The sequence below is a fragment of the Cohnella silvisoli genome, from assembly GCF_021190915.1.
Taxonomy (GTDB): domain Bacteria; phylum Bacillota; class Bacilli; order Paenibacillales; family Paenibacillaceae; genus Cohnella; species Cohnella silvisoli.
Genome location: NZ_JAIOAP010000001.1, coordinates 346,029 through 461,371, shown reverse-complemented (window position 1 = coordinate 461,371; position 115,343 = coordinate 346,029). Strand labels below are relative to the sequence as shown.

Here is a 115,343-nt window from a genome sequence, read left to right as displayed (position 1 = left end):
AGAAACAAAGCGTTATTGAAAGACTGTTAGCATTTTTCGAAAAATTCTCAGGATTGATTGGATAAGTGATTAGTCATAGGAGTAATTGCATTAGCTATTAATCCCCCACATGCTAATCGGTACAACAATTTATTTCGTTTTGATTCATTTTTTTTGCGTGTTCTTCAAACAGTAAAAATATGAAAGCCACCTTTGTTGAAATTCCAAAGGTGGCCTTTCAAGCCGATTTGTTGCTGATTCCCATGTTTTTTAATTCACCTCGCAAAAAACAGAATACCGGGTTATTCTGAACATACGTATAGAGGTTCAATGTCAAAGGATTATCAATCTGCCCTTCGAAGCTATCCTCACTAATAAACCGAGCCGAGCGAGGGTCGTAGTGATGGACAGCGGGCGCTCGTTGGCGTCGTACGTGTACACTTTGGTGGACACTCCATCGTCGCTATCGTCTTCGTCTCCGCTTAAGATCTCTTCCGTGAGTACCCACGTATCGCCTTTGTAGTGATATGTAGTCGTTTGCTGCTCGCTTCCGCGGTGATTAAACTGCGTCTTTGTGATACGGCGACCGAGCATGTCGTAAGTGTACTTCTCGCCGAAGCCATCCGGGAACGTTACTTTCGTCAATTGTCCGCGAGCGTTCCACTCGTACTTGCTGCGCCCATCGGTAAGCAGGCTGCCGTCAGCCTTATACTTGTAGTCGTATTCCTCGTAACGAATGAGATTCTCGCGGTGAACGAGTTGATTACGGGAGTTATACGTATACTTCGTCCCGATAACCGTATATCCTTTGCCGACTTCGCGAATCCGTTCAAAAAGCTTCGTTTTCTCGCCTGGAGGCAGGTTTACTTCGCCATTGACGATGTTATCGATAGCAGCGGGAAGATGCTTGATCTTCCTGGTGTTGAACAAATATAAACACATAAAAAGAAACCACATGGAGTTGTTACACTCGCATGTGGTTAAATTTTTCTACTTTATACTTTTTACTGCCTCCTCCCATACGGTTTGAAATTCTTTTTCATTAATTATTTTTGGTCTAAATTGAGAATCCCGACCAATTTCTTCAATGCTAGGTAATGGTTCATAAGAGAGAAATGAATTGTTCCATTCAATTTCATTGGAAGCTACACCGTATTCACCATTCTTATAAACTTCAACTTTCCTAATTTCAAATCCATGTTCATCCAATTCACAATAAATTACTATAGGCTCTTCGATATTATTATGAATCCATTCCACAAGAATATACTTCATTCTATAGCTCCTTTCTTACTTCGTTTTGGTGACCTGTCCATAATTCAGTATTCGACCACTAATGTTTAAAGGTGCAGTATTAAGTAGTACAAAAACATTCTTTCTTCCTAAAACAACTGGTAATCCCGTTAAGTTAAGTGAAATATAGTGAGTAAATTTATTGCCTTGAAAAGGGTTACCCACTAAAGCATGGGAAATTTCTGTGACTGTTTTTGTATTTGGAATAATATCAGTAAAATACTGTCCATCACCGTACCTTGCGTCATTTGGATTTGCTGCTCTAAGTGAAGGAAGTATCTTCTGCGTCTTTAATATACTTTGTAATCCATTAGCAGTGGTATAGTGATGCAAAACTATTCGTTTCTTCTTGTTTTTATCCTTTTCGGATGCAGTAGCAGGAGGCGGCACAGGTTGATTCGCGACGCTAAAATTCTGCTATTTAATTTTATGTTAGAAGGGTATAAAAGGATTTGTAAGAAAATAAGTAAAGGCAAGTATGTCTTACTTAAACAGTGCAAAAACATTAGTGAGAGATGGAATTATTTGTAAAAATAGACCTTGTCAGAGGTTCGCATTAGTTATTTGATGATCAATTTGTCCAAGGCCTGTGAGTAAAAATCTCGCAGGCTCTTTTTGTTTAAGATAAAAACTGTTTTGTATTCGGTATCTTGTGATTTTACAGACAACCTGATAGATGGGCACTTCTAAAAAAGTGACATCCATTTATTATTTTTCCTGGCTGTTCCGAAGAATAAAAAAATGTTTTGAAGTAGGAGAACTTTTGTGTTTAGAAATCGTGTTAAGTATACGATATACAATTCTGGTCAAGATGTTGTAGATTATAATGCTTGGAGTTTACTAGGGAAAGATCGTGAGTAATATGATTTTTATAGATTCGCTGGGATAGAATTTCATGAGAGACAAAAAAGACTTCTATTGCACTTAATGGTGTCGAAAGTAGTCGATATTTGAACTTTTTGAACATGTCGTTAGACCTAATTTAACATATTTATACTAACAATTCCATATTTTAATAAATCAGTAATTTACATTTGAAGGAAAAAATGTTATTTTTTTGTTTGTCAAGAAGAATTAAAAGTTTTGAATTGTTCTGAAACTCCAAGAAAAATGATGTATGATTATCGTTTTTTCGAAAATGGAAAAAAAGCTGGCCAGCTTTTTTATATAAAAAAAATGGAGGGATATAGTATGTATAAAAAATTAAGCATGAGCCTACTTCTTACGCTTGGGTTATTTATGGCTTACGTCTCATCAGCAAGCGCATTGGTGAATTATGGTTCTGTTTCTGGATGGATGGCTCAAACAGGAGTAGATAAAATTGGCTTTTTTGGACCGTCGGATATCAAGCTTTACCTTACGAAAAATAGCAATTGGGCTATGTCCGATGCAGATTTTTCTACTTACGTAACTCATGCCCTTTCTACATGGTCATCCGTTACGAACAAAACATCTTCCACTGGAACATCCTCAAATTATGTAATGGGTTTTGGCGGAATTGGAAGAAGTGATGCTGATTCACTCGGTTATCCAAGCAATGCTTTAGGCGCAACGGCTTGGACAAGTTCTACTCAGTATGGCTATGGAACAGCATACTCAGGAACTGTAAGCTTTAATGTTTATTCAATTAGCAGATCCTTTGCTCATATGATCTGGGATACTTCTGGTGTGGGTCAAACGAGTAACCTCACAGCAAACGCATGGAAGAACGTTTTTGCTCATGAGCATGGGCATGGATTAGGGTATAGTGGGCACAGTGCAAATTCTACAAAAGACTTGATGTGGGAATCTACTCTATCCTACACGGATTGGGGAACAATTGGACCAACCACCTATGATCAAGGACATATGAATATTGTTTACTAATATACCAGAGAGGGTGAATAATAATGACATCAAAAAAAGTAATGATTAACTTTTCCGTTATTTTATTGCTAGGCTTAGTTATTGCATATGGGTTTTACTCCACTAGTCAATCTAATAATGATTCTGGATCGATGATCGTTCATACCGATAATAAGGTTGTCCCTCTTCAGGGAGTAATGGCTGTTGATGGAATTTATGGTGACATTTCTAGATCATTACAGGAGATGCAAGAGAATTCGGATACGATCGTTTATGGAACAGTACTTAGTCAAGAACATCCCAATGATATGGTGGTACTTTCTAATGTAGAAGTAATAAAGCAATGGAAAGGAGAAGTAACTCATCAAACGGTAATAATTCATCAATTTGCATCGGATGCTTTAGAGGTAGGTAAGAACTATTATTTATACTTAGGCAAACAAGGCGGGGCTAAGGAGAATTCTTACTTTATTAAAGGTGGGCATCAGGGAGACATTTTGGTTGACAATGGAAAATTAGTTAGTCATGACTCTACAATAAAAGATGAAATTACTAAACTCGAATCAGATGTTTCTTCTTTTGCTAAAAATGCAACTACTGAAGATAAATTAGCTAACTTTTTAGATAAAAAATGAAGTGCAAATATGTTATACATTGATGCATGAGAGTATATAAATAAGAAGAAGTGGCGAATCGGAAGTCTACTCCGTGTCGCCCTTCTTCTTTTATAATGGAAAAGATATGAAGTTGCCTCAATAAGCTGAGTTTCTCAGTGGGATTTTAGAACTTTCATTAATTGATTGTACTGGGGAGGGAAATAAATGAAGCGAACAAAAGTTGTTTTTATTGTAGTAACATCGATCTTATGTAGTCTACTACTATTAAGCGCGTGTTCAAAAAACAAAGATGAATTTAATTTTATTTTCAGTTATGGAGTCTATAATAAAAATGAGTTAAATACTTTTACAAATAAATATACTAAAGACTTAGTGAATGATGGTACAGTAACAACAAAGCTGACTTTGACGAAAGAAGAAAAAGAGAAAATTTTCAATTGTATGACAGAAATACGTATTAAAGATTATCAAGGAATAAATCATGGCTTAGAATTTGAACCTGAATCAGGATATAGTTTGGAGATACAACTAAAGGAAGAAGGGATAAAAGTTATATGGAAGGGTGGTTTTAAGGATGAACAAAAAGATGAAAATTTTAAAAAGTTGACGACCTTAATTCAAGGGATTATTGAATCTCATGATGAATACAAAAAGCTTCCCAATGCGAATGGAGGTTACTTATAAACAGATTGGAAGTACTTAATTAAAGGGACGAGTTAGTTTTGATTCTTGTTAATCGTAACGCTGAAAGAAGATGAGCAAAGGAAAGACGGATGAGGGAAGACCTTACGTGCGGTTTGATAAGGGGAACTGGAATGTAAAAAGAGGCCCTTGGCCCTCCAATGAAATTTAGTTTCCTACTCTACACAATATACAAATTAAGTTCTTCCAAGTAAGTTTCCAACTTTCTTTTTATGGTAATTCCTGGTGGTTTCGACACACAATAATGCCCTGTTGGATCTGTAAAATTTAATGAATTATTCTTTACGTAAACGTACATATTTAAGCTTTGCGGCCTTAAAATTTCACCTTCATACGTATCCTCACTAATAAACCGAGCTGGACGAGGATCGTAGTAACGGGTTTGCAGGTAATAATATTGCGTCTTCCGATCCCAATAGTATCCGGCATATCGGATTGGGTTTTCCTTAACCAGATCTGTCGTGATATCTTCGGTCGTCTCGTCTGATTCTTCGGCTAAGACACCGCCCAGGGTGATTCCGTCGGTTGTTGTCTGAGTTGCTTCAACCACTGTCCCCGTCTCAGAAGACAAGCTTGGGGTTGCTGCTTCAGCTTGGATCTGATTTCCATTGCCTGGATGGTAGTCCGGAACTGTATTGCCGCTGCCATCTTCCGGTCCTTGCACGGAACCCGGACTACCGTTGCCGCTGCCGAGGTCACCGATCCAGCCGATGCCTTCGCGGACGCGTTCGCCGTAGCGGTTGTACATGCGGGTGACGAGACCCCAGGCGTCGTATTCGTAACGGGCGGCGACTTTGCCGTCTTTGTCGGTGAAAGGCTCAGGATAATGCTTAAGCTTTTAACCTTTCTTTACTTACATAAAAATACACCCCTTAGAATTACATTGGATTTACCCTAGAGTTTTTTCAATGTCTATTCTAAGTGGTGCACTTTAGTTAAAGAGCTCAAGTGTTTTAAATGTTGCCATTTTTCATTGATTCATATCAACTTCTCACATTAAACCCTTGTTTTTTTGCACGTTCATTAATTTTTGAAATTAAATCTTCTTTGTAAATTGAAATACAATATGAAATTCCTCTACTATTATCAGGATATATATCCTCTGGGAAGATTATGAAATTATTTACATCCATTTTTTTAATTATAAAGTAGTTTGCTTCAAACTCACCATTTCTAATATGAAATGAAGTTATAAATTCATAAATGGATTCATATAATTCTTGTGAAGAAATTTCATTATCTAAGAATTTTTCAATTACGTTAATCAACATAATACCTCCTTATTTTGTTGGATATGCACTTAACATACCGCCATCATTTGAAAGAACTATCTTTATTAATGTTTCACCCTTTGTTCCTACTTTCTCTCCTGCATTAAGAATAAAAGAGAATTTTTGATTTCCTCTTGGAGTTAGCCCATCTTCTATTACCTCTACTATTTTGAGCCTGTAAATATGTCCTCCCATTGTTCAATCGCTTCATCTCTTACTAGTTGCATTAATAATTTTCCAAAGGAGTCCAGTCTACTACCGCTCATCTAAACACCTCTTTTTATTTACTAACCGGCACCATGTATCTTATTAATCCATCCGCACTTTTAAGCACCGATGTAGGAGAGTATATCATGGGGGTCCCACCAAGATTAAAATTGATTGAAATTAATTATTCATTGTTAACTGAAACTGGAATTAAAAAAAAACCACAAGGAGTGTTGATACACTCGCATGTGGTAATTAACAAGAGATTCTACACTTTAAACATTATTTTCCAGATCAGCTTTAGCTAAATCAATTGCTACTGCTAATTTTATTTGTCTTATCTTACTTAAGCCTTTTTTGTATTGTGAAACTGGTTTGGCCTCAATTAGTGGATCAATGTTTATATCATGTCGATCTAATTCGATAATTACAATCACATCATCATTAACAAGTATTTTATAGAATTCCTCCCCTTGTTCCAGTAACCAATGAAGTATATAAGCCGTTTCCATTTCTGGAAATCTGCCTTCCAATAATTGAAGTAATCTAATGTCTTCATAGATAGCTCTCTTGGTTTTGAGCAATTCCTCTCTAATATCTAGTTCAGTTTTACTACCAATAAGTCTCACTTGTTTCACCCCTTATTCAGATCAACTATTTGATTATTCCTGGTGATACGGTATCTAAATTACCGTACTTATCAGTTAATACAGACATTATTTTTGTAGGCTTAAACTTATTAAATTTATCAAGTCCGATAGGATTTTTATTTTTCACTTCTCGAACGTACAGAGTTCCTTTTTCCATACTTTGTAAGGTTCTTGTAATAGGAGTATTTATAACCTTATTACTCTTGAGTAAATTTCTAAGTTCATTCTGAGATATTGTAAATTGTGATGCATTTTTAGTAGAGAAATGCCTATTCACCACATGCTTCCATCCTTCATTTGTAATATTGATTCTGGATTGAACACGGCCCGGAATTTTAATTTCTTTCTTACCCTTAAATAACCCTTTCGCTTGACCCCAGACACTTTTTGCTGCTCTCTTTGTTTTATTCAATAATCCTGGAATTTTTTTAGCAATCTTAGGAACCTGTTTTATTCCTGTAATCGCAGCCTTTTCATACCTAAGCGGAGTACCATCTAATCCATCATAAAATTCTTGACACCCAAACCAAGGGCAAAATTCACCTATCGTCTTATCGTAAACTTGTTTGGGTGCAGCCTTGGCTTCTTTTACAACACCTTTAGCAGCTCCAGAAAATACGCTTTTCATATAATCTAGAGGATCAAACGAACCGTAGGAATGACCCGATGGATCAAAATAAATCAAAGGATTATTCCCAGCATACGTGTATAAATTCAACGTCAGAGGATTCTCAATCTCACCCTCATACGTATCCTCACTAATAAACCGAGCTGGACGAGGATCGTAGTAACGGGCTTGAAGATAGTAGTATTGCGTCTTCCGATCCCAATAATATCCTGCATAGCGGATTGGGTTTTCCTTAACCAGATCGGTCGTGATGTCCTCGGTCGTCTCGTCTGCTTCTTCTGCTAAGACACTGTCCAAGGTGATTCCATCGGTTGATGTTTGAGTTTCTTCAACCACTGTCCCCGTCTCAGAAGACAAGCTTGGAGTTGCTGCTTCAGCTTGGATCTGGTTCCCATTGCCTGGATGGTAGTCCGGAACTGTATTGCCGCTGCCATCTTCCGGTCCTTGCACGGAACCCGGACTACCGTTGCCCGTACCTAGGTCGCCGATCCAGCCGATGCCTTCGCGGACGCGTTCGCCGTAGCGGTTGTACATGCGGGTGACGAGACCCCAGGCGTCGTATTCGTAACGGGCGGCCACTTTACCGTCCTTGTCGGTGAGCGCCATGACATCGCCGTGGCCGTTGTAGACGTACCAGAACGTCTGGCCTTTGAAGGTAATCGATAACGGACGGTCGTTGGCGTCGTAGGTGTACACTTTGGTGGTCTCGCCATCGTCACCATCGTCTTCGTCTCCGCTTACGATTTCTTCCGTGAGTACCCACGTATCGCCTTTGTAGTGATACGTCGTCGTTTGCTGCTCGCTTCCGCGGTGATTAAACTGCGTCTTTGTGATACGGCGGCCGAGCATGTCGTAGGTGTACTTCTCGCCGAAGCCATCCGGGAACGTTACTTTCGTCAATTGTCCGCGAGCGTTCCACTCGTACTTGCTGCGCCCATCGGTAAGGAGGCTTCCGTCAGCCTTATACTTGTAGTCGTATTCCTCGTAACGAATGAGATTCTCGCGGTGAACGAGTTGATTACGGGAGTTATACGTATACTTCGTCCCGATAACCGTATATCCTTTACCAACTTCGCGAATCCGTTCAAAAAGCTTCGTTTTCTCGCCTGGAGGCAGGTTCACTTCGCCATTGACGATGTTATCGATGGCAGCGAGAAGATGCTCGATTTTGCCGGTTTCAAAAATCGTATCGATTTCGATGCTCGAGCTCTCGCCCGTTCCTCCGCTGGTTTCTCCATCGGTGCCAAACTTCTTCTTGAGCTTCTTGTACAGTCCTAGCTTCTTGCCATTGCCATTCTCCAATGCTTTCTGCCAGCCTTGGCCGTTGCCTTTACCGCCATTGCCGTTGCCATTGCTACAATCCCCTGAGCCACTTGAGTCTTTATCCTTATCTTTGTCTTTGCCATTGCCATTATTGTCCTTATCTTTGTCTTTACCATTACCATTTCCATTATTGTCCTTGTCTTTGTCGTGCCCATTGGCATTTCCATTTCCATTTCCATTTCCATTACCATTTCCGTTGTTGCCGTTGTCCCCGCTGTTGCCGTTGCCATTTCCGTTGTTGCTGCTATTTCCGCCAGCATTGTCGCTACCGTTGCCATTGCCATTACCACCGCTGTTACCATTGCCACCACCATTGCCGTTTCCGTTATCGTTCTTGGCAATGAAATCCATGTTGGTGGATGCAATATAATTGGAATTCGTAGATGCGTCTTTTTTATTCCCATTGCCATTGCCATTGCCATTTCCATTGCCGTTCCCATTACCATTATCCTTGTCATGCCCATTGGCATTTCCGTTGTTGCCCTTGTCTTTATCCTTGCCATTGGCATTCCCATTCGGTCCGCATGATGGACCATCCCCCGGGTCCGTTGGGTCGGTTGGATCAGTTGGATCTTTTGGATCGGTTGGCTTAGGAGGCTTCATACCGAAAGATGCCAGCACCATTTCGACAAGCTCGTCAGATGTAATGACCTTCTGCTTATCTTCCTTCGTGCCCTGAATGACCATTTTACGAACAGTTCGGTTGCCTGCTCCATCATACTCGTATTGCATGACGTCGCCCTCTGGCGTCTCGATCCGAATCAACTGCTCGCGGTCGTTGTAAGCATACCCGGAACGATCTTGATGATCTTTCACGCCGGTGATAAAATCCCGCGCATTGTAATCGTAGCTGCTGGAATGCAACTCAGTGCCCGACATTTCCGTCTTTTGCGTACCGATAAGATGACCCGGCTTGTAGGCAATAGACGTCACCGTACCGTTCGGATACTTCACCGCTGTCACATAACCGTCTGCGTCGTATTCATACGTGTACTTATGCCCGTTGGCATCCGTGTAGTTGAGCGGGCGTCCATTGGCATCGTTGCTCACTTCGGTACGTTTGCCGTTCACGACTTCGGCGGATAACTCGCCATTCTCGTTATACTCATACAGAACGGTATCGCCGTTCGGATACGTTACCTGTTGGAGTTGGTTGTTGTCATAATAGGTGTACGTTAGCGTACCTTCGGCATTGGTGCGCGTTAGCACGTTGCCTGCATGATCATACGTGTAGGCAATCCAAGTGCCGTCGTTATAGGCTTCCCGGGTTTTTCGGTTCATGAAGTCGTACTGATACTGCGTCGTCAGACCACCCGGTTTCTTCTCAAGCACAACATTGCCGTTAGGATCATACTGGTATTCAAAAATATCTTGTCCGGCTTCGGCTCGAACGACAACCTTTTGCAGACGGCGCCCCAACTCATCGTAATCGTATGCGGTGAGTTGGGCGTTTCCGTCCTTCTGGCTCGTCCGGTTCAATTCGGCGTCATACGAATAATCCGTCTTCAATTCGCCGGCAGATGCCTGCGGTTCGACAATCGAAGTCAGGCTGTCACGATTATCGTAGTCATAACGGACAGGGCCGTACACCGGACGCACTTCTTCTCTCTTATTGCCGATAGAGTCATACCGGTAGGAAAAAACACCCTCGTTCGGCGTTTGCTTAGATGTCAAACGTCCCGCAGAATCGTAACCGTATTGCGTCGCTTCACCAAGCCGGTTGAATTCCGTCTTCGTCCGACCGTCTAAATCAAGGCTGAACCGTTGAATCTTGCCGAGCGCATCCTTCTCTTCCAGCTTATTGCCGCGGTAGTCGTATACCCATTCCGTATCGCGGCCAAGCGGACGGCGCTCTGCCAGTACATGACCTGCCGCGCTATACTCAAACTTCACATAATGTCCGACCGGATCGGTCTCCATCGTCTGCTGGCCTTCGGCATCGTAGGCATACGTCGTCGCGTGACCGTTCCCGTCGATGGAAGCCACCATAAGCCCCCGCGGATCGTACCTGTATTCGTTTAAGATTTGCTCGCCAGACATGGAAGGTTGCGCATAATGGATTTCTTGAATCAGGTTGTTGCCGGGATCGAAAAGTGAACGAACGACATTCCCGTTCGGATCTTTCGTAAGCGCAGCGTTACCGGCCCCGTCATACACATAATGCGTCAAGGCACTGATATTCGCCGCGCTTAAGTCTACGGTTCCTTCTTTATACGTGATAGCATCGGTCATTAAGCCCGCGAGATCGTAACGGGACTCGGTAATGTTGTTCAAGCCGTCGAATGACAACACTTCGTTACCGGACGTATTGTACACGGATTGTTTCATGCTGCCGTCCGGCTCTACCATCTTGATTTGGCGACCCATAGAATCATAGGTATAGGCGGTAACCCGCTCCTGCATCGATCCGTTACCAACCGCATTTTGTTCCACCACTTGCTTCAGAAGGCCATGAGAGTCGTACGTATATCCTGTAACTAGACCTGAAGAAGAAGTCTGTTGCGCCAAATCTCCTTCCGGAGAATAGCGATAGCCCGTTGTCGCCCACTGACTGCCGTTAAGCTGACGCTTCTCTTCCAGCACGTTGCCCCATGCGTCCGTCTTGTACATGAATTTCTGCGTGGCACCGGAACTATCTATGGCTTCGGTCCTTTCGATCACGCGGCCGTACGAATCGGTCTTCGTGAGAATCGTTTGCCCTTCTTCGTTAACCGACTGCACCTCGTTGCCGAATGCATTATACGCAGCCGACGACACGTCCCCGGATTCAGACACAGTGCGAACGAGCTGCCCCAACGGGTCGAACGATTCCTTCCGTGCCAAAACCACCGCTCTTCCGCTCTCATCCAGAGCAGGAGTCAACGTTTCGACAGTACGGCCCGTATAGCGGTACTCGGTCTTATGCCCATTACCATCGGTAAAGCTGAGCATGCGTCCCAGTTTGTCGAACGTATATTGCTGACGCTGCAGCGTTTCATGCCCTTCATAGAGACTATCGGCTGTACCTGAAGCTAGCGGTGAGCCGTTCCATTGAGGGATCGGGCCTCCAACCGAAGCTTCAAGAACTTGCCCATTGCCGTCATAGACATATCTCATCCACGAATCGTTCGGGCGTTTTTCCTCGATTAACCGTCCAGCGCTGTCATAGCGGTTCTTAGTAACCGCAATTTGCTCGTTCAAAGAACTGGAGCCTGCCGCAATATTGCTTGGGAAAACAGGCTTAATGAACTGCTTCTGTTCAATAACCCGATCCCACGCGTCATACGCATATTCGGTACGTCCGCCGTCGGCTGCCACGGCTGCTTTCTGGCGGCCAGCCGCGTCGTATTCGATCGTTGTCGTCAAGTTGTCAGGCGATACTATGGTTTTGACCGGTTGCCCAGCCTTGTCATACTTCGTCTCGGTCGTCTCGCCCTGCGAATCGGTACGCTTCACGACAAGCCCGCGGCTGTCGTAAACATTCGTTTCTTCCCGCCTTCCTTCCGTGCCTTCTTCGAGAGGAAGCGTCACCTGCGACAAAACATTCCCCACGCCGTCTACTTTATAGGTCGTTTTCGTCAAACCATCCGTTTTTTCAATCAAGTTCCCGCTATCGTCATATCGATAGGCATGAGTGACGGTATGTGTTTGGTCGCTCTTGTCCTTCTGAATGACCTTCGTCGCGCGGCCCCAAGCGTCATACTCGAAGTCTTCGATCAAGCCGGTCGGACCTTCGCGATGCGTAAGCCAACTAACCTCATTGAAGGTCGATACGGTTACCGCTTCATCAGGTGTTCCCTTGTCGGACGTCTGCCGCAAAATATTGCCGTGCAGATCGTTCTCGTAGGATAAACGTGATCCGTCGGTGGCCAAAAATCCATTTTCGTCATACGTATAATCGAAAATATTTCCGCTGCCATCGGTCCGTTTCACCAACAGACCTTTGCCGTTATATTGATCTTTCGTCGTGATGGTCTGATTCTCGTTAACGTCTGCCGGATCAACGGCTAGCCGCGCTGTCGTTCGGGAAAGGATTTTACGTCCGTCCTTCTGGTACGTATACAAAACGTTATAACCTAGCGGCCCGGTCTCGCTTAATAAATCATGCTGGGCGTCATACGCGTAACGAACGATTCGGCCGGATGGACTTTGCTGCGCGATGACATGATCCTGTTCATCATAGCGATAACGAGCCTGGCGTCCTAGCGGATCCGTCTCGCTGATCAGATTATTCGCGTTGTACACATAGGACGTCTTCGCTTCTTCCGTCCCGGTCGCCGTCTCCACATTTTCCACGCCCTCCGTCGGCAGATTCGCACTGTTCCAACGAAGCTTATAATCACCGAGGGGCTGCTGTACGGTCGCCTCACGGGTTCCGTATTGTACCCCGAGGAATTCCTCCGCGTTATCCTGCTTGCGCGTCATGCCCATACGAGTCACGCGGTTACTTTCATCGTATGTCCAAGCCGTCGTAACCGACTCCGGCGTTGCTCCTTCCTCTTTCCGCACATTATTGCCGTTATCGATGACTTTGGAAATCCGATGCAAATCATCGTAAACAAAACGGGTGATCTTCTGGGACGGATCCCGGTATCCGACAAAATCGCCTTGCTCGTTATACATGAAGAAAAACTTCCGCTTAGCGCTCCCCGGCTGACTGCCGATGCCGTCCAAATCCGTGATAATGGTAGACTTCATATCTCCGGTATTTGGCTCGTAAGTAAATTGCACCAAATGCCCACTCGTATCTTTGACGCTTTCGATCCGCAAGTCCTGTTGATGATAGTCGTTCGCGCCGGTCCATTCAAAATAGATTTCATTCAAGTAACGGTCCTGAATCATCCAGAAACGTCCATCGTTCTTGAAGCGATAGCGAAGCTGGTCAGGCCATTCCATGACGAACGCGTTGGGGTCCTTCGGATTGCTAGGGTCCAGCGTTAAATTCGGGTAATTCTGCCGCTGTCCGTTCGCATAGGTGACATACCCGGTCCCTTCCGGCTTGAACCAATACACCGTTCCGTCAAAGCCTTGCCAGGTGATGTTCCCGCCCTCCCACTTATTCAAGCGGGAATCCAGGTTAAAATTCCATCCGTAACCGAACGGGCCTTTAACCCGGTTCTGATGATTGTATGTAAAAAAGATATCCAAATCGACCCCAGGCCCCTGCTGCGTAAAGCCTTGGAACGTCTGCGTCCCGTTGCCGGTTGCCAAGTTGATGCGCGTATTTTGCCCAGCTACGACGGCTTGCGCGTTCGGCACGTATTCTTCAGAACCCGTCCCCGTAATAAAAGGATACACAGGCAGTGTCTCTTCCGTCTTGTTGCCGGCAATGTCCTCTACCGTTATCTTCAGCCGTTCCGAATTTCCCGGTTGAACGGATACGGCGGTACGAAGCGGAGAGGTTGTCCAGCTATTCGTGCTCGTCGTTGAACCATTTACCGTTACTTTCTTTAATCCGCCTACCATATCGCGCGTTTCCACCGCAAGCTGATTGTCTCCGAGCGGAAGTATGCCTATAACTTCGGGTGCTGTACGGTCTAGGACAAAAAGCTGATATTCCATGGAATAGGCGGGAGCGGTTTTCTCAACCAGACGAGGTTGACCGCCCGCTTTCAGCGGAGGGAGCTCGAAGGTGACCGTAGGCGGCGTCGCCTTTAATCGCCAATGATAGAAGCCGTCCGGGGACGGATTATTCTTGGCGTCTTTACCGTTCCATGGATAGGTATTTGCGCCTGAAGTATCCGTTCTGTCGTCGACAAGCGTTTGTATGGTGCCGCTCTTCAGTTCTTTCACTTCTACCGTTACGGAGTAGCCCGCCGGCGGGCTAACAGCTTGCCCTTCCTGCGCGTCGATCCAGTCTTGTAAATTATCATTCCAAGTGAATGTAATGCGGCCATTGCTTATGGAGAAAATAGCGGCGGTATCGTTCATTTCCAAATAAGCGCCGCCCGCACCGCCGCGTTCCTCTACCATACTGGGACGTTTTACCAGAACTTGATCACCGGTAAAAGAATAATATTGCGGCGTTTCCGTCTGATCCGGGCCGTCCGACCAAGGTTCCTGATGCTCTTCGCTCAGACTCTCCAACAATGATGATACTTGTTCCTGTACTGCGTCTCCGCCCGCAGCTAACGCGTCTCCTAACCGGTCTGCCGCTTCTGCCCAAACCGCTGCAGGAGCTAACCCTAGCATGAAAGAAATTAATAGTGTTACAGACAAACTACGAACCCAACCTTTGCCTCTCATCGCGCACCCCATATTCCCGATATAAAGCAAAAAGCCGCAACGCCTAAGCGTGCGGCAACGCAAAAAGATGCGAGGCTCAACAACTTCGGCGGTCTGGCGATCCAACGTGGGACCCATGACTTTGCGCCCCCACCTCGCGATGGGTTTGCCTTTATCGGTTTTAATTTTTTGATATTAAAGAAAAATTTGGATAATGCAATCCTTATTATAGCAAAAAACTGCGTCTTGAGAATCGTTTTTTAAGATATTTTGTAACTTTTTGTATATTGATCGGACTTTAGGTCCACATCTCTTGGCACACCTAACAAAAAGAACCGTCCCTTAAAGTCTTCTTCAGACTTCTTGGGACAGTTCCCTATGAATCGTTCCCTATGACCCGGCACCCGTTATTTATAAACCTTCGTATGTTCCGTACCTATTCCATTGACCGAAGACCAACTCGATACTAGCCACCGTCCGCCGTCATAAACCAATTCGTAGCTCGTATAGATGGTTCCGTCTATAGGCGCTGGAGCCTTATCCTCCATGTAATAAGTAATTTCGCTATAATCGACCTGCACGTTCACCTGCGCCGAATATCCTCCGTCCTCGAGCGGTATCAGAACAAAGCTGTCCAAGTCGAAAGTCATCCGGTTTATCGAGCCTTTATACTTCTGAGCGTTCGCCTTCATGACTCCGATATAATCCGATATGTTGGCTGTCCACTCCGCGCTCGCATTTTTTAGCTTGCTGGCATCCATTTCTTGAAGCGACTGGGTCCAACTCGTTACAAAATCATGGGCTGAGGCCATAATGTCCTCTTTCGCCGATTCGTTCAACCCCCCCATGTTAACTTCCATCTGGTCGGAATCGATCGGATGCTCAGCGCTTTTCATTTTGCCCCATGGATATTCCGCTTCCAAATACATCTTGTTGGAACCGTCCACCACGATCGGTCCGATTTGCTGTCCATCCGCGACGACGAGCCCGATATCCTTGCCGTTAATGAATATCCGGGCTTTATTGTTATTGGAATAGACGTTGACGTAATGTCCTTCGAGCTCAAGCCTAACGGTCTTTGGGGTGCTTTCCATTGGAAAAAGCAACACCTTCTGCTTATTCTCTAAGGTTGTATACTCCCCTTCATAGACGGCTTTCATATCGTACTCACCCGGAAGAAGGGGACCGACCTCGATCACGGATTCCTCCCCGGTAGCCGCGCCCACCTCTTTGCCATCCACCAAGATTTTGGCACCTTCGTAATTCGTTTGCACGGGAACCATGTACCGTTTGACTATCAACTCGTAATCCTTATAGAAAAGCCAACGCCGCTTGTCCTTCTTATGCAAATAAACGAATGTAACGTCATCCGCATTCCCGAGCGCTTCCACATCGCCGCTTTGCAGCAACTTAGCTTGGCGCTTCAATTGGTCGGTTACTTGGATCAGGGCATCCGGATTCGACTTTAGATAATGTGCGATACCGTCAGCCGCCTTCTGATCGAAGCGGTTCTCTTTGTTCGATGCGGATAATAAGTCATAGAGCTTATCCCCATTGCCGTCTTCTACCGCTTTCTCGAAACGATCGATGAGTCGGTTTTCATCCGTCAAATACTTGCCCGTTAAATAGGCTCCAACCGCTAACACCACGATTAGCAACGCGCTGCCTATTAGAATCTTAGCTTTTTTCGACAATACAATCATTGGTTTGCGGGACTGCGGTATAGATTGCGGAATCGCTGCCTCTATTTGAGACTGTGGCTCCGCATCTTGGGCTGCCGAAGCGCCGCATTCCGGGCAAAAAGCATAATCGCTTTCCATTTTCGTTCCGCATTCCTTGCAGTAATGGGTTATAGCGATGATGATCACCTCATCTCTAAGTTGTCTTAACTTCTAAAAAGGAATGAACCTCCGAAGCCTCCGAATAAAGTATGTAGAATATCATTGCCGAATAACCCTAGTAAAATAGCAGAAGCAACATAGGTAATAATAACGCCATAAAATGCATCCAGTCCGCCCGCATGATCCTTCTTAAAGCTATAGATGACGAAACAGACGGCTACTAACCACGAGAAAAGCCCAATACCGATTAACAACCCCATAACCGTTGAACCGCTAATCAATAAAGAAAACAAGAGAGCGATCAGGAAAGAAGCAACCGATGGAATCATGAAAGTACCGAACCTAGCCGTCACTTCCCGGTAATTAACCCCTGCATTCCCCAGCTTAAGCACAAGGAAAATAACGGAGTTCACTAGCATCACAACGATCAACATAAAAAAGAACGGCTTAATCACGACGTTGCCGAACGAAATATGAGATTCCAAACCGAAGAAACCTATATTGCGAACAGAAGCGCGAAGCTGAAAATACATGATTAGCGGTAGCGTCAGCGCGAATAGGATAAACGTGATCAATCCGTTGACCATATGACCATCATTCGAGCTTTGACCCGTTTTAACCGGGCTTTTCAGCGCTTCCAGGAAATAAGAGAGGTATTGTTTGCTTATTTTTTTCACCTGTTGAATCTGCTCATTAGGCTGCGCGGGTGCCCCCGTATATGAGGGTGCAGCGGTGTGCGCATGCTGCTGAATAGGCGGTTGATAGTCGCTGTTCGTCACCTCCGATGTTGCTGCTATTTCTAGATGGGCACCGCACTTTACGCAAAATCTAGCCGCTTGATTGATATGACCGCATTGGGTACATTGCACGCGCTTTTCATCCTCCACATAATTGCTATAATCTAGTAATAATTCCCTATTAATCATACGTATTATAGTAGGAAACGAACTCATACGTCTATCCTTAATCACCTAAAATAATCTTAAAATTTCCCCATCCTGCGTGCATATATACAACTCTCCTTCAGAATCCCTGCCGAACGATGTAATGTTCGCGTCCGACTGCAGCAGCGTCTTGTTTTCTACCGTTCCGTCCCCGCGTTGGCGGAGCGCCCACAGAGTGCCCATCCCATAATCGGCATAAACGTACCACCCGACGAATTCCGTCAACTGTTCGCCCCGATACACATAACCACCCGTAATCGATACACCTTGATCGCGGCCATAGGTGAACAGTGGTTGCTCTAGCCCCGATTTGTTGCAGCCCTCCTTAGGTTTGAAACACTCCGTTCCCTCTTGAATATGCCAGCCGTAGTTTTTGCCTTTCTCAACGACGTTGATTTCCTCGAAACGGTCTTGTCCTACATCTGCGGCCCATAGCTTACCGGTCGCCTCGTCGAAGCTGAACCGCCAAGGATTACGCAGCCCGTACGCATAGATTTCCTCCTTGCCCTTGCCGATGAACGGATTATCCGCGGGAATCGCGTATGCTTGCCCATTCGCGCTGCGATCCACGTCTATTCGCAATATTTTGCCAAGCAGGCTGTTCAGATTCTGACCGTTATTGTGCGGGTCTCCCCCGCTCCCGCCGTCTCCTGTTGCGATATACAGATAGCCATCCGGACCGAATGCCAGTTGACCGCCATTGTGGTTGGCATAAGGTTGTTCGAAAGTTAACAGAATTTGCTCGCTGGAGGGATCAAGACGTTCAGGCTGATTCGGATCGGCATCATAGCGCGCGATTACCGTATGGGTCTGAGTCGTGTAATTGACATAGGCTTGGTTAGGATGCTTCGGATGAAAGGCGAGGCCCAGCAGCCCTTGCTCGTTGCCGTCGTCGTTGACTCGCTCCGTAATGTCGAGCACGTTCACCGGCTTGTCCGAAGGATGCTTAAGGTTCATGCTAACGATTCTTCCCGGCTGCTCAATGATATATAGAATATCCTCGGATCCGGCTCGTTGCTCCAAGCCTACCGGTTTATCGAATGTCCGCGTTCCGAAAATAGAGCTAAGAGAGGGGCCGCTCGTTTCCTCCGAGACGTCCGTCGATTCCGGTTCCTTCGAGCCGCCTCCCCAACATGCGGCTAGGCTAAACATCAACAGCACTCCCGTTATAGCCATCACCAATCTTTTCATCATAATCAGCCCCCTTTACCCAAGATCATCGCATATGGATAAAGGGATCACAAGGGGCGGCTTGGTCCGTCAAAATATTCATTTCATGAGCTTGGATTTTTGATATACTATCCATATGAATTCCGCGAGGGGGAAGATACATTGTCCGACCAATTAAATAGAATAGAAGATATGGTAGTAACCCTCATCAAGATGCAAGGCGCAAGCAATGCCAAGATTGAAGAACTGACTGAGGAAATGAAGAGCATGAAAACCGAATTAAAAGAAGAAATTAATGAAGTTCGGGAAACGCTTCACACCTTCCGCTCCGAAACGAACATGCAACTTAAGAAGATCGATCGCCATATGAAGCTAATCGAGGAAGACCTGGACCGCACGATGGTATCCGTCGAATCCATGCAGCCCCCCAATAATTAATTCCATTAAAAGAAGCTTACCCGGCAACGTTCACGGGTAAGCTTCTTGTTTCCTTAACGTCTCGCCGTATTCCCAGCTGCTGAAGTGATCCTCCCACACGATGTGGTAAAGGTTTTCATGAATTTCCATAATGATTCCCTTCGTGCCGTCTTGCACAAAAATAACGTGATCGCCAATTTTCATTCCACGTCCCACCCCTCACCCGAGTCGAAAGACGATACCGTGCCCGCCCTTTGGATATACCCACTTGATGTTCTGATGCGGGCAGCCAATCCTGCAGCTTCCGCACTCATGACAGCCCTCGTAGCCGACGTGCATGCGTATATCCTCCCATTTGTACACTTCGGCCGGACAGAAAATCGTGCAAATCTTGTCCGGACAGCTCGTCATGCATACTTCCGTGTCCATAACATGCAGGTGAGATTGCGTATCCGCGTTGAACCGGAGCAAATATTGCTTCTCCTCAATGTTGGCCGCTTTCGCGGCGGCGGCGGCTTGCGGTTGCGATTGCGGTTCACTCATTTACTTCATCACCTTCCATGCCCGGAACAGATCGCGGGCGATCTTGAACTTCTGCTTGGCCGGCCCGATGTCTTGCCAAATCTTCTTCTGCTTCTCCCACTTGGATGAGCCGTCTACCGTAAGCATCTGGCTTGCCGCCTTGTTCATCATCGGAATATATTGCTCGAAGTATTGCGGGAATTTGTCGAAGTGATGGGTGGAATCCTTATATTTCTTCATATCCTGACCGACAAAGCTTCCCATGAGCTTCTTGCGGTATTCATCCAGCGAAGCTTCGGAGAAATCCTCGCGTTCCCTCGCCGCCACGATCGTCTCCGCGGCCAGCCTGCCTGAAGTCATTGCCATATTGGAGCCTTCGCGGTGAATGGCATTCACGAGCTGCGCCGCGTCCCCAACGACGAGCACACCTGCAGCGACAACCTTCGGTATCGAATTGTACCCGCCTTCGGGAATGAGGTGCGCGAGATACTCCTGCGGCTCCGCTCCTTGAATGTACGGGCGGATCATCGGATGGGTTTTCACGTATTCCATCAGCTCGTATGGTTTTATCTTATGCTTGATGAGCCCGGAAAGTAACGTTCCTACGCCGATGCTGAGCGTATCTTTGTTCGTGTACAGAAATCCGGTACCGAGGATGCCCTTGGTCGCGTCTCCGAACAGCTCGATCGTACAGCCTTGACCTTCCTCAAGGCTAAAACGATCCTCGATGATTTTCTTGTCGAGCTTCAGAATTTCCATCGTTGCCAGCGCCACTTCGTCGGGCCTGAACTCTTTATGGAACCCGAGCGACTTGGCAAGCAATGAATTCACTCCATCCGCGAGCACGACCACGTCCGCCCTTAGCTCGCCGTCCGGTCGATCCGTTCTCACGCCCACGACTTTACCGTTCTCCACGATGCATTCCAGCACGACCGTTTCATTAACGAGCAAAGCGCCCTTCTCGACGGCTTTCGCCGCGAACCATTGATCGAACTTGGCCCGAAGCACGGTGAAATTGTTGAACGGCTCCTCCGCCCATTCCATTCCCTTGTAAGAAAAAGTAACCGCCGATGCCTTATCCATCATCATGAACCTCTGTTCCACGATCGGGCGCTCTAGCGGTGCTTCCTTGTGGAAATCGGGGATGATTTCCTCCATCATTTTGCGATAGAGCACGCCGCCCATAACGTTCTTGGACCCCGGGTACTCCCCCCGCTCGATAAGCAGCACGTTAACGCCCGCTTTGGCTAATTCGTAAGCGCAGGCAATTCCCGCGGGCCCCGCTCCAACGACGATCGCATCAAACTTTTCCGGCATCGACCTCTTCCTTTCTTCCTAACGCGGTTTTGAAAGCTTCGGTGAGCATCGGCACGATCGTCAGCGCATCGCCCACGATTCCATAATGGGAGGACTGAAAAATCGGAGCCGCGGGGTCTTTGTTAATGGCGATAATGAGGCTCGAGTTCTGCATCCCGACCAAGTGCTGAATAGCACCCGATATTCCGATGGCAAAATAAATCTTCGGCGTCACGGTCACCCCAGTTTGCCCGACCTGATGGTGATGCTCGATCCAGCCCGCTTCGACTACGTCCCGGCTTGCCCCCACCGCCGCGCCAAGCGTCTCCGCCAATTGATGCACCACCTGGAACCCCGCTGGCCCGCCAAGTCCTTTGCCTCCGGCTACGATAATATCGGCTTCGTCAATCCGAACCCGTTGCGTCGTCGTTCTGACGATTTCCAATACTTTCGTGCGAATGTCGTCTTCCGTGATCGGAATGCTCTCCTCGATGAGCTCGCCGGCTGCTTTCGCTTTGCGGGGCAACGCTTTCATCACTTTAGGCCGGACGGTCGCCATCTGCGGACGATATTTCTTGCACAGGATCGTCGCCATGATGTTACCTCCGAATGCAGGGCGACTTGCGAGCAGCAGCCCTGTGTCCTCCTCTACATCCAACTGCGTCGTATCTGCCGTAAGACCCGTCGGAAGATCGGTTGCCACAGCGCTTGCTAAATCTTTACCCGTGGAAGTGGCGCCGTATAACAGAATTTCCGGCTTATGCTTCTCCACGCAAGCGAGCATCGCCCGCATATACGTTTCCGTCCGATAGAATCGGTAGATCGGATCGTCATACACATACACCTTGTCGGCCCCATACTCGAACGCTGTCCGCGCAAGCGCCTTTACGTTGCTGCCGATAAGCACACCTGCGAGCACCGCCTTTCTTTTATCCGCGAGAAGCCGACCTGCTCCCAGAAGCTCGAGAGATACTGGGGCGACGGCTCCGTCTTTCTCCTCAATAAACACCCATACTCCGCGATAATCATCGAAATTCAATGGGTTCCACCCCCTAAGGCAGCTTCGAACAATTCTTTGCGCTGCAACACGATATCGAGAAGCTGGCGAATCTGTTCCACCGGGTCGCCCTCCAGCAGCGTGCCGCCTTGAGGTTTCTGCGGCGCCCATACCGAGCTGACAATCGTAGGCGAACCTTTCAAGCCTAGCTGTGCCTTGTCGATGTCGGATAGATCGCTCACCGACCAAATATGCGGCTGATAACGCGCGGCCCTCAGCATATTCGGCATCGTGGAGTATGGTACTTCGTTAATATCCTTCTCTACCGAGAAGAGGCAAGGCAGCGTCGATCGGATTACCTCGTAGCCATCCTCCAGCTTCCGATGCACGATCGCATAACCTTCCTCTTGATTAATCTCGACAACTTTGTTGACTGAGGTTAGCGGCGGCATATCCAACCTTCGCGCTATTCCCGGACCGACCTGCCCCGTATCTCCGTCGATCGTCATTTTGCCGCAGATGATGAGGTCGATCGGGAGGATCTGCCCGATCTTCTCCAGCGCTTTCGTCAGCGCGTAGCTCGTAGCAAGCGTATCCGCTCCCGCGAAAGCTCGATCCGTAATCATATAACCTTCGTCTGCGCCGATCTCGATGCATTTGCGGATGGCCTTAACGGCCGGCGGCGGACCCATCGTAAGCACCGAAACGACACCGCCATAACGGGCTCGGAGCCGAACCGCTTCTTCCACCGCATGCGAATCGTAAGGATTCAGAATGGCAGGAGCGCTAGAGCGATCCATCGTATTCGTCTTCGGGTTCATCTTGATGATCTTCGTATCCGGTACCTGCTTAATGCAAGCAACGATATGCAGCATACGTCTCACCCTTTCCAGAAATCCGGCTCAACCGATCACTCTTATCTATATTAAGCGGAAGCCGATATCATGACTGGGTTTGTCCACTTGCCGCACCAAAAAAAGACAGCATGTTCCCGAAATCTTTTCGGAAGCATGCTGTCTTTTCCATTGGACGTCCTATTACTTTAGCTTTATGTCTTTGGTATCGCTGAACGGCACATACACAAGCTGACTCCCCATATCTATCCATAGCGAATACAATTCATTTCCGACGCATTTAAGATCATGCAGTTCGCCTTCCATCGTGTTCCCGTTCTGCAAAGTAACGATATACATTTTCCCGTTCGTTAATTTTAATTTACCCACCTACTGCCCCCCCTAGTGTTTAATTCAGATTAGTGCTATTTTGAACAGCAAAAAACCAAGCTCTCCGAGCAACCCGGCTGTCATCCCGTCCCTTCAGGGAACGGCTTAGACCCGTGGCTTTGCGTCTCCGCCTTTCGGACGGATTTGCCTTTGTTCTATTACTTGGCTGTGATCGAAAACAATTTTATTACTCTTATTGTCCTATGCACAATTCGACAATTAAAGCGTTATTCCCTGCTATCTAATCAGCTTCCGACAAAATATTACTTTAGACCTACGCCTACTGAACTAAAAAAGAACCCGAGGATCGCTCATGTCCAAGGGTTCTTTTTTGACTTTTTATCCGAATATCGCATCGATAACCGGTTTTGTATGTCCGCCCGGATAACAGAGATAGAGCAGAACATATACCGTAACTCCCGTTATCACGGTAGCAAACCAGATAAGCGACGTTACTTTACCCCACTTGCGGTGCTTGGCGAACTTCTTGCGATAGGCCAGCGTCAGCGTTGTAATTCCGAATACTGCCGCTACCGTAGCCAATACAATATGGAACAACAAGAAAATCAGGTACACCGTCTTCAAGCTTTCCGGTCCGTTAAACATCGTATTGCCGATGAAGATGGTCCGCGACACATAGATGATGAAGAAGCAACTCGCCGCTATAGCGGCGGAAACCATTACCTTCTCGTGCGCTTCCCGTTTCTTCTTGATAATCAACCGCCATCCGATGGCAACGAGTATTCCACTTAATAGAATGAAGCTTGTACTTACTAGTGGAAAGATGTCATACCATGACATGTAACATTCACCCGCTCTATCATCATAACTGCTAGCTTGCTTTTATCTTATTGTACCTGTCCCAATCGGTTTGTTCAAACGTTTCGGCACACCGTCACACATTGTTAATAAATCTCTCATCCGCCGAGCCTATCTCTCCGTAGCGCTCAACCGGCTAGTCGCCACGGGATCCAGAGCGTCGTCGTCTTCTCGCGCCCGCTCCCGGCGATACCATTGCATGAACACCGCATACAACGCAGCCGCGTTGACGAACTCCTGGACTAATTTCATCACGATGCCGCCCAGCTGTTGATCGTCCCTCGGGCTCATCAAATTGAAGAATGAGGGTCCTTCGAACTTGCTCAGCAGATCGGCGGGGTTGCCCGAGACGCAATACCCCATCGCTTTAACCCATACCTGCGGATCGTTATAGACGGCGAACAACGGTCCGCTGGCGAATATAATCATCACGCAAGCAGGAGTCAGAAGCAGCCCGCTCATAAAGATATAACCAAGCGTAAGCAGATTGGACATCCTTTTCCATTCCCGAATCGGGCAGTACACATGCCACCACATCATCATTGCAGAAATAAATAGAACGATGTAATAAATTCGATGCACCGTAAAATGAGTCATGATCCAATCGTGATTATCCGGCACGTGGTAGATGGAAAACAAAAGCGTAAACGAAGCCAAGCTGATGATCGGATTCATGATAAACCGGAAAACAGGTAACCTCCAGAATCCGGCCTGGAACATCCAGCGCCATAACCAATCCGGAATTCCGTAAATCAGCATCGGGGGAACAAGAATATACGCTATGGCCATGTTTGTCATATGAAACGTGAACATCAGATGCCCGAGCAAGCTTAACGGGCCGCCTTGCGTCAAATACAACAACACGATCGATATAATAAAAGACAGTTGACGTAGGACGGATACCGATTGACTTCCTGCGAACCGATGTCTCCAAGGACCGACGACGAACGTGTACACAACAACGACAGCCATCATGAAGAGCATGAACATCGGACTCCACAAGTCGCTAAACGAAAAGTACTCCAACCCCCACATAAGCCGTCAACCTCCTCTTTACATAAAAAGAGAGGTCGGATTGTGGCCCGCCTCTCTGCAATTAAACCCATTGATTCCTTACCACCAAACCCAATACAGGGCCATGATCACCATGGTGAATACGACGAATACGCCGGCAAAAATCGCTATAATCGGAAACGTATGTCCGCGATCCTTCATATGCATCCAGAATGCCATCTGAATGAATACCTGAACGACAGCCATCGCCACCAAAATAATGTACGTAAACGTCGGATTGATCTCGCCCGCGGATACTGCCGCAAAAGCGATAATCGTAAGCGCAAGCGACATTACGAAGCCGACGATATGTTTCTGCGGACCTTCCACCTTATGGCGTTTAGTCTCTTCTCCGGAAGCCGAATGGTTATGGTTGCTCGACATGAGATTAACCGCCCACCTTTCCCATCAAATAAACAACGGTGAAGATGAAAACCCAGACAACGTCGATGAAATGCCAGTAAATGGCTGAAATATATACTTTCGGTGCCGTCACTACGGTCAAGCCTTTTTTGAAAATTTGACCGATGATGAGGCTGATCCATAGTACCCCAAATGCAACGTGAGCTCCGTGGAAGCCGACTAGCGTATAGAACGAGGAGCTGAACGCGCTTGTCGTAAAACCATGACCCTCATGCACATAGTGCCAGAACTCGTAAATCTCAAGCCCAAGGAAGCAAAGCCCAAGCACGATTGTAACGACCAGCCAACCGACCATGGCGTTCTTCTTATGGTGATGCAAGGACTGAACCGCGAATACGCTCGTTAAGCTTGAAGTCAACAGGAGCATTGTTGCCGCGAATACCATCGGCAGTTGGAACAGCTCGTTAGCGGTTGGGCCATCTCCGATATTATGACGCAAGGCCAAGAATGCGGAGAACAACGTTCCGAACAATACGGTTTCCGCGCCAAGGAATATCCAGAATCCCAATATTTTATTGCGGGCTTCCAATGTCGCTTTTTCCGGTTCGTGCGGCAACTGTCCGTCTAAGTGATCGTGTGCGCTCATGCGTGCACCCCCTCATCCTGATCTTCCGGCTCGATATGGAAACCGTGATCGTCATACAAAGAACGGAGGATCATGCAGGCGAACGTAATCAATAAACCAAGACCGCCTACGATAAGACGATCATACATAAATCCGAAACCTGCGATGAACAATCCTAAACTCATGATTAATGGCAGAATCGATGGCGAAGGCATATGAATCGATCCAACCGGTTCGGCTGGCGTCATCGCCGTCTTTCCTTCCATTTTTTCCTTCCACCATGCATCGTAACCGCGAACGAGCGGAGTTTGCTTGAAATTGTACTCCGGCGGCGGAGAAGGAATCGACCACTCCAGCGAGCGGCCATCTTCCCAAGCATCAGCCGCGGCGTTACGAGGCTTCGACCAAGTAATGAAGATGTTGAGCAGGAACGCAATCGTACCGATACCCATCAAGAATGCGCCGATGGTACTTATAAAGTTCATGTTATTGAAGCCTTGACCGTCTAAGTAAGTATAGACCCTGCGCGGCATACCAAGCAATCCAAGGAAATGCTGGATGAAGAACGTCAAATGGAAACCGATAAAGAATGTCCAGAACGTAATTTTCCCAAGCGTTTCATTGAGCATGCGTCCGAACATTTTCGGCCACCAATAATGCAGACCTGAGAAAATACCGAAGATCAAGCCGCCCACGATAACGTAGTGAAAGTGAGCAACGACAAAGTAGGTATCATGATATTGGTAATCCGCAGGCGCAGACGCTAGCATAACGCCGGTGACTCCGCCCATAACGAAGGTTGGAATAAATCCGATTGCGAATAAGCTCGCCGTCGTGAACCGAATCGATCCGCCCCACAACGTAAACAACCAGTTAAAGATTTTCACGCCGGTCGGCACCGCGATCAACATCGTCGCGATCGAGAACAATCCATTGGCAACCGGTCCAAGACCTGTCGTAAACATGTGATGAGCCCATACCATAAATCCGAGGAAGGCAATCAGCACGGTTGCGAATACCATGGAGCTGTAACCGAAAAGACGCTTACGCGAGAACGTGCTGACAACTTCTGAGATTACTCCAAAAGCCGGCACAATCAGGATATATACCTCGGGGTGACCGAACACCCAGAAAATATGCTCCCATAGCACTTCATTTCCTCCGTTAGCAACTTCAAAGAAGTTAGCGTGGAAAAGCCTATCGAACATGAGCGCAACCAGACCAACCGTCAGTGCAGGGAACGCAAACACGATTAGAGCTGACGTAATAAAGATGGTCCATGTGAACATAGGAAGTCTCATAAAAGACAGCCCAGGCGCCCGCATATTAATGATTGTGGCCATGAAGTTAATACCGCCGAGCAGTGTTCCTATCCCGGCAATCTGCAGACCAATGACGTAATAGTCTACCCCATGCCCGGAGTTATATGTCGGCCCCGCTAGGGGCACATATGAAGTCCAACCCGCATCCGGCACCGTACCTGCAAACCAGCTAAGGTTAAGCAGCACCCCTCCGAAGAAGAAGGTCCAGAATCCGAGCGAGTTCAAGAATGGGAACGCTACGTCGCGAGCACCGATTTGAAGCGGTATAACCGCATTCATAAGCGCGAACAATAGCGGCATCGCCGCCAAGAAAATCATAGTCGTTCCGTGCATCGTAATCAATTCATTAAATGTATCACTGGAAACGACGTCATTCATCGGTTTCATAAGCTGAACCCGAATCACGACCGCTTCCAGCCCGCCGATCAGGAAGAAGAACAGACCTGCAATCATATACAGAATCCCGATCTTCTTATGATCGACGGTCGTTAGCCAATCCATCAAGCCGGTATATCGCTTGACCGTGTGTCCATGTGCTGCCAAGGCTACGTACCCCCTTCAGTTCCCGGTTAATTAATAATCGAGCTTATATTCAGCCAAGTACTTGGCAATGGCGCTCACTTGCTCCTGCGTCAAATCGTTTTCTACCGCTTTAGGCATCATTGCTCCGGACTTATATTTCTGAGGATCCGTCACCCAGTCGTGAATATTCTTCTCTACTGAGGTCGTATCGTTATACAGAATACCGCCGATCGTTTGCCTGCTGCCGACGCCCGTCAAGTTAGGCGCGCTGTTTCCGCCGTTCTCGCCTACCGCATGGCAAGTCAAGCATTGGGAAGTGAACTTCTCCGCGATTTCCGCATCCGCAGGCATAACAGCCGGAGCTTTCATCGCCGCAACCCAGCGATCGAATGATGCAGGACTAACCGCCTTGGCTTTGAAATCCATTAAAGCATGTGAAGGTCCGCACAATTCCGCGCATTTGCCCCGGAACACGCCTTCTTTAGGAAACTCCAGATACATCCGATTGGTAACTCCGGGGTTCGTATCCATTTTACCGCCGATGGCAGGAATCCAGAAAGAGTGCTTTACATCCGCGCCGACGAGCTCGAATGAAATGGTTTTGTCCGTTGGAACGACTAATTCCTGAGCCGTTTTAATTCCATAACCCGTGTATTCGAATTCCCACCAATATTGATGCGCCGTAACTCTTACTTGCACGGCGTTTTTGTCTTTACTGTAATCCTTGGCCAGACCAAATACATCTTTGATCGTAGGCACACCGAGAATTAAGAGCAGGACAAGCGGGATAACCGTCCAAATGATTTCAAGCGTGTGATTGCCTTCCACTTGCTTCGGAATACTCTTGTCGCCAGAGCGGCGGCGAAAGCGAATCAGCACATAAATACAGATGGCGAACACAACGACAACTACCAAAGCCATGATGCCGATGGATAGTTTCATCAAATCCAATTGTTTCTCAGCTACCGGTCCTTGCGGATTCAGCGTTGAGAGGTCTTCTCTTCCACATGCTGACAATAGCAGCACCAAACCTGTTAGCAGCGGAAGCAGCCGCTTCATTACGTGCCACCGATTCATCATATCAACCCCAATTTGACGTTTTCATAGAAAAAACCTTTGCCCTGCGTGGCAAACGCTTTCCTACATATGCACGGATGTTGCTAGCGATACAACAAACGCTCTTCAAGCACTCTAATAAATATAAAGATTGATCTGCCTTGTTGTCAATGTTCACAGAACAGTTCACAAATTGTTCTCAAAACTGTCAAATACGCCGCCGTTCTAGGGATTTCATGAATTTAGGCATAACTTTGTCCCCCTCTTGTGCCGTATCTGGGACGGATTCAAAGAAATAAGGTCGACAGCTTTCGCCTTTTTACTCCTCCCCTTCTTTTTGCCAATATGTCCGAGTTTTATGTGCGCACTTGCTTGCATACTTTCCGAACGGCGGTAAACCCTATATTCACGTTGAATTTCTAGGAGGGGTTGTCCCATGTCGGCTCGACGCTGGTGCGCTATAATCGGAGTTGCCTTAATGCTTGGACTTCTAACCGCCTGCAATTACAAATCCCACTACCAGAAGAGCACTAATGACTATGCGAGCCGGGCAGCCAACGATCCGAAAATGATGCGCGTACGTTCCTACGGCTCTTTAACCGCGGATCCCAAGCAGCACGAGAACCGTTATTTCGAATATAGTGCCACCCTTTCGAACAAAGTTGCCGCCTTACCTGGTATTAACACCGCGCTCGTTTTTTTAACCGATAAAAACGCTTATGTAGGTATTCTTACGGATTGGACCGCAACGGGCACCAAAGCAAGAGGGGGCGCCAAGACGCGCGAGCAAGACAATACGGGTACGACCGAAGGCGTCTATAACGTAAGCAACGGCAGCCCGCAATGGGACAATCGACAGGTAGCTACTCCTTATAACTCCTACTTCACTCATAAAGATTATTTCGACCTATCCACGGAGCTGCGGCAAGTCATCGGCGATACGGTAAGAAACTCGTTCCCCCGAGCACAAGAGGTTCACATTTCCGCTAATCGGGAGTTCGTCAATCAATCGCTGGAATTCGCCAAAGCCGCTTGGCTGAAAAAATCGCTGACACCGCTAACCAAGGACTTCAATGCTTTAGTTCAATATACATTCGGTCGAGGGAATGCCGTTCCGCTGCCGATTTCGGATAAAAAACAACCAAGCCCAAGCCGATAACCCGCATGGGTTGCGACTGGGCTTGAATGTGCTGACGACGATGAAGGCACTTTTTTGGCCTTGGCAAGGGTTGAGCGAGTGTGATGAAGACGATGAAGGTACTTTTTTGGCCTTGGCAGTGGTTTAGCGAGTGTACTGCAGACGATGAAGGCATTTTTTTGGCCTTGGTAGTGGTTTAGCGAGTGTGATGAAGACGATGAAGGCACTTTTTTAGCCTTGGTAGTAGTTTAGCGAGTGTACTCAAAGCGATGAAATTACCCTCAGATCGTTAAGCATCTTGAAACAGCCCCATTGACCGAGCTTTCATTAATGCGTAAGGATAACCGGACCTTCCGTGGTTACCGCAACCGTATGCTCGAACTGGGCCGCCAATCCGCCATCTTCGGTTATGACCGTCCAACCATCTTCTGCAATGTAAACTTCCGGAGAGCCGATCGTAAGCATCGGCTCTATCGTAATGACCATGCCCTCTTTGAGCTTTCGCCCTGTTCTCGCTCTGCCTACATAAGACACCTCCGGCGGCTCGTGCATCGCCCTGCCGATCCCGTGCCCGCCGAATTGGCTCACAATGCCATAGGACCCCGAGTCATTGGCAACGCGTCCGACCGCTGCGGCAATATCGCCGATCGTTCGTCCTGGCCTAACTTGCTCGATTCCGCTCATCATTGCCTGAAAAGCCGCTTTTCTCAACCGTTTGGCTTCCGGCGTTATATTGCCTACGGCATATGTCCAAGCAGTATCCGCCATCCACCCATTTAACTCCACAACGAAATCCAAAGTCACAATATCCCCATCCCGCAGTAGTCGCCCGCCCGGCATTCCGTGGCACACGCATTCGTTGACCGCCGCGCAAATCGCGTAAGGATATCCGTGATAGCCTTTCTGAGCAGGACTTGCACCCCGGTCGTGCATGTATTGCTCAGCGAAAAGGTTCAGTTCCATTGTCGATACGCCGGGTACCACCCGTTTTCCTAGCTCTCGTCTAAGCTGTGCTGCCACTCTCCCGGCCTTGGCCATCTCGGCGAGCTCTTCCCGATTGCGAATCGGAATTGCGCCACGCGCTGCCGAGTTCCCGCTGCTGCTTCCTGCGACCATCTCCCCACCTCCCTGTTTCTTCTATATTTATTCCGTTGGAGGGAGATGCGACTACAGGTAATAAAAAAACCGACCGAAATGCGGCCAAAGGCCGTTCACCCAGTCGGTTCATCTCCGCAACTTTAAGATGCGGGAGAATTTAATTTAGTAAGCTCGCGTTCTACGAGTACGGTCAACTCATCTTCATATCCACCGGTAATCCGGTATTTGCGGATGTAATCTTTAACAAACTTGCGCGGATCCTTGGGGCGGAAAATTCTAGTCAGTTCTCGCAAACTTTCTTGAACTTCATTGTGGCTGCGTTTGGCCATGCAATTCCCTCCCAGTGGAATGGATTCCGACCCGGCGCAAATCCCGGAGCGGAGGCGGTATTTCGCCACCCGGAGAACCGAATTAGGGTTCTGCCTTCAAGCTTCAGTCGTTCCACCGCTTTATTGCCATATAAGAAAACGTCCCTGCATTTTCTCATTATACCATTTTTCGGCTGGGGGATAAAGTAAAAACAATAGGCTTCTGTGACCATGGAAGTTAACCTTACGTTAACAAATCCTCGTCCCGAACCTCAAATAAGTGCTTATTGCCAGACAGAGAGAACTGCTCCCCGGCACGAAGTTCATAATGTATGCCTGGCTGCAGGCGCTCTCCCGTCGCAAGAAAAGTTCCGTTCGACGAGCCGTGGTCCTCAAGGATAAACAACCGTTTATCCTCAATAAATCTTAACGTGCAATGCATGCGGCTGATTTCCCCCGCTTCATGGGGAAACAGAATGGCGCATTGGACGGGATCGCGGCCGAAGGACAGCCGTCGATTCAATATGCGATAACAAGATCCCGCATGCTCTCCCTCAACGCCGCATAATCTAGGCTCACCTTCGACGGCGGCTTCCGCGCGGTCGGGATGCGTTAGCAGCCTGGTCACGGGAATCGTGTAATCCGTCAATGGATTATCTTCATACTCTGAATTAGGCTTCGTATCTTCATCGTGCCATTCCTCATTTAGCATATCTTCATAAGGTTCGTTATCTTCGGCGGCCGCGGCAGAATGTTCATTTAGTTCTTTGCCTTTGGCCGTCATCTGCAGGAAAGCAATGACCGCTCCGACAGCTACCGCAATACCGACTCCGAGAGCAGCGAGCAGCGGCAGCGTTCCGACCTTCACCTGGGAAGCTGATGTTTCCAAAGATCCCGCAGCGAAAGTATGCAGAGGCATTACCGATACTCCGGCTCCATACAGAACCGCGACCGAGCCTATAATCTTCTTAACCGATCGGGGGACAATCCCCCCTATACACTTGAAGCGATCCCTCCTTCCTTTTTTAACTCGCGCCAACTTCGTCAAAACCTCACCCCCGTATCATCCGCACGCAACCCACGTATTGTAAACGCTTTCCTTATTGTTCAGAAAAGAAAGGTTGTTTTTCCGCACATGAACCATTATAGCGAAAAAGAAGCTGCCCTTCAATTCAATCCAACCATTTTTTAGGTTAAATTAAGGTTTTCTTCCTCTTTCTATTCAAGCTCCTCCTTCAATTTACGGCGTAAAACCTTCCCAATTATCGACAGCGGGAGGTTTTCCCTAAACTCATATTGCTTAGGAACCTTAAATGCCGCAAGCCGATCCCGGCACCATCGGTCGAGCTGCATCTCCGACACTTGCCAGCCGTCCTTCAGCACAATATAAGCTTTAACCGTCTCCCCACGATACTCGTCCGGCACCCCAAGCACGGACGCTTCTTTAACGGCCGGATGCTCGAAAAGAACTTCCTCCACCTCTCGCGGGTACACGTTAAATCCGCCTGCCAGAATCATATCTTTTTTCCGATCCATGATCGTGAAGAACCCATCCTCGTCCATCGTCCCCAGATCCCCCGTCCGCAGCCAACCGTCTTGAAGCACCGCGTCCGTCTCCTTCGGACGGTTCCAATAACCCGCCATCACCTGAGGACCCCGGACAGCCAGCTCTCCGATCTCTCCCAGGGGCAACGGCTCCAGGCTGTCTTCTCCAACGATGCGCACGTCCGTATCCGGGAGCGGCACTCCGATCGTGCCCGACTTTCTGAAACCCCATATGGGATTGCAATGCGAGACAGGCGATGTTTCGGTTAATCCATAACCTTCAATCAACTTTCCGCCCGATAACAGCTCGAACTTATCCTGTACATCACGGGGAAGAGGCGCCGCTCCGCTCACGCATACCCGTATTGAACCCAAATCGCCTTCCAGCGCAAGCGGATGGTTAAGCAGTGCAATGTACATTGTCGGCGCCCCCGGAAAAATAGTCGGTTTCCGACGGCGAATCGTCTCCAGCACCATTTTCGGATCGAATCGAGGTACGAGCAGCAAGGAACCGGCCTTATAAATTGCTTGATTAAGCAGTACCGTCAGCCCGAACACGTGAAACAAAGGCAGCGCCGCCAAGTACCTTTCCTTGCCCTGCTCCATTCGGTAACACCAAACGGCCACCTGCAAAGTGTTGGCAACGAGATTCCCATGCGTCAGCATGACCCCTTTGGGCTGCCCTGTCGTCCCTCCCGTATACTGGATCATGGCTAAGTCCTTGTCGGCGTCCACCTCCTCGCAAATTGCCGTTTCAGTGCCTCGACGCATGAAGGAGGACCATCGGATCACTTCCTTGATTTTGTAATTCACTTTGAGGTGAGGATATTCTTTGCGGCGTTTGACGGGGTACAGCACGTTTTTCGGAAAAGGAAGCCCATCGGACAACGAGGTTACAATAATATGCCGAATAGCCGTTTCCTCTATGGCCTTGCTGACTCTCGGCATGAGCAAATCGAGCGTGACCAGCACTGTCGCACCTGAATCGACAAGCTGATTATGCAGTTCCCGTTCGGTATATATCGGATTCGTCTGGACGATGATCGCGCCGGCGAGCAATCCCCCGTAATAGGCGATGACGGCCTGAGGGCAATTGGGAAGCATGATGGCTACGCGGTCGCCTTTGGATACGGGCAGGGTTTTCAAGGCATTCGCGAACTTGCGGCATTGCCTTTGCAGCTCCTTATACGTGTAGCTCCTGCCCAAGAAATCAAGGGCTTCATTGTTCGGAAAATCGTGTGCGGAATCGATTAAAATAGTGGCGATATTGCGTTTGGGATATTCATAAGACGCGGAAACTTGATACGGATAATGACGTAACCAAGGACGCTCGTTCTCCTGTCGATCGGAATGCTCTCTCACGCTGCTCTCCTCCTCAGAGTAGGGCGTAGCTCTCTGCAGAAATTACACGGGCGGATATGCGCTTGCGCAAGGCGGAAAGATCCGCCGGTTCGAACCTTAGCAGCCTTTTGAGCACGGACAGCTGCAGCCGCAGGCTTTCTCCTTTCTCCAAGGCTGCCAAAATAACTCGGGCGCGTTGCCCAGCTCTCTCCGCCGCTTCCTCCGCGAATAAAGCGGTCATATCGATCGGCAGCTGCAAAGCTTGCGGGTCCACGTCGTTTAAAGTTATTTTGCGGGCTCTTAGCAGCGCACTCTCCAACGCGTATAGATCGATCATGAAGTCCGCAAGCGATGCTACGATTTCCTGCTCGCGCTCCAGCCTGAGTCCGTGCTTCTGCACCGCGAGTCCGCCGACCATCAGGAATACTTTTTTGAGCGCCGCTACGATCGCTATTGGTTTGGATAAAGGGCTTTGGGCTGCGGTAGATGCGGAGAGCGGGGATGGATTCAGCAGTTCCCTTTGCAGTGCTTGCGCTCTCTCGACTAGGGGAAGTTCGCCTTTCAATGCACGTTTCAGCAGGGTGGCGGGAATAAGCAGACGGTTGATTTCGTTCGTACCTTCGAAAATCCGGTTGATGCGGGAATCCCGGTACAGCCTTTCGATTTTGTATTCCTGGATGTAGCCGCAGCCTCCGTGGATTTGAACGCCTTCATCGACGACGGCATCCATCGCCTCGGAAGCGAAAACCTTGTTAATCGAGCATTCCAATACATACTCGGCAATGGCTTTGGCCGCTTGCAGCCCACCGTCCGCTCCGTCAAGATCGGCTTGGCTAAGCGATTGGTCGATGAGTCCGGCAGTTCGGTACACCATGCTCTCCGTCACGTAAGCGAGAGTATTCATGTCCGCCAGCTTTGCCGCAACAAGAGGGAAGGAAGAGATCGGCTTGCCGAATTGCTTGCGTTGATTGGCATAGGCGGATGATAGCTGAATCGCTTCCTTCATCCCGCCAAGACAGCCTGCGGCTAGCTTAAAACGGCCGATGTTCAAAATATTGAAAGCGATCAAGTGGCCTTTGCCCGCTTCGCCAAGCAGATGATCGACGGGGATGCGGGCATCCTCGAAAAAGAGAGGCCGGGTGGACGAGCCTTTGATGCCCATCTTGTGCTCTTCAGGTCCGATCGTGAAACCGGAGGTGCCCCGTTCGACGATAAAAGCGCTGAAATGAACGCCATCCACTTTCGCGTAGACGATGAACAAATCGGCAAAACCGGCATTCGTGATATAAAGCTTAGAGCCGTTGAGAATGTAATGCTGGCCGTCATCGGAGAGGACGGCGTTCGTTCGCGCCCCCAGCGCGTCGGAACCGGAGCCGGGCTCCGTCAGGCAATAGGCGGCTATGAGTTCGCCGCTTGCCAGTTGCGGAAGCCAGCGGCTCTTATGCTCTTGTGTGCCGAAGAACACGATGGGCAACGTCCCTATTCCCGTGTGCGCGCCGACGGAAAGCGCGAAGGAGGAAGCCGGGGACAACGTCTCCGAGAGCAGCGTCGTACTTGTTTTGTCGAGCCCCAAGCCTCCGTAGGCTTCCGGCACGTCCGCACCGAGCAAGCCGATTTCTCCTGCTTTGCGCATTAATCGGACCGTTAATTCGTAATCCAGCTTCTCGATATCGGCGTCGCGGGGTTTAACGTCCCGTTCGACGAAGGCGCGAACCGTCTCGGCCAGCATTTTCTGTTCCTCCGTGAAATCCTCGGGCGTCACGATTTGCTCCGGTTCGGCATCATCGACTATGAATCTTCCGCCGCCCCAAACGGGGTTTGACATCGTGCGCCACCTCCTTTCTGGATTCTGCCGAACCTGGTGTGAGTAAATTAGCCGGTTTTTTCGAGTAACTTTCCCGGTTGAGCCTTGCCGCGAGTGAGTTAGTCGGTTTTTTCGAGTAACTTTCCCGGTTGCACCCTGCTGCGAATAAATTAGTCGGTTTTTCGAGTAACTTTCCCGGTTGAGCCTTGCCGCGAGTGAGTTAGTCGGTTTTTTCGAGTAACTTTCCATCGTGGCATTCCACGCAATAACACCATAACTACAAAACTTCGAAAACCCCTGCCGCTCCCATGCCGCCGCCGACGCACATGGTCACTATGCCATACCCGCCGCCAAGTCGAAGCAACTCGTGCAGCAAAGTGACCGTAAGCTTAGCTCCCGTGCAGCCGAGAGGATGGCCAAGGGCGATAGCTCCACCGTTTACGTTGACCAGATCGGGATCGATCTCCAAACGGTCGATCACGGGAATGCACTGCGCGGCGAAAGCTTCGTTAATTTCCCACAGCGATACTTGTTCGGTCGTAAGATTAGCTTGCCGGAGTACTTTAGGAACGGCTTCGACGGGGCCTAGACCCATAATTTCCGGATGAACTCCCGCGACGGCATAAGCGCGAAAGACAGCCATGGGCTGAATGCCGAGACTGTCTGCCTTCTCGCGGCTCATGACGACAACCGCCGCAGCCCCATCGCTGAAAGGCGAGGAATTGCCTGCTGTTACCGTACCGTTCACGGCGAAGGATGGCTTGAGCAGGGCCAGCTTCTCCGTTGCGGTGTCGGGACGGACGCATTCATCCTGGCTTATGGCCTGCTGCTGAGTTTGAATTTGTCCCGTAACCGGATCTATCGTTGTGGTCGTTGTAAGGATCGGGATGATCTCCTCTTGGAACCTTTGCGAAGCAATCGCGGCGGCAGCTTTGCGATGACTGTCCGCCGCGAACCGGTCTTGCATTTCCCGCGTTACGCCGCATCGCTTAGCAACGAGCTCCGCCGTATGGCCCATGCCCATGTAGGCGGCAGGCATCGCATCCCAGAGCCCGGGATGCGGGGACAGCTTAAAGCCGGTCATCGGTATCCGGCTCATGCTTTCTACGCCGCCGGCGACGATCGCATCGGCGACGCCGCTCTGGATGGCAGCAGCCGCTTGGGCGATCGCCTGCAGGCCGGATGCGCAAAACCGATTCACGGTGACGGCCGGCACGTGAACGGGGAACCCGGCGTGAAGCGTGATCAGCCGGGCAACGTTCAGCCCTTGCTCCCCTTCCGGCATCGCGCAGCCGATGATGACGTCGTCGATGTCTGCCGGGCTTAGTCCCGGCACCCGCTGCACGGCTTCCCTAATTGCCGTGGCGCCAAGGTCCTCCGGGCGGGTTTGCGCGAAGCTGCCCTTCTTGCCCCGCCCCACCGCCGTGCGTACCGCCGAGACTATGACCGCCTCTCTGGCTGACATGGCTCTCCCCTCCTTGACTTAGATTGAGTCAGTCGCTAGAAGTACCCAAGTAACATTTATCGCAAAAAGTACCTGTACAGAAAACCATTTAGCTTCGGAGTACCTATAACCCGCAAAAGTAACCACTATTGCAGGCCTATCGGGTACTTGAGCAACATTTATCGCTGCTCCATAGTCGCTTTTTCCGACCATGAGAGGACGGTAGTGTGTTGAGTGCCTGCTATAGTCGCTTTTCCCGACCTTGAGAGGACAGTGGTGTGTTGGGTGCCCGCTATAGTCACTTTTTCCGACCTTGGGAGGGGATTCGTTAGTTTTGGCCCCACCATAGTCGCTTTTTCCGACCTTGGGAGGGGATTGGTTGGTTTTGGCCCCGCCATAGTCGCTTATTCCGACGACGGCGGGCTCTTCAATTCCGAAGAGGCTTGCCCGTGGCTAGCATTTGGCGCATGCGGGCTTGGGTGAGCGGTTCGCCGCAGAGGCTTAGGAACGCTTCCCGCTCCAGATCGAGCAGATGCTGCTCGCTGACGGCTGTTCCGGCGGGAACGTCGCCGCCGCTCAAAACTTCCGCCAGCTTCCCGGCGATGCGGGCATCGTGCTCGGAGATGTAGCCGCCGCGGCGCATCGATGAAACTGCGAGCTTCAGCACGGTTGCGGCCTCGCGGCCGCCGACGGAAACCCGCCGATCCGCCTCGGGAACGGCATATCCTAGGCGGTCCAGCTCTAATACCGCTCTTTTCGCGGCGGCGATTCGCGTCTCTTCCCGAATGACGACCGCGTCCCCAGGCCGCCAGTAACCCAACTGCTTCACCTGATAGGCGCTTTCCGACACTTTGGCCATGGCGATCGACTCAAACAGAAGAGATATCGGCTGCGTGACATCCGTCAGATTAGCCGCTTCCGCTCGCTCCGCCGCCAAAACTGCCGCAGCTAAACAGCCTCCTCCCGCGGGGATTAATCCGACACCTGTTTCCACAAGCCCGAAGTAGGTTTCCGCGGCGAACAAAATCCGGTCCGCAGGCAAACATGCCTCCACGCCGCCGCCCAAAGTCATCCGATGAGGAGTCGCTACGACTGGGCGGGGCATCAGCCGAAGCGACCTCATGCTTTGCTGAAACTGGCGGATAATGAGGTCGATTTCCTCCCATTCCCCGTTTTCCGCTTCCATCAGCAGCAGCAGCAGATTGGCACCTACGCAGAAATTGCGCCCTTCGTTGGCAATGACCAGCCCCCGCCAGTTACTGTCCACCTCCTCGGACGCCTGGCGAATCGCGGACAGTACACCCGGACCGATGGCATTGTGCGGAGAATGAAACTCCAAGCAAGCCACCTCATCGCCTAAATCGATTAAGCTCGCCCCATCCGCAGCGAATACCGTCCTGCCGCGTTCCTTCAACAAGCCAAGAGACAATTCCTCCGGCCGTTCCTCTACCGCCTTGTATTTCCCTTGCGAATAATAGAACAGTGAACCTTCCTTCTTGGAATAAAAAGAGGCCGCGCCCTTATCCAGCATCGAAGCAACCGGCGCCGGCACAATCTTTCCGCGCGCCTCCAATCTCGCCGCGGTTTCCGCTACCCCGAGAGAGTCCCAAGTTTCGAAAGGTCCCTCCTCCCAGTTAAACCCCCATCTCATCGCCCGGTCGATCTCGTCGGAGGTGTCGGCGATTTCGCCAAGCTTCTCCGCCGAATAACAAAGCGCAGCTTCCAGCACATCGCGGGCAAACGCAGCCAACCGATCGGAATCCGCCGCATCAAGCAGCGCTTGCAGTCTGCCGGCATTCCCTTTCGCTAGCTTCGCCGCTTCCAGCGCGGGAGAGGAGATTTTCTTGCGCGGGCCATAGGTCATCGTCTGCGGATCGAGCGCTTGAATGCGGTCTTTGCCTTTCTCCGCGTTATTTTTGCGATAGAAGCCGCCCCCGCTTTTTTCCCCGAGCCGCCCTTGCGCTACCATCTCCTCGATCATCGCGGGAGCCGAAAAAGCGGCAGCCTCAACGGGGTCCTCGATCATCTCCCCAACGTTGCGGCACACGTTCAGGAAAGTGTCTAGTCCGATGAGGTCCAACGTGCGGAAAGTGGCGCTTTTGGGCCGGCCAAGGATAGGCCCGGTTACTGCATCCACCTCATCCACCGTCAGGCCATGTTTCTCCATAGCTTTAAGCGTTGCAAGCATCGCGAAAGTCCCGATCCGGTTAGCGATAAAATTGGGCGTATCCTTAGCGATAACGACCCCTTTGCCCAGCCGGTCCTCGCAAAACCGCGCCACCTTCGCAAGCGCCCGCGGATCCGTATCTTTGCAGGGAACGACTTCCACAAGCTTCATATAACGCGGCGGATTGAAAAAATGCGTGACCATCGCCTGCTCGCGGCAAGCCTTGCTGCACACCGAAGTCACATCATTGATCGACAAGCCCGAGGTGTTGCTGCTGACGATAATCCCAGGCCTCCACGCGGAATCTATGCGAGCCCATACGTTATGCTTGATCTCGAGCTTTTCCGAAACCGCTTCGATAATCCAGTCGCAATCCGATAACTGCGCGATGTCCCGTTCCAAGTCGCCCGCCCGTATTCGGGTTAGGAAGGACGGATCGTACAGGGGTGACGGCTTCGTTTCCTTCAGCTTTGCGATCCCCTTGACGGCCAGCCCTTCCAGATCCAACAGCAGGCACGGAATCCCGGCATTCGCCAAATGGGCCGCAATGGCCGAACCCATTACCCCCGCTCCGATCACCGCCGCTTTCCGCACGTTCCACAAGCAGCCTCACTCCTCTCGAGAGGTTTTTTTGTCCCCCGGTAATGTTTCGTTATCATGAGACTGCCCCGCCCGCAGCGCCGAAAACGGACAAGGCCAATACTTCCGCTACATCCAGCGCGCCGGTCCGCTCCTCCGCCCCAAGCTTGCGCAAGCCCTCCTCCATCATCGTTAGGCAATACGGGCAAGCCGATCCGATCATTTGCGCGCCGGTTGCGAGCGCTTGCGCGGTCCGAACTTCGTTCACCCTGCGCCCAGGCTCCTCCATCCACATCCGCCCGCCGCCGGCCCCGCAACATAGCCCTTGTTTGCCGGATCGTTCCATTTCCCTCGTCTCAAGCTCCGGTATCGCCGACAAAATCGCCCGGGGCGCCTCCGTCACGCCGTTATAACGAGCAAGATAACAAGAATCGTGGAGCGTCAGCGTCCGGGAGACGGGATGCCGGGGAGTGAGGCGCTTGCGCTCCAGCAAATCCGCCAGCAACTCCGTATGATGCCTAACCTCGGCCTCAAAGCCGAAATCCGTATACTCGTTGCGAAAAAGGTGATAAGTATGCGGACACGTCGTAACGATCTTCTTAATGCCGTAGTTCTGAAAGGTGGCAATGTTCGTCCTGCAAAGCTCCTGAAACAGAAACTCGTCTCCGAGCCGCCTAGGGGTGTCGCCGGAATTGCGTTCCTCGGCGCCAAGAACGGCGAAAGAGACGCCCGCTTGCCGGAGCAGCATCGCAAAAGCAAAAGTAACGCGGCGTGCGCGTGAATCGTAAGCGCCCATGCTGCCCACCCACCACAGCCAGTCAGGATTCGGATTGTCGCGAAGCGTCGGAACATTCCAGCCTTCCACGACTGTGAATTCCTCCATCCAAGCCGTACGGTCTTGGCGGGGAAAACCCCAGGGATTGCTTTGACGGTCGATGTTCTGCAGCGTCCGCCTCGCTTCCGACGGCATCTTGCCTTCCGTAAGCACCAAGTAACGCCGCATCTCCATCAAAGGCGCAAGCTGCAAGTTGCCGACCGGACAACGTTCTTCGCAGTGACGGCAGGTCGTGCAGGCCCAGAGCTCTTTTTCGGTGATGACTTCACCGATCAGCGCGGGCGTATGGGGTGGAACTTCCCCCGGAAATTCCAATGTTCGAGCGTCACGCTTCATCCAGCCCTTCGTTTGCCAATCCATCGTAGAGCTTATGCTCGTTGCGTTGGGTGAGACGGCGGTCGGGGCGTGAGAACGTAAGACGTCATAAGAAGACACCTCCCCTGCCACCGTATCCGCCGGTTTGAATTCCATCCCTTTGCGCTGAAGCGTATCCCGCAGTTTGATCATCAGGTGCATGGGAGAAAGCCCTTTGTCCGTACCGGCCGCCGGACATACGTCCGTACATCGGCCACACTCCACGCACGCGAACAGATCGAGTCTCTGCTTGCGCGTCAAATCTTCAATCGCGTTCATTCCGAACTTCTCGGCTTCCTCGTTTTCCAGATTTATTTTAGCGAGCTTAGGGGGACCTGTCGGACGCAGCAACCAATTCACGGGCGCGGTGAAAATATGAAAATGTTTCGAAAGCGGTACGTACACGAGAAATCCGAGCAAGAGGAGCAAATGTAGCCACCATGAAATTTCATACCCGGTTTGTACCCAGCCTTTTACCGCAAGGAGTGGCGGAGGCGGCGGGCCGATGAATTTGGCGTTGACGGCACTAATGGCGTTGACTACAGAGGGCGCTCCCGCTAATTTTTCAATCCCTTCTGCCGCAACGGAAGAGATCGGAGTGTATTGGAGGGATGTCGCACCAGATTCCGAAGCCCCTTCGCGCAACTTATCGAATGCAAGCGTGAATATGACCGACAGCATTAAAGCCCCGATCCAGATGAGTACGAGAAGCGGCTTCCACCCCTTGGGCAGCCTCGGCAGCTTTTCCCCGTATCTTCGGAAAGCCGCGTAAACGACCGCCAGCAACACTAAAGCAACCGTCGTTTCCTGAAGCATCGTAAAGACGGCGTTGTCCGCAAGCGGCATCGAGGTGCCCCGCAGTCCTTTCCACAATATTTCTAGAGCGCCTAGCTGCAGCATGATGAACCCATAGAAAATGACCAGATGCATCCATCCGCTGCGACGATCCTGAAACAACCGGCGATGTCCAAAAATCTGTGCCGCCGCGTTCACGGCCCGCCGCCATTCCAGCCTCATCTCCCCGCTCGACGCGCCCTCCAGAATAAGCCTGACCTTCCCCGCAACGATCCAAGCGAAGGTACCTAAACCGCATAAGGTTACGGCCGCAGCTGCCCAAACATTGATCGAACCGCCCACCTCGCTCCCCCCTCGCCAGCTTGCACCCTTCGGAATGACCGGAACCAACCGCGATCTTCTGAACCATCCATTAGGGACATACGATGAAAGTGAGACCCTTTTACCGGCTTGTTACTTGTAAATTTATTCCTCAGCCCATCCTTCATATGCTCATATCGGCAAAAAAGGACACGTCTCACGGGCAGCCGGCTTGGTTGCGAATACGTTTACAAGGAGGAAACCATGAATATCGCGGTACTGATCAAATCCGTTATCGCGACGGACGAACCGATCATCGTGCGAGGCGGCATTATCGAGGACAGCGGGGCGAAAAAAGTCATCAACCCTTACGACGAGTACGGGCTTGAGGAGGCTTTGCGGATAAAAGAAGACGTAGGCGGAACGGTTACGGTTATTAGTGCGGGTACTGAGAAGTGCGTCGAAGCGCTGCGCACTGCCCTAGCCATGGGTGCCGATGAGGCGGTATGGATTCATTTGCGGGATGGGGAGGCGGATGAACATACTTGCTCTTTATTGCTTGCCAGCGCGTTGAAGTTAAAAGCATACGACCTGGTTTGGGCTGGGCATTTGTCGGTCGACAATGGGGCGGGACAGGTTGCGATTCGCGTAGCGGAGCTGCTCGGTTGGCCGCATGCGGGGGCGGTTACCGCTTTTCGCTTGGCTAAGGGTGAGAAGGGCTTAAACGGTGAAAAGGGCTTAAACGGTGAAAAGGGCGAGTATGGCAAAAAGGGCGAAAAAGAAAAAATACTGCTAGTTGAAAGGGACGCGGAGGGGGATAGCGAGGACTGGGCAAACAGGGGAAGTGGCATATGGCTGCATGTCACTAAGGATGCCGAGGGAGACAGCGAGAGCTTGGAGCTTCCGCTGCCCGCTTTGTTGACCGCGCAGCAAGGGCTTAACGAGCCGCGTTACCCGGCTTTGGCCGGCATCATGAAGGCGAAGAGGAAGCCGTTGACGGAGTTGACGCCGGCAGATCTGGGAGTGGAGCTCGCGAGTGCTGAGGCTGCGCCTCGGACCGTGCGGCTGGATTGCGACGCACCGCCTGCTCGCGCGGCTGGCCGCAGGCTCGAGGGATCGCCGCGCGAGCAGGCGGTGGAACTGCTAAGTTTGCTTCGTTCCGAAGCAAACTTGCTCAAGGAGGTGCGGTGACGATGGAACGAGGCACAAGTGCTCATGGGGGTGAGGGGGCTATGGCAACGCATATCGTTGTCGCGGAATGCCGCGACGGCCAGCTGCGGCGAGTATCGCTGGAGGCGATTGCCGCAGCAAAGGGCTGCATGCAGGACGGCGACAGCCTCGCCGTCCTGCTGCTTGGCGGCGGCGACGGCGAGGCCACGGCCTCCGTCTCCGCCGCCGCGGGGCTGCTGGCGCAGCGCGGTCCGGATGAGGTGATCGTCATCGATCACCCCATCCTCGGCCGCTATGCGCCGGAAGTGCACCTCGCCGCCCTGCTCGCGGCGGCGAAAGCACTGGCGCCCGAGGCGCGGTGGTGGTGGCTCGGCCACACCGCGATCGGGCGCGATCTTGCCCCGCGGCTCGCGGCACGCCTCGGGGCAGGCCAGGTTTCCGATGCGCTCGCCGCCGCCCGGGGCGCGGACGGACGCATCGTTTTCACGCGTGCGCTGCACGCGGGCAAAGCGCTCGAGCGGCGCGCTTTCGTGCCGGGCGCCCCGACGGTCGTCACCGTGCGCCCGAACAACTTCGCGCCCGCCGCCATCGTCGCCGGACCAGCCGCGCCTATCTGCAGCTTGCCGTTCAACCCTCCTCCATCGCGCATCATCGTGCGCGATGTCGTGCGGCGGGCTTCCGGCGCGGTCGACCTCGCGGAGGCGCGGATTATCGTCGCCGGAGGCCGCGGCGTGAAGAGCGCCGCCGGCTTCGCCCCGCTCGCGCAGCTCGCAGCGCTGCTCGGCGGCGCCGTTGGCGCGTCGCGCGGAGCCTGCGATGCCGGTTATTGCGACTATGCCCTCCAGATCGGGCAAACCGGAAAAACCGTCACCCCAGACCTCTACATTGCCTGCGGCATCAGCGGCGCCGTCCAGCACCTCGCGGGCATGAGCCGCTCCCGAGTCATCGTCGCCATCAACAAAGACCCCGACTCCCCCATCTTCAGCGTAGCTGATTACGGGATCGTCGGGGATCTATTCGAAGTCGTCCCTGCTCTTATCGAGGAATGGAATAATGGCGTTTAACAAAAATCTACTGGTATTTGAAGTTCACCGGTCCATACGTATTGCCCGAAGACCCGTTTACGATTCTATCGCCGTACGAGGCTTGGTCTACCACAGCAGCTGCCGTCGTCGTCAACGTTGCGGTATTATTGTACCAATTGTCTCCATACTGAATTTCCATGCTATATAAATAATAACTCGCGTTTGCACTGAGCGTCACCGGCGATATCCCTCCGTACTGGAAGCCCATACTGTCCGGGGAACCTTGATTCATGTCGACGCTTGCGGTTGCGATGATTGTCCCGGTCGCGTCCACCAGCTTTAAAGTATGGACTTTATTGTTACCCGCATGATAGTAACGCCCAAGCTGAGTAACGGTAATCGGATTGGCTCCGACCGTGAATTTAAGCCCGACCTGTTCCGTCACGTCCGTGCGCAGAGTTGCACCGTTGGACTGAACGGCCGTTATGAACGAGGTGCCGGCCGTCGATGGGTTTGCGACCGTACAGGTAACACAAATATACGAATGTGTTCCCGTGCTGCTCATGACGGCTTCGACATTCCCCCCGGCATCCGCGATCATCGTGTTCGGCGTTCCGTCCATCGTCACTGTATGAGTCGATCCCGGCGTCTGATTTAACCATCTCAGCCTAATGTTCGTAGGCAGCGATGCAGCATTGACGGTGAAAGAAGTTTGGCCGTTGTATGTCACGGTTAGCGGCTGTCCTCTCCACCTGTATTTCACAATGGAGCCTGTCATATCTGCGCTGATGAATGGCGCAACGACAAGCTCGTTATATTGCGGTTGAAAACCGTAGCCATAGGCATATAATCCCCAAGCGGGCATGACGTGGGTAGGGAACCAATATTCGAAGCCGCAGCCTTGATAAGGGTTGCTTCTATGCCAGGCGGAGCTGTCGTAAAATCCGTCACCGTAATAGCGATTCAGGAAATTCCCTTCGTATACGGGAATTTTGGTGCGATCGTTGAGCGCCGGATACCCTGCGAAGAAGTCGCCCTCCGGCGTACCGTACCAGCCTCCGTTCTCTGCGCCCTTGCCGCAGCTTGGCGCAGCCGCTCCCGAAATATACAAATCCCTGTAATTCATGAAATGGTGATTCGATTTATTCGCATAAACTTCCGATTCGACGCCCGCAACCATCTGTTGTTTCCTCGCAGGGGTTGCCAAGTCGCTCTTCAGAACCGCGGCTTGCGTCGGCAAATGCCGGACATCCTGATTGGACGACCCGTACAAGAAGGACTGCGTCGCAGGCGACCAGAGTCCTCCGGCGGCTATATCCTTGTTGAAGTTTGTCTTCAAGGTAGCGGCGATGCCTTCATAAGTCGTTGCCTTAGCCGTGTTTCCGAGAACGTATCTTTCCAGCTTGGCCCACTGTGTAAGCGCGTCGTAGAACAAAGCGGAAGCGTAACCGTTATAGGTACCGGTCGAGCTTTCCCAGTAATCGTTGCTGTAGATCGAATCACTCGTGTTCTGCATGTTCGTGATCAGTCGGGTCTTTGCATTCATCTGGTTATTGATCGTAAAGTCCAGCCCCGCTTCTACCGAAGCTTTCATGCTTTGCAGCCAGGAGGATTGTCCGTCCAACGCATAGGCTTTGGCAACCCCAAGGGCATATCCGGAAGCCTGGTCTCGATAGCCCGTCCCCCAATTGATCGAAGCGGAGGACCCGGGACGGCAGCACACGATTTGGCCTGTTCCGCTCTCGACCAGCCAATCCCTGATATTCTCCAAACCGTATTTATAAGCGGTGACAGCTTCCGGCGAGCCGAAAATCTCGATCATCTGGCCGATCCATTGCATCTCAAGAGGCGGCACCTCGCTCTTCATGATCGAAGCCTCCGCTGACGCACCGCGTTTCTTGTCCTGCATCATCCATCTTCCGTATTGGTTAATGGCATAAGATAATGCCTGCTCGTCCACGCCGTACAACGTTCCCAGATCGTAATAAGCGTCTACGCTATCCGGAGCGAACTTTAAGGTGACGCTGTCGGTCTGTCCGCTCGTTGCCGCGACCGGCGAATAAACCGATGCTCCGTCGCATCGCATATGACCGGTGCATTCCGAGGTGCTGTATCCGAGGGAAGTCCCGGTCGCGTATTGAAGATCGCTAGCAGACGCCACCAAGAATAGCCGCAAAGGATGCACGACCGTCGGGCTCGTCTGCGTAGTGACCCGCCGGACTTCAGTTGCGACGCCCCGGTCAAGCCCGCTTCTGTTGCTCGTGCCTGTAATCGAAAGAGCCAAATTCGTGCTCGGATTAAGCAGCGTGTACGAGATTTGCTCCTTAGCTACTCGTACGTTGCTATCATAGCCCGTACCGGTACCCAACCACTTGCGTTGCTTGTTGACCAAAGTTCCGCCAACCGGAAAGTTCCCTCCATCCTCCGGCCAACGCATATGCTCGAAAGCATTTTCCGCTAAATTGATTATCGGCAACCCTTGCTCGCTCAATGTCATGTTAGCCTTGAATGTCCGATCCAGCTTCCAAGACACGTCGTCGTCCGTTACCGTAAAAGTCCAGATCTCGTTTACCGCCGAAGTGGAAATGATAGCGGTTACAACTTTAGCCGTCATATTCACCGTTACGGTGGGCGTGCTTATTCCTGCCTGCGTTGTTACCCATGCGCCATTGTACAAACCCGAATAAATACCCGAATTCGCTGTCGTATCGAGCGTTTGCTGGCCGTCGACGATAAGGGAGGAAATTCTCGCTTGACCGTTGTACTCAAAAACCATACTATACCGGCTCCCCTCCATGGTTACCCTTTTATTGACGGTATCATGTGAGATCGTCGCAGCGGCAGCAGCCTGTCCCTCTTGACCATATAAGGGGAATAGAGCTACCGCCATCACGATTAACATCCATCTTGCCATCCATTTTCTCATCGCTCTCGGCTCCTTTACTTTCGGTATGAAAGATTAATATGCGCCCTTGCTTGACTTGTATCAATCAAGGACGCATTCCATTCAGCTAAGCGGATCAAACCTCGATTTTATCCTTAACAAATACCCGCTTTAACGCTTCCAGATAGCCGTTGCCGTAACGTTCGTCCGGGAGCAAATAGCTGCCCTCCGTCCACTCGTTCCAAGCGTTGACATAGACGATCTTGTGCTCGGTCGGTTGCTTCAGAATGAAGTCGCGCGCCTTCGCGGCGGCGATCTCGAAATTGGCCGGCGTATTGTTCTCGACGACCGGATACCATGGGTATCCATCCATCTGGCTCGCGCCCTCGAACTGCTCTGCCCGCGGAGAAGAATCCCATCCGTGCGTGAGCACCGGATAATAGGGAATATTCAGCTTGGCACGCATCGTCTCCCAGTGCGCTTGGGCGAGATCCAAGCTCTTCACGTAATTTTGCCGTTTAGGCGAACGGGCATCGAACACGCTTTGCGGATCGCTTATATTTTTACCGTACGTGAAATCCCAGATCGTCTGATAATTCGTCGCGCTCGCGATACCCATCTCTACTAGATGGTCTTCCACGTCGAAATAGTCTCCCATGGCGTTTAAGTGAAGATCGGGCAGTCCTGCGCGAAGCAATTGCTCACGGAAGGAAGCAAACAGCCTTTTGGCACCTTCCACGCCGATAGACGCCGCCATGTGGTTCAGGTTATACACTGTGAATACCGGTTTGCCGTCAAGCTTCCAGACGCTAGGATGCGTGAAGAAGTGCTCGATAAGATATTGGATCATATCGTCCATAGCCGCTTGATTGTATTCACTGGCCATCATGAGCGGCTTCTCGCGCGTTCTCTTCATCGGGAAAATATTCGCCCAGTCGTGGTTCGCCCACATGATCCCGAACTTGATCCGATGACTGTTCGGCGCATCCAACAGCGCCTTCAGTGCCCGATTCAAGTAAGGGGCATTATTGTACCAATACCAATCCATATGGAATACGGTTACTCCGTGGTCGGCAGCCAAGTCGATCTGCCTCGCCGCATATTCGGGATCGGTCTCGTCGAAATGGCCCCATGTCGGCACGCGAGGTTGGTGATGTCCGGGATATAACGGCTTCGCCGCCTTAACCAGTTCCCACTCCGTCCATCCTGTTCCGTGGAACTTCTCGTTGATCGGATCGACATGCCAACTTGGAAAATAAATAGCGGCTACATCAAAATTAGGGTTATGCTCCATCGGTTTCTCTCCTTAGGTGTCTTTTCTCTGTAACGGGCTTAAGATTTCACGGCGCCCGCGGTCAAACCTTCTTTGAAATATTTCTGGAACAGGATATACAGGATCAATATCGGAAGCTGGATAATGACAAGCGCCGCGAACAAACCCGGCAGATTGGTCACGAAGTCGACTTGGAATTTGATCGGAATCGTCGTCACCATCTGCATCGTTGCCTTGCGCATGAACAGCATGGCGAACAGGAACTCGTTCCAACTGCCCAGGAAGGTAAACACCGTAACGATCATGGCGATCGGTTTAGTCAGCGGAAGATAGATACGTACGAAAGACTGGAAAACCGAACAGCCATCGACTAAGCTCGCTTCCTGCATTTCCTTGGGCAATTGATCCATGAAGCCTTTGGCAAGTACAAGTCCGAACGGGGCGAGAAGCGCGGTATACGGAAAAATAAGCGCCCCATACCGATTGAACCAATCGAACAATCGAATGATTTGCACGACGGGCACCGCGATGGCAATGCCGGGAATCATCAGCGCCAACAAAATGAGCAAGAACAAGACGTTCTTAAGCGGGAACCGCATTTTAGAGAAAGCGAAAGCGGCCGGCAACGTAATCAGAAGCACGAGCAATACCGTGCATCCGGTTACGATGGTGCTATTCAACAGGTTCCTCAGCAAATCGATCTTAGTCAAAGCGTCTACGTAATTCTGCAATCCTCCGCGCGCGAAAGATGTCCGAATCAATTCGATAATCGGAATGCAGAAGAGGCCAACAATAGCGAACAATATTAGGTGACGGAACCACTCAACGCTGCGAATACGCATTCCATCGCCCCCTAGCTTGAAGAGTTGCGCGAAACTCGCAACTGTATGATCGTAATGGCCATGGCGAACACGATAATGACGGTTGCCGTGGCAGAAGCAAAGCCTTGCTCATAGGTGCCGAATGCTTTGTTGAACATATAAGTAGAAGGCATCTCCGTGGAATGGACGGGACCTCCGCGGGTCAATAAATAAATAATGTCGAATATTTTCAGAGCGCTGATTGCTCCTATGATCGTCAACGAATAGTGAGCATCGCGCAACATCGGCCATACCACTCTTGTCATCGTCTGCCACTTGGTCGCTCCGTCAATCCGGGATGCTTCGATGACTTCGTTAGATAGCGACGTAAGAGAGGATACGTAGACGGACATGCTGAATCCCGTTCCCATCCAGACGGTTACCCCGACGATCGTATAGAGGGCGATGTGCGGGTTGCCCATCCAGCTAAAAGCCAGAGATCCTAGACCGATTGAACGGAGAGATTCGTTGATCAACCCGTCGTTATACGCCAGCAGGTTGGTGAACACATAGGAAACGACGACCGGCGTAAGAATAACGGGGATAAAAATCATCGTTTTGTATGCCGTGAACAGCCTGTTCGGACGGCGCATCACGTAAGCAAGTAAAAACCCAAGCACCATTTGGATTCCTACTACCAATATCGCGAAGATTGCGAAATTGCGCATCGACTGCCAGAAGACGGGATCCTTGAACATTTCATTGTAGTTGTCCAGCCCGATATACTTCATGGTTTTGTCGATCCCGTTCCAGTCGAACAGGCTTATACGTAACGTATACAACAACGGATACAGAAGAAATACGATGAAGAACGCCATGATGGGCGCAATGTACAAATACGCGGAGTATTGTCTGTTTCGCAAGTTGTCCGACTCCTTCCGACCTTAGCGACAAGGAAAGCGGGCTGCTTCCCTTGCCGTTCGGTACGATCTACTGCAGTTTAACCTTCCGAATCGATGACCTTCTGCACTGCGGCGGCCGCATCGGCTCCGGATAATTGACCATAAGCAACCTTCGTCAGAACCTCGTACATTTTGTCCGCGACTTTGGCGTTATCGATACCGCGATGAACCGGCTCCGTTTGCGCGACAATCTGGCCGATCGTATCACGGTTTTGCTTCGCGTTAGGCGACAGCGTAACCGTCAGTTCCACGCCTTCTTTGGTCGGCGGCGTTGCGAGGAAATGATCCATCATGATCTGCAAACCCTTCTCCGTGGTCATGAATTTCAGGAAATCGAACGCAGCTTCCTTGTTCTCGCTGTCTTTGCCTAGCGCATATCCGCCTACAGTGCTGAGCGTTGGGGGCACTTTGCCATCGCCGTTCAAATCCGGGAAAGGCATGACTCCCCACTCTACCGCTTCTACTTTCGCTTTCAAATCCGCGTTCGCGTAGATATCCAGGTTCCAAGCCCCGTTGCTCTCGAATGCGCCGGATTGCTTGTCGATGAACGCATTGTACACGTCCATATATTCCGTCATGCTAAAGGCATCGTCTTGGAAAATCTTATCGTCGAACATCTTCTTCCACAAGTCGAACGCTTTCACGATATCCGGGTCTGTAAACGGAATTTTCTTCGCATACGCGTCATACTGCTTGCCGGGAGCGACGTCGTTAAGGATCGTCTGGAACGTATCGATCACGATCCATGAATCTTTGGCGCCGAGCAACAGAGGCTGCATGCCATTCTTGCGAAGCGTATCAGACGCCTTCTTCAACTCCTCGTAGGTTTTTGGCTCGCCGATTCCATACTTATCGAGCGCGGTCTTGTTGTACCAGATCAAACCGCCCGGAGAGATATGCATCGGTATGCCCATCGTCTTGCCATCGAGCGATACGTCGGTAAGCGTTGAAGCGATAAATTTATCTTTCCATGCGTCTCCCCAAGCTTTGCTTGCCCACTCGTCGATCGGCTCGATTTGATCCTTAAGGTTGGCTAGGGACGTCGGCGAATCAAAAGCGAACAAGTCTGGCGCGTCTCCGGAAGCGAACGATGTCTTGATAGCCGTCAAATATTCGGAATAGTTCGCGTGCAATCTCACTTCCACCGTAATTTCGGGATGAATTTTCTTGTACTCGGCCACGATCTTATCCATATCTTCTTTATAAGGAGTCCAAGCCTCGTACACAATCGTCACAGGTTTGGCTTCCTCCGAAGGAGAAGCCGCCGGGGAAGCGGACGCGGAGGCGGTTGGAGCTTCGCCGGAAGGAGCGGAAGATTCCGAATTCGAGTTATTGGACGAACATCCCGCCAATAAAATCATGACGGCCAAAGCCAGCGTTGCCCATTTCCATTTTGCCATTTGTTGTAGCCACCCTTTTAGTTGTAATGATGAAACGAAATGCCAATGCCTATCCCTAACGCTGGTTCCATTTACTGTTTCCGATCGCGTCCGAATCAGGGACTTCAAAGACCCTAATCACCTCCAGTCAAAATGAATCGATTCATTTTTAAAGAAAAAATAATTTACCTTGAAAATCTGCCGAACTCGAATTCCGCATGGGCGCTGAAATCCGTTGAATCTCTTACGATGACTTCCGTCGGAAACATCTCGTTCACCGCTTGATGCAGCTCGCCTTTAAGTGCTTTATCGATCATTTGCACCGCTCTTCGGGTCATTTCATAAACCGGCACGGCTACCGATGACAGCTTTGGCGTTACCAACGTTGACAAGGGCTCGTCATCGTAACCCATGACGGCGATTTCTTCGGGTATTCTCAGGTTACGGCTCTCCAAGTACTTCATAGCGCCGATTGCAAGAGCGTCGTTCGCTCCGACGATGGCCGTCGGCCTTGGATACCTCTTCAGCAATTGCTGTACTTTGTTATAGCCCGCTTCAATCTGAAACGATTCACAATCTACGACAAGGTTGTCATCGAATTCGATTCCCGAGGCTTCTAGCGCCGTACGATAACCATTCAACCGATCCTGACCTGTCTTCAAATCCAATCCCGCCGCCAGAAATCCGATTCTTCTGTGCCCGTTCTTTATGAGATGCTGAACCGCCTTGTTCATTCCGGCTTGATCGTCGATATTGACGGAATGGACAGATGTCCCCGGAAAGCTCCGTTTGAACGACACGACCGGCAATCTTTCGGAAATCCGAAAAAGCTCGTCGATGATATCTTGTTCCCAGCCATAAGTGGACACGATTAGGCCATCAACGCCTCTCATTAGCACCTCATGAATGACGTTAACCGGAATATCCGTGTTGAATTCCATCGAATAGAGCATCGGAACGCACTGAATATCCCGCAGGGCAAGAGATACGCCCCGGAAAAATTCGACGAAGTAAGGATCGTTGGAAGTCGGAACCATGACCGCCACCGTATTCGTCGTCTTCGTTCGCAAGCTTCTGGCAACCATGTTCGGGCGGTAGTTCAACTCCGCGATCGCCTTGTCTACTTTGCTCTTTAACACCTCGGACACGCTCGGATGCCCGTTCAGTACTTTGGATACGGAGCCTGTCGATACTCCCGCTCTTTGCGCGACATCCTTTAACGTTTTCATTGTACGCCCTCACTTGCTAGGAAATCGATTCATTTTCTCAAATAAAACTTACCGGAAAAATAAAGCGCTGTCAATATGAATTTATTTCATCCAGCCGAAACACTTCCCGCATCGGCTTCATGCGCGGCTCCGAATCCTTCGCATCCACAAAGTCCATAATCGGCGTAAGCAATGATGACCACTCGTCATTGGCAGGATGGCTCCTAACGGCTGCCCATGCTTTGTCGATATCGTCGCATTCCATGTAGGCGAACAAATCCGTGCCGTCCATGAATATCGAATAATTGCGAATTCCCGATTCCATCAACACCTGCAATAAACCTGGAAGAACCTCCTCATGATAACGGATATATTCTTGTTCGAACCCTTCTTTAACCCTCATCCTATACGCATGCCTTGTCATTCTACGCATTCCTTTCTTGTTAGCGGTCTCTTTCAAATATCATCTTACACGCGCGGATAACACCCGTAAAGCCAAAAAAAGACGTGCCGCAAGCCAACCTACGCTTGCGACACGTCTCTTTATATTATCTCGCAGCTTACAATTGTTCATTCGACAGGCTGGAAGCTTGAACGTTGAGCAGCCATTTGTCGCCGACTTTCCCGGCTTCGTTCAGGATGACGCCTCGGGCTTTCGACTTCGTTCCGTTTACGTCCACCTCGGTGGTTAAGGAAACTAGTAACGTCGCTTTGTCCGTGCCGTTATATTCTACGACAGTCCATTTATCTACCGTTACGGCTAATGTAGCGTTCTTAAATAAATCGCCTAGCGTCTGCTTTAATGCCTCTTTGTTCGGAAAATCCAACAAGGTCGCAAGATAGGCTTCCACGTTCTTTTCATTTGCGGCTTTTATTTGGTCTTCGAACACTTTGCCGATCGCCGCTTTGTCCGCGTCCGGAACCGTCGCGGCTTGATCGAATAACCCCGGTATGTTCGTATATTCGACCGCCAGAATCTCTACATTATAGATTTTCCAATTTCCATCGGCGCCCTTATGGAGCGTATAGCGGGCTTGCGATTTGTTATCCGGGAAAAACGCGCCGCTGACCTTGGTCGAGTTCTCGGTTAGAACCGCGACGGCGACTTTATCCGTGTACGATTCGATACGTTTATTTTCGATGACCGTCTTCGTTTTCGTGCTTTTCCATCGTTCTTCAACGCCTTTGATATCCATCAAAGTATCGTCGGACATTAACGCAGCCAGTCCCGTAGCATCTCCGGCAGCTTCGACAAGAAGCAGTTTGTTGAAAACATCGTATACGGCTGCTTTCTGCTCGTCCGTCGGACCTTGGAACGTTAAGGAAATCGTTTGCGTTTTGCCGCTCCACTCGACCTTGTAGCTCGATACGGTTCCGATAAAACGGAGCCCGACCAACGTTTGACCGTTAAGCGAAATGACTTCGCCCGGGATTGCCACCGTCTGACCATTGATTGATCCCTGGTCGCTGCCGACGGACATGTCAATTTGAATCCCTTCGGCTTTCGCATGAATCGTTTGGGTCGCTTTCTCGAATTCCGTCTCGTAGCCAAATTGTTTCAACAGCGCGCCGTACTCTACAAAAGCTTTGCCTTTAACGATAACAAGATTAGTGCCGAAATCGACTGCTTTACCGTTTAATGCGACTGTAATCGTAAGCGGCTTGCTTGCTGCCGAGACGTTACCAGCCAAGGAAAACGCCAGAACAAAGGAAATCAGCATGACTATAATACGCTTCAATTTCACGCACCATCTTCCCTTTTATGTAAAAACATACCTCTATCTATTAATCTATTCTATTTTCCGTTTACAATTCAAGCCCTAAACGAGGTTTTATGTAAAATTAAGTTTTCGCTCTGTTAAGATCAACGCACACTATCCCCCAATCAACTGCTGCAAGTCCTTGAGCGTAGGCTTCTCGAACAACACCCTTACTTTTCCATCGCCCCACACTAAATTCTTAATCCTTAGAAACTTCGGAAGCTCTTGACCGATCGGAATGATCCTATCCGAGAACATCGATTTAGGTAAATCTATTCCTTTCATCTTGGCTTTCTCTACCGTCGCGATGACGTTCGGAGAAACCCAATGAAGGCGGTAAGTCATTTGCAGTCCGGCAGAAACCCGATTTTTCCAGATGATATTTAAGTCTGCGTGCAGCAACTCTCCCTCTAACGTGAAGCTGGCACCCGTAACTTCTACGTCCTTCTCGACCCGCGGATTGTCCGCGACCGACTTTTTCGATAGATTGTTCAGATCCTCCCCGGTCAGGATCAACTCCGGAGACACTCGGCGAACCATATCGATCGCACGATCCTTGAGCGGCACCTTCTCGTAAGCCAAGTTCAAGTCGTGATCGGGTTTAATATAGTAAAGACTTCCAACTCCCGCAATAATGGCTATAAATACGAGCACGAATAAGCTTATGAACAGTTTTTTCATAGGAATCCCCTTTAACAAAACCATGATTTAGGTTAAACAATGATTGACTTCCGGGTAAGGGAAGCGTATAACAGGAGGTACATTCCTTGACGGGAACACGTTGCCTGATCCCTTCGATCTCCAGAGAGTCGGCGATTCGCTGAAAGCCGACGGTTGAAGCCCGGACAATATCCTCCCCGAGAAGCGGCGTCGAAAGCATGTTGGAGTAGGCGCGGACGGTTTCCCCCGTTACGGGACGTCGTATACACTATACGACACACGAGCGCCTAACGTTGCATCTCCGATGTAACGCCGGGAACTAGGGTGGTACCGCGGATAACGATCCGTCCCTTTTGCAGGGACGGTTTTTTGCGTGCTTAAAGGTAAATGCCATTTAATTTTAATCCTCGAAAGGAAGATTCCGCATGTCCAGCCATCAGCCTGATTATTCTGTGCCACTAGCCGATATTTTGAACGCGCATCTTGTCCTCCAAGAAGTCGTTGTCCCAACTCCGCTGCAGCATAACCGAGCCTTGTCCGCCAAATTCGGCTGCAACGTTTATTTGAAACGGGAGGATTTGCAGGTCGTGCGATCTTTCAAAATTCGCGGAGCTTTCAATCTCATTTCCTCGCTTACCGATAAGGAGCGCAGCCAAGGCGTCATCTGTGCCAGCGCGGGCAATCATGCTCAAGGCGTAGCTTATTCATGCCAGAAGCTGGGTATTCCGGGAATTATCTATATGCCGGCGACGACGCCAAGGCAGAAAATCAACCAAGTGAGACTGTTCGGCGGAAACAAAGTCGATATCCGTCTAATCGGCGATACCTTCGACGATGCTTATGCGGAAGCGATCCGGGTCAGCCGGGAGGAAGGCTTGCCGTTCGTTCATCCGTTCGACGATACCCGAATCGTTGCCGGCAACGCAACGGTAGGTAAAGAAATCATAGAAGGCGGCGCCCCGTCTATCGATCTGCTGCTCGTTACGATCGGCGGGGGTGGATTGGCTGCGGGCGTTGCGACATATATTAAAGCAATCAGCCCTTCCACTCGGATTATCGGAGTCGAACCGGAAGGCGCCCCGTCCATGCTGCGGGCTTTGGAAGCCGAACAGGTCGTTACTTTAACCGAAATCGACAAATTCATAGACGGAGCGGCTGTCAAACGAGTCGGAGAGCTTACTTATGCCATATGCCGCGATTTGCTGGACGATGTCATCGTCGTTCCGGAAGGCCGCGTTTGCACGACGATATTGGAGCTCTACAACGAGCATGCCATTGTTGCCGAGCCGGCGGGGGCTTTAACCGTTGCCGCCCTATCCGCGCTTGATCCCGAAACGCTGCGCGGTAAAAACGTCGTCTGCATTATTAGCGGCGGCAACAACGACATCGATCGGATGCAGGAAATCAAGGAGCGCTCGCTCGTCTACGAGGGGCTGAAGCATTATTTTATGATCAACTTTCCGCAACGGGCCGGCGCGCTTCGGGAGTTTCTTGACGACGTGTTAGGGCCTAACGACGATATCGTCCAATTCGAATATACGAAAAAACATAATAAAGAAAACGGGCCAGCCCTCGTCGGCATTGAGCTTAAGAGTCCGGAGGACTACGATTCCCTTGTGGCGCGGATGAACGGCAAAGGATTTCAATTTATAGAGCTAAATAAAGATCCTTTATTATTTAACCTGTTAATCTAATTTTTGACACATAACCTCATCGCGTTTATCCCCATTTTACAAAAAGACGTTACAGTTGATTAAGAACGGGTATTCTAAGCTGAAGCTCCACTTCTGATCTAATTCGTTTCTGACTACCGGGGATAAGGCGAGGTGCTCCTATGTATAAAACAAGGAAAATCTTCATTCTGTATGCGCGTTTTGGAGAAGGTCACTGGCAAGCGGCTTCCGCTTTAAGGCACAGCCTAACTCAGCAAGGAGACACGGAGGTAAAGCTGATCGATCTGCTTGCCGAGTCTCATCCTGTCATCAACGGAGTCAGCAGATTCGTATATAACAAAAGCTATAACGTGCTCCCCCAAGTTTACGGGTGGGTGTATGAAGCGACCAAAGGAATGAAGTCCGACTCCTTATTCGGCCACTGGCTTCACTCCTTCGGCGCCATGACGCTGCAGAAGTTGGTGGAAACCGAGCAGCCGGATGCCATCGTCCACACTTTTCCCATATTAGTGCTGCCTTACGTATCGCAGCGGATGGGTCGCAAAATTCCGATGTTTAACGTCGTCACGGATTTTGACCTCCACCTAAGGTGGGTACACCCCGACGTGGATAAATATTATGTCGCAACGGAAGATATAAGCAAGCAATTGCGTGAGCTAGGCATTGCCCCGGATCGAATAGCGGCAACCGGAATTCCGACTCGTCCGTCCCTTTCCCCCAACCAAGTTCGGCCATCCGCCGCATACTCTTACGGGTTAACTCCGCATAAACCGATCGTGCTCGTCATGGCCGCAGCGAATGCAGCGTGGACAGACACGGGTGAGCTTTGCCAAAAAATAACCCGACGGTGCAACGCGCAGGTTGCGATCGTATGCGGACGCAATCGGATGTTGGAGGGCGTTTTAACGGAGTTTTTCGAACATAATGCCGATGTTTCCGTGCTAGGTTACGTCGATCAGATGCAGGAGTTGATGGCCATTTCCACCTGTATCATCACAAAACCGGGCGGTTTAACGTTATCGGAAGCCATTAACGCTTTACTGCCTATTTTCCTCTACCGACCCGTACCTGGACAAGAACGCAACAATGCTCGTTATCTGGCAAGCAAAGGCGCTGCCGTTATTTGCCATACCGGAGAACAGATGTTAACAGCTATTTCCGAACTGCTAAACCATCCGGAGCGCCTCGCGGAAGTTCAAAAATCTCTTCATGCTCTTCGCAAGAACGAGGCATCCGCCAGCATCGCCTTGGATATTGTTCATCAATTGCATATAATGGAAGAGGCTTCCTCATCGTTGGTCCGATCATAGCGTATGAGGCTGCTTTAACACGAGTATGATTGTGATCGAGGGTCGTTAAAGGGGAGCTAATAGTGAAGCAGTCTTCCGTGAAATCTTTTTTCCAGACGGACATGCTATTGTATTTAACCATCTTGTACCTAGTCGAATTCGTACGGGGCGCGGCTTTGATCAGCTTCCTTCCGATATACGGCGACAAGGCGCTCGGCCTTGATCTGGACGTCATCGGGGCGGCCATTACGGCTCATTACATGACGGATACAGGACTCAAGCTGGCCATCGGATATTTGCTCGACCGGTTGTCTGTACGAACCGTTGTGAGCATAGGATTACTATTCTCGCTAATCGGGATTACCGCCCTGCAATTCGCGGTTGTTCCTTGGGCATTCATTACGGCGGCAGCTGTGTACGGAATCGGAATTTCTCCGATTTGGATCGTCTGCTTAACCAGGATCAAAGAGGATCAACGCGCTACGCAGATGGGTTTTCTGTATACGGTATGGCTTGTAGGCTTGGGCAGCGGACCCGTGGTGACGAATTTGCTGCTCGACTTCAACAGAGGTTTGACTTATTGGGTAATGGTCGGAATTTCTCTAGCGGCATGGCTGCTGTCCTTGTTTATTAGCGGGACCAGAAGCGTTCACATCGACGTTGTCCCTTTCCGTCGGCAATTGGCCATTCTCGGCAGCCGGCTGCGGGATATGAAGCTCCTGCTGCCCGGAATGGTGCTGCAGACGCTTGGCGCGGGCATGCTTCTACCCATTCTGCCGAGCTTTGCCGTTAAAAGCCTGGGAATGACCGCCACCCACTATTCCATTCTGCTCCTTATCGGCGGCGGGTGCACGGTCGTTGGCTTGATCCCTATGGGCAAGCTGTCAGACTCCTTCGGCAAAAAATGGTTCCTTATCGCAGGCTTCTTGGCCTTCGGTGCCGTATTGTTCGCCCTTACCCAGAAGCCGCCGCTCGGACTGGCCTTTTTCTGGGCATTCTTGCTCGGCATCTCCTATGCGGCGGTATTGCCTGCTTGGAATGCCTTGCTCGCCGCTTTCGTCCCGCCGGGACAGCAAGGGCTTGGCTGGGGCGTTTTCTCGACCGTGGAAGGGATCGGCGGCATCATCGGCCCGCTCATTGGCGGTTTTATCGCTACGAGGTACAGCGGCTCTTCCGTCGTAGGCTTGGCGGGGATCATGTTTATTATCATCAGCATGTTCTATGTTTTCTTCCCTTTCCGGTTGTTCAAAGGCGAAGCGCCTCCCCCGATTAAAGTGATAAAATAAAAAGTACTCAGTAGTGGATAATGGCCGGTTGGGTTGATTGGAGCTTAATATGTTCAAATTGCAATTGTTATCTTCTTTGGCGGCATGGCACTGGCAAGAATGGATCGACTACGCGAAAAGCATGAATCTCGAAGAGATCAAAGATTTACTTCATCGGTATTCGCAGCTCGGGCCTCTTCCCGGCATTTTGCTTCCTTTTTTGGAGGCGTTATTGCCATTCTTGCCTTTGGTCGTGTTCGTTGTGGCCAACGCCACGGCATATGGAATGTGGGCCGGGTTTCTATACTCTTGGATTGGCGTAACTGCGGGTGCCTTCGTCGTATTCCTGCTGGCAAGACGTTTCGGACATCGTTACGGGGATCGAATTCGCAGCCGTTTTCCGAAATCGGAGAAGTTTTTCAGTTATGTCGAACACAAAGGGTTTACGCCGATTTTCCTGCTGGCCTGTTTCCCTTTCTCACCATCAGTTATCGTGAATATCGCTTCCGGATTATCGAAAGTTCCGCTGCATACGTTCTTGACCGCGATGCTGCTGGGTAAAGCCGTCATGATCTTCACTCTTTCTTTTCTCGGACATGACTTGCAAGCGATGGCCGATCAGCCGTGGCGCATCTTAATGGCTGTCGGCATCTTGATTGTGTTGTGGTTTGGAGGCCGTAAGCTGGAAGCTCGGTTTAGTTGAGGAAAGTTCGAGGCATGTTTCGGTTAAGCATAACGCTCACCTTTCCGTGGAACTCTATACGAGGAATCAATCGTAGAGGAGGGAATGGCCATGTCCGGCGAATTGCCATCCGCCAATCAGAAAGCGGCCAGCAAAGCCCAATCGGAAGCCGATCGTTCGGGAGTAGGCAAGCAAAAGGCAAAACAGTTTCAGTCGGATGCCGACCGAGCCGCCGTTCCGAAACACGGATTGTAAGGGAGAGCGCCCAATGAGCGAAAAAAATGAAATGGTGCCTTTTTCAGGCGAAATAGTCGAAGTGGACGGGATTTATATAAATGAATCCGGGCAGGAGCTTGAGTTAAAGCGAGGACAGGAGTTCCCCTCCGATCTTATACTCGGGCATACGGAATGGACGCTCACGGAATTTATATTCGATAATCACCATGAGGGAAAGACCGATCCGCGCCTATTCCCCAAAGAGAACGATATCGACAAGCAAGGTAAAATCGACCACCCCCGTCGCCAAATCGACCGCGGGGAGAAGTAGCATATCAATCTGGCAGCAGAATAATGACAAAGAGAGACCATGGATGGCAGCCATCCATGGTCTCTCTTTGTATTCTAGGTATTATCTGGATCTGGGTGCGACGCTTTAGGTCCAATTTCTGAATCTACAGTTACTTTTGGTGCCGGGTGCGACGCTTTAGGTCCAATTTCTGAACCTACAGTTACTTTTGGTGCCGGGTGCGACGCTTTAGGTCCAATTTCTGAACCTACAGTTACTTTTGGTGCCGGGTGCGACGCTTTAGGTCCAATTTCTGAATCTATTGTTAATTTGGGTTAAGGGTACGATGACTACTTTCACACTGGGTGCTGTAGCCGTACTTTTTGCAGCTAATGTTACTCTGATGCGATGCTTAAGTGCTGTAGCCATACTTTTTATGACTAATGTTACTCAGGTGCGATGGCTGGATAATCCTTATTCCGCCTCTTCAGCCTGCTCGGTACCTTCTTCACGCTGAAGCCATTGCTCCATTAGCTTGTCCAGCCGCCGTAGACTTTCTTCGTAGGTGTATACCGCGGAAGTGATTACGAGAAGTCGGGCACGCGCGATCATGTCCTCGTCCGAGCGCTCTCCGATTAGCTCCGACAGCAGGATCGAGGCTTCGGGAGGCGGAGCGGCGGCCGAAGCTCCGGGTTTCATTTTCCCCTCCCATTTCCACAGCAGTTGTTCATGGTAGCCGCACAATGCTTCAATTTGCCGGTCAATGAGCCTATTCCATGCTTGGGTCGTCGATACGCCCCAATAATGATCTTCAACCGCATCGATGAGCGATAATCCCCGTTCGAGAGAGGTCAACATCCCCTTGTACACGATCAATAGCCTTGCCCGCTTCAGCCTGGAGTTTTTTCTCCACACCCGCTCCTCCGCGAACAAATCGTAAAATTCATCCAGCTTGCGGAGTTTGCTTTTCAGATGATTTTGTTCCACCCGGTAGACGCTCTCCTTCAGCTCGTTCGACACGGCCGTCCTGAGTAAACGGGATAACTGTGCCTGCGCCTCTTCGATATGCTTAAGGAACCGATTGCGGTGCCGGGGCGGGGCAATGATGACGTTCACGGCGAATGCGGATACCATCCCCGTCAAAATCGCGGCCAAGCGATCCCAGGCCAACATCCACCCTTGCCCTTGCGCTTCCATGATGACAACGACCGTCACCAAAGTTAAAGCAATGGTATCTTCCGTTTTCAATCTAATGCACAACAAAATAACGCCTATGCACACGAGCCCTACCGATATAGGGGTATTCCCGATTAGAAATACGGCGCCAATCGCGATAATCGCGCCAAGCACATTACTCTGCACTTGCTCGAGCACCTGCATCCATGAGCGATAAATAGAAGGCTGAATGGTGAAAATAGCGGAGATAGCGGCAATCAGAGGGGATTCCAATCCGACCAATTGGCCGAGCCATAATGCTACCGCAACCGCCAATCCCGTTTTTAGAACTCTGGCTCCGATTGTCATGTGCCTTCACCCTGCAGCAATACATCGACCGATGCGATTTCTTGTCCGTTTACGACGAGCGCGAGCCGGTGGATGCCTGGATAATGGCGGCGCGTCGACAAGTCCGCAAATGAAAACCGTCTCCCGCCTTGCAGCAGCACGCCTCCCGACACAACTTTCTCGCTTAGCTTAAACAGCTTTCGGTAATATTTGCCCGTCGTCCGGGGGAAAAATGCCGCTAGCTCTACACGCAGTTTAATCGGCTCCCCATCCGGCACCTGCAGGCTATATCGAAATTCGACAGATCCGCCCGTTGCGACTTCGGTGGGGGTAACCGCCCAATCCTTCACTTGGACTTCCGGCTGCGGCATAATTCCGAATAACGCCATCACCTCGGGATGGGCAGCACGAAGCAATCCTCGGCATCCATGTCTGAGTATCCAATCCGTTTCTTCGCTTACACCCTTCCATGCTTGCGCAATAGCCAGCACTTGCTCCGGATGATCCTTGGAGATGTCGTTTAAGTTATTCGCCACGCTGCGCCTTACGTATTCCGACGGATCCGCCTTCAATTGCTCCAAAATCGGCCATATCGGAGCAGGGTCCCGCTTTAGAGCCGGAAGAGCGTCCGCCCAAGGCAGCCTTGGACGACACCCTTCGCTGGCAAGCCTGCGAACATGTTCGTTGGGATGTTTGCTCCGCGCCTCCATTTGCGCCATCATCCGCGGCTGATCCCGCTTCAGGAAAGGACGAACGGCAAACTCCGAACTCGACATCCGCGTGAATTTCTCCAATGCGGCAACGGAGCGATCCCAATGATCCAAGCCATAGGTTTCAACGAAATCGGGAAAAAACAAATAAGGAAACCCGTGGCACTCGTCCGCTATCGCTTCAAGCACGTCTAGAGCACGCTCGTATTCGGCAGGAAGAGTCGCGCCCAAGCTTTCGGCAATCCGGTGCATCCGACCTTTTAACTCCAACTCGTCCCACCCAGGACCCAAAGTAAGCCGAACGAATGCCTCTCCGTCAAAAGCGGGATAAGCCTTTTTTACGATATGTACGAATGCCCTAAGAAAAGGCTCATGATACATGGCCTTAAGCGGTTCTGGCATAATTAGTCGATTCCTCCTAGTCGTCACTACTACCCTGACTCGTTGCCATCTATTATAGCATGTCCAATGCACCGGTTGGTTTGTCTGTTTCGTCTATCAAACATGCAGGCAACTACTTCTTCCCCGCTTTCAACGGGTCTTCCCCAATCTTCAACGTCCCCTTATAATGGAATTCATATGTACGCCAACCTCAAGGAGGTTTAACCCGCGTGGTGTTGTTCATCGTCAACGAGAATTCGGGAAATGGCCGCGGCAAGAAAATATGGGCGAAAGTGGAGAAGGAGCTGCGTAAAAAGGGTACGGAATATACGAAAGTGGCTACGACTTCGCAAGCGGAGGCGGTTGCACACGCGGAAGAGCTGTTGCAGCGCGGAAAAATGAAAGCGGTTGCCGTTATCGGAGGCGACGGAACTTTGCACGGTCTTCTGCCGCTTCTGTCGGCTGCAGGCATCCCTTATGGGCTTATCCCGTCCGGCTCCGGCAATGACAGCGCGCGGGCGTTAGGCATTCCGCGAAATCCGATCCGGGCGCTTCAGATCATCTTAGCCGGACATACGCGCCGCATCGACTTGCTGGAGACCAGAACCGAAAACGGGGAAACGCAGTTCACTTTAACCGCGGTCGCCATCGGACTTGACTCGACGGTTGCCGCGGATGTTAACGGCTCCTCTTACAAGAGATGGTGCAATAAGCTAGGAGTCGGCTCCTTAGCTTATATTATCGGTTTTTTCCGCGCGCTTGCCGTTTTCAAACCGCGACCTATCCAGGTTACGATGGACGGAGTGTCTCGAGAGTTTACGCAAGGCTGGTTATCCGCCATCGCTAACATCTCTACATACGGCGGCGGACTAAAAATATGTCCGACCGCCCTTCCCGACGACGGCAGACTTCATGTTTGCATCGTTCACGGTTGCAGCGTTTGGCGGATTTTGCTCATTTTCCCAACGATATTAAACGGCAGTCACGTCAATCAGCCATATGTTACGATACTGTCCGGGTGTACCGTCCGAATCGAAACGCCTGCTTCTATGCTAGCCTTCGGAGACGGGGAACCTTCCGGTCAAACTCCGATTACCGCCGTTATCCGTCCGCGTCAGCTCGACTTCTTAATCGCGGCCTCCGGATAACGGAACGGCAGCATGATTTCGAATATCGTCCCTTTGCCTAGCTCGCTTTTTACGACGATTTTGCCTTGGTGATTATCGACGATTTTGTAGCTGACCATGAGACCGAGCCCGGTACCCTTTTCCTTGGTCGTGTAGAACGGCTGGCCGATCTTGGCCAACTGATCCTCGCCGATACCGGGTCCTTCGTCGTGAATGCGCACGTACACCCCGTCGCTTTCACGATTGAGCTTGATTCTGATCGCGCCTCCGTCTATCATCGCTTCTATCGCATTTTTAATGACATTAATGAATACTTGCTTGACTTGATTTTCCACCCCGTATATCCACAAAGGATCCGTGCCATATTCCGCTTCGATCGCGATATTGTGAAGAATCGCTTGCGTCTCCAGCAAAGTAACCGTATCTCTCATCATAACCCGCATGTCCTGATAGGTAAGCTCGTAAACTTGCGGTTTGGAGAGCATGAGTAGCTCGCTGACAATATCCTCGATGCGGTCGAGCTCGGCGTTCATAATGTCGTAATAGGTGCTGTTATTTTTCCGCCCGGAAGCAATCAATTGGAGAAATCCCTTGAGCGAAGTTAGCGGATTACGAATCTCGTGCGCGATTCCTGCGGCCAATTGTCCCGCCACGTACAGTTTCTCAGAGTTGATGAGCAATTCTTCGTTTTTCTTGCGTTCGGAAATATCCCGAATGATCACTTGAACAGCCGGTTCGTTATCTAGGGTCGTCATCGTCTCCACGATCTCGGTATGCAGCACTTTCCCCTTCAGGGTGAACCATTCCTGTTCAATCGGTCGTCCGCTGCCCGTGAATATGAGATTATGCAGTCTTTCCTTAACCGCATTGTGGTCCTTCGCAGGCAGAAAAGCATATATGGATTTGCCGATCAAATCGCCTTCCACTTCAGCTTCGAACATCCGCAAGCCCGATGCGTTAACAAACCCCCAATGCTCGCCCTTCAGGATCGCAATCGTATCGAGCGATTTCTCGACCAGGAGCCGGTAACGCTCGTCCATCTGGTTCAACCGTTTATCAATGTACCAGGTAATGAGAGTCGACATAAGAATGAGCAGGGCGCCGACCCCTATAATAATCGCGAGCAAATTAATATCCTGATTCAGCTTTTCCGATGTCATATAAGTTGAATCGAGATAATCGATATGTACTGCCTCATTCCCGAGCAGTTGAACGACGACTACGGAAATGCCCAGCAATACGCTAGCTAGAAATTTTCTCCCCCGATAGTCGCCTTCCGATAGCAGAAAAGAAAGGTAAGTACCCGTAAAAAGCAATAGCAATGAAAGCAGAACATAACCCAAATCAAAGCTTAGCCGCTCAATATTCGGTCCGAGCACGCTGAAATAGTTCATGAAGCCGATGCCGAACGCCAGGATGGTGCTGCCGAAGAGCAAACGGTATTTCAGAACCCCGTGAAAGGTCAACGTCACGAAGGCCATCAACGAGAAGAAGATGATAAACATTAGCGCAACGGGCATGATCCATGTAAAATTAAGAGGTTCGTTGAATCCTAATAAGGTGACAAAATACTTCGCCCACAATCCCACGCCAAAGACGAACGCCCCTCCGGCTAGCCAGAACTGGCGAAAGGTTCCGTTCGTTCTTTTGAGATTGCCGATGAAGTTGAACATGGTATATGATGCGAGTATGCTAATTAACAGTGCCAGCAGCAAGAAGAAAGCAGGCCATAAAGCTACGGTACCGTCCATCATTTAACCCCTCGCAGTGACTGACATCTTATGCTTTTGTGTTATAGGATTCGACGAATACCAGCAAATTCCTTTTCAAAAAAAGTCTAAAATTGGAGGTAATGAGAATGTTTCGGACTACATTGAATGAATTTAAAACTTTCGCCATGCGCGGAAATGTCGTAGATTTAGCGGTTGGGGTCATTATTGGCGCGGCATTCGGCAAAATCGTCACGTCCCTCGTCAACGACGTCGTTATGCCGCCGATCGGTAAACTACTGGGGAATGTGGACTTTAAGGATTTATATTGGAACCTGGATCCTGGGAAGCTCCTTGATGGCAAAGTACCCGAATCCCTAGATCAAGCTCGTGCCGCCGGTGCCGCAGTCATCGCCTACGGGCAATTTGTTAACGTGCTGATCGACTTTATTCTCGTTGCATTCTGCGTGTTCATGCTTGTGAAGTTTCTCAACAAGCTGAGTCGTAAAAAAGAAACGGAAGCTCCGGCAGCCGAACCGACTACCCGTGAATGCCCTTATTGCATATCCGAAATTCCATTAGCCGCTTCGCGCTGTTCCCATTGCACCTCCGAGGTTGAACCGGTTGGACAAGCTTCGTCGGCAAAAGGGTAACGAGGATGGCGGAATTTTTCGACGTATATGACGAAAGGGGCAATTGGACGGGAACCGCGGAGCGCAGTGAAGTGCATGCGAGGGGATTATGGCACCATACCGTTCATTGCTGGCTTGTCCGCCCGGATAAGGGCGAAGTTGGCGACGATATTAACGGCAGCAGCGGAGCGAAAATATTGTTCCAACAGCGTTCCGGCAACAAGGATACGAATCCCGGAAGTTTCGACATTACGGCAGCAGGCCATCTCGAAGCTGGGGAGTCACCCAAGGATGTGGTTCGCGAGTTGGAAGAGGAATTGGGCGCCCGCGTTGCCTTCGAGCAGCTCGTCGAGTTCGGAATCATCCGTGAAGAAGAGTCCGGAGAAGTTGGCGGGGTACCTTATATCGACGCCGAAGTCAGTCATGTCTATGGGCTGGTTACTTCATTGTCGCTAATGGAATTCCAGCTTCAGGAAGAGGAAGTATCGGGCTTGTATGAAGCCGATGCTGACGATATGATTGCCCTTATGGAAGGAAAAGTTAAAGAGGTTACCGTGCAAGGCGTACAACTAAGGGAGGGGGAACTGCAGGCAGCGGAAACCGTCATCACCTGCAGTTCTTTCGTCTCACGGGATTACGGATACTATATTGCTATTTTTAAGTTTTTACGGGACTTGGCGGTTAATCCGTGATCGGGTAACCGCGGATCGGTTAGGATTCGATAGGAAGTCCGGCTGCCTTGCGAACCTCATTCGCCAAACGGTTGAATTCATCCTTGTCGGTCTTGGTCGTCGCAGCGTACCAAGCCGCGGACAAGAAACGGATGATTTTATCCGCATCGCTCTGACTCATAGTCGGTTGTCCCCCTTCGATCGTATTCCACCAGCCTTCGCTGCCATAGGAATCATTCAAATCCACGGCGATGCCGCCGATCTTAACATCATTCTGGTATTGATATATGTTGGCAAACTCGCTTTTCTTGCCGCGACTCCAGGCATAAGTTTGCCAGAAGCAGCTGCAAGCCTTTCGCTTCGCCATCTCCTCGACGACCGCGTAGGAGCCATAAACGCCGGTTTCGTAGTCGGGGATCTGTTGCGCTGCGGCTTTCAAATACCGCTCTATGGCGTCGTAGTCTCTCGGCTGCGCATCGTAATCGACTGCAAAATAAATCGTGCTGCCTTTTGGTTGAGCGATGAGCTGCGCTTCCTTGAGAGCTGCCGCCCCGTCCTGTTGCCCTGCGGATGCTCCACCAGAGGCTCGGTTTGCCGCTGTCTCATACACGGAAATAACTTGCATTCCTGCTGTCGTAATCGCCTCCGCTTCGGACAGCGTAAGGCGTTTCCATGCATAGCTGTCAGGAACAAGGTACCGCGCGGCGAATTGATAGCCCTGCTGGACTAGAGTACTGACTCTCGCAGCGTTCAAGGGAGTGGAACAATCGATGCCTTTTGCCATTTGTATCCGCCTCCTTATGCAATCTGGTCCCCTTTTCATCTAATGTGACAGTGGGATTGTGGGTGTCGGCTATAGGCTATGTTTTACTGCTGGGATGCTCGTCCCTTTTCTTGGTGAAATGATATAAACCCGACGCCGTCAGCCCAATAATAGAAATGGTTGTTACGGTTTGCTGAATAGGCTGGGGCAAGAGCACGAATGCCGCCGCTATTATCAGGCTGATTAAATGGTAGTACTGGCTCGGAATGCGGAATTCCTTCGCGATTCCGACGTAGGCGGCGACTATCGGCGCTAACATGACGACTTCGTCGGATAGATTAATGAGGTTGATCAACGTAATTATCCCCCTTGCAAGTTTGTTATGGCAGCTATCGCGGCAGCCAGAATGGCTCCGACGAGCGTCCGCCAGAGCCAACGCTGATTGTCGGCGATCTCGTCTATACGTTTTTGCGCGGATCTGGCAACCTGCAGCGCTTCAAGCGCCGCCTCTCTCGCCGCCTCCGCCGTTTCGCGGACATCGGTCATCGCATCGATCTTTGTTTCCAAACGAACGACGCGCTCCCGAACATCCGAGAGCACGCGCGCTTCTTCGCTGGACATGGTTCCCACCTCCGGGGGGGTTGTTGTAAATATGTGAGTGTTGCGGTTACTTGCTGAGTGCTTATATTTTCGATGGGATTCTATTATTTTGATTTAGCACACCATAAACACCATTCACAAAACCCTAAAGAGCCCTGCTAATGCGGGGCCCAAAAAAAATGTTATACGTATAATCGTCCAACTACTTAGTAATGTAGTCGTATTCTTCTTGCGAAATTGTTCCACCCGACAGCCACGTATCCAGCTTTGAAAGAAGCATCTTAGGGCTTCCTGCTCGGTACAGTCGTTTAGCTGATTCGATAAAAGTACTCATCACAGCACCTCCCGGTTTAATAAGTCTTCCAAGAGCTCGTCCTGCGCTGTCGCCTTTTCCGCATTTATCAAATTGTCAAGCCGATGTGTCTCAGCTTGATGGATAGCGAGCTCGTCCGTTTCCATACGTTGATACAGGATCGCCGTAAGCAGTAGCTTACCGTCAACACCATCGCTAAGCAGCTCCTGCCCTTGCAGATGTTCGTCTGCCGAAATGAATGCTGGAGTCTCTCGGACAAGCCGCCTGACAAGATCGGGAGCCTCATCGATCGGTACGATCTCAATGTATCCGCCAAGCTCAGTTTGAACACGAGAAATAAGAGCAACCTCTGGCGCGCTGTGTGGGTTATAAATATATATGGCTCTCATATTTGCCTCCTATGCAATCTTTTGAGTAACAATAGTACCTACTGAACCGGAAGTGCCGGGTAGACCGGCATTACCGCCATTTGCTGCTCCGGCATTCCCGGCACCGCCGCCTGAAACGGTAATTGATCCGGTGTTTGAATATGTGCCCCCATAGAATATTCCCACTACACCACCACCAGTTCCGCCGCCTCCACCGCCGCCTCCAGACTGAGCGCCACCAGACACAGCACCATCTCCACCTTGCGTTCCGTTAGCGCTAATTGTTCCGCTATTGGTTACATTACCTTTACAAATGACAAGTATTAATCCTCCTGCAAATCCACTTGGTGAAGCAGCGGTTGATCCATTTACAGACCCGCCTCCTCCGCCGCCTCCAGCGCCAACGCCGCAGTTAGTAGCATTTCCGCCATCTCCGCCGCTGGATGCTGACGGAGTGCTTCCAGCTCCACCACCGCCGCCACCTAAGCAACCTTTACTCGGCGTAGGAGTTGAACTACTACCTTGTTTACCTCCGATACCGCCGCCCAATTCAGCAAAAGAAATGGCTCCGCCTTGACCACCGGCTGCTGAGCCACCGCCACCTCCACCACCGCCACCGCCGTATCCACCGGAATTTATCCGTCCGTTTCCACCGGCACCACCTGCACCTGCTGAAAATATACCTGCACCTCCAGCACCGCCATTCCCGCCTGCACCACCTTTAAGGGCTTCGAAAACAGTCGTAAGTTGAAAATATTTTTGAATGGTTTTAGTGGTAAGGTCGGATTTAACTTTACTTAATATCAAAGGTGAAATATTGTCATTTCCGAATCCTGCTTTGCTTGTCATACTTATCGCACCGGGATTTGATACACTACCTGTACAGTAAATAATAAGACCACGGCATGGGTTATCAGTTGTAATTTCGTATCCGGCCGGGAGTGTTAAGGATGAGAATTGTTTTATACAAATACCGCTGTGAATTGTTACTGGGTACATGATGCGCCAGACTTGCGATGTTTGAGTATCTCCTGAAATGTAATTAATAGTTGAACCTTGACAAGTAACAGCTCCTGGCCCACCAGTCGCAGTTGTGGCCAACCTCCAATATCTAGCGATTGTATTTGCTCCGTTAAAAGAGACATTTCCTGCTGCACCGCCTGAAACAGTTGCCGTCCCTCTTTGCGTCCAAGATGAACCATCAGTGGACGACTGTAGAGCGCAGACTCGATCACCGCCAGCTGTGCTTTGGGCGTTGTAGAGTTGAAAATTGCTAATAAGCGTGGGTGCTCCAAAGTCAGTTTGGAACGCGACATTATTAGCTCCAGACGGTAGTGAACCTGTCGTAAAGCTCGTACCTGCGTTCATATCCCACAAATTAGCCACAGTACCGCCATTAGGCGCTGTCGTCCCCGTACTGAGTATCGTTGCTGGGTTAAATGCTCCGTCTGAACCGTCGCCGAAAAAGTTGGTTAGTCCGCTTGGTAATCCGACATCTAATCCGGCAGGCTGGTTAGAGAGTCCCGTCATTGCCCCAAATGTACGTATCATTTTATTTCCCCCTTAAGCAATCTGCTCAACAATGCCATAAGCGGAGATATTAACGTCTGTACCAGTATCCTGCTTAGCTGCAATTTGTTGTGTCCCCGTAAATACCAATGCTTTTCCAGCTAGGTCGATAAGAACGCCGCTATTTGCGTCAAGTGCGAAAGATGAAAAGATATTTGACGACGCAGTTCCGTTTTTATAAAGCGTAACTGTTCGTTGGCTTGATCCATTGTTATACACCCAAATTCCGGTCAATTGAGTTCGATAATTAGTGCTTGCATTTGAAAAAAGTGACGTTGCTGTACTGCTTAAAACCGTTGGAGCAAGTAGTTCAGTAGGAATTCGATCACCGATTGCCATTTACATCATTCCTCCCATGCTTAATGCGCGTTTTTGATTTAATTCGTTAGTGCTCAATTGCACCTTCACCCAGACTGGTGTAAAAGTTGCGTCGGCGGTTGTAGCAACCGGTCCAGTATCAAACACTTCAACTCCGCCCCCAGAAGACAATCGAATACCGCGAGACCCAAGCGAAGCATGGGTATTTGCATATTTCCAGTTACTTGCTCCATCGGTATAGGCGTTATTCGCAATTAGAGCGTTTCCCGAGGTATTGCTGGATAAATCCAGCCATTGGTAGGCGTTTAATTGACGGCCATTATTATTAGTTGTATTTACGCGTGGAGCGGCTGCGATGCCTGTAAAAGTAGGTGAAGCAAGAGGTGCCTTTGCAGCAAGTGCATTAGTTATCGTCGTCGCAAAATTAGAATCATTTCCTAGTGCCGCCGCAAGTTCGTTCAGAGTATCTAGAGCAACCGGAGACCCATTAACAAGTGCCGCAATAGCAGCATCTATAGTCCCCTTAGTCGCAATATCATCCGAAGCAGTTGGAGCAGCAACTTTTGCTCGGCCATTAGCGTCCCGTTGAATTGGCTTGTTTGGAGTTGCAGCACTCGTTGCGCCATGTGCTCCTGTCGAAGTAGCAACATGAGTGTCAAAAGCCGTTATTTTCTGATCGAGCAGGTCTTCGTTCCGATTCATATTAGCGACGGTTGCATTATCCGAAGCCTCAACCTTCTTAATTCCACTGGGTAGAGTGATCAATCTATTCCCTCCTTATGGGATATCCCAAATCTCTAATTCTCCGAAGTGTTTCCCCATACTTTCAATTCCACCATAGGTAATACCAGTAGAATCCAGTTCACCAAAAGACAAGTAAGTAAACGAATATTCCACAGCCAAGTGCGCAGGTTTAATTTGTTCAATTACTTCTTTTAGGTCATCTAGATTAGGAGGAATTCCCCGTGAAGAAATGAACTTAACGATAAACGTATGTGTCTCTGATTTCACAGTCACGTTAACCGTACCACCATCATAAGCTTCAGCAACATTTTTAATGAGACTAACGGTCACAGTCCCTATACCACGAATCTTGGAAAGAATGACGCTGCGGCGTTGATCAGTGGGTTTAGCAGGATCAGTCGGAATGCCAAGCTCTTGTTCCCATAAATCCAAGCCCCAAGTGGCTGTTGAGACGAAATACTGATCAAGCGTACTGTCCATCGCCTGCCACAACTTGTCTAACTCTCCACCTTGAACGTCCATTATGGAACTCATGATCCGCGAGGTCGAGTAGTAACCGGGAAGATAAGTCATCATTTCCTTGCCGTGCGTACTAATCATCGAGATATTACCCACTTATGCTCACCGTCCCGATCACCGCGACCTCACCAAGTAACGCCTCGATGTTTGACACTCCACCGTTTATAGTTAAATTCGCAAAATCTACAATCGAAGGAATGTCTAATAGAATGGCGGATATACGGTTGTAACGCACAAGAGAGTCAACAAATGCAAGCTGTTTCAAGTATGCTGCAAGTTCGGCTTGGAACGAAGCCTTTACCACGCTTAAAATTGCGCCACTAGCGAGAGTGAGTTGTACACTAATATTAATGGGCTTTTCGACTGCAGCGGAAACAGTCACAACAGCGCCGATTGGTGCTTTGCCTTCACCTAGGCCAGAAGTAGGCGAAATGTGATCTTGCACAGCATTTACAATCGTCTGACTTGGCGCTCGCTGATTCGTATCCAGAATAAAAACTTTCACAGTACCTGGACCATTCCACAGTGGTTTTACCTGTGCACGACTCACCGCTGGTATCTCGAGAGCCCATTGCAGATAATCGGCTTTATTACCACTTGTTCCCGGCTGACGAACCTTGATCAGGAATCGAGCCAATAAAGCCTCATCTGATTCCTCGGCAGTTCCACCGGATGTTGCAGCCATATTCAAGACACTAGTAACCCCCGTAATGGAGTTGACCAAGATACTGATCGCGCCGATGGGCACATTTCCTGCAGTACCTGCAGTTAACGATTTAATCGGTACAATGGCTTCACCCTGGCTATTCAATGTTGCGGCGGCTGTCGTCTCATATTCAATAGAGGATGTAGCCGTTACATCATCTGCCGGTGTTGCGACAAGCGTGTCGATCGGAATGACCGTTCCTACGATACCTGTCATTTTTACAGAGCCTGTTGCCGCTACGGCCGCCCTTGGAATGACGCCATGTTCCTCGCAACGCATCCTTAGATAAGGACCGAAAGTCGTCGTAGCGAATCCACGCTTTAGGATCTCCTGTGCCCAACCCGAAGCCATGTACAATTGAAAAGCAGCGGGTGAAAGGGAGTCCCATATAAAAGAACCTTCCGATTTGTCTACATCCGATGGAACGAGATTGAGCATGCGCTCGCGTATAGCATCTTCCGTCTGCTCGATCAGATAATCAGGCAATATGGCCATTAAGAATTCACCACCTTTCCTTGAATCGTTTCTGTTTCATCGTGGATATTTGAAATTGAACAGGTAAAGTAACAGCTGTCCACTTTCCATTCGAAAGAGAAACTATCCACGCTGGCTGTTCTAGGATCCGTCAGAAGCGTTTCCTCCGTTATGCGTTGAATTTCAGTTTCAATTGCCGAGCGCGGAAGATCGGAACGGATAAGTTCGATAAACTCTTGGCCGTAGTTCCGCGAATAAATGGGGTAACGAAAACGCTCCGTTTGCAACGCTTTTTTGCACCATTCCAGCCATGCGTCTGTCCCTGAGGAACCTGCAACTTTACCTGTTGGAGTCATCACGAACTCACCGATATCATAATCGAATCGCCAACTACGACCGAATGATATACTTCCGCTTTCCGATACTTGTTTATCTACCGAAATATCCTCTTCCGGAAATAAATTAGTCACCTGAACTCACCACCTTACATAAGACTACAACTTCCCTGCCCCCATTAACTGGTACGGCAAGAACCCGATCTCCCGGCTTCATACCGGCTTGCCAGTTCAAGCGAACGTCTTCGATTTCCGCCTCGGCAAAATCAAACCGCGTCCGTTGAGAGGGAATCGCACCGCCTTGAGGAACTCCGTCCATGTCCACGGGAGTCGTCATCGTTCCCACTAAGAAAAATGCGGGAAGATGAAGCTTGGTTTCCCACTCTGCGACCAGATAATCCGGAATTTCATATTTGAAAGAATCGAGCTTCAAACCCGATGCTGTAATCGTACCTAGCTCGGAAGGCAATCCCGATATGCTTTTCGCTGCTATGCCGGATAACCGGCCTTCCAATGTCGTTACCAGTTTCTTAAAAGAATCAGGCAAGATAATCCCTCCTGACTTTATTCGGAGCCGCGAGTTCCAGATCCATATGACCGGGCGTGCCTAGTCTATGTGTAACTCGGGTTACCCAAAGCGATATGCCGTTTAACCAAACCTCGTCTCCGGCACGAATCGTGTTAATATCCGGCGCAGTAACCGAGAACGTCTCTTGAATGCCAAGCAAGGCTCTCTTTGCTGCATTTTTCGCCTGCGCTGTCGTTTCGATTTTGCTATCTTGAATGACTTTCTGAAGCGTTCCGAATTTCTCCGTATCTTTCTTCTCGACTGCCAGCACCGGGGACAGCTTCTCTTCACTCGTCTGCGCTCCAAGCACTTTGACTTGGGTTATAGCGCCTTCAAGTGTACGGTTCTGGGTTACATCTTCAAGAGTTTCCAACTTCCACGCCTTCTTGTTGCTGCCAAGTTTGACTAACTCCAACCCTTTCGAGGTCATCCGGGGACGGAATAGGTCACCCCCTTTGTCCACCGTTTCTTTCAGATCCTCTTGAATCATTGAAAAAATAGATTGGGAACGCTTGATATTTCTCGCCAGCGTTTCTACGGTATCCGTAACATCCCCTATCGGGATTCCCCAGTCCTTCGCATACTGTTTCAGTCGTTGGGAAGCCGTTTGTCCCGCAGGCATCAGTCTCTCGTCTTCCGACTTAGCTAAGTAAATTGTACGGTCATAAACGGTGAGACCTATATGTTTTCTCCCGCTGTTCGAACTGGAACAATCCCATACAACACCCGGGTGCAAAAGATTGGTAACCCCGCTTCCTCCATAGGGTGTGCCTGATATACGAATGGATTGACCCGGAGTAATTGAAGGCATATCCGAAGTAACAGCCAGTCGAATATTCGCCTTGTAGGCAATTTCTTCAAGCGAGTCTTCGAGCGAGATCTCTTCCACCAAGTCTCGTAGATAGAACTGGTTTCCAAGTACAACATCGTAGCTCATGGCATCACCAGCTTTTGTCCCGGCTTGATGAGATTGGGATTCGTTCCGATGACCGATTTGTTCTTATCGTATAGAACACGCCACTTGGAGCTGTCCCCGAGCTCCAGCTTAGCTATTGACCAAAGCGTATCTCCGGATTTCACGTTGTACACCTTTGGCACTGGCTTGGTGTCTGGACGATTGGAAGTTGAGGTTGTTCCGACAGCATTCCCAGCGGATGTTCGCACCTTAATTTCCCTATGGGTTCGAAAAGTAACCTCGAAATATACGTCGTCCGGTTCGCCACCCTTGAAGGTCGTATTATGAGCGGAAAGATTGACTAACACGTTGACTGCCGTCTCCGTTATGAGCAGTCGAATGGGTTGCTTCCGATTCATTAGCGACGTTAATCGGTTCATTGCTGCTTGCGGGTGAGGGAGTTCCGGATACCTGCAATAACTTGAATCATACGATTTAGGAAAAAAAGAAGAGAAGGCAATCGTCTTCACCTTCTCCTCCTGCGGCAACTCCACTTCTCCCAACGACAGAATATTTAACGTCTCGAGTTGCTTCTCTCGCTGAATCGTGATTTCCTCCGGATTAACCGGAAAATGAAACTGCTCACCGAAAGAGTCTCTGAGATAGATGTCCAAGGCTGATCACCCTCTCTACTTGTAAATTTAATATAGGATCAAGCCCTATTTTCCATGGCTTGTTGGATGGATGTTGCGAATTGGCCTCCGATTTGAGACGAAAGCTGCTCATAATCGATTTCGGGGCTGCTTACCGTAATTTGTACCGCACCTGGTGGAACGGATATGTTAATAGAGTTCATTGCAGGAAAGTTCGAGACCGGTGCTTGTGAAGAGTTTGCAATCGGGTTGTTAGCAACTGGAACGGGCAAAGAAACGGGGTCTTCTTTCTTTTTCTTCTTTTTTCCCCAACCGAACCATCCACCGACTTTGTCGGCGAGCCCTCCGAGTTTTTCGCCTACATTGCTTCCCCCAAGTCCTCCGAGCGCACCGCCAATCAAACCGCCGATTGCCGTTCCGATAACGGGAACAACAGATCCGATCGCCGCACCTGCTGCCGCTCCGGCCGCTGCTCCTCCCCAGCCTCCAACCGCGCTGCCAATGGCTTTATTTCTTTCCTTGCCGGGCTTCGCGCCGAAAATACCCATCACATCAGATACAACACCTAATGGACGAGAAAGTTTACCAGCAAATTTGGAAGCTGATTTGGCAAAAGAACCTATTTTTAACCCTTTCGAAAAAAGTTTTGACATAGTACTTGGAGATTTGTTCATGGATTCCACAGCTTTCCCAGAGGATGAAGCCATGAAGCCCATGAAGTTATTTGGGGTAGAATTTCCCTTGAATAAATTCTTACCTAGACTTTTAACCCTACTAAACAGTGAAGGTTTGGAAGATTTTAATGGTTTACCGTCCATACCCTGAAATGACCGAGGCGGTTCTTCTGCTTTATTACCAAACATTTTCGAAATAAATCGTTTAGCATTTCCAGGACGACTTGGCTTTGAAGGAGTTGTAATATCCTGTTTTACGGGAGCTTTGGAAATTTCGCCAAGGGATTTGTTGGTGAATTTACGTAACCTCCCATAACCCTTGCCAGCTATCTTGCCCAAACCATCTGATACCAAATTGGCAATCACATTATCAAGGATTCCATTGAACCTATCGTCACCACCGGACGAATTAACATTTACCGTAATCCCATCTAAAGACGTTTTTGCTTTGTCGGCAATTGCGGCGGTATCAAAAGCATTAATAAACGAGTCGGAGAATACTTTACCTGCTTCTCCGCCCGCGTTTTCAAAGACCGACAGATCCATCTTCAGGCCAACGTTTATAAAGATAGGACGCTCTTTGGAAACAATACTATCGAAGAATGAACTTATTTGATTGAGTTTGCCTGTCACTTTATCACCTAAAGTAAATACCGGCTTAATTCTCAATCGTCCTAGCTGCTCGCCGCGTTTTTGCAACTGCCCTAGGTATTTTGCCAAAGTGCTTATCGATTGTTTGGTTTGATCGAACGATTCTCCAATGAGACCTGTTTGCGCTTCAGCCACACCCTCACTCTCCCCTCTGGCCCGACATCGCTTTCTCCGATTCCCATTCCAACTCCATGCTAGCCATCAAGAATAGCTGCTCGCCGCGCGGGAGCCGCCAGAAATCTCCGGGGCGCAGATGATGGCGAACCCAGAATGCATGAAGCATTCCGGCTAGCGCCCCGGATTGAATTAGTTTTTTACGTCTTCAAGCTCCGTGTTGAAACCGGACAGATCCAGAACAACGTCTCCGAGCGCCGACAATTCGCCGGCTAACAGAATCCTCTTAATGACTTCTTCCGCACCGCTCGCGCTGTACTTGGTTAGAAGCTGAGGATTGCCCCAGTTGGGGCTAATCGTGGAAGCGGCAATCAACGATACGTTAAATAGCTCTTCGTCCAGTCTCTCGATCGTTTGACCACGCTTCTCCTTGCGCTCCGTGCAGCGTTCCCGAATACTGAAAACTTGCTTGCCCGTGAGGCCGCGAATTTTCACCGGAATATCCATCCGCTCCAAGCGAACAGTTCGTTCGGGCAAAGTATCCGCGTCCAAGAGCCGCTGCAAAATCTGATCTTCCGTCATATTATCGATAGACATTCCCATGCACCTCCATTTTTTAGCCCGCCACGACAGGATCGAGCAGCAAGTAGCCCTCGAATGTAAACGCCGTTTCTTCCGCAACTTCTTCTCCAGCCGTCCAATTGGCCAGTTGCAGCTTGTCCGGCATGCAATTAATCAGCTGGATACGTTCGAAGCCATAGGCCTCCGGGTCAGACAGCTTATTGATGATGTTGAATTTCGTGAAACCTCGGTTAATCATATCGCTCGTCACCTTGTAGCCGCTCATCGTGCCGGTACCCTTTTTCGCGCCGAGCTTGTGGGTTGTCCATTCCATTCCCGACAGCTTCAGTTCGCGCTTCTCAACTTCCACGGAAGCTTCGAGATGGTTGATATTCGTCTGCCACACCCCGTCGATAAACACTTGCCCATACGTTCCAAGAATCGCTCTAGTAGGATCCATCATCTTTGTTCTTCCTCCTTATCGCACGATAAACGTGCTGAATATTTGTTCCATAACGTCGGTAAGACGCGCTTCCCATTTCAGGAATACTTGATCGGACTCCGGAACGATATCCGGATCGGTATACACGTCAAAGCCTTCGGCTTCAATAATGCCCGCTTGAGCCAGAGACTGCATGTACTGCTTGCAAGCGCCGATCAGAGCCAGACGCCCTTCCTCGGTGTTGTTAACTTTGCCGATATAAGAATCTTCCGCCGTGCGCTGAAGATCGGCATTGATGCTATCCATCACGCGGATCGTGCGGATTTTTTTCCAACCTACGCTCTGACCTTCCCGAAGGGTAGCCAAGCTGTTAATACCGCGCAATGCTTTTACCGATCGACCATCGTGGATAAGCAAGAATACACCGCCACGGACAGCTTGCTCCTGTTCAGCCCGGGTCCATCTCCGCGTTACGTCTTCGAAAGGCGCTGGTGCATAAGTCGTAGAAGCGCTCAGACCTTGTCCGGCAATAAGACCTGCCACATATGAAGTAAGCTGCGCGGAGCTGTAAACTATGTCGGCCAGCTTGCCCCCTGTCCCAACATTGACAACACCTTCGTGATTAAAAGCCGTGCTTCGGGCAACAGCTTTGCTAACCGCGTCCGATGCCGTATCATCGGAGGCCGATCCGCCTAGTACCGCGATTACACCCTTTCCTTCGTTCCGAATGCGCGCGATCCATGAAACAACACTTGCATGAAGCGTCGCATCCGACACTCCGTCCAAGAAAACGACGTTAAAATCCCGCGTCTCGAAATCGCTCAATGCGTTAACATAATCGGCGTTAGCAACTCCGGTCAAGCCGGAAATACCGCCGGCCATCGCGGCTCCCGTTACGTTAGCCAACGTACCGTTGCCATCGGCAAGCTTCGTGGCGACAATCCATTTATTGCCTGGATCCCCATTAATCGCATTTGCCGCATTAAGAATGGAGCCCCCGGCAAACGTAAACGTACAAAGCAAGGTCGCGCCTTCGAAGAGCTTCAAATCCTTTTTGCTGGAATCGACCGGATTGACCTGCACAGCAACCTTGAAACTATTGCCGCGAGCCCCCGTATACTTGGCATCAAGTTTAAGTACGTTAACGGGAGTACCCGTTGTATCCGCCAAGGTAATCGTCGCTGTCGCTTCAGTCCCGTCGGTCAACCGATAAGCAAGCAGTTTCTTGGCTCCACCTAACAGTGCCAGTTTAAGCGTTGTATATGCCGTAGCCCCATTCGTCTCAGCACGAGTAAACGCCTCCGCGATATCCGCCTCGCTTGCGATGTCGACAAACTGTCTGACCGGCCCCCAATGCGCCCTCACCGGAGCAATCGCAATCCCTCTTGAACCAGGCTGAATAGCCGCAGTCGCCGCTGCGCGAAAAGCCATATAAAATCCCGGCAATACCGGTTTATCCGTTACGCTCCAAGTTCCTCCCGCCATCTTACAGCACCTTCCTTTTCATAAAATGTCCGACCAAGCGTTTAGCTTCATCGATAGTAAATTGATCTTGAATCGTTCCGTGCAATGCACCCGCAGCAGCTTCAGAATTTACTGAAAAAAGCGCTTGAGCATTCTGTACAAGCTCATCTCTGCTATATTTGTCATCGCCGTACTCAGGTTTCTTGTTTGCCATTTGTACCACCTCGTTTATAGATTCGGATGAAAATGAATTTTCCGCATGGTCGGACTGTTTTCCGTTAGCCTCTGGTTTCTTCTAGATAACGTTATCGAAATCTGTCCGTCCAACATCGCATCGCCTTTAAGGTCGACCACCGGATTTAATACGGTTAAATAACGCCGATTCGCAATTTCGAGCGGGATTTTAATAGAGGCATTCAAGCCTTCTACTAATTGGTTCACGACTAACGTCTGCTCATTCAGCGTTCGTCCGATCACATGCCCGGCAAAACGCTTCCGAGCCTCGAATCCTGCACGATTTCCTTCAAGCGCCTCAACACCTTCCAAACGCCATAGTACGGAAGGACATAAGTAATTAAGCGGCCAGCGTTCGCGATAAACATGCCATCCATTACCAAGCAAGCTGGAAGTCCAGTTCGATAGCGCAACAAGCCACTTATCTTCCTCAACTGTCTCCGCCTGTGCCACGGGCTGAGCAGCGATAACCGAGAATAGAAGCCCCCGAGTAAGACCGTTCCGATCGGGATCGACTTTGTCCGCGCCGACTGTCCCTTGATATTCGCAAGTGAATACCTCGTTCGTGTCCGGATCGGTAATGACCTGACCATCCAGAGCTAACAGGATTAATTCAGTGAGCTCGTCCACATCAGCAAATTCCGTCTGCGCTACATAAGGCCATACTTCGAACTGAGTGCGAAATCCCGTCCAACGGCTTTCATCCGTAACGGCTCCCTGAACAAGCAAGACATACGGTTTTTCGAGGGTGGAAAAGGATTCATGCGCTTCGACTACCCTGCCGCCAATGGCCGGAATTTCCTGCACTAATCGTTGATGGATGCCCCTCCTCATAGTTGAAGCCCATAACGATCAGGTAAGATATGCTTTGCCATGTTAATCCTCCTAAGAATGAAATTGTCCTCTCACTATTAGGTGGCAACCGTACGACATCAGCCTACAAGAATGAGGATGCTGCTAACGTTGTCCGTCACTTTCCGTTGGGCTCGTACCATATAAGTGCTCACGCTGGATTTGCTGATGTTGAGGAGAGCGGCGATTTCGGCAAAAGAGTAACTTTCTCCGTGGGCGAGCATGTAGCAGTTGCGTTCCCGTTCGGTTAATCCTCTGAGGGCGGCTTCGAGCCGAAATCGGTTTTCCGTCGCTTCCTCATCCATAGGGCGGGATGTCAAAGTCACATTTGGCGTCATCGGCATCTTGGCGGGATCCATCAGAACCTCACGTTGATAACCTGCACGCCGCTCAATGCCTCTCCGGTTTCCTGGCCGCCTGCCTGTCTCCAGCCATTCGATAACATAGGAGCAGCTTGCGATCATTTCGATGACTAGTCGGCGGTCCTTATCTAGAGCGAGAATTTCATTCATCGTTTCAAGCGACCTGACAGGCTCCAACCGGCTGATTCGCACCGACAGCTCGTCCGCTTTGCGAAGCAGCATCCTGCGCGTATCCAAGTAACTCTCTAATGTGGCCGGACCAAGATTCGTAATCTGAATGGTTTTCATAACTCCACTCTCCTATGATTTATTTTGCCAATTTGGTAAACTAAGTTGATGAAAAAAACTAAACATCTATTACAGCATTTCGCAGCAACCCCGTAACTTCCGTTTAGTTCAGCAATTTATTACCAGAACGGTAACATAACCCCACTTTACATTGCCAATTAGGCAAAGTCAACAACAATATTTCCATTTTGGCAAAATAAATAGTTTTACCAATACGGAAAAAGTGGTATACTAGGTTTACTCCTAATAAAGAAGGAAGATAACCATGTCGTTGGGTGTTCGTCTTCGAGAACGACGCGAGAAATTCAATAAAACGCAACTAGATGCAGCCAGGCACTTAGGCATAAGCAATGTTCAGCTATCGAGATACGAGTCGGACGACCGCAAGCCGGATCCGGAAATGCTTAGCCGTTTTGCGGAGTATTACCGTACTACGACGGATTACCTGCTCGGACGGACGAACAACTCAGCATCTGAATTAAACGATTCCCCAAGTACGGCCGAATACCCGGCTTTCGAGGAATTCATCAATAATCCCGATCACGGGGTATTTTTCAAGGATTACTTGAACGCGCCTGAAGAACGGAAAGAGGAAATGCGCCGCTTCTGGGAGTTCATTCAGGAGAAGGAAAAAGGCAGAAAACCCGGAGATCGGCAAGTAAAGAGCTAAAGTCAGCCAAGCCCGCATGGGCTTTTCTTTTCCTCATCAATACGAACATACATTCTCATTACGAGGACGGGACTATGTACAGATACTATCGAACGACCCCATTGGAACAATGGATCGAGCAAACGTGGATCAAATCCGGAATCGTTACCCCCTCTCACCTGAACGTGGACGAAGTGGCCATGCGGTTGGACGTGTGGGTTCATTACATGAAGGATACAAGCCGCGCTCTCGAGTATATGGGGATGCGGTCCATTCTGATCGACAAAAGACAGGATCGCGATGCGCAGTGGGAGGATTTCTTGCATGAGCTATGCCACGTTCTTCGTCATGCCGGCAATCAGACCACGATGCCCCGCTTGTTCTGCGAAGGACAGGAGGCGGAAGCCAATAGGTTCGTGCTGTATGCGGCGATTCCTTTTTTCATGCTGCGGCACCTGAAGCTCCCCGAACGAATGGACGAAGCGGCGGCGTGCGTCTCCCTTCATTTCGGTGTTACCTACGAGCTGGCTCGCAAAAGATTGGAACAGGTCCAGCGCAGAACGTTCGCGGCTATTTTATGGGAAGAGGCGCTTAAACGGGAGTCTGATAATCTGAGCAGCCGCGAATCGGCTTCGCCAAGAACAAAAAAAGCGGCCCTGTGAGGGGCCGCGATAAATAGCTATAAGGCCAGTTGCCTAACTAGCAAATGTTTCCTAGCTCTGCCATGCGGGTAATGGAAAATAAAGTATTAAATATAACGGTGGTGATTAACGTGAGGGACATTAGAGACGCTATTCACGCTCTAGACGACAATCATCTGATCAACAAGTTCAAAGTTGCTTCCGAGCAGTCTCCCGATGATGAATTCATCCAGATTCTTCTGGAAGAGATCAAAAACCGTGAATTAACGATCGAAGAAGTCTTAGTCCAGCCCCAGTTTCACTAACCCCTCCCACTTCATATAGTTTTCGCAGCCTGCAGAGATGCAGGTTCTTTTTTTATGCTGAAAATCCCGCCTCGTGCAAAAATCCCCGCACGGCCTCAGCGGCCATACAGGGATTGATTTACGAAAGTTTAGGTGGTGCCGACTAGAGGACTTGAACCCCCAACCTACTGATTACAAGTCAGTTGCTCTACCAGTTGAGCTAAGTCGGCGTGTTATGTATTTCTTGCTCACGAATTAAGATATTACCATGACTCAACGCAATTAGCAATGGTAAAATGTGGTGCTGATGAAGGGATTCGAACCCCCGACCTACGCATTACGAATGCGTTGCTCTACCAGCTGAGCTACATCAGCAAATCCTATATTAGGATAGTTATTTCTGATGCAAAAGTCAAGGATTCTTGCTCTGGATTTTTTTACCACATGGAACCGTGCTTACCCAATTCCGTGCTCCCCCGTCGACCCTCGCATTAGTTGGTGGGAATCTAGATGGAAAAACTCCCGCTAGTTTCATTAAAAAACCGATATTCGTAAGACTGGTTGGAAAAGCTCCCGCTAATTCTCTTGAAATGGCTCCTTAAAGGCGAATCGGTTCAAATTAGCGGGAGGAAATCCATAAAGTTTCAGCACTCCCACCAAACCCATGAACCTCGACTATTTTTTAACCAAATATTAGAGGAGGGACTAGTCAGGTCCCCCTATGATTTACTCTTTGAGTATTCAAGGCCAAAAAAGTACCCTCATCTAGCTAGAATCTGATTCACATGAAGCACGAAGGCCAAAAAGGTGCCTTCATTGAGCTAGAATCTGATTAACATGAAGCACGAGGGCCACAAAAGTGCCTTCACCAAGCTACAACCTGATCCACATGAAGCACGAAGGCCAAAAAGGTGCCTTCATTGAAGCGGGAGACAACGTCCTGACGTCTAAACAGAACCTCAAACCAAATGGAACACTTTATTCGACCGGCTCTCCGGCGCCGATTCCTCTGATGCCCCCGCAAGAATGTTGCCGGTCTTGTCGGTTCCTACGCTGCTTATCATCAGATCCAGCTGGCGCTTGAGATCGACTTCGTATGGCTGCGCCAGCAATTTGCCGTCCGGCGTCCGAATAACGCGAACGATTGGCCGTTGCTTGCTGTCTTCGTGCAGGGCGGAGACGACGCCAAGCTCGCCCGTGCTCAGACGAACCGTTGTTCCGCGCGGGAACAGGGCCATGTTGTCGCGGAGACGGCATACTTTGTCCATATCATAAAGCGTACCGGCGCCTCCGTACAACACTTCGAGCGCTTCATGCGGAAGCATCGGAACTCCGTTGCCGCGGCCGTTAACGAGCGTATCGAACATATCGAAGATGCTGATCCACTGATGGTGCGGGTGAATTTTCTTGCCTTCCAATCCGAATGGGTATCCGCTGCCATCTACACGCTCATGATGGAATAAGGCGCAATGAGCTGTCATCAACGGGAAGCCGCTGTCGCGAAGCAGCTTGAAGCCTCGCTCTGCGTGGGTCATGTACATTTTATCGTTTTGAGTTACCCGTGCTTGCAACCCGTCAGGCAGCAACAGACGCCCGATATCGTGCAGCATCGCCCCCATGGCCAAAGCTTGTAAATCCTCGCCTGCTAATCCTTCATCCAGGCCAAGGCGGGTCGCACATACTCCGACGTTCATCGCATGCTCCAGAAAATGCTGCTTGTCCCCGTCCGTTAACGTCGTCGTTAGATGAACCGGCAAGCACAGGTGATTACGACGGGTTTTCAAATCATCCACCAACAGCTTCGATGCATCAAAACAGAACCGCACGACCGCGGAGGATAACTTCTCTCTCCCGTCGCTGATCAACTCGTCCATGACGTGCGTCAACGCGCCGTGCAACACAATAACCGTTTCGTCGCGAATCGCTTGGTCGGGAGCGATATCCTCTGTACCTTTCTCTTCGATATGAAGATAGGGCAGCCCCATCTGCTGCAGCTTGTTAATCGCATGGTCCGTAAGAACGAAACCCCGTCCCGCTAATACATGCCCTTGCTCTGTATAAATAGATCTGCCCAGCTTCATTCCCGCGCGGCATTGACTCGTATGCATAATAATCATTCTATCGCACTTCCTCTCAACTCACGGGACAAGCGATTGCCCCGAGCTTATGTCCTTATCGTAAAGGAAGCCTCCGTCATATGACCAGTGACGCTTGTCACTTATCCGGTCATGAATATTAAAGGGGAGCAGCCGAATGCGCACTGTTCAAAATGGGATGTTGTTCTATAATGGTAAAGAAAGGGGAGAGGCGCATGCTAAGAGTATTGATTGCGGACGACCAAACTTTAATGAGGGATGGCTTGCAGACGATTCTACAGCTGGAGGACGACATCGAGGTGATCGCCACGGCCGAGAACGGGGAAGAGGCCTGCAAGCTTGTCGCTATCCACCAACCGGATTTAGTGCTTATGGATATCCGCATGCCCGTCATGAACGGGATCGAAGCCGTCAAGAAGCTGCGTGTGGATTCGCCTCAAACCAAAGTGTTAGTGCTTACGACCTTCGATGAAGATGAATATATCATTGATGCCTTAGCCAGCGGAGCTGTAGGCTTTCTATTAAAGGATATTCCTACCGAGAAGCTGCTCCAGGCCGTTCGCGATGCCGCGCGCGGAGAGATTATGCTTCCTTCGTCGATTGCCGTTAAACTAGCGGCGAGATTGACGGCGCCGGCTCCAGGACGCCACCCGCTTCCCCGAGCGCGAGGCAAAACCTCCGAGCTCAAGTTCACGAATCGGGAAATGAGCATCGTTACCTTAATGGTCGAAGGCCGGAACAATCGGGAAATCGCCCAATTATTGTTCATGAGCGAAGGCACCGTCAAAAACTATATAAGCGCCATATACGATAAAATCGGCACGAATGATCGTACGCAGGCGGTTATTTGGCTGAAAGACATGACTGTCATATGACGCGCGTCACTGTGACAAAATGTTTCATGCCGTTAAAATAGAAAGAGACGAAATACTTATCGGGTTGCATCCTGCTTGGGGGAATGAAGGTTGGTCGGCAGCGCCTTGCGAAATCATTTTCCGTTATTGCGTACAATGGCGGTATTGCTTGGGTTCCTCGTTCTTATCGGCTGGGGTCTAATCTCAGTGGGGCGAAACTATGACAAGACCGGCATGAAGACGGAGGCTTGGCAATGGGCCCCTGCCCATTCCTTCCATGACTCGGCTCCTCCGCAAGACGGATGGCTTCCTTACGCAAGCAAACCTAGTATCCAAGGTACCGGCCAGGTCTACTGGCTGAAAGTACCTCTCGAGCGAAACCCTGTGCGCGATCCGCAGTTATTGATTTTCAACGCCGTTGCCCTTACTGTTTTCGACAAAGATAAGCATCTGTTTACATACGATCCTAGCGAGCATCACCATCGCCTAAACCTGTTCTACCACTGGAATCTGGCTTCCCTTCCAACCCCGCTGCCATCCGAAGTCGAGATCCTGTTCGATAATCGCGGTGGTTCCCGCCCTCTGCCTTGGATCCAATTATTAGGCAAAGGCGACCTTATCGCCCATCTCATTCAGAAGGACACCTATTCGTTCGTGCTGGCCGGCCTTTTCCTGTTCAGCTCGTTCGTCGCGATTGGACTGTACTTCGTTCGCAGAGACAGGCTTCATCTTTATTTTTCCTTAATGGCTTTGTGCGGCTGTTATGCCTCTAGCGTCCGTAATTATTTGCTGCAAATTTTCTGGGATCAGCCCTGGCTAAGTTACATGGAACTGGCTATTTTCCCGCTCGGCGTATTCGGCTTCGTCAGCATTATGAACGAAGTATTCGATTCTAAGCATACCCGGACGTTGCGTAAAATACGTTGGATTATCCTCGGCTTTACCATCGTTACGATAATCAGCGCGGTTTTCCTCGATATCGTTTGGTTCGGATGGCTGCTTAGCTATCCCTTGTTGACAATGTTCCTTATTACCGCAGCCATTGTTCTCCATTCCATCTGGGCGGCTTATCAAGATAGGCAAGAACCCGAATCCGTCTGGATGCTTGCCGGTTTTTTCATCGTTACCTCCGTTGCCCTGATCCACGTTCTTCGCACTTATATGCCGACTTTCTTCGGATGGGTACAGGATAATATTCCGCTTTTGTACGACTTCCCGTTCGACATTCTATCGATCGCTTTATTCCTGTTTCTGGTTTGTCTAATCCGCATCATCGTGTACCGCTTCGGCATAATGAACGATCAACTCAAGGCATTTAATCAATCCCTGGAATCCAGCGTGCAGAAGCGAACGGCGGAGTTGCGGGATAGAGAGCTAGAGCTTCAAGAGGCGAGCACCCGGCTGAGCCATACGATGAGGGAAACGGCGGAAGCCATCGCTTCATCGATGGTGCTTGAAGAACGGCACCGGATTACCGGCACGATTCACGATACGATCGGTCACTCGCTGACCGCAACGATCGTCCAGCTGGAAGCAGCCAAACGTTTGCTCGCACGAGATCCGAAGCTGGCGGAAGAGAAGCTTGATGCATCCCAGGGCTTGGTCCGGCGCGGCTTGGAGGAAATTCGCAGCTCCGCTCGCCTGATGAGGGATGATTTCTCCCATTATGATCTGCAGGCCGCCATAACCACGTTAATTAACGAAGCGGAACAAACGACGGGAGCTTCCATTCAGAGCCGTATTAGCCCGTTGCCTGACTCCTTAACGACACTGCAGAAACGGGTGCTTTTCCAAGCGTTGCAGGAAGGCATTACAAACGGTTTACGACATGGGGGAAGCAGACATTTTCAATTCACGCTGGATACGGACGGTTTCACGGTCTGGTTCCGACTGATCAGCGACGGTCTGACTTACATGCCTTCCGCTTTCGGTTTTGGGCTGAAGGCCATGTCCGAGCGGGTCGCCAATCTGGGCGGAATCATGAACGTCACTCCGGGCAATCCCGGTTGCGTGCTTACCTTATCTTTACCCTATGCCGAGCGGCCAATCGGATTGCTTGAGGGGGAACGATGACGATGCGATTTCTGAAAACCCACATCCCCCTCCTTCGCACGATGCTTATTTTAATTACGCTTCTGCTATTCATAGGTCTGGCGCTATCCGCCTTTCAGCAACGCAATGACAGTTCCATACAGCTCAGAGTCGATAGATGGCAGTGGGCGCCAGCCTTAAATTACGAGGACAATCCATCCCCGGCGGACGGCTGGAAAACCTATATGCCCGGCCAAGTAATACCCGCTACTATATATTGGCTTAGAATTCCGCTGCCTAGGGTCGATTGGGAAGATCCCTATCTCAGAGTTTTGAACGTGGGGAGCCTCAAGGTTTATGACGGCAAACAAATTCTTTTCTCTTACATTTTATCGAAGCATAACAACCGCATTAACAGCGCCTTCCATTGGAAAATGGTCAAGGTTCCCTTGCCGTTGCCGGATCACTTGGACCTGCTCGTACGGTATACTTCCACCCACCCGGTATCCGCATTTGTAGAGATCGGAGATAAATCGAGCCTGCTCACCCAAACTCTCCACGAGGATCTGGATAATCTCATTCTAGGCGCGCTGCTCCTATTCAGCGGCTTTATCGCGCTCGGACTATATTCGACGCAGCGGGACAGGCTTTATATTTATTTCGCTCTACTGGCTTTCGCCGGCGGATATGCCGCACTCGTTCGCAATTTCCTGCTGCAAGTCATATGGAACAACCCGTTGTTAGGTTATTTCCAAGATGCCTGCATGCCGATAGGAACTTTCGCGTTCATCGGAGCCTTGGAGCAAGTATTCCCCGGCGTCCACCGCCGAACGATCCGTTTTCTGCGGTGGACGATGCTAAGCTTTTCCGTTCTGACGTTCGTTTCCGCGGTGTTTAGCGCTCATTGGTACGCTTTTTCGATGAGATTTTTCGCTCCTTTATTTATTATCGTGTTCGTTTCCGTCTATTGGACAATCTGGTCCGCTTACCGGAATAGGAAGGATCTTGAAACCATCTGGATTATGGCCGGATTCACTTCCTTGGCTACTATTGCTTCGATTCATATGTATCGTTTCGTGCTCGTTAGTTATTTGCCTATTGGATTCACCGACCGAATGTCTTGGGTATATCGATTGCCCGTCGATTTGTTATTCTGGGGTTTATTCGCTTTCGTCATCTGCCTGATTCGAGTCATCATGTATCGATATACGGCGATGAACCGGCAGCTTCTGGAGTTCAACCGTTCCTTGGAAAATATCGTCCAAACCCGTACCCATCAGATTCAGGAAAGAACGGAACAGTTGGAATTGGCTCATCAACGACTTGCGGCATCGATGCGGGAGAACGCCGAGGCGCTTGCGGAAGCGATGATACTGGAGGAAAGGCACCGCATAACCGGAAGCATACACGATACGGTAGGACATACCTTAAGCGCCACGATTATACAACTGGAAGCGGCTAAGCGCCTTATTCCAAGAGATCAAGCGCTGGCCGGGGAGAAATTGGACGCTTCGCAGGGGCTTGTTCGCAGAGGTTTGGAGGATATTCGGCAGTCGGTCCGTTTGTTGCGCGAGGATGCCGCCTATTACGACTTGCCAGGCTCCATTGGCGCGCTTATTCGTGAGACCGAGCAATCGTCGGACTGTATTGTCGAGAGTCATTTCGGATCGCTCCCTCCGAATTTGAGTATTTTGCAGAAAAGAGTTTTATTCCAAACGCTGCAAGAAGGGTTAAGCATTGGAACGAAGCATGGTCACGGCTCCCCTAATCGGTTTCTTTTTATCGTCAAAGCGGATTCGGATGCGATTCGCATGCAGCTTATTCATCAAGAGCATACTTACACCTCAGCGGATATCGGATTCGGCTTGCATGCGATGACGGAGCATGTTTCCCGATTAGGCGGAACGATTGCCGTTGATACGGATTCGACGGGGTTTGTCTTGAATTTGACCTTACCGCTTGCGGGAGTCGATCACTGGGTCATTTGACGGCGTTTCAACGAGTCCATGCAGCGGGTAAAATAGAGTATGAGAAGGAGGGATCCCATGACCTTTCAATCCATACTGCTTGCCTACGACGGTTCAGATACATCGAGAAAAGCCGCCGTAGCCGCATCCGAGCTAGCCGATCGATTTCATTCCAAGGTGGAAGCCATTCATGTCATGCAGCCGCCTGCCCCGACAGCGATGTTGGAATTGACAATTCCGACAACACTAGATGTGCAGGAGCAATGGAAAGATCAAGCACGCCGCCTGTTAGATGAAGCGCAACATCTATTGGGTAAATCCAACGACCCTCTCACCACTTTGTTAGAAGGGTCGCCAGGACCATCTATTGTTGAATACGCCGCTAGAATTAATAGCGAGATGATTATCGTTGGACATCGTGGGCTAAACCGTCTGGAGGAAATCCTTATAGGAAGCGTCAGCCTATATGTCATCCGCCACGCCCACTGCCCGGTAATGACTATTAAAGATTAATATCAATGGCAGGCCTGTCTGGGTACGCACTCCGTTCCCCTGTTACGGTAAAAATGGCTGTACCAGTAGCTTGCTTGTGGAAATGGAATGCTGTTACGGCCTTTTGGGCCGTTTCACTGCCTAGAATCCATTAAAGTATAGGGAATTCTCATCTGAAAAGGCCTTTTTGACCGTAACAGCGCATCTTTGACATTCCTTCGATGCTGTAAAGGTGAAAATGACCGTTACGGCATCATGCGCTATCCCATTTCATCCGCATCAAGAATCGCCTTCTACAATTGCGCTGGAGTTTTCAAACCCGATATATCGATTATAATGGCCGTTATTGCATGTCTTCCGCAGCTGCAGCCCAGCATATGGCTTTCGGAATTGACCGAGGCTTCAATATGCCGTTAGATGAAATTACGAATGCGAAATATATTATATTGGCGGGTACGAACATTGCCGAATGCCAACCGACGATGATGCCCTATTTACTTGCAGCCAAGAAGCAGGGCGCCATCATCGTCACGATAGATCCCCGCAATACGATGACCTCCAAAATCGCCGACATACACGTGAGACTCCAGCCGGGATTCGATTCCGTTCTGGTCAACTCCCTATTGAACGTTATGATAGAAGAAAAGTTGTATGACCCTCTTTTCGTTGAACAACGCACCTCGGGTTTGGACTCGCTCCCCAATGCCGTTAAAGACTTTACCCCGGACAAAGTAGAGCAATATACCGGAGTACCCGCCAAGGTCATACGAGCGATCGCTCGCGGTTTCGCGAAAGCAGAGACGGGCATCGTCATGACCGCGCGCGGTTTGGAGCAACAAGTTAATGGCGTTGAACATACGCTTAACTACATTAATCTCTGCTTGCTTACAGGTAAAATCGGTCGTACCGGCTGCGGTTTTGGAACCGTAACGGGGCAAGCGAACGGCCAGGGCGGACGGGAGCATGGCCAGAAAGCGGACCAACTGCCCGGCTACCGATCCATAGAAGATTCAGCCGCACGGGAATATGTCGCAAGCATATGGGGAGTTCGCGCTGAAGAGTTGCCGGGCAAGGGCGTATCCGCATACGAGCTGTTCCATCTCATGGAAACAGGCGAGATCAAAGCTCTGATTGTTTTAGGTTCCAATCCCGTCGTTTCCAGCCCGAATGCAAGCCGCGTGCTCGCTGCTATGTCCAAGCTGGAGCTGTGCGTCGTCGTCGATTTGTTCGAGACGGAGACGGCCGCTTGCGCGGATTGGCTGCTTCCCGGATCGTCCTTCCTAGAAACCGAAGGTACGCTCACTAACTTAGAAGGACGCGTCTTTCACCGCGCTCGCGTATTCGGCACCCCGCCAGTGGCAATGGAAGATTACGAAATCATTTGCGGTTTGGCGGAACGGCTCGGGGCTGGCGCTTATTTTCAATATAAGGACAATGAATCTATCTTCAACGAGTTATGCTTGGCAACCAAAGGCGGCAAAGCCGACTATAGCGGACTTTCCTATAACCGGCTTATTGCAGAGAATGGAGTATTCTGGCCATGTCCCTCATTGGATCACGGCGGAACGCCAACGATGTTCGAATCGACTTTCCACCACCCGGACGGGAAAGCTCGCCTGCATGGCATTAAACCGGGAATACCCGCGGAAACGCAGGATCGCGAATACCCGTACCTGCTTACGACGGGCAGAGTCGGAAGCCATTACTTAAGCGGAACGCAAGCTAGGCGAACGGAAGGGCTTTTGCGCAAAACGCCGGTTCCCGTAGCCGAAATCCATCCAACTACGTTGTTCGTCCCCTTCCATTGGGGCGGCAAACAGTCCGTTAATTTCTTGACGAACGATGCTCTTCACCCGATAAGCCGGATGCCGGAATTCAAGATTGCCGCAATTCGGGTGGAGCGGGCCCCATCCGATAACGAGTAAATCTATTCTCTGGCCAACACAAGTTAATACCGAACCGTACTTCCCTCGCCTGCATAAAATGGGATGACAACAGCCCACTAGGCGAAGGGAAATGAAGATGAACGGTCAAACCTTAATGCTCCCGATCCGCATTCGGAAGATGACAGCCAAGAACGTTAAGATCAACGTTCCTTACGTAACGGGAGGTACGACATCCGCCGCGGCGAATGCCTTGAACAAAACTATCGCATCCGCGAATCAAGCCTTGCTTAAAGCACAAGGTTTTCCTAGCAAAGATATTCAGGAGATGGACGGTACTTTTGAAATCAAGACGAACGAAAGAGGCGTACTGAGCCTGTCGTTACTCAATTATGCATTCACCGGCGGAGCTCACGGGAATACGCTGCAGAAATCGCTAACCTTCGATGCGAATACCGGACGCAGCTACACGCTGGGACAACTATTCAAGAAAGGCAGCAACTACGAACCCCGTCTGAACGCGATTATCCAAGCGCAGATCAAAGCAAGGCAGCTCCCGCTCCTAGTAGAATATCCGGGTATAACTCCCGACCAAGATTTCTATATCGCCGACAAATCGCTGGTCATCTATTTCCCGCTGTATGCCATCGTTCCGTATGCTTGGGGATTCCCATACTTCCCGATCTCCGTATTCGATATTCAAGATATTATCGACGAGGAAGGACCATTGGGCATATTGATGTATTAAATGAACGATAGGACAACACAAAAAGCGCCGCCCTCGGACGACGCCTTACAGTAAAAAATCATATTGCCTTTTTCCGTGCAAAATACGTCTGATTTGCACCACGTCACCCACGACCACGTAAAACACGAGATAGCTATGCACCACTAGCACACGATAACCTTTCAACCGAAGGATTGGATTTTTAATGAAAGGATGCCGGAACGGCAAGTCTGCAAGCGATGCGATCTGTACAGTAATATCATCATAAAGCTTGTAGTCGTCAAATAATGCTTGTTCATTAATATAATCGATAATCTCTTGTAGATCCCTCATCGCGGTGGGGAAAATCAGCACTTTATATTTTTCCACGAATGTTTGACCTTAACTTCCGGGCAACTTCCGAGAAGTCCTCTCCGACAGCACCGTCGGCAATTTCCGCTTCGGCTTCTGATAGTTTACTGTATAATTCAATTAAGGCTTGCTGACGCTCATACTCCTCGATAGACATGACTACCATATCACCCGTACCATTTTTGGTAATAAACACAGGCTCACGTTCTCTGTGGCAAAATTCAGAAATTTCATTCGCATGATTGCGCAAATCAGAAATTGGGCGAATTGTAGGCATATACGTTCACTCCCATAGCAGTTTCTATGTATGGAATTATATCATAATTACAAGCGAAATATACGCTATATTATGAGCAAATATTACGAAACCAACTATATTGAAGGTTGAGTTCGAAAGCGTAGAGCAGCAAAAAGCGCGTCCTCCTCATGAAAACATAAGGAGGACGCGCTTTTGTTATGCGATTACCATTTCCCCGCATCGATCTCCGATGGCGTCAGACCTGCCCAAATGTTCGGCACATCGACGGAGTCCGGATTATCGAATACGAGGAACCCTGTCGGCAAGTATCTTTCGCCGGACGAGGATGAAGGTTTATTTACGATTTCGCCTTTCTCATCAACAAGCACGGTGGATGATCCTCCATCCAGATTGGCGGCGATGACCGCGCCGTGCTCCAGCAATATTTCCTGCGCGTCATACAAGGTCGCTCCGATACTGTAACCGGGCTGGCGACCGTCGATCATGAGGAACAGAATCGATCCGTCTTCGCGTTGCCCCATAACCGTACGCGGCGCAACGCCCCATCCTTCACTGCGATTAGGAATAAGTCCTTTGCCGTTGACGATAATGCGCGGCGAGAAGCTGACCGCTTCGGAGATGCCCAAGTCCATCAGCTCATCAATCGAATATTTACCGGCGAGCATCTTGCCGTTCTTGTCTATGCCAACAATCTGCACGCTTTTTTTGCTGCCTAAACCATTATAGTAGATCTTGCCATGGCTAATAACCAACCCAATAGGCTTAAACCCGTTGCCTCTCCAATTCGGATCGGAGAACCCGCCCGCGTTAACTCCCGCAATAGCGCCGGTCCGTTTGACCATGCTGGAAACCTTTTCTCCGCGCCCGCGCTTCTGAGGAACGACTAGCCGGATTTTCTTCGGATCCCGCACGGTGAGCAGGTAACCGTGATAACCTTTCCCATCCACTTCCTCGACCGATGTGAGTTTCTTCGAGTCTTCATCACCCGAACCCCCATGATCGGCATTTGCCGGAATCGTATGAGTGTCGCGCTCGTCACCCATCTGGTCAAATTCCTTCACGTAAAGAGCAACTCTCTCCCGCAAAGCTTTTTCCCCGATAATATATTTCGCCCATTCCCGGTGCTGGGTCGTGATGATAGAATCCGCGAGTATATATCGGTACTCTTTGCCTGAAGGGGTAAAATAAAACCATCCAGCGAATAATAAAACGAGTATGAACCCGGTCCAGAAAACTCCTTTAATGAATCTCCACAATCCGGATTTTTTCTTGGGACGCAGAACTTTATTTGGACGCGAAGAACTCGCTTTAGGATTAGCGTTTATCGAATTCGACGTCGCTGTTGAAGCTCTTGGTGGCAATGACGAAATGGCGTCCACGCTCCTTTATCTTTTTTTCACACCTCCTATATACGTGGCAAACCGCCATCTTGTTGCGTATTTGCCGTAATCTCGTTCGACAGCCAGCCTTGTCAACCGCACGTATCCGACAACATTTCCCAGGAAATGACGAATAAAGGCCCTATTCGCCGCGCTTAGACGAGTAGGGCCTTCAAAAAACTATTCATTATTTTCCAGCGAGCCTTTCTTACTGTATTTGCGGTCTTTACGGTGAAGATAGTATTGTTCCTTCTCCAATGTAACGGCAATGTTGTACTCCGGAATGCCCGCCGGCGATTCGTATACACCCATTGGGAACAGGACGTTCCCTTCCGGAAAATTCACCGCCAGATTGCCCTGGAGAATATCGGCATAGTGAGCCCGGCCGTGCAAAGTTCCATGCGTATTGTGAAGAACGATTTCCTCGCCGTCCGCAACGGAGTACCTTTTAGCATCCTCCGGGTTAAGGAGCACCGCGGCACGATTTGCGCCATTGAACGCATCCTTCTCTCCGAAAATCATGGAATTAAACTGCTTGCCGCGACGAGTCGTGACGTAAAACTGCCCTTCCCCCGAAACACCTCGCATCGGGATGTCCACGGGAATCAGCCTGCCTTTGCCGTCGGGCGTCGGACATACACCGCCTTCGCACAACCAAGCGCCGCCGCGTTGAAATACGTCGCCCTTCTGCTTCAAGCGCTGAATCCCGTCATATTCCGGAGCCGCTCTCGCAATTTCTTCACGGATCGCATTCGCATCCGCGAAGCCTATGAGCCTCTTAAGCCCCGGCTTCACCCGCGCCGCCAGATCGGCGTAAATATCCCACTCCGCCCTAGCTTCCTCAATTCGCGGACCTTCTATTTCCGGGCTGAAATACACCATCCGTTCCGTCGAGGTCGAAGTTCCCCCGCCCGGCTGCTCATAACGCGTCATGGCGGGGAGCACGATAACCGCTTCCTTAGCGTCCAACAAAGTCGACGTATTCAGAATAATATCCTGATGGACACGCACTTCCAGCGCCTCTAATGCCCGGTGAACGAATTCCGGATCCGGCATCGTCTCGAGGAAATTACCGCCGGACAAATAGTAGAGATTCAGTTTGCGCGGATGAGTGATCGGCAACAGGGCATTTTCCAGAGAAACCCCGACGATATCTCCCGGCCATCTTGGCACGGGAAATCCCCATAGCTGTTCAAGCCGAGCTACATTCCGCTCTTCGAAATCGCCTCCCGGCAAAGCCGACGGCTCCGCTCCCATTTCTCCCGCGCTCTGAACGCCGGAATGACCGCGAATCGGCATAACTCCGCAAAACTCACGACCAATGAAGCCGCGAAGCAGCGCCAGATTAGCCACCTGAGAAATGTTGTCGGTGGCGTGACGATGCTGCGTTAGTCCCATCGACCAGACGAAGACCGCGGACTTCGCTTTCGCGAGCAGTTCGGCTAACTCCTGTATGCGCTCACGGGTCAACCCCGATGAACGTTCGAGCTCTTCCCATTGCTGGGAGTTCACCTTGGCACGCAGCTCCTCGTATCCGCTGACATGCTCCTGCACGAATGTATGATCGATCGCCGATCCTTGTTCCTTCTGCTCCATCTCGAACCAAATTTTCATGACCCCGTGCATAAGCGCGATATCTCCGCCAATATTAACCTGATAGAAGTCATCCGCAAGCTTGGTACCGAATAAAGCGGATTCGGCAATGGAAGGAATCCAATAACCGTCCATGGCCGGCTCCCGGTAAGGGTTGATAACGATAATTTTCGTACCCTTCCGCTTGGCCGCATACATGTACTTGGTGGACACCGGCTGGTTATTCGCCGCAACGCTGCCCCAAAATACGAGCACGTCCGTACCGATCCAATCGCTGTAACTGCAGCTGGAGGCGCCGATTCCAAGCGAGCGTTTCAGCGCGGTTTTGGATGGGGAATGGCAAATACGGGAAGCATTATCGATATGGTTGGTGCCTAGGAAACGTGCCGTCTTGGCGGCCGCATAATATGATTCGTTCGTAATTCCGCGGGCGGTTAAGTAAAATGCCGTTTGCTCCGAAGGCAGCTCGCGGAACTTGGCCGCAATGGTATCCAGTGCTTCATCCCACGTCAGCCGGGAAAAGCTCCTCTCCCCAGGACGCCGAATAAGCGGATACGGTATCCGTCCCAGTTCCCTAAGCTCGGCGCTAGACAGCTTGCGCAGCTCATCGATATCGGCATGCAGACGCTTCGGTTTGATCGCCGACATCGTGTTTAGCCGCAGCACGTTTAATCGGGTCGTACAAATGTGCGGACCGCTTAACGTTTGATCATAAAGTCCCGATACTCCGAGCGCGCAGCCATCGCACACGCCTTGCGTCAGAATTCTCGTGGCATAGGGAAGATTATCCCGGTTATTCCATATCGTTCTCATCGTATCGCGAATATGCTTGGGCTTAAGCTTGCCGAGACCGAATGGAACGGCACTGACCCATAGCTTAGGATTCGGTTTTCCCGGAAGCTTCTGAGGCCCCCGATGTTTGGTCGTTCCCATTGCTGTCACTCTCCTTCATGTAGGCGTTCCGGATAAGAATACACGTTAAACGAACCGTTACGGATGAATCCCACGATCGTAATTCCTAATTGCTCCGCAAGCTCGATTGCCAGTTCCGTCACCGCGGATTTCGAGAGCAGCACCTCGCAGCGCATTTTCGCCGCCTTAAGCAGTACCTCCGAGGATACCCTCCCGCTAAAAGCCAGCACTTTACCATCCATCAATATGTCGTTGCGCAAGCAATGCCCATACAGCTTATCAAGCGCATTGTGTCTTCCGATATCCATCCGGGATAACAGGAGCGTGCCATCCTGATCGAACAGAGCCGCGTTGTGCACCCCGCCCGTTGCTCTGAACAAACCGGATTGCGCTTGCATAGCCCCCATCATACTTAAGCAGCCGGAATAGGAAAGCCTCACTTCTCGACTTGCTATCGCCCGCGCGGTTCTGGCATCGCTATAGAACACGAAGCTTTGCCTGCTTTTGCCGCAGCATGAAGTAAGCACTCGCTTGGAACCGCTTTCTTTAATCCATGCATCCACGCCTTCGATATCCGCATATACCGTCCCCGTTCGATCATCATAGCTCAAATCCGATAAGTCGGAGTAATCCGCAAGCAATCCTTCCGATGCTAAATATCCAACGGTTAAATCTTCGATATATTCGGGCGAGCATACCAGAGTAGCCAATTCTTCTCCGTTAAGCACGATCGTAATCGGCCATTCCGTCACAACCTCGTCGACAAAAGATATAAGCCGACCGTGTTCGAATCGGGTAAGCACCCGGCGTTTCGCAGCAGCATGTGTGGAGTCTTCCATCGGCATCGACACCGCCCCTTTAGAAAGTTCTCTTCCTCCACTATAAAGGTTGGCGTTTGGCGCTTCAACAAATATTGGTATAATGAGGGGGACGAATGACGAGACACAGGAGGAATTCCACTTGAATTCAACTACCCAGTATGAAATTAACGAGCTAGTCGACGGGTTTACCCTTTATGAATTGAAAGACGCAAATACGGATTCGTTAGTTCGGATTTGCCCTGAACGCGGTGGAATCGTGATCGGTTGCCGCCTTCACGGCCAAGAGCTATTGTATTTGGATCGCGAGACGTTCCTGAATCCTCAGGCGAACATTCGCGGCGGAATCCCCGTACTTTTCCCGATAGCTGGCCAGTTAGTGGATGGACAATATGAATGGGCAGGACAAACGTATAAGATGAAAAATCACGGAGTCGCGCGAATCCTCCCATGGGATGTGGAAGCCACGCATACGGACGGCTCGGCGGCGATTACTTTAGTGTTACATAGCAATATAGAGACTTTGGCCGCCTTTCCGTTCGAATTTGAGCTGCGGTTTACTTATCGCCTTCAGGACGGAGCCTTGTCGATCGAGCAGCAATACGTCAACCATTCGCAGCAGGTCATGCCGATGGTTTCCGGTTTTCATCCGTACTTCGCAACTGAAGGCAAGAACCTCACGTACGGAACGGATGCCGCGACAATGCTCGACTATAACGACAAACAAAAAAAGCCTTTCAACGGTTCCTTGAACTTAGAAGGAATGGTGGAATCCGCAGCGCTTCTCGATGCACGCAAACCGGAGATCACTTTCCCGTTAACGAAAGGCCGTAACGTACGTCTGAGCTACAGCGATCAGTTCCGGTATGTTGTCTTATGGTCGGTTGAGGGCAAGCCCTTCGTCTGCGTCGAGCCTTGGACAGCGCTGAACGAAGCTTTGAACGACAAGCAAGAGCTCCTCATGGTCGCGCCGGGAGCGACTCAGAATTTAACTATGCGGATGGAATTCGAGTAATGAACTTATAAGGAGGAAAAAGGATGTTGGATCAGCAGGTGAAGCCGTTGTTACGGAAGTTCGGTCCGACGGATTTGCTCCTATCTCCGCTCGGTCTCGGCTGCTGGCAGTTCAGCAAAGCTCGCGGATTTGTCGGAGGGTTCTGGCCCAAGCTAGACAATACCCTCATTAACGACATTGTACGAGTGAGCCTCGAAGGCGGGATCAACTGGTTCGATACGGCCGAAATCTATGGGGGAGGCGAATCCGAGCAAATATTGGGGGAGTCTCTGCATGCGGCCGGTGATCTGGCCAAGGATGTTCACATCGCCACCAAATGGTGGCCCGGGCTTCGAACGGCTAGCAACATTCCGCGCACGATCGATGAAAGGCTTCGCCGCTTAGGCGGTTTTCCGATCGACCTGTATATGATCCATCAGCCGTTTTCCTTCTCCTCCGTTGCCAGCGAAATGCGGCAAATGGCGAAGCTTGCGAAAGAAGGCAAAATCCATTACGTCGGAGTAAGCAACTTCAATGTAAGGCGAATGAAGGAAGCGGATCGCGTGTTGAAAGAGCACGGTCTTCAGTTGGCTTCAAACCAAGTAAAATACAGCATGCTGGATCGCCGGATCGAACGCAACGGCATTCTTGAAACCGCCCAAGAACTCGGCGCAGCTATCATCGCATATTCCCCTTTGGAGCAAGGAATTCTAAGCGGTAAGTTCCACCAAAATCCGGAGCTGATTCGCAAAGCACCCGGACCTCGCCGCTTCATGAAAGGCTTCAAGCCGCAAAGCTTGCAACAAACGAAACCTCTCATCGACGTCTTGGAAAGAATAGCAATCCATTATGACGCCTCAGCGACACAAGTTGCGCTCAATTGGATCATTAACGCGTCCGGCGATTCCGTCTTTGCCATTCCCGGAGCGTCCAAGTTGCACCATGCAGAGGAGAACGTGAAGGCGATGGGCTTCAGGCTTTCCGAAGCCGAGATCGGCGAGCTAAGCGAAGTATCGGCTCGGGTGGCGTTATAGTAGATAGAAAACAATAAGACCGCCAAGGATTTCCTGGCGGTCTTATTGTTGCTGCTACGGCATATTGATATCCACATACCATTTCCCTTTTACCTTGATTAAATTCATCGTCCCCTCTTCCGTAGACTTCTTCCCTTCTTGCTCAAAGTCGACTTTATAGTTCACGATCGCCGTTTCTCCGTCGATGTTCACGTCTTTAATATCGATGCTGCCCAGCTTCGGCGATCTCTCGTCGAATTGTTCCTCTAAACTTTTAATCGCGGATTCCCTATCTAATCCCTCAGGATTATCTTCCCCATCCTTGACGTAGGTCGATAGATAAGAGAACATCTTCTCAGCGTCTTGTTGCTTAACGGCGTTAAAGAAGCCTTTAACCGCGCGTTCCGGAGTTGCATGGTTGCCCCCGCCGTCCCCCGTGAATTTAATAATAAGGAAGACGAGAACGACCGCCGCCATGCCTACAAGTATGAGCTTTTTCGTTAGATCGGATAACCTTCTCGGCGATGATGCAGGCTGAGTGGCAAAAGAATATTTCATATCCTGAGATTCCTCAGGTGGTGATGGCAATTCCGTCGCTTCCGTTATCTCCGATGCCGGCGGCAATTGCCTAACCTCTGTACCGCAGCTTGGGCACGACACGGCAAGCTCTATTAATTTTTCACCGCAATTCACGCAATACATCTCCGAAAATCCTCCAGCAGTGTTATATTTTCTTTAAATATACACGCTGTCCAAGACTATCGAAACCCATTGTCGAAAACTTTAAGAGAATTTAATGTCACCGATTCCCAATAATCGCAGTTCCAATTGCCGCAGCGGTTCATGCCATTGTTCCAAAGCATGCTGTCTGAGCAAAGCGATCATTCCCCGAACGAGAAGGCGGTTCTTCAGAGCCGGCTTGGCGCTTTCTTCCTTAAGCGTCGTTAAAGCGGCCAGGAGATCGTTCTGGGTTTGTTCATCCCACCGGGACGCCGAAGCGATGACTCTGTCCATCATATCCTGCAGCAGGATTAGTTCCTCGTTATCGCCTTCCGGAGATAAACCGGCAAGATCGCGCAACAACACCAAGTCCAATGGCGGCAATATAGGCGTTTCCCCGTCTTGCCCCATACCCGTCATCAGATCGTCCAGACGCCGGACGAGAAATCGACTTAATCGCCTATCGTCGAAGCTCTGCTCCTCGAAAAGAATAGCTTCGAAATATTGGGCCACGATACCCGACAGCAGCGCAGATGCATCCCCCAGGCAGGGCTCGACCGAGCGGCCATATATCGCCAACAGATGGGTCGCGTTCCACACTTTGCCGCGCGCGCGAATTCGAATCATCATCTGTTGGATATGAGGATGCAAACCGGTCAACGGTTCCTTAAACAACATGCGCATGAAATCCAGATGCTCGCGAATGAAACGAAATTGCCGCTCCAATTGGAGGGTCAGCTTCTCTCGTGGGGGGAGCCCCCCTTCTTCGGGGAGCCCCTCCATCCGGTCGAATAACATCTCGCCGTAATACTCGATTACGGAAATAAGCAAATCGTCTTTGGACTTGAAGTAAAAGTAGATGGAGCCTTTGGCCATGCCGAGCTCGTCAACGATTTCCTGAATGGACGTCGCATTAAATCCCTTGCGCGCAAAGCAGTGGATAGCCGCGTCAAGAATCTGCTTCTTTTTGTCCTGCATGACCCTATCCCCCTCGCCTAAGCCACTTTCGACCCCTTCATTAGGCTGTTGCTTTTCTTGATTTCCGCTTTATTTTCATCAGAATCTCATAGATAATCGGGACGATAAGCAACGTGAGCAGCGTCGAACTAATAAGACCGCCGATTACGGTAACGCCGAGGCCTTTGGAAATAATACCCGCGCTCTCGAATCCGAATGCGAGCGGAAGAAGGGCGCCGATCGTCGCAAGGGCAGTCATCAGAATCGGACGCAAACGCGTACCTCCCGCTTCCAGCAACGCTTCGCGAGTCGTTAAACCTTCTTTTTCCTTATGAATAACTCTGTCGATCAATACGATCGCGTTCGTTACCACAATCCCGATCAACATTAGCGCCCCCATCAAAGCGGATACGCTAAGCGTCTCGCCGGTTAAATAAAGGGCTGCAAGACCGCCGATGATCGCGAACGGCAAGGAAAACATAATCGCGAATGGAGCAAGTCCGCCGCCGAATGCAAGCACGAGCACCAAATACACGATAGCGATAGCCGCAAGCATCGCGAGTCCAAGTTGCGTGAATGTCTCGTTAATTTGCTCGGTTACTCCGCCGAATTTGACTTCAACGGCAGCTGGTTTTACCAATTTATCTACCTTCGCTTGGAGATCGCTGGATGCCTTGGCTACGTCGGACTTCGTAATTTTTGCGCTTACAGTGACGTTCATTTTGCCATTCTGCCTTGTGATCGCATTAGGAGAAGTTCCTTGCTCCACTGTGGCAACGTCTCGAATCGCTACTTCCACCCCAAGCGGTGATTTCAGCTTAGCGTCGAGTATTTCGTTAACATCCTTGTACTCCGCGACCGGGACATCGACGTATACGTTATACGTTTTGCCTTGCTCCTCGACTTGAGTTAATACCGGACGCACGCGTTGCGGGCTGAGCTTCATCGCAATTTGCCCGGCGGTCATCCCAAATTGGCTAAGCTTAGCTTGATCGGCGACGATTGTGTATTGTTCGTATGTCTTGGACAGGCTCGTATCGACTTTGTCGAAAGAGGTATCTGCCTTCATCAAGTCGGTAATTTGATCGACAACGGGTCTGATTTGCTCCAAGCTATCTCCGAAAACATTGATGCTGAAGTTGCTTCCGCCAAGCCCCCCGCCTTGATTCATTTCGCCAAATTGACCTTGAGGCACTGCTTTATGCAAGCCTTCGATTAATGCTTCTTTCTTATCCGCAAAATCTTTGGTATCGCTCTTATACTGCATGAAGAACAATGCCGACTTCGAAGGTCCTGGCTGCATCGGATTAGCCCCGCCGACGGAATATTGAAGGCTCGTAATGTCCGATTGCTCTAAAATATATTTCTCGGCAATAAGCGCACGCTGCTCGACATCTTCGATCCGATCGCCCGGTTCCGGAGAATACGTGACCATGGCGTACTTGTCTTCTTGCTCCGGCAAGAAGCTCGCTCCGATTAACGGAACGAGAAAACCGCTCCCGATCAGAAGAGCAAAAGCGATGACCAGCGTAATAATCTTATGATTCAAAGCGGATGTGAGCAGACGGCGGTAACCTTTGGCAAGACGGCCCGGCTTATCGTCATGCTGATGTCCTTTGCCCGCTTTGATTCCGTTCTTGAACATTTGGTGAGCCAACATGGGTACGACGGTAACCGCTACGATAAGGGAAGCAAGAAGAGCGAATACGATCGTTAACGCGAACGGAAGGAAAATCTGTCCGACCATCCCGCTTACAAGTCCTAGCGGCAAGAAAACGGCAATCGTGACGATGGTGGAGGACATGATCGGCAGGAACATCTCGCGCGTCGCTTCCAGCACGAGTTCTCGGCCCTTTAGCTTCTCGCCGGCCAGCGACATGCGGCGGTATATATTCTCGATAACGACGATGGAGTCGTCGACGACGCGCCCGATCGCGACGGTCATCGCTCCGAGGGTCATAATGTTAAGCGTGATATCGAATTGCTTCAGGAGCAATACCGCGATGATGAGCGACAGTGGAATCGATACGATGGAAATGATCGTCGTGCGAATGTTGCGTAAGAACAGCAAGATAACGACGACGGCAAATAATGCGCCGAACAACGCCTTGCTCAGCATCGTTGCTACGGATTCCTCGATCGGCTTGCCTTGATCCAGCAAGATGTCCAATTTCAAGTCCTTGAACTTTTCTTTCAGCTTGTCCGATTCGGCTTTAACGTCATTAACGACATCCACCGTATTGGCGTCGTTAGCCTTAATGATCTGAATACCTATGGACTCCTTGCCATTCGTGCGCGAGATGGACTCCGCTTTCCCCGACATCTCCACGTCGGCGATTTCTGATAAATGCACGGTCTTCAATCCGGCGCCGACTGCAGGTACGCCAGCTTTAGGGGCTGAGGTTTTAGGGGCGTTGGCATTAGGCGCAGCCGTAATAGGACCAGTTGCGTTCGGAGTAGCCGCCGATGGGCCGGCAGCAGCTGGGAAAACCGGAATGACCAGCTTTTTCAGGTCATCTATCGTAGTAACTCGACCGTCAACGACAACCGCCTTCTCGGTTTGCTCAAGTTGAAACAAACCTAGCGGTACTTTTAATGCCGAGCCTTGCACGATTCCTTTTACGGTATCTTCGCTTAGCCCTAACTCCGCCATCTTGGCTTGGTTGAATTTCAACGTCACTTCTTGAACGTATTGACCCGCAACTTTAACCGACGCTACACCCGGAACTCCTTCTAACACAGGTTGAATTTGCTCCGATACGGTTTTGGTCAAATCCTCGAGACTGCCTTGTCCAGAAGCGCTCAGAGAAATAACCGGGAAAGAGTTAAAGGAAAATTTCGAAATTTCCGGTGCTTTAACCCCTTCCGGGAGCGTAACGCCCGCTGCTGCTTCCCGCAATTGTGTAATGGCCGCATCCATATCTTGGCCGAAATCATATTCAACCGAAATGGATGAAACGTTCTCCATCGATGTTGAAGAGATGTTCTTAACGCCTTCGATATTTTTAAGTCGCTGCTCCAATGGGTCTGTCACTTGTTTCACGACGGCATCGGGAGCAGCCCCCGGATAAACCGTTGTTACGCTCAGGAAAGGAAAGTTAAGGTTAGGCAAGCTCTCCTGCTTCATATTCAACCCGGAATACAAGCCGGCAACGATGACGATTATTGTAATCATCCATAAAGCGAATTTGTTCTTAAGCGAAAATCCGATAACACTTTTCATATCTCCAACTCCTCCTCATGATCTCTCTTTAGCAAAATCTTATCGAACGATTGTTCGAAAGTCAAATGTCGAAAATGTTAATATGTCGACGTGCGATAATAATTCTAATCGAACGACCGGTCGAATACGTGTGCTTTCAGCAGGCGAAAGCCTTATCTCCAACCGTTAGCATTTCCCGTTATCATTTCCCGCCAGCCATAAATTAGTTATTTAGCAGACTATTTAACTCTGTTAGTCCATTTCCCTAGGGAGCAGTCTACTTCATGCCGGCCGCCATAGTCGGAATTTCCGACTATGGGAGCACACCGTCTTGAAGGCGTGCCATCGGGTGCGTTTTTGGACGCCGCGCGCAAAAAAACCGATCCGTGAACCCAAAGGCTCAGAGATCGGTTTTGTACTTATGTCTAACCTATTGCTCCTATACGTTCAAGCTGTGCGTGTCTGCTGAGCTATGCGAGGTCGCCGTATAACGGAAAAGAGCGAATCCGCCTATCGCATAGATCGCTGCCTGAACGAAGTTGGCCAGCCCCAAATACTCGAACGGGAACAACGCCAAGAACGCATAACCCCATAACCCGTAAGGTAAGTACTTTACATTTTTGGAGATGAGCGTTAACCATATTCCGACGAAAAAACCATAGTAAGCAATTAAGTGCAACGGAATATCGTTAAACAGCGTGTTCCAGGTTTTATAGCTTATGTCTGTTCGCAGCAGCAGTTCCTCCAAGAATAATACTCCAAGACCGCCGAATAAAATGTGCAGGTGAAAAGGCAATACAAGCTTCACGATCTTAAACGAGGTCAGTAACGCCCGAATTTCCTTGACCGCAATCGCAAATTGCTGCATTAAAATTCCTCCTTTTCTACCTAGTATACAGCGGTATAGCTATGTACATGCACAAAACCTAGACTAATATTTACGCAAAACGGTAGTAAAGGAGCAAGAACGTCGCAAGCACGAGCAAGAAATTAAGGGCAACGAAAACGATACGGTCCAGCTTCGTCTTATGCATGTCAACGGGCGGCTTATAGAAGCTCACTCCCTCGATAATAAACAACAGCAAGACGATATGGATCATGAAATGGCCTACGATCTCCACGTATCCGAATAACATCGTCGTCATAATGAAGATGATCGTCAGCACAATCGATAACAGCCGATTCAATATGCCCACGACTAGCAAATAACCGACTACGAATTCGATGAACGCCGCCAAGACGATGAATACGGCCGGAGGAAAGCCGAATGTGGGCACATGATGATGTTCAACGATATCGAGAGTCATGGCCGGGTATATCCACTTTTCCACCGCCACCCAGCATAGGGAAAGCCCCGTACCCAAATAAAGCAAAGGGAATGACCATCTCTCGAAGGGAGAACGGAAGAAAGCTAGCGCGGCGGCAATCGCTAAATAGAAGCCATAATCCAACATATGGAATAACCCGTATTCCCCAATGTAATACACATACAACCCGAATAATACAATGGAGGCCAGCTTTACAGCAAAATGATGAGGGATAATCAGCAATGCGATTGTCACTCCGACCGCGATCGTTACTCCCCCATGCGGATGCGCAAACTCCGGAGCGAACAAGCTGCCTTCCAGAAGCGACCACAACAGCGCGGCTGCCGTACCATATTGCAAAATTAGAGTGGACCACGGACGTAACCGTTCCACTTGACGATCTAATTTACCTAAAGCGGATATTTGCATAATAGCCGGAAGCACCTGCGTTAGTACGGCCAGCAGAAGCGCTACAGCTATAGCCGTCCCCATGAATACGGGAGATAAAACCTTTTCCAACACCTCTTTAACCGGCGTTACATCCGTAAACCACTTAACGTGTGCATATTGAAACATCAGCTCAACTCCTTCTCAGCCTTGAATAATTCGCGATAATTATACCATTGATTTCCTCGCCGTGATTATAGATTGACATATATTAGTCAAAAGGGTATAATGATTAATTGTAGAAGTAGTAACCCTCAGGTTTTATCCTCTTAGGGCAATATTCCTCCGTTTTCCCACACGTTCCTTATTAAGAATCTCAGAATGGCTGCTGGAAGGAACACGAATTCTCACTGGCGCGGCCTTGGAGCCGCAAGAACGATGGAGAGGTAGGGCTATCGTTGTATTCGTGAAAGTGAAATCAGGATGAATCGCGCGGTTGCGCTTCAATATTAAGACCCCCGACAGACTCGTCTGCGGGGGTCGTCCAATTTCCAGGTGTAAACTTAAAAGGCAGCACCCCTTATTAACGGGATGCTGCCTTTTGTTAACTTACAAGCTTAGTGACCTACCATCATTGGTACTTCGGCATTGCCTTCTTCTTGGCCTTCGACTTTTTTCGGCTTCTGAAGCATGAGGCCTAGCAATCCACCAACAATGGCGATTCCGACCAGAATCAGGAAAGTGTAACCGAAGGAAGAAGCGTATAACTCCAGATCCTTTTCCTTCTTGCCCGTTTCGATCATCAGATCCTTCATCTTGGTCGCTGACAGGGTCGTGAGTATAGCAATGGCGAACGACATCATAACTTGTTGCGCCGCATTAGTGAGAGATGTGACACGTCCAACTAGGTTCTGTGGAGCTGATTGGATTAGATGGTTATTAAGCGGCATCATGAACAATCCCATTCCTGCACCCAGTAGAGCAAGCGGCAACATAACCGCAGCCGTCCCGGAATCCGCAGAAATATTGGACAGTAATAGAGCCGATACCGTCGTTAAAGCCATACCTGCCAATACGAGCGGACGCGCGCCGAAGCGATCAGATAGTTTTCCTCCGATAGGCATGAACAACCCGGATGCCAGTGCTTGAGGAAGCATAATCAAACCTGTCTTGAGAGGACTAAATCCATGGGCTTGTTGTAAGAACAGAGGAACCATGAACATCGTTCCGAACATCGCTATTTGTGAAATCCATTGCACGATAATTCCTTTGGTGAAGTTGCCTGATCGGAACACTCTTAGCTCCAGAAGCGGGTTTTGGCGGTTCAATTCCACGAGAATGAATAGAATCAAAGCTACGATACCAATCCCCGAACCGATCAACGTTGTTGCGTTAGTCCAAGTGGACTCGCCCGTAACGGGATCAACGCCGCCTTGGGAAACTCCGTAAACAAGCGCTGCGAATGCCAAAGGTCCGAGGATCATGCCCAGTGTATCCAAAGACGCAACCGTTTGACGTTGAATGTTTGGCAAAGTGCGAATGCCGAGAATAATCCCGATAATACCGATAGGTAAGTTAATCAAGAATATCCACTGCCAGCTATGATATTCAACCAACCATCCGGCTACTACCGGCCCTAGCGCAGGACCAAGCAAGATTGGAATTCCCATCATACCCATGACGGCTCCGACTTTCTCCGGAGGAGATAGCCGATAAATAAAGGCCATAGCGATCGGGATGACGACACCTCCGCCAGCCCCTTGAACGATCCGGAAGGCGATAAGCGTTTCAACGGAATTAGCCGAAGCGCAGAGCACCGATCCGATGGTGAACAACCCAACCGAGATCAAAAATATTCTCTTGGCACCGAAGCGATCCGATAACCAGCCTGCCAAAGGGATAACGGCAGCTTGAGCTAAAGCATAACCAATAACTGTCCATTGCACTAACGACAAGTTCAAAAGCTTAAACTCTTGTTGCAGCTTTGGAAGCGCGACGTTAACCGCCGTACCATCCAAAATAACCATAAAAATACCGACGACGATGGCAACCAGGGGTCCGATAATCTTACGCATCGAAAATGCTTCTCCCGTTGATGCCGGTGTTGAATTTGAAGACATGTATTCCCTCCTATCCTAATGTAGGTCCTCTCTGCGCAGTCTCTCTCGTCCATTGACCGCCGTATGCTTTGGCGTTACAATAAGGACATATGGACCCTACAAAGGAACCTCTTCAGTCATACCGGACAATTGTCCGTTTAATCTTGATGTTACCGGACAATTGTCCGGAAGTCAACAATTTAGTATGTAAACTTTCGGTAAAGTGAGGTGGCTATTCCGTGTCGATCCGTCGTGAACGTAAAGACGCCCTAGAACACCGCCGATTGATCCTGCAAACCGCCCAAGCTCTATTCAACGAGCATGGCGTTCGCCCGGTTAGTATGCATCAAATCGCTAAGACAGCAGGAATCGGACAAGCGACTTTATATCGCAGATACGCCCACAAAGGCGATCTCTGCTCGGATATCCTTCAAGATTACGGACATCAGCTTATGAATCAAGTGACTACTTACTTGGAGGAACATCGGCAATCCTCCGCCGCGGAAAAATTGGACGGCATTGTGGACCTATGGATAGACGCGATCGAAGAGAAATCCGATTTAATTATCGCGATGGAAGCCAAGATGGCCTGCGACGATCACCGCGGGAACTTCTTTCATTCCCCTATGTATAAATTTTTCAGGAATAAAATGTCTGAGCTACTAACAGAAATTATGGGCCAGGATACGAATCAGCAAGCTTCTGCCGATCCCGATTTAGCTGCCCATGCGATCATCTGTTCCATGTCTCCGTTAGGATACTTTCATCTGAAGCAGGAGAAAGGTTATTCGACGGACCAAATGAAAATGGGCTTTCGCAACATGTATCGGCTCTCGGCTCAATAATTCAACCAGACAAATTAAAAAGGCTGATCTACCCGGCAGAGCTTTCAATCTGCCAAGGTAGATCAGCCTTTTCCTTGTCGTTAGGCACCGTAAGTGCTGTTCTGGCGCTCGCGAGAAACTTTCAACTTACGCTCGAACACGATCATTGCGGCAACAACTACTTCAACTAGGAAAAATCCGGCTAGCGCATCCATGATAACGTGTTGCTTAACGAATAAAGTGGACACAATAATAAGGCTCGACATCCCCGTAATTAGCGTGACGTTCCATTTATTGCGGAAGGAACTGGTCCACACCATCCTCATTACCATATAGCTTGAAAAGCAGTGAATGCTCGGGAAACAGTTATAGGGCTGATCCCGATCGTAAATGTAACGCATTAATGCGGAGAAAGGATCGCTTCCCGTAACTATCGGACGGGAAACCGTCGTTTGAAATACGGTATAAATCAAATAACATATGAGCGCGCAAACAATATAAGTGATAAGTGCCCGGTAGTACACATTGACATCCTTCTTGAAGAAGTAAAACAAGCAAACGTAAATATAGAAAATCCAGACGGAATACGGAAGCGCGAAATATTTGACGAACGGTATCGCTTGGTCCACAGCCGTCACCAATCTATAAACTTCCTGATTGGAGTTATTGTTCGTTAAAGCATACATGAGGCCGAGAACCGGGAAAACCAACATCAACAGAAGCGGAGCATACTTTTTCCAATCTACATTTTTGAGCGTCAATTTCCAACCCCCCTTTTTTCTATAAAGTACTTTATTTTTCATGCTTGGGCAAACTGCTTACATAACTATCCGACAACTTTAGAAGCTCCAATGCTCGATTATATTCATCTTTCGTCGAATCCGTCTCATTTGATTTCGCGCCGTCAAATGGATAATTCGTTCCATCCAAGTAATCAAGCCCAGGCACGAAAATCCCTTTATCGTTTATGAATGATCCAGATGGCAAATAATATCTTTGAGGCAGCAAATTATTTTTCTCGTTCAGAATATCCTGACCGAAGTGGATATGTTCCTGTAAAGAGATGCCGAGCAGGTTCGCTAACGTAGGAAACACATCAACCTGTCCGCCCGTTTGCGGAAGCACCTTCGGCTCCGTAATGCCCGGCGCGATGATCATCAAAGGAATATTCATCATCTCGGTATACTGGTAAGGTCGTTTGTAGATCGATTCCATCAAGTCCTTCTCGTGATCGGTTAAAGAATATAAAGGCAACCCGAGGTGATCTCCATAAATCATAAGTACCGATTTGTCCCATAAGCCGTTCTTCTTGAGTTTGTCGATGAAAAGTCCCAACGAATAATCCGCATAGTTCTGCGCTTGGATATAATCGCCGACAAGCGTGCCTTTGTATCGCTCCGGGAGCTCGAACCGAATTTTGCGTTCCGGAATATCAAAAGGATGATGCGAGGACATCGTAATAACTTGCGAATAGAACGGCTTTCCGCTCTGGCTTATTTTCAACAATTCATCTGCTGTCTTATCGTAAAGCACTTCATCCGACGGCCCGAAGAAAACCGTGTCCTCGTCTCCGAAAAACTTAGCATCGTAATAGCGGTCGAACCCTAAAGCCTGGTATAATTCCTTGCGGTTCCAGAATTGCACGTCGTTCGTGTGGAACGTGGCCGTCTGATAACCATGCTCTCTCAATAATTTAGGCAAACTCGGCAGTGCCAATTTGCCATAATCCTGAGCTGCGGCTCCATGCGATGGAATGTAGTACGATGTATTCACGACAAACTCTGCATCCGATGTATTACCCTGTCCGACCTGTTGGTAAAAGTGCGGGAAGTAAAAATGCTCTTTCTTAAGCTGATTCATGACAGGTGTTACTTCCTGACCGTCTATCTTCAAGTCGATCAAGAAATTCTGGGCCGCTTCAACTTGCAAAATGATGACATTCTTGCCATTCGCTTCGCCCCAATATAGCGGCGTTGCCACATCGTTCTCGCCTTTTAGCTTTGCGATCGCTTCGGAAGTGACGTTGCTCGGATCTTCGACCTCTTCCGTTGCGCTGGCGATGACCGCATATACCTCGTAACCCAAGATGCCCATATTCTCCGCTTGCTTCAGTTCATTAATGCTGTCGCGGTGTATCCAGACATTCGTCACGCTTGCTGCCAACGAGACGAAGAAAATCGCAGAAATAAGTACTCTCGATTCCTGAATATTAAGCTTCTTGCCCCATGTCCGAAACCGCCGATTAAATAACAATAATAGCAATGCAACGATATCGGTGTAGATAAACAAGAAATAGGGATGAAGCAAGGAGAACACGCTGCCTTTGACTTCCGTTACCTGGTTAACTTGCTGCAAGGCATGGTAAGTGACAATGACTCCGAAATATTTGTAGTACATAATGACGGCAAAAAATATGGTGGTCAGCAACAGATTAACGGCGATATAAACTCCTAGTTTCCTGCGCGGCGCCAGCCATTCTATGAGGCAAAATAAAACCCAGACAGAAGGTATGCTTATCGCAAGCTGAAGCCATGCCGAGGAGCTATCGAACACAACGACTCTAGCCAAATATATTTTCAACACCATGAATATAGAGAAAAAGATAAAGGGCTTGGATAACCATGCTCCCAACTTAAAAGGTTTCATGCAATTCACCTCCAGAACCCTATCTATTATAACGAATGTTAACCCAGTGTTAAAGTACTACATGAAGGAAGAACACCTAAAGGTTGGCTAAAGAATTCGGTGTCGCGTATAATGAAACAAAACTTTGAAAGGGGTACTCTCATGGCTATATCCTATACAAGAGCTTATGATCATATTTTGGATGACTTGTCTCGCGCTTTGGCCACGGTCCCGCAGTTTTACGAGTCGTTCGAGATGGAAACAGCAGACTGGGAAAGCCTTAGCAAAGATGAGCAGGACATTTGCATTCGAACGCTAGCCGATGACCTGTTCTATGTACTTGGTTCCGAACCTGCGGCCTATGTGGGCCTCGGTCATGCAGAATACGATCCCGCCCATGCCGTCATTAAAGTGACGTCCAATGAGCAGCTCGTTCATGTCGTTTCCTTGCGGGAATAGCTTGCTCGAATAAATCCGATTTGCGTAGCAAGATAGATGAAGAACACGGCCAGTACGAGACCGATTCCGATAACCGAATAATTGACGGGCACGTCCCAACTCCTCAGCATCAAGTAGAGGAACAACCCGACTACCGTCAAGCTGTTTTCCACGAAGTTCTGAACGGCGATCGTCCGGCCGGAGCCTATCGCGGTTTTGCCTTCCTCTTGCAGTATCGTGTTCAACGGTATAAGGAAGATGCCGCCCATGATTCCCGTAATAAATAAGAGCGACACCGTTAACCACAGCTGATTTGTAAAATTAGCCGCCATTACGGCGCTAACCATCGCAATCCCGTAATAGAATCCCCGATAAAGCCTGCCTTCCGGCACTAGCTTGGGGGTCAACCATGCGCTGGCAACGACTCCGAGTGCCGTGACGCCGATGATCATCGATTGCTGATCGGTGTCTTCGATTCCCAGATTAAGCGGCAGCCAAGCAATGAGAGCGATCCGAAGCACGGATGCCGTTAACCAGAATGCGCCTGTCCCGATAAGCGAAAATCGGCTTCTGCGGTTTCGGAAGAGCTTAGACAAATCGCGGAAAAACTGCCCCGCGGCTTGTTGGTAGCGAATGTGCGGATTTCCCGCTCTGACGGGCACGAGAAAAGTCATCGTCAGCGAGAGCAAATAGATGAACAAGCAGACAAGAATCGCCGGCAAGTCCGAGTGAACCGCAAGAAAACCTCCCGCGACGGTGCCGAGCAGGATCGCCAATATGGTCGATCCCTCCACCTGCGCGTTAGCCCTCAGGAGTTCCCCCTCGCTCTTCGTTAATTCCGATAAAATTCCGTATTTTCCCGGTGAATAGACGACAGCTCCGACTCCGACGAAGAAGTAACAGATCGCGGGAGATATCCCGAATAACAAGAGCAATATTCCGGTTGCTTTCAATACGTTCCCCAACAGCAAGACGTGCGACTTCGCTTTCTTGTCCGTGAAAGCTCCGACGATAGGCGCCAAGATAACATATGCGAATAAAAAAGCCATCTGAATATACGTGACCGTTCCGTCTGGATCCGATACGCCTTCTCTTTTGACCATACCCACTATGAGAAAGAAATTTAGATTATCCGCGAATGCGCTTAAAAATTGCGTCCATACCACCGCTTGCAACGGCGATAATTTGTTTCTTAACCCCAACAATTTCCTCAATCCTTTCCTTCAGCCTTCTCATTATACTCCTTCGATAAAGGTTCGTCCTCATACTATTGTAACTTTTTTACATAATCTAGTTCGCATGTCCGCCCGATTGACAAACTAGAATCTCGAACGCTATGATGGGAATATAGATTTAATTGATAATGATTATCATAATCATAAAAATGGGACGTGGGACTGCAATGGATTTGACTTTGGCGGAGCAACACTTTCATATCTCAACTAAAGGCTCGGACAATCCGCTTCTTTCCTTCGCGGCTGCGGAACTTTTGCAACCGGAGCCTATGAA

The 115,343-nt window shown here is 49.9% G+C and carries 109 protein-coding genes, 2 tRNA genes, 2 pseudogenes, 2 riboswitches and 1 other annotated feature (2 of these 116 cut by a window edge); of the genes and pseudogenes, 31 read left to right on the top strand and 82 right to left on the bottom strand.

The annotated features are described in order from the left end of the window. Window positions 1-65: the 3' end of a type I restriction endonuclease subunit R gene (locus K7P76_RS01995; RefSeq protein ID WP_232182445.1), read on the top strand. 3,022 nt of this gene lie to the left of the window's left edge; only the last 65 of its 3,087 coding nucleotides appear in the window; its start codon lies off the left edge, out of view; its stop codon occupies window positions 63-65. 209 nt (window positions 66-274) lie between these two features. Here K7P76_RS01995 and K7P76_RS33830 read toward each other — a convergent pair. From K7P76_RS33830 to K7P76_RS01980, 4 genes and pseudogenes are all read right to left on the bottom strand, one after another. Continuing rightward, window positions 275-382: pseudogene (locus tag K7P76_RS33830) on the bottom strand (RHS repeat-associated core domain-containing protein); the annotation flags it as partial. A 173-nt stretch (window positions 383-555) separates the two neighbouring features. Next, window positions 556-921: pseudogene (locus K7P76_RS33850) on the bottom strand (hypothetical protein); the annotation flags it as partial. 48 nt (window positions 922-969) lie between these two features. After that, a complete protein-coding gene (locus K7P76_RS01985; RefSeq protein WP_232182442.1) occupies window positions 970-1,254 on the bottom strand; it encodes a DUF6881 domain-containing protein in 285 nt (94 codons plus the stop codon). 15 nt (window positions 1,255-1,269) lie between these two features. Continuing rightward, a complete protein-coding gene (locus tag K7P76_RS01980) occupies window positions 1,270-1,605 on the bottom strand; it encodes an HYD1 signature containing ADP-ribosyltransferase family protein (protein WP_232182440.1) in 336 nt (111 codons plus the stop codon). Between the two features lie 750 nt (window positions 1,606-2,355). Here K7P76_RS01980 and K7P76_RS01975 point away from each other — a divergent pair. The 3 genes from K7P76_RS01975 to K7P76_RS01965 all read left to right on the top strand — a co-directional run bounded on the left by K7P76_RS01975 (window position 2,356) and on the right by K7P76_RS01965 (window position 4,418). Further along, window positions 2,356-3,138: a hypothetical protein gene (locus K7P76_RS01975; protein ID WP_232182439.1), complete on the top strand. Its 783-nt coding sequence runs from the start codon at window positions 2,356-2,358 to the stop codon at window positions 3,136-3,138. Window positions 3,139-3,161: 23 nt separating this feature from the next. Then, the gene (locus K7P76_RS01970) at window positions 3,162-3,752 is read left to right on the top strand and encodes a hypothetical protein (RefSeq protein ID WP_232182438.1); all 591 of its coding nucleotides are present in this window, start codon (window positions 3,162-3,164) and stop codon (window positions 3,750-3,752) included. A gap of 186 nt (window positions 3,753-3,938) precedes the next feature. Continuing rightward, entirely contained in the window at window positions 3,939-4,418 is a 480-nt protein-coding gene (locus K7P76_RS01965; protein WP_232182431.1) for a hypothetical protein, read from the top strand. 178 nt (window positions 4,419-4,596) lie between these two features. Here K7P76_RS01965 and K7P76_RS01960 read toward each other — a convergent pair whose 3' ends face one another. From K7P76_RS01960 to K7P76_RS01925, 8 genes are all read right to left on the bottom strand, one after another. Then, entirely contained in the window at window positions 4,597-5,184 is a 588-nt protein-coding gene (locus K7P76_RS01960; RefSeq protein WP_232182429.1) for an RHS repeat-associated core domain-containing protein, read from the bottom strand. A 235-nt stretch (window positions 5,185-5,419) separates the two neighbouring features. Next, the gene (locus K7P76_RS01955) at window positions 5,420-5,707 is read right to left on the bottom strand and encodes a hypothetical protein (RefSeq protein WP_232182427.1); all 288 of its coding nucleotides are present in this window, start codon (window positions 5,705-5,707) and stop codon (window positions 5,420-5,422) included. Between the two features lie 9 nt (window positions 5,708-5,716). Further along, window positions 5,717-5,902 carry a hypothetical protein gene (locus tag K7P76_RS01950; RefSeq protein WP_232182425.1) on the bottom strand — a complete coding sequence of 62 codons (186 nt, stop codon included), beginning with the start codon at window positions 5,900-5,902 and terminating at the stop codon, window positions 5,717-5,719. Between the two features lie 287 nt (window positions 5,903-6,189). After that, complete coding sequence (locus K7P76_RS01945) at window positions 6,190-6,543, bottom strand: hypothetical protein (RefSeq protein WP_232182423.1); 354 nt, start codon at window positions 6,541-6,543, stop codon at window positions 6,190-6,192. A 25-nt stretch (window positions 6,544-6,568) separates the two neighbouring features. Continuing rightward, window positions 6,569-14,857 carry an RHS repeat-associated core domain-containing protein gene (locus tag K7P76_RS01940; RefSeq protein WP_232182422.1) on the bottom strand — a complete coding sequence of 2,763 codons (8,289 nt, stop codon included), beginning with the start codon at window positions 14,855-14,857 and terminating at the stop codon, window positions 6,569-6,571. Further along, window positions 14,825-14,900: riboswitch (cyclic di-GMP riboswitch) on the bottom strand. It overlaps the preceding gene by 33 nt. Window positions 14,901-15,126: 226 nt before the next feature. Beyond that, a complete protein-coding gene (locus tag K7P76_RS01935; protein WP_232182420.1) occupies window positions 15,127-16,539 on the bottom strand; it encodes a zinc ribbon domain-containing protein in 1,413 nt (470 codons plus the stop codon). Window positions 16,540-16,604: 65 nt separating this feature from the next. Further along, complete coding sequence (locus K7P76_RS01930) at window positions 16,605-17,429, bottom strand: zinc ribbon domain-containing protein (RefSeq protein ID WP_232182418.1); 825 nt, start codon at window positions 17,427-17,429, stop codon at window positions 16,605-16,607. 102 nt (window positions 17,430-17,531) lie between these two features. Then, window positions 17,532-18,698, bottom strand: coding sequence for a PQQ-dependent sugar dehydrogenase (locus K7P76_RS01925; RefSeq protein WP_232182416.1), 1,167 nt, complete (start codon window positions 18,696-18,698; stop codon window positions 17,532-17,534). A gap of 138 nt (window positions 18,699-18,836) precedes the next feature. On the opposite strand from K7P76_RS01925, the gene K7P76_RS01920 reads away from it, so the two are divergent. Beyond that, window positions 18,837-19,112, top strand: a complete 276-nt coding sequence (locus K7P76_RS01920; RefSeq protein ID WP_232182414.1) for a hypothetical protein — start codon at window positions 18,837-18,839, stop codon at window positions 19,110-19,112. Window positions 19,113-19,142: 30 nt separating this feature from the next. Here K7P76_RS01920 and K7P76_RS01915 read toward each other — a convergent pair whose 3' ends face one another. The 12 genes from K7P76_RS01915 to coxB all read right to left on the bottom strand — a co-directional run bounded on the left by K7P76_RS01915 (window position 19,143) and on the right by coxB (window position 28,913). Further along, on the bottom strand, window positions 19,143-19,295 hold the full coding sequence (locus K7P76_RS01915) for a hypothetical protein (RefSeq protein WP_232182413.1): 153 nt from the start codon (window positions 19,293-19,295) through the stop codon (window positions 19,143-19,145). Window positions 19,296-19,310: 15 nt separating this feature from the next. Then, window positions 19,311-19,634 carry a ferredoxin family protein gene (locus tag K7P76_RS01910; RefSeq protein WP_232182411.1) on the bottom strand — a complete coding sequence of 108 codons (324 nt, stop codon included), beginning with the start codon at window positions 19,632-19,634 and terminating at the stop codon, window positions 19,311-19,313. Beyond that, window positions 19,635-20,930, bottom strand: a complete 1,296-nt coding sequence (locus K7P76_RS01905; protein ID WP_232182410.1) for an FAD-dependent oxidoreductase — start codon at window positions 20,928-20,930, stop codon at window positions 19,635-19,637. Next, the gene (locus tag K7P76_RS01900; protein ID WP_232182408.1) at window positions 20,914-21,948 is read right to left on the bottom strand and encodes an electron transfer flavoprotein subunit alpha/FixB family protein; all 1,035 of its coding nucleotides are present in this window, start codon (window positions 21,946-21,948) and stop codon (window positions 20,914-20,916) included. The genes K7P76_RS01905 and K7P76_RS01900 overlap by 17 nt, the downstream gene beginning before the upstream one ends. Further along, window positions 21,945-22,781 (bottom strand): electron transfer flavoprotein subunit beta/FixA family protein, encoded by an 837-nt coding sequence (locus K7P76_RS01895; RefSeq protein WP_232182406.1) that lies wholly within the window; start codon window positions 22,779-22,781, stop codon window positions 21,945-21,947. Before K7P76_RS01895 ends, K7P76_RS01900 begins: the two co-directional genes overlap by 4 nt. A gap of 162 nt (window positions 22,782-22,943) precedes the next feature. Further along, window positions 22,944-23,129 (bottom strand): hypothetical protein, encoded by a 186-nt coding sequence (locus K7P76_RS01890; protein ID WP_232182404.1) that lies wholly within the window; start codon window positions 23,127-23,129, stop codon window positions 22,944-22,946. 64 nt (window positions 23,130-23,193) lie between these two features. Further along, a riboswitch (cyclic di-GMP riboswitch) is annotated at window positions 23,194-23,288 on the bottom strand. 180 nt (window positions 23,289-23,468) lie between these two features. Next, the gene (locus tag K7P76_RS01885) at window positions 23,469-23,930 is read right to left on the bottom strand and encodes a DUF420 domain-containing protein (protein ID WP_232182402.1); all 462 of its coding nucleotides are present in this window, start codon (window positions 23,928-23,930) and stop codon (window positions 23,469-23,471) included. A 129-nt stretch (window positions 23,931-24,059) separates the two neighbouring features. Continuing rightward, a complete protein-coding gene (gene ctaG / locus K7P76_RS01880; RefSeq protein WP_232182393.1) occupies window positions 24,060-24,983 on the bottom strand; it encodes a cytochrome c oxidase assembly factor CtaG in 924 nt (307 codons plus the stop codon). Window positions 24,984-25,061: 78 nt separating this feature from the next. Next, window positions 25,062-25,385 carry a cytochrome C oxidase subunit IV family protein gene (locus K7P76_RS01875; RefSeq protein ID WP_232182391.1) on the bottom strand — a complete coding sequence of 108 codons (324 nt, stop codon included), beginning with the start codon at window positions 25,383-25,385 and terminating at the stop codon, window positions 25,062-25,064. Window positions 25,386-25,389: 4 nt separating this feature from the next. Further along, window positions 25,390-26,010 (bottom strand): cytochrome (ubi)quinol oxidase subunit III, encoded by a 621-nt coding sequence (locus K7P76_RS01870; RefSeq protein ID WP_232182389.1) that lies wholly within the window; start codon window positions 26,008-26,010, stop codon window positions 25,390-25,392. Next, window positions 26,007-27,812, bottom strand: coding sequence for a cytochrome c oxidase subunit I (gene ctaD, locus K7P76_RS01865; protein ID WP_232183426.1), 1,806 nt, complete (start codon window positions 27,810-27,812; stop codon window positions 26,007-26,009). Before ctaD ends, K7P76_RS01870 begins: the two co-directional genes overlap by 4 nt. Before the next feature lie 72 nt (window positions 27,813-27,884). Continuing rightward, the gene (gene coxB / locus K7P76_RS01860) at window positions 27,885-28,913 is read right to left on the bottom strand and encodes a cytochrome c oxidase subunit II (RefSeq protein ID WP_232182387.1); all 1,029 of its coding nucleotides are present in this window, start codon (window positions 28,911-28,913) and stop codon (window positions 27,885-27,887) included. 412 nt (window positions 28,914-29,325) lie between these two features. Here coxB and K7P76_RS01855 point away from each other — a divergent pair, with 412 nt between their 5' ends. After that, entirely contained in the window at window positions 29,326-30,048 is a 723-nt protein-coding gene (locus K7P76_RS01855) for a hypothetical protein (protein ID WP_232182386.1), read from the top strand. A 306-nt stretch (window positions 30,049-30,354) separates the two neighbouring features. On the opposite strand, the gene map is transcribed toward K7P76_RS01855, so the two are convergent. From map to K7P76_RS33385, 8 genes are all read right to left on the bottom strand, one after another. Then, the gene (gene map, locus K7P76_RS01850; protein WP_232182384.1) at window positions 30,355-31,143 is read right to left on the bottom strand and encodes a type I methionyl aminopeptidase; all 789 of its coding nucleotides are present in this window, start codon (window positions 31,141-31,143) and stop codon (window positions 30,355-30,357) included. 122 nt (window positions 31,144-31,265) lie between these two features. Further along, complete coding sequence (locus K7P76_RS01845; RefSeq protein WP_144700512.1) at window positions 31,266-31,454, bottom strand: hypothetical protein; 189 nt, start codon at window positions 31,452-31,454, stop codon at window positions 31,266-31,268. Window positions 31,455-31,677: 223 nt separating this feature from the next. Then, on the bottom strand, window positions 31,678-32,481 hold the full coding sequence (locus K7P76_RS01840; RefSeq protein ID WP_232182373.1) for an FHA domain-containing protein: 804 nt from the start codon (window positions 32,479-32,481) through the stop codon (window positions 31,678-31,680). Window positions 32,482-32,651: 170 nt separating this feature from the next. Further along, window positions 32,652-34,340 carry a long-chain-fatty-acid--CoA ligase gene (locus tag K7P76_RS01835; protein ID WP_232182371.1) on the bottom strand — a complete coding sequence of 563 codons (1,689 nt, stop codon included), beginning with the start codon at window positions 34,338-34,340 and terminating at the stop codon, window positions 32,652-32,654. Window positions 34,341-34,353: 13 nt separating this feature from the next. After that, window positions 34,354-36,144: an acyl-CoA dehydrogenase FadE gene (locus K7P76_RS01830; RefSeq protein ID WP_232182364.1), complete on the bottom strand. Its 1,791-nt coding sequence runs from the start codon at window positions 36,142-36,144 to the stop codon at window positions 34,354-34,356. 256 nt (window positions 36,145-36,400) lie between these two features. Continuing rightward, window positions 36,401-37,588: a thiolase family protein gene (locus K7P76_RS01825; RefSeq protein ID WP_232182363.1), complete on the bottom strand. Its 1,188-nt coding sequence runs from the start codon at window positions 37,586-37,588 to the stop codon at window positions 36,401-36,403. A 406-nt stretch (window positions 37,589-37,994) separates the two neighbouring features. Continuing rightward, window positions 37,995-40,328, bottom strand: coding sequence for a 3-hydroxyacyl-CoA dehydrogenase/enoyl-CoA hydratase family protein (locus tag K7P76_RS01820; RefSeq protein ID WP_309244720.1), 2,334 nt, complete (start codon window positions 40,326-40,328; stop codon window positions 37,995-37,997). Between the two features lie 61 nt (window positions 40,329-40,389). Continuing rightward, window positions 40,390-42,639, bottom strand: coding sequence for a (Fe-S)-binding protein (locus tag K7P76_RS33385; RefSeq protein WP_232182362.1), 2,250 nt, complete (start codon window positions 42,637-42,639; stop codon window positions 40,390-40,392). Between the two features lie 222 nt (window positions 42,640-42,861). Between K7P76_RS33385 and K7P76_RS01810 the strand changes: the two genes are divergently transcribed. After that, entirely contained in the window at window positions 42,862-43,788 is a 927-nt protein-coding gene (locus K7P76_RS01810) for an electron transfer flavoprotein subunit beta/FixA family protein (protein ID WP_232182361.1), read from the top strand. 41 nt (window positions 43,789-43,829) lie between these two features. Further along, window positions 43,830-44,831: an electron transfer flavoprotein subunit alpha/FixB family protein gene (locus tag K7P76_RS01805; protein ID WP_232182360.1), complete on the top strand. Its 1,002-nt coding sequence runs from the start codon at window positions 43,830-43,832 to the stop codon at window positions 44,829-44,831. Between the two features lie 7 nt (window positions 44,832-44,838). Here K7P76_RS01805 and K7P76_RS01800 read toward each other — a convergent pair whose 3' ends face one another. From K7P76_RS01800 to K7P76_RS01760, 9 genes are all read right to left on the bottom strand, one after another. After that, the gene (locus tag K7P76_RS01800; RefSeq protein ID WP_232182359.1) at window positions 44,839-47,718 is read right to left on the bottom strand and encodes a hypothetical protein; all 2,880 of its coding nucleotides are present in this window, start codon (window positions 47,716-47,718) and stop codon (window positions 44,839-44,841) included. 94 nt (window positions 47,719-47,812) lie between these two features. Continuing rightward, window positions 47,813-48,970 (bottom strand): glycosyltransferase WbsX family protein, encoded by a 1,158-nt coding sequence (locus tag K7P76_RS01795; RefSeq protein ID WP_232182358.1) that lies wholly within the window; start codon window positions 48,968-48,970, stop codon window positions 47,813-47,815. 38 nt (window positions 48,971-49,008) lie between these two features. Next, window positions 49,009-49,791, bottom strand: coding sequence for a carbohydrate ABC transporter permease (locus tag K7P76_RS01790; RefSeq protein WP_232182357.1), 783 nt, complete (start codon window positions 49,789-49,791; stop codon window positions 49,009-49,011). 11 nt (window positions 49,792-49,802) lie between these two features. Further along, window positions 49,803-50,672, bottom strand: coding sequence for a carbohydrate ABC transporter permease (locus tag K7P76_RS01785; RefSeq protein WP_232182356.1), 870 nt, complete (start codon window positions 50,670-50,672; stop codon window positions 49,803-49,805). Between the two features lie 77 nt (window positions 50,673-50,749). Beyond that, on the bottom strand, window positions 50,750-52,111 hold the full coding sequence (locus K7P76_RS01780; protein ID WP_232182355.1) for an ABC transporter substrate-binding protein: 1,362 nt from the start codon (window positions 52,109-52,111) through the stop codon (window positions 50,750-50,752). 164 nt (window positions 52,112-52,275) lie between these two features. Continuing rightward, window positions 52,276-53,319, bottom strand: a complete 1,044-nt coding sequence (locus K7P76_RS01775; protein ID WP_232182354.1) for a LacI family DNA-binding transcriptional regulator — start codon at window positions 53,317-53,319, stop codon at window positions 52,276-52,278. Between the two features lie 70 nt (window positions 53,320-53,389). Beyond that, the gene (locus K7P76_RS01770) at window positions 53,390-53,722 is read right to left on the bottom strand and encodes an L-rhamnose mutarotase (protein WP_232182353.1); all 333 of its coding nucleotides are present in this window, start codon (window positions 53,720-53,722) and stop codon (window positions 53,390-53,392) included. Window positions 53,723-53,858: 136 nt separating this feature from the next. Beyond that, entirely contained in the window at window positions 53,859-55,043 is a 1,185-nt protein-coding gene (locus K7P76_RS01765) for a copper amine oxidase N-terminal domain-containing protein (RefSeq protein WP_232182352.1), read from the bottom strand. A gap of 129 nt (window positions 55,044-55,172) precedes the next feature. Further along, window positions 55,173-55,739 carry a hypothetical protein gene (locus tag K7P76_RS01760; RefSeq protein ID WP_232182351.1) on the bottom strand — a complete coding sequence of 189 codons (567 nt, stop codon included), beginning with the start codon at window positions 55,737-55,739 and terminating at the stop codon, window positions 55,173-55,175. A 77-nt stretch (window positions 55,740-55,816) separates the two neighbouring features. Further along, window positions 55,817-56,073: a binding site (T-box leader), on the top strand. Between the two features lie 70 nt (window positions 56,074-56,143). On the opposite strand from K7P76_RS01760, the gene ilvA reads away from it, so the two are divergent. The 6 genes from ilvA (at window position 56,144) to K7P76_RS01730 (ending at window position 61,174) form a co-directional block, all read left to right on the top strand. Then, the gene (ilvA, locus tag K7P76_RS01755) at window positions 56,144-57,412 is read left to right on the top strand and encodes a threonine ammonia-lyase IlvA (RefSeq protein WP_232182350.1); all 1,269 of its coding nucleotides are present in this window, start codon (window positions 56,144-56,146) and stop codon (window positions 57,410-57,412) included. A 140-nt stretch (window positions 57,413-57,552) separates the two neighbouring features. Beyond that, entirely contained in the window at window positions 57,553-58,701 is a 1,149-nt protein-coding gene (locus K7P76_RS01750; protein ID WP_232182349.1) for an MGDG synthase family glycosyltransferase, read from the top strand. A gap of 62 nt (window positions 58,702-58,763) precedes the next feature. Continuing rightward, on the top strand, window positions 58,764-59,966 hold the full coding sequence (locus K7P76_RS01745; protein ID WP_309244716.1) for an MFS transporter: 1,203 nt from the start codon (window positions 58,764-58,766) through the stop codon (window positions 59,964-59,966). Between the two features lie 49 nt (window positions 59,967-60,015). After that, entirely contained in the window at window positions 60,016-60,648 is a 633-nt protein-coding gene (locus K7P76_RS01740; protein WP_232182348.1) for a TVP38/TMEM64 family protein, read from the top strand. A 90-nt stretch (window positions 60,649-60,738) separates the two neighbouring features. Next, window positions 60,739-60,882: a hypothetical protein gene (locus K7P76_RS01735; RefSeq protein WP_232182347.1), complete on the top strand. Its 144-nt coding sequence runs from the start codon at window positions 60,739-60,741 to the stop codon at window positions 60,880-60,882. Between the two features lie 13 nt (window positions 60,883-60,895). Beyond that, a complete protein-coding gene (locus tag K7P76_RS01730) occupies window positions 60,896-61,174 on the top strand; it encodes a transposase (RefSeq protein ID WP_232182346.1) in 279 nt (92 codons plus the stop codon). 432 nt (window positions 61,175-61,606) lie between these two features. On the opposite strand, the gene K7P76_RS01725 is transcribed toward K7P76_RS01730, so the two are convergent. Beyond that, the gene (locus K7P76_RS01725) at window positions 61,607-62,656 is read right to left on the bottom strand and encodes an FUSC family protein (RefSeq protein WP_232182345.1); all 1,050 of its coding nucleotides are present in this window, start codon (window positions 62,654-62,656) and stop codon (window positions 61,607-61,609) included. Then, a complete protein-coding gene (locus K7P76_RS01720; protein WP_232182344.1) occupies window positions 62,653-63,747 on the bottom strand; it encodes a DNA alkylation repair protein in 1,095 nt (364 codons plus the stop codon). Before K7P76_RS01720 ends, K7P76_RS01725 begins: the two co-directional genes overlap by 4 nt. A 209-nt stretch (window positions 63,748-63,956) precedes the next feature. Between K7P76_RS01720 and K7P76_RS01715 the strand changes: the two genes are divergently transcribed. Continuing rightward, entirely contained in the window at window positions 63,957-64,874 is a 918-nt protein-coding gene (locus K7P76_RS01715) for a diacylglycerol/lipid kinase family protein (RefSeq protein ID WP_232182343.1), read from the top strand. Here K7P76_RS01715 and K7P76_RS01710 read toward each other — a convergent pair. After that, window positions 64,841-66,607: an ATP-binding protein gene (locus K7P76_RS01710; protein ID WP_232182342.1), complete on the bottom strand. Its 1,767-nt coding sequence runs from the start codon at window positions 66,605-66,607 to the stop codon at window positions 64,841-64,843. The two genes, K7P76_RS01715 and K7P76_RS01710, sit on opposite strands and share 34 nt — an antisense overlap. A 104-nt stretch (window positions 66,608-66,711) precedes the next feature. Between K7P76_RS01710 and mscL the strand changes: the two genes are divergently transcribed. Together mscL and K7P76_RS01700 are read left to right on the top strand one after the other, a co-directional pair. Then, window positions 66,712-67,215 (top strand): large conductance mechanosensitive channel protein MscL, encoded by a 504-nt coding sequence (mscL, locus tag K7P76_RS01705; RefSeq protein WP_232182341.1) that lies wholly within the window; start codon window positions 66,712-66,714, stop codon window positions 67,213-67,215. A gap of 5 nt (window positions 67,216-67,220) precedes the next feature. Beyond that, entirely contained in the window at window positions 67,221-67,886 is a 666-nt protein-coding gene (locus tag K7P76_RS01700) for an NUDIX hydrolase (RefSeq protein WP_232182340.1), read from the top strand. 19 nt (window positions 67,887-67,905) lie between these two features. Here K7P76_RS01700 and K7P76_RS01695 read toward each other — a convergent pair whose 3' ends face one another. The 21 genes from K7P76_RS01695 to K7P76_RS01595 form a co-directional block, all read right to left on the bottom strand. Next, window positions 67,906-68,649 (bottom strand): DUF1906 domain-containing protein, encoded by a 744-nt coding sequence (locus tag K7P76_RS01695; RefSeq protein WP_232182339.1) that lies wholly within the window; start codon window positions 68,647-68,649, stop codon window positions 67,906-67,908. Window positions 68,650-68,725: 76 nt separating this feature from the next. Next, window positions 68,726-68,983, bottom strand: a complete 258-nt coding sequence (locus K7P76_RS01690) for a hypothetical protein (protein WP_232182338.1) — start codon at window positions 68,981-68,983, stop codon at window positions 68,726-68,728. Window positions 68,984-68,988: 5 nt separating this feature from the next. Then, complete coding sequence (locus K7P76_RS01685; protein WP_232182337.1) at window positions 68,989-69,249, bottom strand: hemolysin XhlA family protein; 261 nt, start codon at window positions 69,247-69,249, stop codon at window positions 68,989-68,991. Between the two features lie 312 nt (window positions 69,250-69,561). Beyond that, a complete protein-coding gene (locus tag K7P76_RS01680) occupies window positions 69,562-69,930 on the bottom strand; it encodes a hypothetical protein (RefSeq protein WP_232182336.1) in 369 nt (122 codons plus the stop codon). A gap of 9 nt (window positions 69,931-69,939) precedes the next feature. Beyond that, window positions 69,940-71,460: a discoidin domain-containing protein gene (locus K7P76_RS33350; protein WP_304518380.1), complete on the bottom strand. Its 1,521-nt coding sequence runs from the start codon at window positions 71,458-71,460 to the stop codon at window positions 69,940-69,942. Window positions 71,461-71,472: 12 nt separating this feature from the next. Next, complete coding sequence (locus K7P76_RS01670) at window positions 71,473-71,817, bottom strand: hypothetical protein (RefSeq protein WP_232182335.1); 345 nt, start codon at window positions 71,815-71,817, stop codon at window positions 71,473-71,475. Beyond that, window positions 71,818-72,561: a hypothetical protein gene (locus K7P76_RS01665; RefSeq protein WP_232182334.1), complete on the bottom strand. Its 744-nt coding sequence runs from the start codon at window positions 72,559-72,561 to the stop codon at window positions 71,818-71,820. It lies immediately after the preceding gene. Between the two features lie 12 nt (window positions 72,562-72,573). Then, window positions 72,574-73,155: a YmfQ family protein gene (locus K7P76_RS01660; RefSeq protein WP_309244715.1), complete on the bottom strand. Its 582-nt coding sequence runs from the start codon at window positions 73,153-73,155 to the stop codon at window positions 72,574-72,576. Beyond that, on the bottom strand, window positions 73,148-74,260 hold the full coding sequence (locus K7P76_RS01655) for a baseplate J/gp47 family protein (RefSeq protein ID WP_232182333.1): 1,113 nt from the start codon (window positions 74,258-74,260) through the stop codon (window positions 73,148-73,150). Before K7P76_RS01655 ends, K7P76_RS01660 begins: the two co-directional genes overlap by 8 nt. Beyond that, entirely contained in the window at window positions 74,260-74,709 is a 450-nt protein-coding gene (locus tag K7P76_RS01650) for a DUF2634 domain-containing protein (protein WP_232182332.1), read from the bottom strand. The genes K7P76_RS01655 and K7P76_RS01650 overlap by 1 nt, the downstream gene beginning before the upstream one ends. Continuing rightward, a complete protein-coding gene (locus tag K7P76_RS01645; RefSeq protein ID WP_232182331.1) occupies window positions 74,702-75,121 on the bottom strand; it encodes a hypothetical protein in 420 nt (139 codons plus the stop codon). Before K7P76_RS01645 ends, K7P76_RS01650 begins: the two co-directional genes overlap by 8 nt. Further along, window positions 75,114-76,079 (bottom strand): XkdQ/YqbQ family protein, encoded by a 966-nt coding sequence (locus tag K7P76_RS01640; RefSeq protein WP_232182330.1) that lies wholly within the window; start codon window positions 76,077-76,079, stop codon window positions 75,114-75,116. Before K7P76_RS01640 ends, K7P76_RS01645 begins: the two co-directional genes overlap by 8 nt. Next, complete coding sequence (locus tag K7P76_RS01635) at window positions 76,076-76,711, bottom strand: LysM peptidoglycan-binding domain-containing protein (protein WP_232182329.1); 636 nt, start codon at window positions 76,709-76,711, stop codon at window positions 76,076-76,078. The genes K7P76_RS01640 and K7P76_RS01635 overlap by 4 nt, the downstream gene beginning before the upstream one ends. 38 nt (window positions 76,712-76,749) lie before the next feature. Next, window positions 76,750-78,150: a hypothetical protein gene (locus K7P76_RS01630; RefSeq protein WP_232182328.1), complete on the bottom strand. Its 1,401-nt coding sequence runs from the start codon at window positions 78,148-78,150 to the stop codon at window positions 76,750-76,752. A 4-nt stretch (window positions 78,151-78,154) separates the two neighbouring features. Beyond that, the gene (locus tag K7P76_RS01625) at window positions 78,155-78,298 is read right to left on the bottom strand and encodes a hypothetical protein (RefSeq protein ID WP_232182327.1); all 144 of its coding nucleotides are present in this window, start codon (window positions 78,296-78,298) and stop codon (window positions 78,155-78,157) included. Window positions 78,299-78,321: 23 nt separating this feature from the next. Then, window positions 78,322-78,726, bottom strand: a complete 405-nt coding sequence (locus tag K7P76_RS01620) for a phage tail assembly chaperone (RefSeq protein ID WP_232182326.1) — start codon at window positions 78,724-78,726, stop codon at window positions 78,322-78,324. 19 nt (window positions 78,727-78,745) lie between these two features. Further along, on the bottom strand, window positions 78,746-79,153 hold the full coding sequence (locus tag K7P76_RS01615) for a phage tail tube protein (RefSeq protein ID WP_232182325.1): 408 nt from the start codon (window positions 79,151-79,153) through the stop codon (window positions 78,746-78,748). A 15-nt stretch (window positions 79,154-79,168) separates the two neighbouring features. Then, window positions 79,169-80,617 (bottom strand): phage tail sheath family protein, encoded by a 1,449-nt coding sequence (locus K7P76_RS01610; protein WP_232182324.1) that lies wholly within the window; start codon window positions 80,615-80,617, stop codon window positions 79,169-79,171. Window position 80,618: 1 nt separating this feature from the next. Beyond that, on the bottom strand, window positions 80,619-80,810 hold the full coding sequence (locus tag K7P76_RS01605) for a YqzN/YkzM domain-containing protein (protein ID WP_232182323.1): 192 nt from the start codon (window positions 80,808-80,810) through the stop codon (window positions 80,619-80,621). Between the two features lie 14 nt (window positions 80,811-80,824). Then, window positions 80,825-81,664 carry a hypothetical protein gene (locus K7P76_RS01600; RefSeq protein ID WP_232182322.1) on the bottom strand — a complete coding sequence of 280 codons (840 nt, stop codon included), beginning with the start codon at window positions 81,662-81,664 and terminating at the stop codon, window positions 80,825-80,827. A 98-nt stretch (window positions 81,665-81,762) separates the two neighbouring features. Continuing rightward, a complete protein-coding gene (locus K7P76_RS01595) occupies window positions 81,763-82,332 on the bottom strand; it encodes a sigma-70 family RNA polymerase sigma factor (RefSeq protein ID WP_232182321.1) in 570 nt (189 codons plus the stop codon). 265 nt (window positions 82,333-82,597) lie between these two features. Here K7P76_RS01595 and K7P76_RS01590 point away from each other — a divergent pair, with 265 nt between their 5' ends. The 3 genes from K7P76_RS01590 to sda all read left to right on the top strand — a co-directional run bounded on the left by K7P76_RS01590 (window position 82,598) and on the right by sda (window position 83,927). Continuing rightward, window positions 82,598-83,002, top strand: a complete 405-nt coding sequence (locus K7P76_RS01590; protein ID WP_232182320.1) for a helix-turn-helix domain-containing protein — start codon at window positions 82,598-82,600, stop codon at window positions 83,000-83,002. Between the two features lie 74 nt (window positions 83,003-83,076). Continuing rightward, the gene (locus K7P76_RS01585) at window positions 83,077-83,643 is read left to right on the top strand and encodes an ImmA/IrrE family metallo-endopeptidase (protein ID WP_232182319.1); all 567 of its coding nucleotides are present in this window, start codon (window positions 83,077-83,079) and stop codon (window positions 83,641-83,643) included. A 110-nt stretch (window positions 83,644-83,753) separates the two neighbouring features. After that, window positions 83,754-83,927 (top strand): sporulation histidine kinase inhibitor Sda, encoded by a 174-nt coding sequence (gene sda / locus K7P76_RS01580; protein ID WP_232182318.1) that lies wholly within the window; start codon window positions 83,754-83,756, stop codon window positions 83,925-83,927. Between the two features lie 133 nt (window positions 83,928-84,060). Here the strand turns inward: sda and K7P76_RS01575 are convergent. The 3 genes from K7P76_RS01575 to K7P76_RS01565 all read right to left on the bottom strand — a co-directional run bounded on the left by K7P76_RS01575 (window position 84,061) and on the right by K7P76_RS01565 (window position 86,023). Then, window positions 84,061-84,136, bottom strand: a tRNA-Thr gene (locus tag K7P76_RS01575). A gap of 69 nt (window positions 84,137-84,205) precedes the next feature. Beyond that, window positions 84,206-84,281, bottom strand: a tRNA-Thr gene (locus K7P76_RS01570). Between the two features lie 584 nt (window positions 84,282-84,865). Next, entirely contained in the window at window positions 84,866-86,023 is a 1,158-nt protein-coding gene (locus tag K7P76_RS01565) for an HD-GYP domain-containing protein (protein WP_232182317.1), read from the bottom strand. Window positions 86,024-86,217: 194 nt separating this feature from the next. Here K7P76_RS01565 and K7P76_RS01560 point away from each other — a divergent pair, with 194 nt between their 5' ends. The 6 genes from K7P76_RS01560 to K7P76_RS01535 all read left to right on the top strand — a co-directional run bounded on the left by K7P76_RS01560 (window position 86,218) and on the right by K7P76_RS01535 (window position 93,977). Beyond that, window positions 86,218-86,877 carry a response regulator transcription factor gene (locus K7P76_RS01560; RefSeq protein WP_232182316.1) on the top strand — a complete coding sequence of 220 codons (660 nt, stop codon included), beginning with the start codon at window positions 86,218-86,220 and terminating at the stop codon, window positions 86,875-86,877. 90 nt (window positions 86,878-86,967) lie between these two features. After that, a complete protein-coding gene (locus tag K7P76_RS01555) occupies window positions 86,968-88,929 on the top strand; it encodes a sensor histidine kinase (RefSeq protein ID WP_232182315.1) in 1,962 nt (653 codons plus the stop codon). A gap of 2 nt (window positions 88,930-88,931) precedes the next feature. After that, window positions 88,932-90,875 (top strand): sensor histidine kinase, encoded by a 1,944-nt coding sequence (locus tag K7P76_RS01550; protein ID WP_232182314.1) that lies wholly within the window; start codon window positions 88,932-88,934, stop codon window positions 90,873-90,875. Window positions 90,876-90,932: 57 nt separating this feature from the next. Next, window positions 90,933-91,367, top strand: coding sequence for a universal stress protein (locus K7P76_RS01545; protein ID WP_232182313.1), 435 nt, complete (start codon window positions 90,933-90,935; stop codon window positions 91,365-91,367). A 251-nt stretch (window positions 91,368-91,618) separates the two neighbouring features. Further along, a complete protein-coding gene (locus tag K7P76_RS01540) occupies window positions 91,619-93,271 on the top strand; it encodes a molybdopterin oxidoreductase family protein (RefSeq protein WP_309244719.1) in 1,653 nt (550 codons plus the stop codon). A 91-nt stretch (window positions 93,272-93,362) separates the two neighbouring features. Beyond that, window positions 93,363-93,977 carry a DUF3298 and DUF4163 domain-containing protein gene (locus K7P76_RS01535; RefSeq protein ID WP_232182311.1) on the top strand — a complete coding sequence of 205 codons (615 nt, stop codon included), beginning with the start codon at window positions 93,363-93,365 and terminating at the stop codon, window positions 93,975-93,977. Window positions 93,978-94,022: 45 nt separating this feature from the next. Here the strand turns inward: K7P76_RS01535 and K7P76_RS01530 are convergent, their stop codons facing one another. From K7P76_RS01530 to fdhD, 5 genes are all read right to left on the bottom strand, one after another. Then, window positions 94,023-94,325 (bottom strand): type II toxin-antitoxin system RelE/ParE family toxin, encoded by a 303-nt coding sequence (locus K7P76_RS01530; protein WP_232182310.1) that lies wholly within the window; start codon window positions 94,323-94,325, stop codon window positions 94,023-94,025. Then, window positions 94,312-94,584: a type II toxin-antitoxin system Phd/YefM family antitoxin gene (locus K7P76_RS01525; RefSeq protein ID WP_232182309.1), complete on the bottom strand. Its 273-nt coding sequence runs from the start codon at window positions 94,582-94,584 to the stop codon at window positions 94,312-94,314. The genes K7P76_RS01530 and K7P76_RS01525 overlap by 14 nt, the downstream gene beginning before the upstream one ends. A 185-nt stretch (window positions 94,585-94,769) precedes the next feature. Beyond that, on the bottom strand, window positions 94,770-95,936 hold the full coding sequence (locus tag K7P76_RS01520) for a phosphodiester glycosidase family protein (protein ID WP_373692328.1): 1,167 nt from the start codon (window positions 95,934-95,936) through the stop codon (window positions 94,770-94,772). A 189-nt stretch (window positions 95,937-96,125) separates the two neighbouring features. Then, window positions 96,126-98,471 (bottom strand): FdhF/YdeP family oxidoreductase, encoded by a 2,346-nt coding sequence (locus tag K7P76_RS01515; protein ID WP_232182308.1) that lies wholly within the window; start codon window positions 98,469-98,471, stop codon window positions 96,126-96,128. Between the two features lie 5 nt (window positions 98,472-98,476). After that, a complete protein-coding gene (fdhD, locus tag K7P76_RS01510) occupies window positions 98,477-99,295 on the bottom strand; it encodes a formate dehydrogenase accessory sulfurtransferase FdhD (protein WP_373692320.1) in 819 nt (272 codons plus the stop codon). 115 nt (window positions 99,296-99,410) lie between these two features. Here fdhD and K7P76_RS01505 point away from each other — a divergent pair, with 115 nt between their 5' ends. Further along, window positions 99,411-100,283 (top strand): aldose epimerase family protein, encoded by an 873-nt coding sequence (locus K7P76_RS01505; protein ID WP_232182307.1) that lies wholly within the window; start codon window positions 99,411-99,413, stop codon window positions 100,281-100,283. Between the two features lie 23 nt (window positions 100,284-100,306). Next, complete coding sequence (locus tag K7P76_RS01500) at window positions 100,307-101,296, top strand: aldo/keto reductase (protein ID WP_232182306.1); 990 nt, start codon at window positions 100,307-100,309, stop codon at window positions 101,294-101,296. A 54-nt stretch (window positions 101,297-101,350) separates the two neighbouring features. On the opposite strand, the gene K7P76_RS01495 is transcribed toward K7P76_RS01500, so the two are convergent. The 6 genes from K7P76_RS01495 to K7P76_RS01470 form a co-directional block, all read right to left on the bottom strand. Further along, window positions 101,351-101,968 (bottom strand): nuclear transport factor 2 family protein, encoded by a 618-nt coding sequence (locus tag K7P76_RS01495; protein WP_232182305.1) that lies wholly within the window; start codon window positions 101,966-101,968, stop codon window positions 101,351-101,353. 90 nt (window positions 101,969-102,058) lie between these two features. Continuing rightward, a complete protein-coding gene (locus tag K7P76_RS01490; RefSeq protein ID WP_232182304.1) occupies window positions 102,059-102,973 on the bottom strand; it encodes a TetR/AcrR family transcriptional regulator in 915 nt (304 codons plus the stop codon). Window positions 102,974-103,013: 40 nt separating this feature from the next. After that, the gene (locus K7P76_RS01485; RefSeq protein ID WP_232182303.1) at window positions 103,014-106,175 is read right to left on the bottom strand and encodes an efflux RND transporter permease subunit; all 3,162 of its coding nucleotides are present in this window, start codon (window positions 106,173-106,175) and stop codon (window positions 103,014-103,016) included. Between the two features lie 418 nt (window positions 106,176-106,593). Continuing rightward, on the bottom strand, window positions 106,594-107,022 hold the full coding sequence (locus K7P76_RS01480) for a hypothetical protein (RefSeq protein WP_232182302.1): 429 nt from the start codon (window positions 107,020-107,022) through the stop codon (window positions 106,594-106,596). Window positions 107,023-107,092: 70 nt separating this feature from the next. After that, window positions 107,093-108,037 carry a DoxX family membrane protein gene (locus K7P76_RS01475; protein ID WP_232182301.1) on the bottom strand — a complete coding sequence of 315 codons (945 nt, stop codon included), beginning with the start codon at window positions 108,035-108,037 and terminating at the stop codon, window positions 107,093-107,095. 428 nt (window positions 108,038-108,465) lie between these two features. Then, a complete protein-coding gene (locus K7P76_RS01470) occupies window positions 108,466-109,968 on the bottom strand; it encodes an MDR family MFS transporter (RefSeq protein WP_232182300.1) in 1,503 nt (500 codons plus the stop codon). A 218-nt stretch (window positions 109,969-110,186) separates the two neighbouring features. On the opposite strand from K7P76_RS01470, the gene K7P76_RS01465 reads away from it, so the two are divergent. Next, window positions 110,187-110,792: a TetR/AcrR family transcriptional regulator gene (locus K7P76_RS01465; RefSeq protein WP_232182299.1), complete on the top strand. Its 606-nt coding sequence runs from the start codon at window positions 110,187-110,189 to the stop codon at window positions 110,790-110,792. A gap of 80 nt (window positions 110,793-110,872) precedes the next feature. On the opposite strand, the gene K7P76_RS01460 is transcribed toward K7P76_RS01465, so the two are convergent. Together K7P76_RS01460 and K7P76_RS01455 are read right to left on the bottom strand one after the other, a co-directional pair. Then, window positions 110,873-111,532, bottom strand: coding sequence for a phosphatase PAP2 family protein (locus K7P76_RS01460; RefSeq protein ID WP_232182298.1), 660 nt, complete (start codon window positions 111,530-111,532; stop codon window positions 110,873-110,875). 31 nt (window positions 111,533-111,563) lie between these two features. Beyond that, window positions 111,564-113,417 carry an LTA synthase family protein gene (locus K7P76_RS01455; RefSeq protein ID WP_232182297.1) on the bottom strand — a complete coding sequence of 618 codons (1,854 nt, stop codon included), beginning with the start codon at window positions 113,415-113,417 and terminating at the stop codon, window positions 111,564-111,566. A 141-nt stretch (window positions 113,418-113,558) separates the two neighbouring features. Here K7P76_RS01455 and K7P76_RS01450 point away from each other — a divergent pair, with 141 nt between their 5' ends. Then, window positions 113,559-113,855 (top strand): hypothetical protein, encoded by a 297-nt coding sequence (locus K7P76_RS01450; protein WP_232182296.1) that lies wholly within the window; start codon window positions 113,559-113,561, stop codon window positions 113,853-113,855. Here the strand turns inward: K7P76_RS01450 and lplT are convergent. Next, on the bottom strand, window positions 113,831-115,048 hold the full coding sequence (gene lplT / locus K7P76_RS01445) for a lysophospholipid transporter LplT (protein WP_232182295.1): 1,218 nt from the start codon (window positions 115,046-115,048) through the stop codon (window positions 113,831-113,833). The two genes, K7P76_RS01450 and lplT, sit on opposite strands and share 25 nt — an antisense overlap. A 188-nt stretch (window positions 115,049-115,236) precedes the next feature. Between lplT and K7P76_RS01440 the strand changes: the two genes are divergently transcribed. Beyond that, window positions 115,237-115,343, top strand: partial view of a (2Fe-2S)-binding protein gene (locus tag K7P76_RS01440; protein WP_232182294.1) — the 5' portion only. It continues 685 nt past the right edge of the window; only the first 107 of its 792 coding nucleotides appear in the window; its start codon is at window positions 115,237-115,239; the stop codon falls past the right edge of the window.

Excerpts from the sequence above, each read along its gene's own strand:
- K7P76_RS01985 (WP_232182442.1), bottom strand. The coding sequence starts at position 1,254 with ATGAAGTATATTCTTGTGGAATGGATTCATAATAATATCGAAGAGCCT.
- K7P76_RS01970 (WP_232182438.1), top strand. The coding sequence starts at position 3,162 with ATGACATCAAAAAAAGTAATGATTAACTTTTCCGTTATTTTATTGCTA.
- K7P76_RS01965 (WP_232182431.1), top strand. The coding sequence starts at position 3,939 with ATGAAGCGAACAAAAGTTGTTTTTATTGTAGTAACATCGATCTTATGT.
- K7P76_RS01960 (WP_232182429.1), bottom strand. The coding sequence starts at position 5,184 with ATGTACAACCGCTACGGCGAACGCGTCCGCGAAGGCATCGGCTGGATC.
- K7P76_RS01955 (WP_232182427.1), bottom strand. The coding sequence starts at position 5,707 with ATGTTGATTAACGTAATTGAAAAATTCTTAGATAATGAAATTTCTTCA.
- K7P76_RS01950 (WP_232182425.1), bottom strand. The coding sequence starts at position 5,902 with ATGGGAGGACATATTTACAGGCTCAAAATAGTAGAGGTAATAGAAGAT.
- K7P76_RS01940 (WP_232182422.1), bottom strand. The coding sequence starts at position 14,857 with ATGGGTCCCACGTTGGATCGCCAGACCGCCGAAGTTGTTGAGCCTCGC.
- K7P76_RS01935 (WP_232182420.1), bottom strand. The coding sequence starts at position 16,539 with ATGGAAAGCGATTATGCTTTTTGCCCGGAATGCGGCGCTTCGGCAGCC.
- K7P76_RS01925 (WP_232182416.1), bottom strand. The coding sequence starts at position 18,698 with ATGATGAAAAGATTGGTGATGGCTATAACGGGAGTGCTGTTGATGTTT.
- K7P76_RS01915 (WP_232182413.1), bottom strand. The coding sequence starts at position 19,295 with ATGAAAATTGGCGATCACGTTATTTTTGTGCAAGACGGCACGAAGGGA.
- K7P76_RS01910 (WP_232182411.1), bottom strand. The coding sequence starts at position 19,634 with ATGAGTGAACCGCAATCGCAACCGCAAGCCGCCGCCGCCGCGAAAGCG.
- K7P76_RS01905 (WP_232182410.1), bottom strand. The coding sequence starts at position 20,930 with ATGCCGGAAAAGTTTGATGCGATCGTCGTTGGAGCGGGGCCCGCGGGA.
- K7P76_RS01895 (WP_232182406.1), bottom strand. The coding sequence starts at position 22,781 with ATGCTGCATATCGTTGCTTGCATTAAGCAGGTACCGGATACGAAGATC.
- K7P76_RS01885 (WP_232182402.1), bottom strand. The coding sequence starts at position 23,930 with ATGTCATGGTATGACATCTTTCCACTAGTAAGTACAAGCTTCATTCTA.
- ctaG (WP_232182393.1), bottom strand. The coding sequence starts at position 24,983 with ATGTGGGGGTTGGAGTACTTTTCGTTTAGCGACTTGTGGAGTCCGATG.
- K7P76_RS01875 (WP_232182391.1), bottom strand. The coding sequence starts at position 25,385 with ATGTCGAGCAACCATAACCATTCGGCTTCCGGAGAAGAGACTAAACGC.
- K7P76_RS01870 (WP_232182389.1), bottom strand. The coding sequence starts at position 26,010 with ATGAGCGCACACGATCACTTAGACGGACAGTTGCCGCACGAACCGGAA.
- ctaD (WP_232183426.1), bottom strand. The coding sequence starts at position 27,812 with ATGGATTGGCTAACGACCGTCGATCATAAGAAGATCGGGATTCTGTAT.
- coxB (WP_232182387.1), bottom strand. The coding sequence starts at position 28,913 with ATGATGAATCGGTGGCACGTAATGAAGCGGCTGCTTCCGCTGCTAACA.
- K7P76_RS01855 (WP_232182386.1), top strand. The coding sequence starts at position 29,326 with ATGTCGGCTCGACGCTGGTGCGCTATAATCGGAGTTGCCTTAATGCTT.
- map (WP_232182384.1), bottom strand. The coding sequence starts at position 31,143 with ATGGTCGCAGGAAGCAGCAGCGGGAACTCGGCAGCGCGTGGCGCAATT.
- K7P76_RS01845 (WP_144700512.1), bottom strand. The coding sequence starts at position 31,454 with ATGGCCAAACGCAGCCACAATGAAGTTCAAGAAAGTTTGCGAGAACTG.
- K7P76_RS01830 (WP_232182364.1), bottom strand. The coding sequence starts at position 36,144 with ATGTCAAACCCCGTTTGGGGCGGCGGAAGATTCATAGTCGATGATGCC.
- K7P76_RS01825 (WP_232182363.1), bottom strand. The coding sequence starts at position 37,588 with ATGTCAGCCAGAGAGGCGGTCATAGTCTCGGCGGTACGCACGGCGGTG.
- K7P76_RS01810 (WP_232182361.1), top strand. The coding sequence starts at position 42,862 with ATGAATATCGCGGTACTGATCAAATCCGTTATCGCGACGGACGAACCG.
- K7P76_RS01805 (WP_232182360.1), top strand. The coding sequence starts at position 43,830 with ATGGCAACGCATATCGTTGTCGCGGAATGCCGCGACGGCCAGCTGCGG.
- K7P76_RS01800 (WP_232182359.1), bottom strand. The coding sequence starts at position 47,718 with ATGAGAAAATGGATGGCAAGATGGATGTTAATCGTGATGGCGGTAGCT.
- K7P76_RS01795 (WP_232182358.1), bottom strand. The coding sequence starts at position 48,970 with ATGGAGCATAACCCTAATTTTGATGTAGCCGCTATTTATTTTCCAAGT.
- K7P76_RS01790 (WP_232182357.1), bottom strand. The coding sequence starts at position 49,791 with ATGCGTATTCGCAGCGTTGAGTGGTTCCGTCACCTAATATTGTTCGCT.
- K7P76_RS01780 (WP_232182355.1), bottom strand. The coding sequence starts at position 52,111 with ATGGCAAAATGGAAATGGGCAACGCTGGCTTTGGCCGTCATGATTTTA.
- K7P76_RS01775 (WP_232182354.1), bottom strand. The coding sequence starts at position 53,319 with ATGAAAACGTTAAAGGATGTCGCGCAAAGAGCGGGAGTATCGACAGGC.
- K7P76_RS01770 (WP_232182353.1), bottom strand. The coding sequence starts at position 53,722 with ATGACAAGGCATGCGTATAGGATGAGGGTTAAAGAAGGGTTCGAACAA.
- K7P76_RS01760 (WP_232182351.1), bottom strand. The coding sequence starts at position 55,739 with ATGAAAAAACTGTTCATAAGCTTATTCGTGCTCGTATTTATAGCCATT.
- ilvA (WP_232182350.1), top strand. The coding sequence starts at position 56,144 with ATGTCCAGCCATCAGCCTGATTATTCTGTGCCACTAGCCGATATTTTG.
- K7P76_RS01750 (WP_232182349.1), top strand. The coding sequence starts at position 57,553 with ATGTATAAAACAAGGAAAATCTTCATTCTGTATGCGCGTTTTGGAGAA.
- K7P76_RS01740 (WP_232182348.1), top strand. The coding sequence starts at position 60,016 with ATGTTCAAATTGCAATTGTTATCTTCTTTGGCGGCATGGCACTGGCAA.
- K7P76_RS01735 (WP_232182347.1), top strand. The coding sequence starts at position 60,739 with ATGTCCGGCGAATTGCCATCCGCCAATCAGAAAGCGGCCAGCAAAGCC.
- K7P76_RS01730 (WP_232182346.1), top strand. The coding sequence starts at position 60,896 with ATGAGCGAAAAAAATGAAATGGTGCCTTTTTCAGGCGAAATAGTCGAA.
- K7P76_RS01725 (WP_232182345.1), bottom strand. The coding sequence starts at position 62,656 with ATGACAATCGGAGCCAGAGTTCTAAAAACGGGATTGGCGGTTGCGGTA.
- K7P76_RS01720 (WP_232182344.1), bottom strand. The coding sequence starts at position 63,747 with ATGCCAGAACCGCTTAAGGCCATGTATCATGAGCCTTTTCTTAGGGCA.
- K7P76_RS01710 (WP_232182342.1), bottom strand. The coding sequence starts at position 66,607 with ATGATGGACGGTACCGTAGCTTTATGGCCTGCTTTCTTCTTGCTGCTG.
- mscL (WP_232182341.1), top strand. The coding sequence starts at position 66,712 with ATGTTTCGGACTACATTGAATGAATTTAAAACTTTCGCCATGCGCGGA.
- K7P76_RS01700 (WP_232182340.1), top strand. The coding sequence starts at position 67,221 with ATGGCGGAATTTTTCGACGTATATGACGAAAGGGGCAATTGGACGGGA.
- K7P76_RS01695 (WP_232182339.1), bottom strand. The coding sequence starts at position 68,649 with ATGGCAAAAGGCATCGATTGTTCCACTCCCTTGAACGCTGCGAGAGTC.
- K7P76_RS01685 (WP_232182337.1), bottom strand. The coding sequence starts at position 69,249 with ATGTCCAGCGAAGAAGCGCGCGTGCTCTCGGATGTTCGGGAGCGCGTC.
- K7P76_RS01680 (WP_232182336.1), bottom strand. The coding sequence starts at position 69,930 with ATGAGAGCCATATATATTTATAACCCACACAGCGCGCCAGAGGTTGCT.
- K7P76_RS33350 (WP_304518380.1), bottom strand. The coding sequence starts at position 71,460 with ATGATACGTACATTTGGGGCAATGACGGGACTCTCTAACCAGCCTGCC.
- K7P76_RS01670 (WP_232182335.1), bottom strand. The coding sequence starts at position 71,817 with ATGGCAATCGGTGATCGAATTCCTACTGAACTACTTGCTCCAACGGTT.
- K7P76_RS01655 (WP_232182333.1), bottom strand. The coding sequence starts at position 74,260 with ATGGCCATATTGCCTGATTATCTGATCGAGCAGACGGAAGATGCTATA.
- K7P76_RS01640 (WP_232182330.1), bottom strand. The coding sequence starts at position 76,079 with ATGAGCTACGATGTTGTACTTGGAAACCAGTTCTATCTACGAGACTTG.
- K7P76_RS01625 (WP_232182327.1), bottom strand. The coding sequence starts at position 78,298 with ATGCTTCATGCATTCTGGGTTCGCCATCATCTGCGCCCCGGAGATTTC.
- K7P76_RS01620 (WP_232182326.1), bottom strand. The coding sequence starts at position 78,726 with ATGTCTATCGATAATATGACGGAAGATCAGATTTTGCAGCGGCTCTTG.
- K7P76_RS01615 (WP_232182325.1), bottom strand. The coding sequence starts at position 79,153 with ATGATGGATCCTACTAGAGCGATTCTTGGAACGTATGGGCAAGTGTTT.
- K7P76_RS01610 (WP_232182324.1), bottom strand. The coding sequence starts at position 80,617 with ATGGCGGGAGGAACTTGGAGCGTAACGGATAAACCGGTATTGCCGGGA.
- K7P76_RS01605 (WP_232182323.1), bottom strand. The coding sequence starts at position 80,810 with ATGGCAAACAAGAAACCTGAGTACGGCGATGACAAATATAGCAGAGAT.
- K7P76_RS01600 (WP_232182322.1), bottom strand. The coding sequence starts at position 81,664 with ATGAGGAGGGGCATCCATCAACGATTAGTGCAGGAAATTCCGGCCATT.
- K7P76_RS01595 (WP_232182321.1), bottom strand. The coding sequence starts at position 82,332 with ATGAAAACCATTCAGATTACGAATCTTGGTCCGGCCACATTAGAGAGT.
- K7P76_RS01590 (WP_232182320.1), top strand. The coding sequence starts at position 82,598 with ATGTCGTTGGGTGTTCGTCTTCGAGAACGACGCGAGAAATTCAATAAA.
- K7P76_RS01585 (WP_232182319.1), top strand. The coding sequence starts at position 83,077 with ATGTACAGATACTATCGAACGACCCCATTGGAACAATGGATCGAGCAA.
- K7P76_RS01565 (WP_232182317.1), bottom strand. The coding sequence starts at position 86,023 with ATGATTATTATGCATACGAGTCAATGCCGCGCGGGAATGAAGCTGGGC.
- K7P76_RS01560 (WP_232182316.1), top strand. The coding sequence starts at position 86,218 with ATGCTAAGAGTATTGATTGCGGACGACCAAACTTTAATGAGGGATGGC.
- K7P76_RS01550 (WP_232182314.1), top strand. The coding sequence starts at position 88,932 with ATGCGATTTCTGAAAACCCACATCCCCCTCCTTCGCACGATGCTTATT.
- K7P76_RS01545 (WP_232182313.1), top strand. The coding sequence starts at position 90,933 with ATGACCTTTCAATCCATACTGCTTGCCTACGACGGTTCAGATACATCG.
- K7P76_RS01535 (WP_232182311.1), top strand. The coding sequence starts at position 93,363 with ATGAAGATGAACGGTCAAACCTTAATGCTCCCGATCCGCATTCGGAAG.
- K7P76_RS01525 (WP_232182309.1), bottom strand. The coding sequence starts at position 94,584 with ATGCCTACAATTCGCCCAATTTCTGATTTGCGCAATCATGCGAATGAA.
- K7P76_RS01515 (WP_232182308.1), bottom strand. The coding sequence starts at position 98,471 with ATGGGAACGACCAAACATCGGGGGCCTCAGAAGCTTCCGGGAAAACCG.
- fdhD (WP_373692320.1), bottom strand. The coding sequence starts at position 99,295 with ATGCCGATGGAAGACTCCACACATGCTGCTGCGAAACGCCGGGTGCTT.
- K7P76_RS01500 (WP_232182306.1), top strand. The coding sequence starts at position 100,307 with ATGTTGGATCAGCAGGTGAAGCCGTTGTTACGGAAGTTCGGTCCGACG.
- K7P76_RS01490 (WP_232182304.1), bottom strand. The coding sequence starts at position 102,973 with ATGCAGGACAAAAAGAAGCAGATTCTTGACGCGGCTATCCACTGCTTT.
- K7P76_RS01485 (WP_232182303.1), bottom strand. The coding sequence starts at position 106,175 with ATGAAAAGTGTTATCGGATTTTCGCTTAAGAACAAATTCGCTTTATGG.
- K7P76_RS01480 (WP_232182302.1), bottom strand. The coding sequence starts at position 107,022 with ATGCAGCAATTTGCGATTGCGGTCAAGGAAATTCGGGCGTTACTGACC.
- K7P76_RS01475 (WP_232182301.1), bottom strand. The coding sequence starts at position 108,037 with ATGTTTCAATATGCACACGTTAAGTGGTTTACGGATGTAACGCCGGTT.
- K7P76_RS01470 (WP_232182300.1), bottom strand. The coding sequence starts at position 109,968 with ATGTCTTCAAATTCAACACCGGCATCAACGGGAGAAGCATTTTCGATG.
- K7P76_RS01455 (WP_232182297.1), bottom strand. The coding sequence starts at position 113,417 with ATGAAACCTTTTAAGTTGGGAGCATGGTTATCCAAGCCCTTTATCTTT.
- K7P76_RS01450 (WP_232182296.1), top strand. The coding sequence starts at position 113,559 with ATGGCTATATCCTATACAAGAGCTTATGATCATATTTTGGATGACTTG.